General features: G+C 71.5%; 111 protein-coding genes (1 of these 111 cut by a window edge). 58 read left to right on the top strand and 53 right to left on the bottom strand.

Translation table 11 applies throughout. The annotated features are described in order from the left end of the window. From FB391_RS17830 to FB391_RS17820, 3 genes are all read right to left on the bottom strand, one after another. Positions 1 to 383, bottom strand: the start of a protein-coding gene (locus FB391_RS17830) for an ROK family transcriptional regulator (RefSeq protein ID WP_141896439.1). It extends 793 nt beyond the left edge of the window; only the first 383 of its 1,176 coding nucleotides appear in the window; it begins with the start codon at positions 381 to 383; its stop codon lies off the left edge, out of view. A gap of 115 nt (positions 384 to 498) precedes the next feature. Further along, entirely contained in the window at positions 499 to 1,560 is a 1,062-nt protein-coding gene (locus tag FB391_RS17825) for an ABC transporter permease (protein ID WP_141896438.1), read from the bottom strand. Further along, complete coding sequence (locus FB391_RS17820; RefSeq protein ID WP_141896437.1) at positions 1,557 to 3,032, bottom strand: sugar ABC transporter ATP-binding protein; 1,476 nt, start codon at positions 3,030 to 3,032, stop codon at positions 1,557 to 1,559. The genes FB391_RS17825 and FB391_RS17820 overlap by 4 nt, the downstream gene beginning before the upstream one ends. Positions 3,033 to 3,337: 305 nt before the next feature. Between FB391_RS17820 and FB391_RS17815 the strand changes: the two genes are divergently transcribed. The 3 genes from FB391_RS17815 to FB391_RS17805 all read left to right on the top strand — a co-directional run bounded on the left by FB391_RS17815 (position 3,338) and on the right by FB391_RS17805 (position 6,664). Then, positions 3,338 to 4,384, top strand: coding sequence for a substrate-binding domain-containing protein (locus FB391_RS17815; RefSeq protein ID WP_141896436.1), 1,047 nt, complete (start codon positions 3,338 to 3,340; stop codon positions 4,382 to 4,384). Between the two features lie 96 nt (positions 4,385 to 4,480). Next, the gene (locus tag FB391_RS17810; RefSeq protein WP_141896563.1) at positions 4,481 to 5,626 is read left to right on the top strand and encodes a Gfo/Idh/MocA family protein; all 1,146 of its coding nucleotides are present in this window, start codon (positions 4,481 to 4,483) and stop codon (positions 5,624 to 5,626) included. 33 nt (positions 5,627 to 5,659) lie between these two features. Continuing rightward, on the top strand, positions 5,660 to 6,664 hold the full coding sequence (locus FB391_RS17805) for a sugar phosphate isomerase/epimerase family protein (RefSeq protein WP_141896435.1): 1,005 nt from the start codon (positions 5,660 to 5,662) through the stop codon (positions 6,662 to 6,664). 12 nt (positions 6,665 to 6,676) lie between these two features. Here the strand turns inward: FB391_RS17805 and FB391_RS17800 are convergent, their stop codons facing one another. Continuing rightward, positions 6,677 to 7,141, bottom strand: coding sequence for a MarR family winged helix-turn-helix transcriptional regulator (locus FB391_RS17800; protein ID WP_141896434.1), 465 nt, complete (start codon positions 7,139 to 7,141; stop codon positions 6,677 to 6,679). 11 nt (positions 7,142 to 7,152) lie between these two features. Next, a complete protein-coding gene (locus FB391_RS17795) occupies positions 7,153 to 8,874 on the bottom strand; it encodes an MDR family MFS transporter (RefSeq protein ID WP_141896433.1) in 1,722 nt (573 codons plus the stop codon). A gap of 343 nt (positions 8,875 to 9,217) precedes the next feature. Here FB391_RS17795 and FB391_RS17790 point away from each other — a divergent pair, with 343 nt between their 5' ends. Beyond that, positions 9,218 to 10,207, top strand: a complete 990-nt coding sequence (locus FB391_RS17790; RefSeq protein WP_141896432.1) for a hypothetical protein — start codon at positions 9,218 to 9,220, stop codon at positions 10,205 to 10,207. 150 nt (positions 10,208 to 10,357) lie between these two features. Here FB391_RS17790 and FB391_RS17785 read toward each other — a convergent pair whose 3' ends face one another. Next, positions 10,358 to 11,050: a YqaJ viral recombinase family protein gene (locus tag FB391_RS17785; RefSeq protein WP_141896561.1), complete on the bottom strand. Its 693-nt coding sequence runs from the start codon at positions 11,048 to 11,050 to the stop codon at positions 10,358 to 10,360. A 176-nt stretch (positions 11,051 to 11,226) separates the two neighbouring features. Between FB391_RS17785 and FB391_RS17780 the strand changes: the two genes are divergently transcribed. From FB391_RS17780 to FB391_RS17745, 8 genes are all read left to right on the top strand, one after another. After that, entirely contained in the window at positions 11,227 to 12,189 is a 963-nt protein-coding gene (locus FB391_RS17780; protein WP_141896431.1) for a DUF4349 domain-containing protein, read from the top strand. Between the two features lie 268 nt (positions 12,190 to 12,457). Continuing rightward, on the top strand, positions 12,458 to 12,946 hold the full coding sequence (gene rplJ / locus FB391_RS17775; protein WP_018172777.1) for a 50S ribosomal protein L10: 489 nt from the start codon (positions 12,458 to 12,460) through the stop codon (positions 12,944 to 12,946). Positions 12,947 to 12,997: 51 nt separating this feature from the next. Next, complete coding sequence (gene rplL, locus FB391_RS17770; RefSeq protein WP_018172776.1) at positions 12,998 to 13,381, top strand: 50S ribosomal protein L7/L12; 384 nt, start codon at positions 12,998 to 13,000, stop codon at positions 13,379 to 13,381. 284 nt (positions 13,382 to 13,665) lie between these two features. Next, a complete protein-coding gene (locus FB391_RS17765; RefSeq protein WP_141896430.1) occupies positions 13,666 to 14,592 on the top strand; it encodes a carbohydrate ABC transporter permease in 927 nt (308 codons plus the stop codon). After that, the gene (locus FB391_RS17760) at positions 14,579 to 15,499 is read left to right on the top strand and encodes a carbohydrate ABC transporter permease (RefSeq protein ID WP_141896429.1); all 921 of its coding nucleotides are present in this window, start codon (positions 14,579 to 14,581) and stop codon (positions 15,497 to 15,499) included. The genes FB391_RS17765 and FB391_RS17760 overlap by 14 nt, the downstream gene beginning before the upstream one ends. Positions 15,500 to 15,605: 106 nt before the next feature. Further along, positions 15,606 to 16,949, top strand: a complete 1,344-nt coding sequence (locus tag FB391_RS17755; protein ID WP_141896428.1) for an ABC transporter substrate-binding protein — start codon at positions 15,606 to 15,608, stop codon at positions 16,947 to 16,949. Between the two features lie 216 nt (positions 16,950 to 17,165). Continuing rightward, the gene (locus FB391_RS17750) at positions 17,166 to 19,022 is read left to right on the top strand and encodes a DUF6807 family protein (RefSeq protein ID WP_141896427.1); all 1,857 of its coding nucleotides are present in this window, start codon (positions 17,166 to 17,168) and stop codon (positions 19,020 to 19,022) included. Beyond that, a complete protein-coding gene (locus FB391_RS17745) occupies positions 19,019 to 20,128 on the top strand; it encodes a Gfo/Idh/MocA family protein (protein WP_141896426.1) in 1,110 nt (369 codons plus the stop codon). The genes FB391_RS17750 and FB391_RS17745 overlap by 4 nt, the downstream gene beginning before the upstream one ends. Positions 20,129 to 20,168: 40 nt before the next feature. Here FB391_RS17745 and FB391_RS17740 read toward each other — a convergent pair whose 3' ends face one another. After that, positions 20,169 to 21,206 (bottom strand): LacI family DNA-binding transcriptional regulator, encoded by a 1,038-nt coding sequence (locus tag FB391_RS17740; protein WP_141896425.1) that lies wholly within the window; start codon positions 21,204 to 21,206, stop codon positions 20,169 to 20,171. 238 nt (positions 21,207 to 21,444) lie between these two features. Here FB391_RS17740 and FB391_RS17735 point away from each other — a divergent pair, with 238 nt between their 5' ends. The 4 genes from FB391_RS17735 to FB391_RS17720 all read left to right on the top strand — a co-directional run bounded on the left by FB391_RS17735 (position 21,445) and on the right by FB391_RS17720 (position 27,707). Continuing rightward, positions 21,445 to 22,785 (top strand): ABC transporter substrate-binding protein, encoded by a 1,341-nt coding sequence (locus FB391_RS17735; protein ID WP_141896424.1) that lies wholly within the window; start codon positions 21,445 to 21,447, stop codon positions 22,783 to 22,785. Between the two features lie 93 nt (positions 22,786 to 22,878). Further along, complete coding sequence (locus tag FB391_RS17730; protein ID WP_141896423.1) at positions 22,879 to 24,219, top strand: carbohydrate ABC transporter permease; 1,341 nt, start codon at positions 22,879 to 22,881, stop codon at positions 24,217 to 24,219. Next, entirely contained in the window at positions 24,219 to 25,196 is a 978-nt protein-coding gene (locus FB391_RS17725) for a carbohydrate ABC transporter permease (RefSeq protein WP_141896422.1), read from the top strand. The genes FB391_RS17730 and FB391_RS17725 overlap by 1 nt, the downstream gene beginning before the upstream one ends. 90 nt (positions 25,197 to 25,286) lie before the next feature. Continuing rightward, entirely contained in the window at positions 25,287 to 27,707 is a 2,421-nt protein-coding gene (locus FB391_RS17720) for an HAD-IC family P-type ATPase (RefSeq protein ID WP_141896421.1), read from the top strand. Here the strand turns inward: FB391_RS17720 and FB391_RS17715 are convergent, their stop codons facing one another. From FB391_RS17715 to FB391_RS17705, 3 genes are read right to left on the bottom strand one after another with little or no spacing between them, the layout of a single operon-like run. After that, the gene (locus FB391_RS17715; RefSeq protein ID WP_141896420.1) at positions 27,708 to 28,166 is read right to left on the bottom strand and encodes a hypothetical protein; all 459 of its coding nucleotides are present in this window, start codon (positions 28,164 to 28,166) and stop codon (positions 27,708 to 27,710) included. 22 nt (positions 28,167 to 28,188) lie between these two features. Beyond that, the gene (locus FB391_RS17710) at positions 28,189 to 28,860 is read right to left on the bottom strand and encodes a DUF305 domain-containing protein (protein ID WP_141896419.1); all 672 of its coding nucleotides are present in this window, start codon (positions 28,858 to 28,860) and stop codon (positions 28,189 to 28,191) included. 6 nt (positions 28,861 to 28,866) lie between these two features. Next, the gene (locus tag FB391_RS17705; RefSeq protein WP_141896418.1) at positions 28,867 to 29,583 is read right to left on the bottom strand and encodes a thioredoxin-like domain-containing protein; all 717 of its coding nucleotides are present in this window, start codon (positions 29,581 to 29,583) and stop codon (positions 28,867 to 28,869) included. A gap of 209 nt (positions 29,584 to 29,792) precedes the next feature. Here FB391_RS17705 and FB391_RS17700 point away from each other — a divergent pair, with 209 nt between their 5' ends. Continuing rightward, complete coding sequence (locus FB391_RS17700; protein WP_185843157.1) at positions 29,793 to 31,154, top strand: multidrug effflux MFS transporter; 1,362 nt, start codon at positions 29,793 to 29,795, stop codon at positions 31,152 to 31,154. A 7-nt stretch (positions 31,155 to 31,161) separates the two neighbouring features. On the opposite strand, the gene FB391_RS17695 is transcribed toward FB391_RS17700, so the two are convergent. Then, positions 31,162 to 31,662, bottom strand: coding sequence for a nitroreductase family deazaflavin-dependent oxidoreductase (locus FB391_RS17695; RefSeq protein WP_141896417.1), 501 nt, complete (start codon positions 31,660 to 31,662; stop codon positions 31,162 to 31,164). 66 nt (positions 31,663 to 31,728) lie between these two features. Between FB391_RS17695 and FB391_RS17690 the strand changes: the two genes are divergently transcribed. From FB391_RS17690 to FB391_RS17680, 3 genes are all read left to right on the top strand, one after another. Then, positions 31,729 to 32,406: a phosphatase PAP2 family protein gene (locus FB391_RS17690; RefSeq protein ID WP_141896416.1), complete on the top strand. Its 678-nt coding sequence runs from the start codon at positions 31,729 to 31,731 to the stop codon at positions 32,404 to 32,406. A gap of 63 nt (positions 32,407 to 32,469) precedes the next feature. Beyond that, positions 32,470 to 34,437 (top strand): helicase HerA-like domain-containing protein, encoded by a 1,968-nt coding sequence (locus tag FB391_RS17685; RefSeq protein ID WP_141896415.1) that lies wholly within the window; start codon positions 32,470 to 32,472, stop codon positions 34,435 to 34,437. 44 nt (positions 34,438 to 34,481) lie between these two features. After that, a complete protein-coding gene (locus FB391_RS17680; protein WP_141896414.1) occupies positions 34,482 to 35,156 on the top strand; it encodes a DUF305 domain-containing protein in 675 nt (224 codons plus the stop codon). 9 nt (positions 35,157 to 35,165) lie between these two features. On the opposite strand, the gene FB391_RS17675 is transcribed toward FB391_RS17680, so the two are convergent. Beyond that, complete coding sequence (locus FB391_RS17675) at positions 35,166 to 35,885, bottom strand: helix-turn-helix domain-containing protein (protein ID WP_141896413.1); 720 nt, start codon at positions 35,883 to 35,885, stop codon at positions 35,166 to 35,168. A 23-nt stretch (positions 35,886 to 35,908) separates the two neighbouring features. Next, complete coding sequence (locus tag FB391_RS17670) at positions 35,909 to 37,345, bottom strand: APC family permease (protein WP_141896412.1); 1,437 nt, start codon at positions 37,343 to 37,345, stop codon at positions 35,909 to 35,911. A gap of 251 nt (positions 37,346 to 37,596) precedes the next feature. Between FB391_RS17670 and FB391_RS17665 the strand changes: the two genes are divergently transcribed. The 8 genes from FB391_RS17665 (at position 37,597) to FB391_RS17630 (ending at position 46,410) form a co-directional block, all read left to right on the top strand. Then, positions 37,597 to 38,442, top strand: coding sequence for a hypothetical protein (locus FB391_RS17665; protein WP_141896411.1), 846 nt, complete (start codon positions 37,597 to 37,599; stop codon positions 38,440 to 38,442). Between the two features lie 17 nt (positions 38,443 to 38,459). Continuing rightward, entirely contained in the window at positions 38,460 to 40,334 is a 1,875-nt protein-coding gene (locus FB391_RS17660; protein WP_185843156.1) for a copper amine oxidase, read from the top strand. Between the two features lie 97 nt (positions 40,335 to 40,431). Next, positions 40,432 to 41,127 carry a DUF305 domain-containing protein gene (locus FB391_RS17655; RefSeq protein ID WP_141896409.1) on the top strand — a complete coding sequence of 232 codons (696 nt, stop codon included), beginning with the start codon at positions 40,432 to 40,434 and terminating at the stop codon, positions 41,125 to 41,127. Then, positions 41,124 to 41,708, top strand: a complete 585-nt coding sequence (gene lepB / locus FB391_RS17650; RefSeq protein WP_141896408.1) for a signal peptidase I — start codon at positions 41,124 to 41,126, stop codon at positions 41,706 to 41,708. The genes FB391_RS17655 and lepB overlap by 4 nt, the downstream gene beginning before the upstream one ends. A 44-nt stretch (positions 41,709 to 41,752) precedes the next feature. Next, positions 41,753 to 44,125, top strand: a complete 2,373-nt coding sequence (locus FB391_RS17645) for an FdhF/YdeP family oxidoreductase (RefSeq protein WP_141896407.1) — start codon at positions 41,753 to 41,755, stop codon at positions 44,123 to 44,125. Positions 44,126 to 44,217: 92 nt separating this feature from the next. Further along, positions 44,218 to 45,438, top strand: a complete 1,221-nt coding sequence (locus tag FB391_RS17640; protein WP_141896406.1) for an MFS transporter — start codon at positions 44,218 to 44,220, stop codon at positions 45,436 to 45,438. A gap of 49 nt (positions 45,439 to 45,487) precedes the next feature. Beyond that, positions 45,488 to 45,967, top strand: coding sequence for a MogA/MoaB family molybdenum cofactor biosynthesis protein (locus FB391_RS17635; protein WP_141896405.1), 480 nt, complete (start codon positions 45,488 to 45,490; stop codon positions 45,965 to 45,967). Beyond that, positions 45,967 to 46,410: a molybdenum cofactor biosynthesis protein MoaE gene (locus FB391_RS17630; RefSeq protein ID WP_141896404.1), complete on the top strand. Its 444-nt coding sequence runs from the start codon at positions 45,967 to 45,969 to the stop codon at positions 46,408 to 46,410. Before FB391_RS17635 ends, FB391_RS17630 begins: the two co-directional genes overlap by 1 nt. 13 nt (positions 46,411 to 46,423) lie before the next feature. On the opposite strand, the gene FB391_RS17625 is transcribed toward FB391_RS17630, so the two are convergent. From FB391_RS17625 to FB391_RS17600, 6 genes are read right to left on the bottom strand one after another with little or no spacing between them, the layout of a single operon-like run. Next, a complete protein-coding gene (locus FB391_RS17625; RefSeq protein ID WP_141896403.1) occupies positions 46,424 to 46,657 on the bottom strand; it encodes a MoaD/ThiS family protein in 234 nt (77 codons plus the stop codon). After that, entirely contained in the window at positions 46,657 to 46,926 is a 270-nt protein-coding gene (locus FB391_RS17620) for a DUF6457 domain-containing protein (protein WP_141896402.1), read from the bottom strand. Before FB391_RS17620 ends, FB391_RS17625 begins: the two co-directional genes overlap by 1 nt. Continuing rightward, positions 46,923 to 47,555, bottom strand: a complete 633-nt coding sequence (gene mobA, locus FB391_RS17615) for a molybdenum cofactor guanylyltransferase (protein WP_246093599.1) — start codon at positions 47,553 to 47,555, stop codon at positions 46,923 to 46,925. The genes FB391_RS17620 and mobA overlap by 4 nt, the downstream gene beginning before the upstream one ends. After that, entirely contained in the window at positions 47,552 to 48,061 is a 510-nt protein-coding gene (moaC, locus tag FB391_RS17610; protein ID WP_141896401.1) for a cyclic pyranopterin monophosphate synthase MoaC, read from the bottom strand. Before moaC ends, mobA begins: the two co-directional genes overlap by 4 nt. Continuing rightward, complete coding sequence (locus tag FB391_RS17605) at positions 48,058 to 49,299, bottom strand: molybdopterin molybdotransferase MoeA (protein WP_141896400.1); 1,242 nt, start codon at positions 49,297 to 49,299, stop codon at positions 48,058 to 48,060. Before FB391_RS17605 ends, moaC begins: the two co-directional genes overlap by 4 nt. Continuing rightward, a complete protein-coding gene (locus FB391_RS17600) occupies positions 49,296 to 50,441 on the bottom strand; it encodes a HesA/MoeB/ThiF family protein (protein ID WP_141896399.1) in 1,146 nt (381 codons plus the stop codon). Before FB391_RS17600 ends, FB391_RS17605 begins: the two co-directional genes overlap by 4 nt. Positions 50,442 to 50,600: 159 nt before the next feature. On the opposite strand from FB391_RS17600, the gene FB391_RS17595 reads away from it, so the two are divergent. The 6 genes from FB391_RS17595 to FB391_RS17570 all read left to right on the top strand — a co-directional run bounded on the left by FB391_RS17595 (position 50,601) and on the right by FB391_RS17570 (position 55,997). Then, the gene (locus FB391_RS17595; protein WP_141896398.1) at positions 50,601 to 50,993 is read left to right on the top strand and encodes a TOBE domain-containing protein; all 393 of its coding nucleotides are present in this window, start codon (positions 50,601 to 50,603) and stop codon (positions 50,991 to 50,993) included. Between the two features lies 1 nt (position 50,994). Further along, on the top strand, positions 50,995 to 51,804 hold the full coding sequence (gene modA, locus FB391_RS17590) for a molybdate ABC transporter substrate-binding protein (RefSeq protein ID WP_141896397.1): 810 nt from the start codon (positions 50,995 to 50,997) through the stop codon (positions 51,802 to 51,804). Next, positions 51,801 to 52,619, top strand: coding sequence for an ABC transporter permease (locus tag FB391_RS17585; protein WP_141896396.1), 819 nt, complete (start codon positions 51,801 to 51,803; stop codon positions 52,617 to 52,619). The genes modA and FB391_RS17585 overlap by 4 nt, the downstream gene beginning before the upstream one ends. After that, on the top strand, positions 52,616 to 53,695 hold the full coding sequence (locus FB391_RS17580) for a sulfate/molybdate ABC transporter ATP-binding protein (protein ID WP_141896395.1): 1,080 nt from the start codon (positions 52,616 to 52,618) through the stop codon (positions 53,693 to 53,695). Before FB391_RS17585 ends, FB391_RS17580 begins: the two co-directional genes overlap by 4 nt. A 77-nt stretch (positions 53,696 to 53,772) precedes the next feature. Beyond that, on the top strand, positions 53,773 to 54,384 hold the full coding sequence (locus tag FB391_RS17575) for a GNAT family N-acetyltransferase (protein ID WP_141896394.1): 612 nt from the start codon (positions 53,773 to 53,775) through the stop codon (positions 54,382 to 54,384). A gap of 47 nt (positions 54,385 to 54,431) precedes the next feature. Beyond that, positions 54,432 to 55,997 (top strand): SDR family oxidoreductase, encoded by a 1,566-nt coding sequence (locus FB391_RS17570; protein ID WP_141896393.1) that lies wholly within the window; start codon positions 54,432 to 54,434, stop codon positions 55,995 to 55,997. Here FB391_RS17570 and FB391_RS17565 read toward each other — a convergent pair. Genes FB391_RS17565 through FB391_RS17545 form a run of 5 tightly spaced genes read right to left on the bottom strand, consistent with a single transcriptional unit; the run spans position 55,987 to position 62,877 of the window. After that, on the bottom strand, positions 55,987 to 56,928 hold the full coding sequence (locus tag FB391_RS17565; protein ID WP_141896392.1) for a capsular polysaccharide synthesis protein: 942 nt from the start codon (positions 56,926 to 56,928) through the stop codon (positions 55,987 to 55,989). The genes FB391_RS17570 and FB391_RS17565 overlap by 11 nt on opposite strands. A gap of 29 nt (positions 56,929 to 56,957) precedes the next feature. Continuing rightward, positions 56,958 to 58,625, bottom strand: coding sequence for a thiol reductant ABC exporter subunit CydC (gene cydC, locus FB391_RS17560; RefSeq protein ID WP_141896391.1), 1,668 nt, complete (start codon positions 58,623 to 58,625; stop codon positions 56,958 to 56,960). Beyond that, positions 58,622 to 60,361 (bottom strand): thiol reductant ABC exporter subunit CydD, encoded by a 1,740-nt coding sequence (gene cydD, locus FB391_RS17555; protein WP_141896390.1) that lies wholly within the window; start codon positions 60,359 to 60,361, stop codon positions 58,622 to 58,624. Before cydD ends, cydC begins: the two co-directional genes overlap by 4 nt. 17 nt (positions 60,362 to 60,378) lie before the next feature. Beyond that, positions 60,379 to 61,413, bottom strand: coding sequence for a cytochrome d ubiquinol oxidase subunit II (gene cydB / locus FB391_RS17550; protein ID WP_141896389.1), 1,035 nt, complete (start codon positions 61,411 to 61,413; stop codon positions 60,379 to 60,381). A gap of 9 nt (positions 61,414 to 61,422) precedes the next feature. Next, positions 61,423 to 62,877: a cytochrome ubiquinol oxidase subunit I gene (locus FB391_RS17545; protein ID WP_141896388.1), complete on the bottom strand. Its 1,455-nt coding sequence runs from the start codon at positions 62,875 to 62,877 to the stop codon at positions 61,423 to 61,425. A gap of 256 nt (positions 62,878 to 63,133) precedes the next feature. Between FB391_RS17545 and moaA the strand changes: the two genes are divergently transcribed. Together moaA and fdhD are read left to right on the top strand one after the other, a co-directional pair. Continuing rightward, a complete protein-coding gene (gene moaA / locus FB391_RS17540) occupies positions 63,134 to 64,186 on the top strand; it encodes a GTP 3',8-cyclase MoaA (RefSeq protein ID WP_141896555.1) in 1,053 nt (350 codons plus the stop codon). Position 64,187: 1 nt separating this feature from the next. Continuing rightward, on the top strand, positions 64,188 to 65,090 hold the full coding sequence (fdhD, locus tag FB391_RS17535) for a formate dehydrogenase accessory sulfurtransferase FdhD (RefSeq protein WP_141896387.1): 903 nt from the start codon (positions 64,188 to 64,190) through the stop codon (positions 65,088 to 65,090). On the opposite strand, the gene FB391_RS17530 is transcribed toward fdhD, so the two are convergent. The 3 genes from FB391_RS17530 to FB391_RS17520 form a co-directional block, all read right to left on the bottom strand. After that, the gene (locus tag FB391_RS17530; RefSeq protein WP_141896386.1) at positions 65,091 to 65,705 is read right to left on the bottom strand and encodes a winged helix-turn-helix transcriptional regulator; all 615 of its coding nucleotides are present in this window, start codon (positions 65,703 to 65,705) and stop codon (positions 65,091 to 65,093) included. A gap of 59 nt (positions 65,706 to 65,764) precedes the next feature. Continuing rightward, a complete protein-coding gene (locus FB391_RS17525; RefSeq protein WP_141896385.1) occupies positions 65,765 to 66,136 on the bottom strand; it encodes a hypothetical protein in 372 nt (123 codons plus the stop codon). A 105-nt stretch (positions 66,137 to 66,241) separates the two neighbouring features. Continuing rightward, positions 66,242 to 66,826 (bottom strand): Dps family protein, encoded by a 585-nt coding sequence (locus FB391_RS17520; RefSeq protein ID WP_141896384.1) that lies wholly within the window; start codon positions 66,824 to 66,826, stop codon positions 66,242 to 66,244. Positions 66,827 to 66,994: 168 nt separating this feature from the next. Between FB391_RS17520 and FB391_RS17515 the strand changes: the two genes are divergently transcribed. Together FB391_RS17515 and FB391_RS17510 are read left to right on the top strand one after the other, a co-directional pair. Next, complete coding sequence (locus FB391_RS17515) at positions 66,995 to 68,461, top strand: amidase (protein WP_246093598.1); 1,467 nt, start codon at positions 66,995 to 66,997, stop codon at positions 68,459 to 68,461. A 71-nt stretch (positions 68,462 to 68,532) separates the two neighbouring features. Further along, positions 68,533 to 69,450, top strand: coding sequence for an SDR family oxidoreductase (locus FB391_RS17510; RefSeq protein WP_141896382.1), 918 nt, complete (start codon positions 68,533 to 68,535; stop codon positions 69,448 to 69,450). A 25-nt stretch (positions 69,451 to 69,475) separates the two neighbouring features. Here the strand turns inward: FB391_RS17510 and FB391_RS17505 are convergent, their stop codons facing one another. Continuing rightward, entirely contained in the window at positions 69,476 to 69,679 is a 204-nt protein-coding gene (locus tag FB391_RS17505) for a hypothetical protein (protein ID WP_141896381.1), read from the bottom strand. Between the two features lie 128 nt (positions 69,680 to 69,807). Between FB391_RS17505 and FB391_RS17500 the strand changes: the two genes are divergently transcribed. Beyond that, positions 69,808 to 70,557, top strand: coding sequence for a sulfurtransferase (locus tag FB391_RS17500; protein ID WP_141896380.1), 750 nt, complete (start codon positions 69,808 to 69,810; stop codon positions 70,555 to 70,557). Beyond that, positions 70,554 to 70,958 (top strand): DUF3054 domain-containing protein, encoded by a 405-nt coding sequence (locus FB391_RS17495; protein WP_246093597.1) that lies wholly within the window; start codon positions 70,554 to 70,556, stop codon positions 70,956 to 70,958. The genes FB391_RS17500 and FB391_RS17495 overlap by 4 nt, the downstream gene beginning before the upstream one ends. Before the next feature lie 6 nt (positions 70,959 to 70,964). Here FB391_RS17495 and FB391_RS17490 read toward each other — a convergent pair whose 3' ends face one another. From FB391_RS17490 to FB391_RS17465, 6 genes are all read right to left on the bottom strand, one after another. Further along, positions 70,965 to 71,264 (bottom strand): hypothetical protein, encoded by a 300-nt coding sequence (locus tag FB391_RS17490; protein ID WP_141896379.1) that lies wholly within the window; start codon positions 71,262 to 71,264, stop codon positions 70,965 to 70,967. 20 nt (positions 71,265 to 71,284) lie between these two features. Next, positions 71,285 to 72,565, bottom strand: coding sequence for a DUF308 domain-containing protein (locus FB391_RS17485; RefSeq protein ID WP_141896378.1), 1,281 nt, complete (start codon positions 72,563 to 72,565; stop codon positions 71,285 to 71,287). 113 nt (positions 72,566 to 72,678) lie between these two features. Further along, the gene (locus tag FB391_RS17480) at positions 72,679 to 73,593 is read right to left on the bottom strand and encodes an ABC transporter substrate-binding protein (protein WP_141896377.1); all 915 of its coding nucleotides are present in this window, start codon (positions 73,591 to 73,593) and stop codon (positions 72,679 to 72,681) included. 26 nt (positions 73,594 to 73,619) lie between these two features. After that, complete coding sequence (locus FB391_RS17475) at positions 73,620 to 74,345, bottom strand: ABC transporter permease (protein WP_141896376.1); 726 nt, start codon at positions 74,343 to 74,345, stop codon at positions 73,620 to 73,622. Beyond that, positions 74,342 to 75,016 carry an ABC transporter permease gene (locus tag FB391_RS17470; protein ID WP_141896375.1) on the bottom strand — a complete coding sequence of 225 codons (675 nt, stop codon included), beginning with the start codon at positions 75,014 to 75,016 and terminating at the stop codon, positions 74,342 to 74,344. The genes FB391_RS17475 and FB391_RS17470 overlap by 4 nt, the downstream gene beginning before the upstream one ends. Further along, positions 75,013 to 75,837 carry an ABC transporter ATP-binding protein gene (locus FB391_RS17465; RefSeq protein ID WP_141896374.1) on the bottom strand — a complete coding sequence of 275 codons (825 nt, stop codon included), beginning with the start codon at positions 75,835 to 75,837 and terminating at the stop codon, positions 75,013 to 75,015. Before FB391_RS17465 ends, FB391_RS17470 begins: the two co-directional genes overlap by 4 nt. A 137-nt stretch (positions 75,838 to 75,974) precedes the next feature. On the opposite strand from FB391_RS17465, the gene FB391_RS17460 reads away from it, so the two are divergent. Both FB391_RS17460 and FB391_RS17455 read left to right on the top strand, forming a co-directional pair. Next, a complete protein-coding gene (locus tag FB391_RS17460; RefSeq protein ID WP_141896373.1) occupies positions 75,975 to 77,393 on the top strand; it encodes a dihydrolipoyl dehydrogenase family protein in 1,419 nt (472 codons plus the stop codon). A gap of 111 nt (positions 77,394 to 77,504) precedes the next feature. Beyond that, complete coding sequence (locus FB391_RS17455) at positions 77,505 to 78,377, top strand: NAD(P)H-binding protein (RefSeq protein ID WP_141896372.1); 873 nt, start codon at positions 77,505 to 77,507, stop codon at positions 78,375 to 78,377. 74 nt (positions 78,378 to 78,451) lie between these two features. Here the strand turns inward: FB391_RS17455 and FB391_RS17450 are convergent, their stop codons facing one another. Then, on the bottom strand, positions 78,452 to 79,252 hold the full coding sequence (locus tag FB391_RS17450) for an SDR family oxidoreductase (RefSeq protein ID WP_141896371.1): 801 nt from the start codon (positions 79,250 to 79,252) through the stop codon (positions 78,452 to 78,454). A 1-nt stretch (position 79,253) separates the two neighbouring features. Further along, positions 79,254 to 79,799: a MarR family winged helix-turn-helix transcriptional regulator gene (locus FB391_RS17445; RefSeq protein ID WP_141896370.1), complete on the bottom strand. Its 546-nt coding sequence runs from the start codon at positions 79,797 to 79,799 to the stop codon at positions 79,254 to 79,256. A gap of 115 nt (positions 79,800 to 79,914) precedes the next feature. Between FB391_RS17445 and FB391_RS17440 the strand changes: the two genes are divergently transcribed. From FB391_RS17440 to gnd, 4 genes are all read left to right on the top strand, one after another. Further along, positions 79,915 to 80,478 (top strand): PadR family transcriptional regulator, encoded by a 564-nt coding sequence (locus FB391_RS17440; protein ID WP_141896369.1) that lies wholly within the window; start codon positions 79,915 to 79,917, stop codon positions 80,476 to 80,478. Between the two features lie 75 nt (positions 80,479 to 80,553). Continuing rightward, on the top strand, positions 80,554 to 82,248 hold the full coding sequence (locus tag FB391_RS17435; RefSeq protein WP_141896368.1) for an ABC1 kinase family protein: 1,695 nt from the start codon (positions 80,554 to 80,556) through the stop codon (positions 82,246 to 82,248). An 80-nt stretch (positions 82,249 to 82,328) separates the two neighbouring features. Then, positions 82,329 to 82,580 (top strand): hypothetical protein, encoded by a 252-nt coding sequence (locus tag FB391_RS20210; RefSeq protein ID WP_425462965.1) that lies wholly within the window; start codon positions 82,329 to 82,331, stop codon positions 82,578 to 82,580. Positions 82,581 to 82,647: 67 nt separating this feature from the next. Continuing rightward, complete coding sequence (gene gnd / locus FB391_RS17425; RefSeq protein ID WP_141896367.1) at positions 82,648 to 83,739, top strand: phosphogluconate dehydrogenase (NAD(+)-dependent, decarboxylating); 1,092 nt, start codon at positions 82,648 to 82,650, stop codon at positions 83,737 to 83,739. A 61-nt stretch (positions 83,740 to 83,800) separates the two neighbouring features. Here gnd and FB391_RS17420 read toward each other — a convergent pair whose 3' ends face one another. The 5 genes from FB391_RS17420 to msrB form a co-directional block, all read right to left on the bottom strand. Beyond that, entirely contained in the window at positions 83,801 to 84,256 is a 456-nt protein-coding gene (locus FB391_RS17420; RefSeq protein ID WP_141896366.1) for an SRPBCC family protein, read from the bottom strand. An 85-nt stretch (positions 84,257 to 84,341) separates the two neighbouring features. After that, complete coding sequence (locus FB391_RS17415) at positions 84,342 to 85,322, bottom strand: fatty acid desaturase family protein (RefSeq protein WP_425462964.1); 981 nt, start codon at positions 85,320 to 85,322, stop codon at positions 84,342 to 84,344. A 292-nt stretch (positions 85,323 to 85,614) separates the two neighbouring features. Then, complete coding sequence (locus FB391_RS17410) at positions 85,615 to 85,818, bottom strand: cold-shock protein (protein WP_141896550.1); 204 nt, start codon at positions 85,816 to 85,818, stop codon at positions 85,615 to 85,617. 554 nt (positions 85,819 to 86,372) lie between these two features. Beyond that, complete coding sequence (msrA, locus tag FB391_RS17405; RefSeq protein ID WP_141896365.1) at positions 86,373 to 86,927, bottom strand: peptide-methionine (S)-S-oxide reductase MsrA; 555 nt, start codon at positions 86,925 to 86,927, stop codon at positions 86,373 to 86,375. Continuing rightward, on the bottom strand, positions 86,924 to 87,409 hold the full coding sequence (msrB, locus tag FB391_RS17400) for a peptide-methionine (R)-S-oxide reductase MsrB (protein WP_141896364.1): 486 nt from the start codon (positions 87,407 to 87,409) through the stop codon (positions 86,924 to 86,926). The genes msrA and msrB overlap by 4 nt, the downstream gene beginning before the upstream one ends. A gap of 175 nt (positions 87,410 to 87,584) precedes the next feature. Between msrB and FB391_RS17395 the strand changes: the two genes are divergently transcribed. Next, the gene (locus FB391_RS17395; protein WP_141896363.1) at positions 87,585 to 88,550 is read left to right on the top strand and encodes a TIGR03885 family FMN-dependent LLM class oxidoreductase; all 966 of its coding nucleotides are present in this window, start codon (positions 87,585 to 87,587) and stop codon (positions 88,548 to 88,550) included. Beyond that, positions 88,547 to 90,208: an alpha-amylase family protein gene (locus FB391_RS17390; protein ID WP_141896362.1), complete on the top strand. Its 1,662-nt coding sequence runs from the start codon at positions 88,547 to 88,549 to the stop codon at positions 90,206 to 90,208. The genes FB391_RS17395 and FB391_RS17390 overlap by 4 nt, the downstream gene beginning before the upstream one ends. A gap of 41 nt (positions 90,209 to 90,249) precedes the next feature. On the opposite strand, the gene FB391_RS17385 is transcribed toward FB391_RS17390, so the two are convergent. Further along, a complete protein-coding gene (locus tag FB391_RS17385) occupies positions 90,250 to 91,752 on the bottom strand; it encodes a SulP family inorganic anion transporter (RefSeq protein ID WP_141896361.1) in 1,503 nt (500 codons plus the stop codon). Between the two features lie 162 nt (positions 91,753 to 91,914). On the opposite strand from FB391_RS17385, the gene FB391_RS17380 reads away from it, so the two are divergent. Continuing rightward, entirely contained in the window at positions 91,915 to 93,930 is a 2,016-nt protein-coding gene (locus FB391_RS17380; protein ID WP_246093596.1) for an acyltransferase family protein, read from the top strand. 48 nt (positions 93,931 to 93,978) lie between these two features. On the opposite strand, the gene FB391_RS17375 is transcribed toward FB391_RS17380, so the two are convergent. After that, positions 93,979 to 94,260, bottom strand: a complete 282-nt coding sequence (locus FB391_RS17375) for a hypothetical protein (RefSeq protein WP_141896360.1) — start codon at positions 94,258 to 94,260, stop codon at positions 93,979 to 93,981. Positions 94,261 to 94,339: 79 nt separating this feature from the next. Here FB391_RS17375 and FB391_RS17370 point away from each other — a divergent pair, with 79 nt between their 5' ends. Next, on the top strand, positions 94,340 to 95,338 hold the full coding sequence (locus tag FB391_RS17370; protein ID WP_141896359.1) for a BadF/BadG/BcrA/BcrD ATPase family protein: 999 nt from the start codon (positions 94,340 to 94,342) through the stop codon (positions 95,336 to 95,338). Then, complete coding sequence (locus FB391_RS17365; RefSeq protein WP_141896358.1) at positions 95,335 to 96,096, top strand: GntR family transcriptional regulator; 762 nt, start codon at positions 95,335 to 95,337, stop codon at positions 96,094 to 96,096. The genes FB391_RS17370 and FB391_RS17365 overlap by 4 nt, the downstream gene beginning before the upstream one ends. Here FB391_RS17365 and FB391_RS17360 read toward each other — a convergent pair. The 10 genes from FB391_RS17360 to FB391_RS17315 form a co-directional block, all read right to left on the bottom strand. After that, entirely contained in the window at positions 96,060 to 97,328 is a 1,269-nt protein-coding gene (locus FB391_RS17360; protein WP_185843155.1) for a neutral/alkaline non-lysosomal ceramidase N-terminal domain-containing protein, read from the bottom strand. The genes FB391_RS17365 and FB391_RS17360 overlap by 37 nt on opposite strands. Continuing rightward, positions 97,325 to 97,996: an SIS domain-containing protein gene (locus FB391_RS17355; protein WP_141896356.1), complete on the bottom strand. Its 672-nt coding sequence runs from the start codon at positions 97,994 to 97,996 to the stop codon at positions 97,325 to 97,327. Before FB391_RS17355 ends, FB391_RS17360 begins: the two co-directional genes overlap by 4 nt. Positions 97,997 to 98,045: 49 nt before the next feature. Next, positions 98,046 to 98,966: a GNAT family N-acetyltransferase gene (locus FB391_RS17350; RefSeq protein WP_141896355.1), complete on the bottom strand. Its 921-nt coding sequence runs from the start codon at positions 98,964 to 98,966 to the stop codon at positions 98,046 to 98,048. Then, positions 98,963 to 99,862, bottom strand: a complete 900-nt coding sequence (locus FB391_RS17345) for a Gfo/Idh/MocA family oxidoreductase (RefSeq protein WP_141896354.1) — start codon at positions 99,860 to 99,862, stop codon at positions 98,963 to 98,965. The genes FB391_RS17350 and FB391_RS17345 overlap by 4 nt, the downstream gene beginning before the upstream one ends. Before the next feature lies 1 nt (position 99,863). Continuing rightward, entirely contained in the window at positions 99,864 to 100,865 is a 1,002-nt protein-coding gene (locus tag FB391_RS17340; RefSeq protein WP_246093595.1) for a hydroxyacid dehydrogenase, read from the bottom strand. After that, positions 100,862 to 101,926: a dihydrodipicolinate synthase family protein gene (locus FB391_RS17335; RefSeq protein WP_141896353.1), complete on the bottom strand. Its 1,065-nt coding sequence runs from the start codon at positions 101,924 to 101,926 to the stop codon at positions 100,862 to 100,864. Before FB391_RS17335 ends, FB391_RS17340 begins: the two co-directional genes overlap by 4 nt. Then, positions 101,926 to 102,960: an NAD-dependent epimerase/dehydratase family protein gene (locus FB391_RS17330; protein ID WP_141896352.1), complete on the bottom strand. Its 1,035-nt coding sequence runs from the start codon at positions 102,958 to 102,960 to the stop codon at positions 101,926 to 101,928. The genes FB391_RS17335 and FB391_RS17330 overlap by 1 nt, the downstream gene beginning before the upstream one ends. A gap of 41 nt (positions 102,961 to 103,001) precedes the next feature. Further along, the gene (locus FB391_RS17325; protein WP_141896351.1) at positions 103,002 to 103,910 is read right to left on the bottom strand and encodes a carbohydrate ABC transporter permease; all 909 of its coding nucleotides are present in this window, start codon (positions 103,908 to 103,910) and stop codon (positions 103,002 to 103,004) included. Continuing rightward, entirely contained in the window at positions 103,907 to 104,812 is a 906-nt protein-coding gene (locus FB391_RS17320) for a carbohydrate ABC transporter permease (RefSeq protein ID WP_141896350.1), read from the bottom strand. Before FB391_RS17320 ends, FB391_RS17325 begins: the two co-directional genes overlap by 4 nt. 65 nt (positions 104,813 to 104,877) lie before the next feature. Next, positions 104,878 to 106,125: an ABC transporter substrate-binding protein gene (locus FB391_RS17315; RefSeq protein WP_141896349.1), complete on the bottom strand. Its 1,248-nt coding sequence runs from the start codon at positions 106,123 to 106,125 to the stop codon at positions 104,878 to 104,880. Positions 106,126 to 106,328: 203 nt separating this feature from the next. Between FB391_RS17315 and FB391_RS17310 the strand changes: the two genes are divergently transcribed. From FB391_RS17310 to FB391_RS17280, 7 genes are all read left to right on the top strand, one after another. After that, complete coding sequence (locus tag FB391_RS17310) at positions 106,329 to 107,510, top strand: ROK family transcriptional regulator (RefSeq protein ID WP_141893690.1); 1,182 nt, start codon at positions 106,329 to 106,331, stop codon at positions 107,508 to 107,510. Beyond that, positions 107,507 to 108,502 (top strand): Gfo/Idh/MocA family protein, encoded by a 996-nt coding sequence (locus FB391_RS17305; RefSeq protein WP_141893691.1) that lies wholly within the window; start codon positions 107,507 to 107,509, stop codon positions 108,500 to 108,502. The genes FB391_RS17310 and FB391_RS17305 overlap by 4 nt, the downstream gene beginning before the upstream one ends. Further along, entirely contained in the window at positions 108,499 to 109,524 is a 1,026-nt protein-coding gene (locus FB391_RS17300; protein ID WP_141893692.1) for a Gfo/Idh/MocA family protein, read from the top strand. The genes FB391_RS17305 and FB391_RS17300 overlap by 4 nt, the downstream gene beginning before the upstream one ends. Before the next feature lie 15 nt (positions 109,525 to 109,539). Further along, entirely contained in the window at positions 109,540 to 110,757 is a 1,218-nt protein-coding gene (locus tag FB391_RS17295) for an aminotransferase class III-fold pyridoxal phosphate-dependent enzyme (protein WP_141893693.1), read from the top strand. Next, on the top strand, positions 110,754 to 111,503 hold the full coding sequence (locus tag FB391_RS17290; RefSeq protein WP_141893694.1) for an amidohydrolase family protein: 750 nt from the start codon (positions 110,754 to 110,756) through the stop codon (positions 111,501 to 111,503). Before FB391_RS17295 ends, FB391_RS17290 begins: the two co-directional genes overlap by 4 nt. Next, positions 111,500 to 112,300: an amidohydrolase family protein gene (locus tag FB391_RS17285; protein ID WP_141893695.1), complete on the top strand. Its 801-nt coding sequence runs from the start codon at positions 111,500 to 111,502 to the stop codon at positions 112,298 to 112,300. Before FB391_RS17290 ends, FB391_RS17285 begins: the two co-directional genes overlap by 4 nt. Before the next feature lie 42 nt (positions 112,301 to 112,342). Then, a partial coding sequence (locus tag FB391_RS17280) for a DUF2200 family protein (RefSeq protein ID WP_141896544.1) occupies positions 112,343 to 112,420 on the top strand: 78 nt, incomplete at its 3' end.

The raw sequence follows: 112,420 nt of genomic DNA, 5'->3' as shown, positions 1-112,420 counted from the left end.
ATCGTCGCGCCTTCGACGAGCCATGTCAGCACGGGCTCTGGGCCTAGCGCGATGTCGAGCGGCTCGGAGTGCTCGGCGAGGATGCTGCCGGTGAGATCGGTCACGGCGACGGTGGCGTGCGACGCCCCGACGTCCGCGGCGACGACGACCTTCGCGGCGGGGTTGAGCGCGAACAGCGACGGCGGCCGACCGCCTGTCGACGCGGCTTCGGCGACCGGGGTGATGAGACCCATGCGCATCAACTGGTCGACCCGCGCCGCCACCGTCGAGCGCGCCAGCCCCGTGGACTTCGCGAGTTCGGCCCGTGTGCGGGGCACTCCGTCGCGCAGCAGCTGGAACAGCTCGTTCACGCCGGCAGAGGTGGTCGTCGTTTCGCCGCTCATGTTCACCTCCCAGATTAGCTGCGGCCGGTGGAGCTCCCGTGCGCGGCCGGGGACCGGCGGGAGCCCCGCGTCGGTGCGCCGGGGCCGCGCTCTGCGCGGACGGGACGAGCCTCCGTCATGCGCCGCGACCGGTCGGCTTCGCGAAGCGCTGCTGCAGGAGCACCGCGACGACGATGATGACGCCCTTGACCACGGCCTGGACGGACGACGAGAGGTTGTTCTGGACGAATACGTTGGTCAGCGTCTGGAAGATCAGGACGCCGAGGACCGTGCCCGTGATCGTGCCGCGGCCGCCGACGAGCAGCGTGCCGCCGACCACGACGGCCGCGATGGCGTCGAGCTCGTAGAGCGTGCCGTTCGTCGACGAGCCTGCGGTCGTGCGCCCGAGGATCATGACGGCGGCGATGCCGGCGCAGAGGCCCGAGATCGCGTAGAGCCACATCGTGTGGCGCTTCACGTTGATGCCGGCCAGGCGCGCCGCCTCGCGGTTGCCGCCGATGGCCACGGTGCGACGGCCGAACGTCGTGCGGTTGAGCACGACCCAGCCGAGCGCGGCGACGATCGCGAAGATCCAGATGAGCATGTCGATGCCGATGATGTCGAGATTCATGAACGTGATGAAGTCACGGTCGTGCACCTGGAGCGTGCGACGCTCGGCGAGGATCTCGGCGAGGCCGCGTGCGGCGACGAGCATGGCGAGCGTCGCCATGAAGGCCACCACCTTTCCGTAGGCGATGACGATGCCGTTGATGAGCCCGGCCGCGAGTCCCACTGCGAGCGCGATCACGACCATCACGATCCAGTGGAGCTGGTCGGCGAGATCCTGGATCGCCGCGAGTGCCGCCACGACGGAGGCCAGGCCCATCACGGAGCCGACCGACAGGTCGATCCCACCGGCGATGATGACCAGCGTCATGCCGATGCTGATCACGCCGATGATCGACGCGGCGCGAAGGATCGTCAGGACGTTGCTCACACTCAGGAAGGTGTCGGGGGCGGTGACGGCGCCGACGACCACGAGCACGATGAGCGCCAGGACCAGGCCGAGGTTGCGCCCGACGGATCCCGAGAAGAAGCGCTGGACCCCGGTCGGGCGGGAGGCGCCGATGTCGGCGGCGGCGACCGGGTCGCCGGTCGGGGGGACGACGTCGGCCCCGGGGGTCTGCTGCTCGCTCACGCGGCGGTTCCTTTCATGACGAGGTCGAGCACACCGTGCTCGTCGATCTGGGAGGCGGGTCGGGTGTCGAGGAGTCGTCCGTCGGCGATGACGAGGACCGTGTCGGCGAGGCCGAGCACCTCCTCGATCTCGCTCGAGACGATGACGATGGCGTTCCCCGCAGCGGCGAGGCGCCGGATCAGGGCGTAGATCTCTGCACGCGCACCGACGTCGACACCTCGTGTGGGCTCGTCCAGCAGGAGCACCCGCGTGCCGTGGACGAGCCAGCGCGCCAGCAGGATCTTCTGCTGATTTCCTCCCGAGAGGGTGATCGTCTCGCGGTCGGGGTCAGCCGGGCGCAGCTCCAGCGCGTCGATCTGCTCCCTCGTGGCCTTGCGCTCCGCGCGCTCATCGAGGAATCCGGCCTTGGCGAACCTCGACACCGACGGCAGGGTGACGTTCACGAAGATGGGCTCGTCGAGCACCAGCCCCTGGCTCTTGCGCTCTTCGGGCGACAGCCCGATGCCGGCGCGGACGGCGGCGACGACCGAACCGCGGGGGAGCGGCTTGCCGCCGACGCGGACCGTGCCGGCGGTGGCGCGTCGTGCGCCGTAGACCGTCTCCAGGATCTCGGAGCGTCCCGATCCGACGAGACCCGCCAGACCGACGACTTCTCCGGCGCGCACCGAGAACGAGACATCCCGGAAGGCATCCGCCGCGGCGAGTCCCTGCACCTCCAGCACGACGGGGGCGTCGGCCGGGATCGGCGCGGCGGGCGGGAACACGTTCTCGACGGAGCGACCGGTCATGAGGCGGATGAGCTCGGGCGTGGGGGTGTCGGCGACCGGCAGGCCACTGGCCATCGATCTGCCGTCCTTCAGCACCGTGATGCGGTCACCGATCTGGCGGATCTCTTCGAGCCGGTGGGTGATGTAGACGACGGCGATGCCCTCGGCGGTGAGTTCGCGCACGACGTGGAAGAGGTTCTTGACCTCCTCGCCGTCGAGCACAGCGGACGGCTCGTCCATGATGATGAGCTTGATGTCGTGCGAGAGCGCGCGCGCCATGCTCACGATCTGCTTGCCGGCGGCGCTCAGGCGGCCGACCTCGGTGTGGGGCGAGAGCCCGCCGTGCCCCAGGCGTCGCAGGAGGTCCTTCGTGCGGCGCGCCGCCTCGGAGCGCTTCGTGAAGCCTCCGCGCGACAGCTCATGGCCGAGGTAGATGTTCTCGGCGATCGTGAGCCCGTCGACGACATCGAGTTCCTGGTACATGGTGGCGATGCCGAGGTCGATCGCCGCGTCGGGTGTCGGGATCTCGACGGGCTCGCCGTGCCACGCGATGACGCCCTCGTCGGGGCGATGCACGCCGGCCAGCGTCTTGATCAGCGTCGACTTGCCGGCACCGTTCTGGCCGAGGATGCAGTGCACCTCGCCGGGGAGGATGTCGAGATCCACACCCCGGAGCGCCGGCACGCCGGCGAACGACTTCGTCACGCCCCGGACGACGAGTAATGCCGAACCATGGTCATCTTTGATCACGCGATGAACATAACACGACGCACGCTCCGCTGCAGGAGGCTTCGCCAGCTGCCGCGGAGGCGGCAACGGGCGCGCTTCTTATGGCGAGCGAGGCGGTCTAGCCCCGCAATTCGGACTTCTGCTGTTTCGACGACAAAAGCTGTCCATCGTGAATGCGCTTCTGCTACCGTGAGCCTCGTCAGCGTGGACTCCTCGAGTGCGGGCACCTCAAACGCCTGGGCGACGCGCTGTCACAGCTGCATCACATTCAAGGAGGAATCATGCGCTCACACCTGACAGCGCGCACGCGACTCGTGCTCACCGGCACGGCCGTCATCGCAGCCATCGGTCTGCTCGCCGGATGCACCGGATCCGGCGCGGACGAAGACGACGTCGTCGACCAGGGGACCACGACGGAAGAGAACGCGCAGAGCGGCGACACCGTCGTCATCGGCTTCTCCGGACCTGCCGCGGACCACGGCTGGCTCGGCGCCATCAACTCGGGCGCGCAGGCCGCGGCCGACAGCTTCGACGATGTCGAACTGCGCGTGGCCGAGGGCACCAACGACCCGATCGCCCAGATCGCCGCCGTCGAGACGTTCGTCAACGACGGCGTCGACGCCATCGTCCTGCTGCCCTCGGACGGCGCCGCGCTCACCGAGGCGGCCATCGAGGCCATGGAGGCCGGCATCCCGGTCATCAACGTCGACCGCGAGTTCTCGAGCCCGTTCGCCGCGCGGGCGACCGTGCTGGGCGACAACTACGGCATGGGCGTGAGCGCCGGAACGTACATCTGCGAGCAGCTCGACGGCAAGACCGACGCGGTGGTCGCCGAGATCGCCGGCATCGACTCGCTGCCGCTGACGCAGGACCGGTCGCAGGGCTTCGCGGACGCGCTCGAAGACTGCGGCCTCGAGGTCTCGGCCCGCGTCGCCGCCGACTTCACGGTCGCCGGCGGTGAGGCGGCGGCATCCCAGCTGCTCGCGGCCAACCCGCACATCGACGCACTGTGGAACCACGACGACGACCAGGGCGTCGGCGTCCTCGCCGCGATCGATTCGGCCGGCCGTGACGAGTTCTTCATGATGGGCGGTGCAGGCAGCCGCAGCGCCATGGAGGCCATCCAGGCCGACGACACCGTGCTCAAGGCCACGGTGATCTACCCGTCCACGCAGGCGGCGGACGGGGTGGCACTGGCCCGGCTGATCGCGCAGGGCAAGACGATGGGCGACCTGATCACCCCCGGCATCCCGAACCGGATCGTGCTCGACGCACCGGTCGTGACGAAGGAGAACGTCGACCAGTACATCGACCTCTCGTTCGAGTAGACCGACGTCGACCGCGGGGCGTCCGTGATGGCGGGCGCCCCGCGGCATCCCCTTCCCAGAGAGGACAGCGCGTTGAACGACACGCTTCGCATCGCCATGATCGGCCACGGCTTCATGGGGGCCGCGCATTCCCAGGGGTGGCGCGTCGCCCCGCGATTCTTCGACCTTCCCCGAGAGCCCGAGATGGCGGTGGTCGTCGGCCGGAACGCAGACACCGTCGCGGCCTCGGCGCACAAGTGGGGCTGGGGCGCGAGCGCCACGGACTGGCGGGAGGTGATCGCACGCGACGACATCGACGTCGTCGACATCGTCACCCCCGGCGACACGCACGCCGAGATCGCCGTCGCGGCGCTCCAGGCGGGCAAGCACGTGCTCTGCGAGAAGCCTCTCGCCAACAGCGTCGCCGAGGCGGAGGCGATGGCGCAGGCCGCCGAGGCCGCAGCCGAGCGCGGCGTCCGCTCGATGGTCGGCTTCACGTACCGGCGGGTTCCGGCGGCAACCTTCGCTCGCGACCTGGTGGCCGCCGGGCGTCTCGGGCAGATCCGCCAGGTGCGCGCCGAGTACCTGCAGGACTGGCTCACGGATGCCGACGCCCCGCTCACCTGGCGCCTCGAGAAGGAGCACGCCGGCTCGGGTGCGCTCGGTGACATCGGCGCACACGCGGTCGACCTCACGGAGTTCATCACGGGTCAGCTCCTGACCTCGGTCTCGGGCGTGATGGAGACCCTCGTGCACGAGCGGCCGCTGCTGGGCGAGGGCGTGGGCCTCTCGGGCACCGCCGCCGCCGAACGCGGACGGGTCACCGTCGACGACGTCGCCCTCTTCACCGGCCGGCTGCAGTCCGGCGCGCTCGCGTCGTTCGAGGCCACCCGGTTCCGCACCGGGCGGAAGAACGCGCTGCGCATCGAGATCTCGGGTTCGGAGGGGGCACTGGCTTTCGACCTGGAACGGCTGAACGAGCTCGAGTTCTTCGACGCGACCGACGCCCCTCTCGAACAGGGTTTCCGCCGAATCCTCGTCACCGAGCACGATCACCCGTACCTCGCGCCGTGGTGGCCGCCCGGGCATATGCTCGGCTACGAGCACGGCTTCTCGCACCAGGTGCGTGACTTCGTCGTCGCCGTCGACGAGGGCGTCGCGCCGCGTCCGTCGTTCGCCGACGGCCTGCACGTGCAGCGGGTGCTCGACGCCGTGGAACGCAGCTCGGCCGCCGAGAGCGTCTGGACCTCCCTCGCCGGCTGAGCCCGGCATCCCTCACGACGAAAGGTGTTCGCAATGACGCGACCGGTCACTCTGTTCACGGGTCAATGGGCTGACCTGCCCTTCGAGGAGGTGGCGCGACTCGCGGGCGAATGGGGCTACGACGGACTGGAGATCGCCTCGTGGGGAGACCATCTCGACGTCTCACGCTGGGATGACGACGCCTATGTGCAGGGCAGGCTCGACATCCTGGCGCGCAACGGCCTGAAGGTCTTCACGATCTCGAATCACCTCGCCGGCCAGGCCGTCTGCGACGACCCCATCGACCAGCGGCACCGCGACATGCTGAACGATCGCGTGTGGGGCGACGGTGATCCCGATGGCGTGCGACAGCGCGCCGCGGAAGAGCTGAAGCTCACTGCGCGCATGGCGGCGAGGCTCGGGGCCAAGACGGTGACCGGCTTCACCGGCTCATCCATCTGGAAGGCCGTGGCGATGTTCCCGCCGGCGTCGGAGGCGTTCGTCGAGGCCGGGTACGAGGATTTCGCGGAGAGGTTCCATCCGATCCTCGACGTCTTCGACGAGGTACGCGTGCGCTTCGCGCACGAGGTCCATCCTTCCGAGATCGCGTACGACTACTGGACCACCCGGCGCACCTTGGAGGCGATCGGGCACCGCGAGGCCTTCGGGCTGAACTGGGACCCGTCGCACATGGTGTGGCAGGACCTCGACCCGGTCGGATTCCTCTGGGACTTCCAGGACAGGATCTACCACGTGCACTGCAAGGACACGAAGAAGCGCCTCAACGGCCGCAGTGGACGGCTGTCGTCGCACCTGCCCTGGGCCGACCCGCGTCGCGGCTGGGACTTCATCTCGACGGGTCACGGTGACGTGCCGTGGGAGGACGCGTTCCGCATGCTCAACGCCATCGGCTACGACGGACCACTCTCGGTGGAGTGGGAGGACGCCGGCATGGACCGCCTGGTGGGGGCTCCGGAAGCGCTGGAGTTCGTCCGCCGGCTGTCGACCTACCGGCCGTCCGACGCGGCATTCGACGCAGCCTTCTCGAGCCAGGGCTGAGCCGGCTGCGGCTCAGGAGTCGGGACGCTCGCCGAGGGTCAGCGCGTGGAGCAGCCTCGTCAGGTTGAGGATGTCCGTGAGGGGCCAGTCGTCGAGCGCGTCGACGAGCAGACTCTCCTGCGGCGCGCGTGCGTCGGCGAGGCGCTCGAGTCCCGTCGCCGTCGGAGACAGCAGGCTCGAGCGTCCGTCGGCGGGGTCGGGCGTGCGCTGGACCAGCCCGAGACCTTCCAGTTCGCGCACCGTGCGGCTGATCTGACCCTTGTCGGCCATGAGCGACTCGGCCAGCGCCGAGAGCGTGATCTCCTCGCGTCGCACGATCGTGGTGAAGACCTTGTACGCGCCGGGCAGCATGCCCGGGCTCACGCGGTTGGCGTTCTCGGTGATGATGCGACGGAACCGGTTGATCAGCTCCCCGAACTCCGCCTCGAGGGCGCGCACCGCTTCGGTGCGCGCCGCTCGGGTGTCGTCGGAGGTCATCGTGTTCGACATTAGCGCCGGCGCGCAGGATCCTGGTCGGCCGGCTCGGAGGGGGATGCGGCATCCACGTCGTCCGCCTCGGCCCCGGCGGGTGCCAGCGTCTCCATCGCCTCGGCCGTCGTGACCGTGGCGAGGTCGGCCTCGCTCGCCTGCACGCGCTCGCTCGTCGTCATGCGGGTGAGCGGCTTGTTCGGCAGGAAGATGATCGCGATCAGGCTGACGACGGCCAGCGGCACGGCGATCAGGAACGAGTGCGCGATCGCCTGGGCGTAGATGTCCTCGACGATCACGCGGATCGCCTCGGGCAGCGACGACACCTGCGGGATGGTGCCCGACTGCAGCTGCTCGCCGATCGAGGCGCCCTTCGCGCCGAGCGTCATGAGCGCCGCGACGATGTCGTCCTTGCGGTCGGTGAACAGGTTCGTCGCCGACGTCGCCAGCGCGGCACCCATCACCGAGACGCCGATCGTGCCGCCGAGGCTGCGGAAGAACGTGACGCCCGAACTGGCGACGCCGATCTCGCTGGGGTTGGCGGTGTTCTGGACGATCAGGACGAGATTCTGCATCGTCATGCCGACGCCCGCACCCAGCAGGAACATGTACACCGACACCAGCACGAAGTTCGTGTCGTAGTGGATGGTCGACAGCAGGTACGACCCCGCGATCAGCAGCACGCCGCCGACGATGAGGTACGGCTTCCAGTGCCCGGTGCGCGTCACCAGACCGCCGATCACGATCGAGGCGAGCAGCAGGCCCGCGATCATCGGGATCGTCAGCAGGCCGGCCTCGGTCGGCGTCGCGCCGCGCGCCAGCTGCATGTACTGGCTGAGGAACACCGAGGTGCCGAACATCGCGATGCCGATCGAGATCGACGCGACGACCGCGAGGGTGAACGTGCGGTTGCGGAACATCGTGAGGGGGACCAGCGGCTCCTTCGAGCGCAGCTCGACGATCACGAACAGGATCGCCGCGAGCAGCGCGCCGCCGACCATGAGGATGGTCTCGGTGCTCCACCAGTCGTAGTCCTTGCCGGCGTTGGTCACCCAGATCAGCAGCAGCGAGACGGCGGCCGACAGCAGCACGATGCCGAAGTAGTCGATGCGCGCCTTGGTCTTGGGACGCGGGGGCAGGTGCAGGGTGCGCTGCTGGATGATGAGCGCGGCGACCGCGAACGGCAGCGCGATGAAGAAGTTCCAGCGCCAGTCGATCGTGTCGGTGATGAAGCCGCCGAGGAGCGGGCCGCCGACGGTGGCGACGGCCATGACCGCGCCGAACAGGCCCATGTACCGGCCACGCTCGCGGGGGCTGATGATGTCGGCCATGATGACCTGGCTGAGGGCGGCGAGGCCGCCCGCGCCGATGCCCTGGACGGCGCGGAACGCGATGAGCGTGCCGGTGTCCTGCGAGAACCCGGCCGCCGCGGTGGCGAGCACGAAGATCACGATGGCGAGCTGGATGAGCAGCTTGCGGTTGAACAGGTCGGCGAGCTTGCCCCAGATCGGCGTCGAGATCGCCGTGGTCAGCAGGGTGGCGGTCACGACCCAGGTGAAGGCGGCCTGGTCGCCCCCCAGGTCGTGGACGATGACGGGCAGCGACGTCGACACGACGGTCGACGCCAGCATCGACACGAACATGCCCAGCAGCAGGCCGGTGAGGGCCTGCAGCACGTGGCGGTGCCGGCGCTTGTCGTCGGCGGTGGCGACGGGTGCCGTCGCCGGGGAGGACGTGGCCATAGGGGATCCTTCGTGAAAGGGCGGGAAGGGACTGCGGCGACGATGGCGCAAGAAGTGTTTGACGAATGTCAACAGTTGAGAAACGTCAACGATACGCTCGTGGTTGACATGTGTCAACTATCGCCGGGAGTGCCTGTCGCGATCATGTGCTCTCGCCGAGGTCACACGCTAGGTGCGCGAACAACGTGTGCATTCGGCGAGAGCACATGATCGCGATGGAGGGAAGGTCGGGGGATGCCGGGCGCCCGGCATCCCTCCTGCACAAGCGGCGTTCGGGTGGACTTGTGCACAGTCTGCGCCTCGGTGGCGGAGACGCCCCCGCGTGCGGCGCAGGATGGCCGGCATGCCGCGTCACCTGACGTTCGATGAAGCGCGCGACCTCGTGCGATGTCGTGAGCAGCTGCTGCGCTCCGGGGTCACGGAGCGGGGGCTCGCCGCCGCGGTGAGAGCCGGTGATCAAAGACGCCTGCAGCGGAACCGCTACGTCGACGAAGAGACCTGGCGCGACCTGTGGCCTGAGTCCCGGCATCTGCTCGAGGTGTGCGCGGCCATCGCCGAGATGCGCGACGGCGGGGGTGTGGCGTCATACGATTCCGCCGGTGTGCTGCACGGATTGTCGCTGTACCGGCACACGCCCTCCGCGGTGCACGTGACCACGCCCGAGGGCAAGCGGATGTCGAGTCGGGCGGGCCTGCGCCGGCATGGCGAACGGCTTGGTGAGGATGACGTCGTCGTGATCGACGGTGTGAGGTGCACGACGCTCGATCGCACGGTGTTCGATCTGGTGCGCACGCTCGCCCCGGAGGCCGCGGTCGCCGTCGCGGACGCGGGACTCCGCCGCTCTGCGATGGTCGATGACGGATACGACGCCGATCTCGCTGCGCAATGGCGCCGGCGGATGCTTGAGCGGTGCGCCCAGAGCAGCGGCGCACGCGGGATCCGGCAGGCCGAGCGTGTGATCCGCTTCGCGGAGGGTGAGTCGGAGTCGCCGGGCGAATCCGTCAGCCGACTGCAGCTCGCACGGCTCGGCTTCCGGCGGATGCGTCTGCAGGTCGAGGTGCCCGGTCCGGACGGGAGGGTGTTCCGCGTCGACATTGAGCTCGAGGACGAGAAGACGTTCTTCGAGTTCGACGGCGCCGGGAAGTACCTCGAACTCGCGAGCGCTCACGGGAAGACCGTCGAGCAGGTCGTGCTCGACGAGAAGCGGCGTGAGGACTGGATCCGCGGGACGACGCAGCGGCGCATGGTCCGGGTCGAGGCCGCGCACATCGTCACTGCGGCGTCGCTGGCTGCGCGCCTCGCGTCGTTCGGTGTCGCTCCGCTCGCCGGGTGACGATGCACCTGTGCGCAGGGATCATGTGCTCTCGGCGAGAACACATGCTACGTGCGCATGCAGCGTGTGCGTTCGGCGAGAGCACATGATCGCGACAGGACGGAGAGGAGGGAGAAGAGGAGGAGGAGGAGGGAGAGGAGGGGGAGGGGGTCAGTCGGCCAGCGCCAGTGCGCGGAACGGCTCACGCGGGGGAGCGGGCGGCTGCGGCATCCGCTCGGCTCCTTGGCGCGTGCGGGTGTGACGCAGGTACAGCTCGTCGATGAGGGCGGTCGCGAGGCGCACGAGCTTGTTGATCTCGGCCTCGTCCCGGTCCACCCACGCGCAGCGGGGCTCGTCGCCGACGGGGACGAAGTCGTCGTGCTGCTCCCAGGCCACGAGCGTCCGCTCAGCGCCGAGGACGTGCTGCTGCCACCACACCTGTCGCAGGTACGAGCGGGGGATGCTGCGCCACGACTTGTTGGTCGTCTTGATCTCGGCGAGGGTGACGCGTCCTGCGGCGTCCACCGCGATGCCGTCGGGCGTCGCGAGGTGCCGCTTCTCGACGACGGCGTGGAACAGCGCGGACGACGGCTGGATGCCGTGGGTGGCGGCCACCCAGCCCGCGATCTCGGGCTCGCGTGCGCGGCCGTGCGCGGTGTAGGCGTTGCCTGAGAAGCCCGACCCCATCAGCTTCGCATCGGCCGCCCGTGGGATCGCCCTGTCGCTGGTCAGGGCGGCGACGTCCGTGGCCGTGATGCCGCGCGAACGCGCCCGCACCCACGAGACCCGGTCGCGCGAGTCCGCGACGATGCGGGCCGCGAGCTCGGGGGCGTGCGCCGCGAACGCGGGCACGGCGACAGGCATCGGGGTCACCTTTCGAGGCTACGCCGCCGGCCGGACATCCGCCGACACGACGCGCTCGCCGCAGCGGGTCGAGGGGCGAGGGCGTCCGTCGGCTCTCATCGCGTCCCGGACATCGTTACCGGACCGACACGCGTCAGCACTCCCGCAGGGCGAGGCGCAGTGGCTACCGTGTGCGGATGGGGCACAGCGAGGTGGACGAATCGCCGGTCAGAGGCCGGTTCGCCGGCAGTCGACGGCGTCGGTGGGTGCGGTCGATGCTGGCCGCTTCGGCGCTCCTGATCGCCGGGACCCTCGCGCTCGCGGGGTGCTCGGCCGGCGGGTCGGGCGACGCCGGCGGCGCCGTGCCCGAGATCCAGCCCGACGACGATGCCGTCGACGGTGACCGGGCGGTCATCATCACCGGTGACATGGCGATCGTGGTGACCGACGTGGCGGAGGCCGCCGGCGACGCCGTGCGGATCGCCTCTGCCTCGGGCGGGCGGGTCGACGGGCGCGAGGAATCCGGGGACCCGTCGTCGGCGACCGCGATGCTGATCCTGCGCATCCCCGCCGCCGTGCTGGAGGACGCGATCGACGACCTGCGAGGGCTCGGAGAGGTCAGCCACCTTCGCACGGCGAAGACGGACGTCACCACCGAGGTGCAGGACATCGATGCCCATGTCGCCGCCCTGCGGTCCACGATCGCGCGCCTGCAGGGCTTCCAGGCCGGCGCCACGACCGTCGCCGATCTGCTCGCGATCGAGTCCGAGATCGCGGACCGTCAGGCCGAGCTCGAGGGCTACCTGACGCAGCAGAGCGACTATGCGGAGCGGATCGACCTGTCGACGCTCACGCTGACGCTCTCTTCGCAGCCGCTGCCCTCGACGGCGCCCGACTCGTTCTGGAGCGGACTCGGGGTCGGATGGAACGCGCTCATGACCTTTCTCGGCGGCCTGGTCATCGTCATCGGTGTGATGCTCCCGTGGCTGCTGGGCCTCGGCCTCATCGCCGCGCTGATCGCCCTGCTCATCCGCCTGCTGCGTCGCCGTCGCACGCCGAAGCCGCCGCAGGGCGGTGGTCCGGGGACGCCGCCCTTCGTTCCGCCTGCGCCTGATCTCGTCGGCGCTGCGTCCCCGTCATCGTCGGAACCTCCGCGCTGAGCCGCGGCCGAGCCGCGACGATTTGGCGGCAGGCGCGGCATCCCGTACCCTTGAGGGAGCCGAAGACCGCCGGTCATCGTCGTGCGTGCAAGCGTACGAGATCGAAGCACTGCAACAGCAGGGGCCCGCGCAGGTGTCACGATGATTCTTCCGAAGCTCCGTGCGCTTGCGCCGGAGCTTCTTCTTTTGCCCGCCGAGAGCAGATGAGCGGGAGCCTGCGGCCGACGCCCCGCCATCGCGGAGCGTCTCATCCACACAAGGAGTGACCATGGCGCAGAAGGATGCATCGGTCGCCGAGCTCACGAAGAACTTCGAGAACTCGAACGCCGTCCTGCTTACCGAGTACCGCGGTCTGACGGTTGCCCAGCTCAAGCAGCTGCGCAACAACATCCGTCAGGACGCGGAATACGCCGTGGTGAAGAACACGCTGACCAAGATCGCCGCGAACAACGCGGGGATCACGGCGCTGGACGAGGACCTCAAGGGCCCCTCGGCCATCGCGTTCGTGCACGGCGACTTCGTCGCCACCGCGAAGGCTCTGCGTGACTTCGCCAAGGCCAACCCGCTTCTCGTGATCAAGGGTGGCGTTTTCGAGGGCAACGCCCTCAGCGCCGACGAGGTCAACAAGTACGCCTCGCTGGAGAGCCGTGAGGTTCTGCTGGCGAAGGCCGCGGGCATGATGAAGGCGACGATGGGCAAGGCTGCCGCCACCATCGACGCGCTTCGCGAAAAGCTGGAGACCGCCGAGGCCGCGTGAGCGACCCGTACGTCTTCCCCACACAAACCCCATTTATCTAGGAGATACATCATGGCGAAGCTCACCACTGAGGAGCTGCTCGAGCAGTTCGCTGGCCTGACGCTTGTCGAGCTCAGCGAGTTCGTGAAGGCGTTCGAGGAGAAGTTCGACGTCACCGCTGCTGCTCCCGTCGCCGTTGCCGGCGCCGGTGGCGCGGGTGCCGCGGCCGAGGTCGAGGAGGAGAAGGACTCGTTCGACGTCATCCTCGAGGCTGCCGGCGACAAGAAGATCCAGGTCATCAAGACGGTCCGCGAGCTCACCTCGCTGGGCCTCGGCGAGGCCAAGGCGCTCGTCGACGGCGCTCCGAGCCCCGTCCTCGAGGGCGCGAACAAGGAGACGGCCGACAAGGCCAAGGCCGCCCTCGAAGAGGCCGGCGCGACGGTTACCCTCAAGTAATCTCGTTCCCTTCACGAAAGCCCCGGGTGTTCGCACCCGGGGCTTTCGTCATGCCCGGACAACGCGCACGTCAGGGCCGATCCGGGCCACTTGAGTAAGCCCTATCTCACGGATTGATCACCGTTCTGCCGCGATTTTCCGGAAACACTTGCGTTCCGGCATCCGCTCTGACAAGAATGAGAAAGCGCATTCCAGAAAGCGCATTCTCAAATCGATGACGATGATCCGGAGGACACGGTGACGACGACGCGCCGGCCCGACAACAGGCCGCACGGGGCCGCCGAATGAGCGCGCTCGGCGAGCTCGGGCGCCTGAAGAGCGCCACATCCGTGGGCAAGAAGCAGAACAAGGCCGCCTACCTGTTCCTGACGCCGTGGTTCGTGGGCCTCGCGCTCGTGACCATCGGCCCCATGATCGCCTCGTTCGCGCTCTCGTTCACGCGGTACAACCTGCTGAGCCCGCCGAAGTTCAACGGCTTCGACAACTACGTGCGGATGTGGGAGGACGAGCGCCTGCACACGGCACTGCAGGTCACGTTCACGTACGTGCTGGTCTCGGTGCCGCTGCAGCTGGCGGTCGCGCTGTTCCTGGCGATCATCCTCGATCGCGGGCTCCGCGGACTGGCCTTCTACCGTTCGGCGTTCTACCTGCCCTCGCTCCTCGGGGCGAGCGTCGCCATCGCGATGCTGTGGCGCCAGATCTTCGGCGTCGACGGGCTCATCAACCAGGTGCTCGCATGGTTCGGCATCGAGGGGCAGGGATGGATCTCCAGCCCCGACACCGCCCTCGGCACCCTCATGATCCTGCACGTGTGGACGTTCGGGTCCCCGATGATCATCTTCCTGGCCGGCCTGCGCCAGATCCCCTCGATGTACTACGAGGCGGCGGCCGTGGACGGGGCAAACCGCCGGCAGCAGCTGTTCCGCATCACGATCCCGCTGCTCACCCCGATCATCTTCTTCAACGCGGTGCTGCAGCTGATCGGCACGTTCCAGTCGTTCACGCAGGCGTACATCGTCTCGGGCGGCACCGGCGGCCCGGTCGACTCCACGCTGTTCTACACGCTGTACCTCTACCAGCAGGGCTTCGCGAACTTCAACATGGGCTACGCCTCGGCGATGGCCTGGCTCCTGCTCATCATCACGGCGCTGCTGACGGTGGTCGCCTTCTGGTCCTCCAAGTTCTGGGTGTTCTACGATGACGAAAATTGACCCCGAGCCCGTCGTGGCGCTCCCCACCGAGACGGTCGTCACCGGCCGCCCGCCCGCTCGCCGTTCGCCCAACCCGTTCCGCAAGCCGCTGACGAGCATCGTCCGCCACGCGCTGCTGATCGCGCTGGCCGCGCTCATGCTCTACCCGGTCATCTGGATGGTCGTGAGCTCGCTGCGGCCGAACGACGAGATCTTCCGCGAGCCGGGCATCATCTTCGACAGCTTCGAGATCTCGAACTACACCGACGGCTGGAACGCGCTGCAGTACCCCTTCAACGTGTACCTGTGGAACTCGGCCGTGATCGTGGTCGGCTGCATCGTCGGCAACCTCGTCTCGTGCTCGATGGCCGCGTACGCGTTCGCACGGCTGGAGTTCACGGCCAAGCGCCTGTGGTTCGGCATCATGCTCCTGAGCATCATGCTCCCGATCCACGTGATCATCGTGCCGCAGTACATCCTGTTCTCGCAGCTGGGCTGGGTGAACACGTTCCTGCCGTTGATCGTGCCGAAGCTGCTGGCCGTGGACGCGTTCTTCGTCTTCCTGATGGTGCAGTTCATCCGCGGCATCCCGAAGGAGCTCGACGAGGCGGCGCGCATCGACGGCGCCGGCCACCCGCGCATCTTCCTGCAGGTGATCCTGCCGCTGATGACCCCGGCCCTCGCCACGACGGCGATCTTCACCTTCATCTGGACCTGGAACGACTTCTTCTCGCAGCTGGTGTTCCTCACCAAGCCCGAGCTGTACACGGTTCCGCTGGCGCTGCGGTCGTTCGAGGACGCGCAGAGCGTCACCAACTACGCGCAGATGTTCGCCATGAGCGTCGTCTCGCTCGTCCCCATCTTCCTGATCTTCCTGTTCGGCCAGAAGTTCCTCATCAAGGGGATCGCGACGACCGGGATCAAGTGACATCCAGATCGACTGGATGCCGCACACGCAGTTCGCGGGCCGCACGGCTCGTCCTCATCACACCGCACCACCCCACACACCGACTCCGGTCGAAAGGATGCAAGACATGCGACGCAATCGAACCGCAGCCCGCTGGGCGCAGTTCGCCGCGTTCGGCGCAGCGACGACGCTCGTGCTGACCGCGTGCGCGAGCGGTACCCCTGCCGAGAAGCCCGACACCGGCCCGACGCTGTCGGACGATCCGGTCACCCTCACCTTCACGTGGTGGGGCAACGACGTCCGCCACGAGATCACGCAGCAGCTGATCGACGCCTTCGAGGCCGAGCACGACAACATCACCATCGAGCCGCAGTACACCGACTGGGCCGGGTACTGGGACAAGCTCGCGACGACCGTGGCCGCCAGCGATGCGCCGGACATCATCCAGATGGACGAGAAGCAGCTGTCGACGTACGCGGCCAACGGGGTGCTCCTGGACCTCGGCAGCCTGGGCGACCTGCTGCCGACGGGGGACTTCCCCGACTCGGTGCTGGGCACCGGCGCCCTGGACGGCACGCAGTACGGCATCCCGGTCGGCATCAACACGTACACCTACATGGCCAACACCGACGTCCTCGACGGCCTCGGCATCGACCTGCCCGACGACGAGACGTGGTCGTGGGACGACCTGAACGAGATCGCCGAGGAGGTCAGCGAGAAGAGCGGCGGCGCCGTGGTCGGCTCGCAGTCGTGGGGCTTCGAGGACGGCGGCCTCAACAACTGGCTGCGCCAGCACGGCGAGTCGCTGTACGCCGAGGACGGATCACCCGAGGTCGCTGCGAGCGAGAAGACGCTCGCCGCGTGGTGGCAGAACCTGCTCGACGTGACCGAGGCGGGCGGCACGCCCGACCCGTCGGCCACGATCGAGCGCGAGTCGGCGGGTCTGGCCGAGTCGTTCACCGCGACCAACCAGTCGGCGTTCGGCCCGTGGTGGTCGAACCAGGTGGCGGCACTGCGGTCGGCGAGCGGCCAGACGCTGGTGCCCCTCATGGTGCCCACCACAGACGAAGGCGAGAGCGCGGCGGCGTACTACAAGCCGTCGATGTTCTGGTCGGCGTCGGCGAAGACGGAGCACCCGGCCGAGGTCGCGCTGTTCCTCGACTTCCTGTCGAACAGCGAAGCGGCCGCCGACCTGCTGCTCGCCGAGCGCGGCGTCCCCGCGAACGAGAAGATCCGCGAGTACATCACGCCCAAGCTCGGCGAGGTCGACCAGGAGGTCGTCGCCTTCCTCGACGAGATCGCGCCCCGCGTGGGCGACGCCCCGCCGGCGACCCCGCCGGGCGGCGGCGCGATCGAGACCATCATCGACCAGCACACCCAGAAGGTGCTGTTCGGCGAGCTGACGCCGCAGGACGCCGCGAAGAGCTTCATCAAGGAGCTGCAGCGGGCGCTCGACGACGCAGCGATCTAGCCGGCGAAGGGCTGCGCCGTCCCCCCGTGGCGCAGCCCGTCGCCCTCAGACCGCACGGGGCCGGACCGACGTGATGAGGAGTCCGGTCCCGGGCGGCACCGCACCGGCAGGCAGCCGGTACGGAGCCGGATGCCGCGGTGCGGCATCCCTCATCCGGCGCGGATGCGCCGCACCGTGCTCGCGCACGCCCATGATTGACGAAAGAGAGGATCCGCGTTGACCGAGGTCACGTCGCGCCCCATCACGATGGCGCAGGTCGCACAGTACGCCGGTGTGTCACAGGCGTCGGTGTCGCGCGTCCTCAACGGCGTCGCCACGGTCGACCCGGCGATCGTCGCCAAGGTGAACCGCGCCGTCGCCGCGCTGAACTACTCGCCGAGCGAGGCCGCGCGCAGCCTGGTGCGGGGGAGCAGCCACACGATCGCCCTGCTCGTGCCGGATCTGGAGAATCCGCTCTTCCAGGGCGTGCTCAAGGGGCTGACGGTCGCCGCGGCGCGCGACGGCTACCGCGTGCTCGTGGCAGACAGCGCCGAGGCCGTGGGCGTGGAGGCCGAGATCGCGAGCGAGGCGCGCAGCAAGTGCGACGCGCTCGTGCTCGTCTCGCCCCGCATGCCCGACGCGGAGCTGCGGGACCTCATCCAGCGGACCACCCCGGTCGTCGTGGTGAACCGGCGGGTCGACGACACCGCTGCGGCGCAGCTGTCGGTGGACTACGTGACCGCGGTGAAGGAGCTCGGGGTGCATCTGCGGGGCTTCGGCCATCGACGCATCGCCTATGTCGCGGGCCCGCCGCTCAGCTACGCCAACGAGCTACGCGCGCAGGGCCTCGGCGAGCTCGCGCGCGAGTACCCCGATCTGGAGTTCCTCACCATCGCGGCCGGTTCGAGCATGGAGTCCGGCTACGATGCCGCCGACGCGGTGCTCGAGACCGGAGCGACCGCAGCGATCGCCTTCAACGACCTCGTCGCGCTCGGCCTGATGTCGCGTCTGCGCGAGGTCGGCGTCGAGGTCCCCGAACAACTGTCCATCGTCGGGATCGATGACATCCCGCAGTCCCGTTTCGCCGCCCCTCCGCTGACGACCATGTCGGTCCCGCGGATCGAGATCGGGCGGCAGGCCTGGAATCGCATGCGCCAAGCACTGGACGGCGAGAACGCCGACCACCCCCTCTTCTACCGGCCGGTCCTGGTGCCGCGCCGCAGCTCCGGCCCGGCCTCGCACGCCAGCGGCTGGGTGGGCCCGGCACGCCCCGTGCTGCGGCTCGGGTCGACCGTCGTCGCACAATACGAAGAGGGCACCAGCGTCGACTCGGTGCTGTCGCCCCGGCCGTACCTGGACGCGGTCATCTCGCGTGCCGGCACGCCGCTGACGGTCACCGAGCCGACCGATCACCCGCATCACCTCGGGGTCAGCCTCGCGATCGCCGACGTCAACGGCACGTCCTACTGGGGCGGCCGCACCTATGTGCGCGGCGAGGGATCCATCATGGTGCCCAATCACGGCCGTCAGCGCCGCGACCGGCTGCACATCGACGGTCACGTGCTCGACGAGCGGCTCAGCTGGGTCGACGAGCACGGCACGACGCAGCTGGTCGAGGTGCGCGAACTGCGCTCGGCCGAGCTCGCCAACGGCTGGGCGCTGCGCTGGCGCAGTCACCTGAAGGCGACGCTGGATGCCATCACGTTCGGGTCGCCCGCCACCAACGGGCGCGAGGGCGCGGGGTACGGCGGGATCTTCTGGCGGTTCGCGCCCGAGATCGCGCGCGTGTTCAGTCCCGCCGGCGACACCGAGCGCGACGTGCACGGAGCAGCGACGGAATGGCTGGCCTTCACGTTCCCCGATCGCGGCACGACGGTCGTGCTGACGCAGGGCGCGGAGCGGATGCCGTGGTTCGTGCGGTTCGCGGAGTATCTCGGCGCGGGGCCGGCCGTCGCGTGGGACGAGCCGCGCACGCTCCCGGAAGGCGGTGAGCTCGATCTGGAGCTGACCGCGTACGTGCTGGACGGCGAGCTCGCGGACGCCGCCGCGGTCGAGGCCGCGCTGCCGCAGCTGCGCACGGAGGCAGGCCTGTGACGGAGCGCCTGCGGGTCGGGATCGCCGGGGTCCACGGCCACGGACGCTCGCACGTCGACGCGACGCTCGCCCGCGCACAGGGCCTCGAGCTCGTCGCGGTCGCCGATCCTCGCGGCGGAGGCGACGTGCCCGGCACCACCCGCGTCTTCGCGGATGCGGCGGCGATGCTGGCCGATGCCGAGCTCGACATCGCGATCCTCAGCACCCCGATCCCCACGCATGCCGACCTCGCCGCGCTCGCGCTGTCGCGGGGAGCGCACGTGCTGCTGGAGAAGCCGCCCGTGCCGTCGGTCGCCGATCATCGCGCGCTCGTGGACGAAGCGGATGCCGCCTCCCGGGCCGTGCAGGTGGGGTTCCAGTCGCTGGGCAGCGCGGGGGTGCCGGCCGCCGCGGAGGCGGCGGCATCCGGGATCATCGGCGACGTGCTGCACTACGGGGCGGTCGGCCTCTGGTCGAGGTCGGAGCAGTACTGGCGCCGCGCGCCCTGGGCCGGCCACCGTGTGATCGACGGACGGCTGGTCGCCGACGGCGTCGTGACCAACCCGCTGGCGCATGCCGTGGCCACCGCGTTCGCCATCGCGGGCGCCGCGGCACCGGACGACGTCATCGGAGTGGACGCCGATCTGCGCCGCGCGAACGACATCGACACCGACGACACGTCCTCGCTCGTGGTGACGCTGCAGGGCGGCTCACGCCTGGCCGCGGGGCTCGCGGTGACGGCGGCACGGCGTCATGAGCCGTACGTGCTGGTGCGCGGCACACGCGGCCACCTGGTCTACCACTACACGCTCGACACGCTCCACGTCTTCCGCGACGGCCGGCCGCTGCCGCGCACGTACGAGTTCGAGCGCGTCGCGTTGCTGGACGACCTGGTCGCACACATCCGCCACGGCTCGGAGCTCATGGCGCCCCTCGCGCGGACCGGCGCCTTCACGCGGGTGCTGGAGGCCGTGGTCACCGGTCCGGCGGCGACCGCGCTGGACCCGCGGCTCGTCCGGTCCGCGGCATCCGGCGACGAGGTCTTCCGCAGCGTCGACGGCGTCGAGGACGCGTGCGAGGCCGTGGCATGGGAGGGCCGGACGTTCGGCGACCTCGGCCTGCTCTGACGCAGGCGCGAGGGCGTTGCGCCCAGCCCTGCCGCCCGCGTCAGCGGCCGACGCCGATGATCGCGGAGGCGTCGTCGTCGACCGGAGCCGTGGAGTTGCGCACGACGAGCGGGGACGGCTCGTAGAGGCGATCGGTCGGCGACCCGGGTTCGTCGATCTGGCGCAGCAGCAGCTCCGCGGCCGCGCGTCCCTGCCGGTGGGGGCGCTGCTGCAGCGTCGTGAGCGAGAACATGTCGGCGTACGCGTGGTCGTCGATCCCCACGACGCTGAGACGCTCGGGCACGCGGATGCCGAGCCGCCGCGCCGCGATGATCGCACCGACCGCCACCTCGTCGCACACGCCGACGATCGCCGTCGGCCGCGTGCGACGGTCGCCGAGCAGCTCGACGGCGGCGCCGTAGCCGCCGGGCATGGTCACCTCGGACTTGACGTGCCGGATGGATGCCTCCAGCCCGGCATCCCTCATCGCCGACCGGTAGCCGCCGAGCCGGAGCCCATCGCCGAAGCTGGTGCGCCGGCCGTCGGGATCGCCGCCGAGGAACACGATGTCGCGGTGGCCGAGGCCGATCAGGTGGTCGGCGGCGATCCTGGCGGCGCCCTCGTCGTCGATCGACACCGCGCTCGTTCCGACGTCGTACCCGCCGACGCTCACGACCGGCTTGCCGAACGCCACGAGCCGCTCCAGCTCCCGCGCGTTCGGCTCGATGCCGATCGCGATGAGGCCGTCGAAGGTCTTGCGCGCGAGGAAGTGCTCGAACATCTCACGACGTGCGGCGGACTCGGGCGGCGCGCCGTACAGGGCGAGATCGTAACGGCGCTCCAGCAGCGCATCCTGCACGCCTTCGAGCACCTGCGCGAAGAACCAGCGGTCCATCGACGGCATGACCACGCCGACGGTCTGCGTGCGACCGGTCACGAGGCTGACCGCACTCGTGGTGGGGACGTAGCCGAGGGCGGTGGCGGCATCCCTCACCCGCTCGCGGGTCGCCTGTGACACGTAGCCGCCGCCGGTCAGAGCGCGCGAGGCGGTCGACTTCGACACACCCGCCGCCCGTGCCACCTCGGCGATGCCCGCCATCGGGTCCTCCTCGCGCATCGGCGACGCCGACGTCGCCGAATCTGGAACCGGTTCCAGCGTTCATCATGCCGCGAACCGTCCGGGCGCGCCACCCGTGCGCCCCTGTTTACCGACTTGTGACCCGCGGACGTTGTGCGGCTCTGCGGCATCCCCTAGCGTGAGCATGGAATCGGTTCCCGATCTCGCACGTGCGGACCCGCTCGCGCGGCTCCGCGGACTCGAAGAGGAGGCAGACACCATGACTGCACTGCGATCCCGCCGTCGACACGGCTTCATCGCACTGGGCTTGACCGCCGTCGCAGCGCTCGCGCTCGCCGGCTGCGCCGAAGGCGGAGACGGGGGAGACTCCGACGGCTCCGTCGAAGGAGAGACCGTAGAGATCGCCGGTGGCATCACCGGATCCGAGGCGGACGCCCTTCAGAAGGTCTTCGACGACTACAGCAAGGAATCCGGCATCACGGTCAAGTACACCGGCGACAAGGGGTTCGAGGGCAACATCGTCACGAAGGTCTCGGGCGGCTCGGCCCCCGACATCGCCATCGTGCCGCAGCCGGGCCTGTTCCAGTCGCTCGTGGCGACCGGCGAGGTCAAGGAGGCGCCGGCGGACGTCGAGGCCAACGTCGACAAGTACTGGTCCGACATCTGGAAGCAGACCGGCACGGTCGACGACACCTTCTACGCCGCTCCGATGCTCGCCAACCTCAAGGGGTACGTCTGGTACTCGCCGAAGAGCTTCGAGGAGTGGGGCGTCGAGGTCCCGACCACCTGGGACGAGCTGCTCACGCTGACCGACACCATCCGCGAGAAGACCGGCACCCAGCCGTGGTGCGCGGGCTTCTCGTCGGAGGCGGCTTCCGGATGGCCGGGCACGGACTGGGTCGAGGACCTCGTCCTGCGCCAGTCCGGGCCGGACGTCTATGACAGCTGGGCCGACGGCGACACGCCGTTCACCGACCCCGACATCGAGGCGGCGTTCGACTCGGTCGGCGAGATCCTGCTCAACCCGGACTACGTGAACGCCGGCTTCGGCGACGTCCAGAGCATCAACTCGACGGCGTTCGGCGACCCGATCGCCGCCGCGGTGGCCAACGGCACGTGCGCGCTGACGCACCAGGCGTCGTTCCTGGCGGCGAACTTCCTCGTCGCGCAGACCGCCGACGGCCAGACGCCGACCATCGCGCCGGACGGTGACGTGTACGCCTTCCTGCTCCCCGGCCCGCAGGCCGGCGACCTCGCGGTCACCGGTGGTGGCGAGCTGGTCACGGCGTTCTCGGACGACGCGGCCACGCAGCAGGTGCTCGAGTACATGTCGACGCCGGAGTTCGCCGACGCTCGCGTGAAGCTCGGCGGCGTCATCTCGGCCAACACCGGTGCAGACCCGTCGCTGGCGTCCAGCGAGTTCCTGACTGACGCGATGAAGATCGTGCAGGATCCCGAGACGGTGTTCCGCTTCGACGCGTCCGACCTGATGCCGGCCACCGTCGGATCCGGCTCGTTCTGGCGCGGCATGGTCGACTGGATCGACGGCAAGCCGACGCCGCAGGTGCTGGAGGACATCCAGGCGGGTTACCAGGACTGATCCACCGCGCCCTGGTGCCGGGTCCGCACGCTCGCCGAGCGGCCCCGGCACCAGGGCGATTCATCCGTCGAGGTCGACGGGGGAAGGCAGAACATGTCTCAGACCACAACTTCGGCGGCGGATCAGGCCGAGGCGACGCCGCCGCCCCGCGGCGGCAGGAAGCCTCCGTCGCGCACCACGACGCGGCTGGTCGTCACGATCGGGATCATCGTCATCGCGGCGCTGGTGGTGTTCCTGCTCCTCAGCCCGCCCAACCCGGACGCCCGGCCGGTCTCACTCGGGTTCTCGTACAACTCGTTCTTCCAGTGGATCGGCGACATGGGGCCGATCGTCCAGATCCCGATCATCGTGCTGGTCTTCGCCGCCGTGGTCGCGATCCTGCTGGTCCTCATCGAGTTCGCACCGCGCGCCGGCAAGGGGTACTTCTGGCTCCGGCTCATCTCGTGCTTCGCCATCCCCTTTCTCGCGTTCATGATGCTGCGGCCCTACCAGGGCGCCGTCGTCTACGTCATCGCGATCGCCCTCCTCGCCGGCGGCCTGCTGTTCTGGGCCGACTACCGTGCCAGCCAGGGCGCCGGCTACGTCTACCAGCTGACGCTGTTCATGGCGCCCGCCGCCATCGCGATCCTCGTCGGCCTCGTGTACCCGAGCATCGCGACGATCATCCAGTCGTTCTTCGACAAGACCGGTGCGAACTTCGTCGGCCTCGACAACTACGTCTGGGCGTTCACCAACCCGCAAGGGTTCTGGTCGATCATCAACACGCTCATCTGGGCGGTCTTCGCCCCGATCTTCGCGACGGTGGTCGGTCTGGCCTACGCCGCCTTCATGGAGCGGGCGCGAGGTGAGCGACTCCTCAAGGTGCTGGTGTTCATGCCGTTCGCCATCGCCCCGGTGAGCATCAGCCTCATCTGGAAGTTCGTCTACGACTACCGTCAGGGCGAGCAGATCGGCATCCTCAACGCCCTCGTCGTCGCGTTCGGCGGGGAGCCGGTCAGGTGGCTGGACGTGTGGCCGCTCGTGAACACCTTCTGTCTGCTGTTCGCGTTCGTGTGGGCGCAGACGGGCTTCGCCATGGTGGTGCTCTCGGCGGCGATGAAGGCCGTGCCGGTGGAGCAGCTCGAAGCCGCCCAGCTCGACGGCACCAACGCATGGCAGCGGTTCATCAACGTGACCGTGCCCGGCATCCGCACCTCGATCATCGTGGTGCTGACGACCGTCACGATCGCGGCGCTGAAGCTGTACGACATCGTCGCGGTGATGACGGGCGGGCGGTCCAACTCGACGGTGCTCGGGTTCGAGATGGTCAACCAGCAGCAGCGCTTCCAGAGCTACGGTCACTCCGCAGCGCTCGCGGTGCTGATCTTCGTGTTCGTGACGCCGCTGATCGTCTACAACGTTCTCCAGCTCCGCAAGCAGAGGGAGGTGCGGTGATGGCCGCCGTCGACACCGAAACGACGCCGAAGTTCGATCGGGCCGCAGCGCGCAGGACGGCGCGCGAGACCCGCCGCAACGAGTCCGCCGCGCAGAAGCGGCTCACCTCGCCGCTGGCCACGGTGATCGCGGTCGCGATCGCGTTCCTGTGGACCATCCCGACGCTGGGCCTGCTCATCACGTCGTTCCGCCCCGGCGCGGATTCGGCGACGACCGGCTGGTGGACGGTCTTCACGAACCCCGACTTCACGCTCGGGAACTACCAGGACGCGCTGACGTCGGGTGGAACGGCGCTGACGCTCGGCGAGTCGTTCCTCAACTCGCTCGCGATCACGATCCCGGTCACGGTGTTCGCCCTGGCGATCGCCTCGCTCGCCGCGTACGCCTTCGCCTGGATGGACTTCAAGGGGCGCAGCTGGCTGTTCGTGGCGGTGTTCGCCCTGCAGATCGTCCCCATCCAGATGGCGCTGGTGCCGCTGCTGAGCCTCTTCTCCCGCGGTCTGGAGATCGGCGACGTGCAGATCTTCCCGGGGCTGGAGATGCGCGACGTCGATCACAGCTTCGCGACGGTCTGGATCGCCCACGTCATCTTCGCCATGCCGCTGGCGATCTTCCTGCTGCACAACTTCATCTCGGAGATCCCCTCCGACGTGATCGAGGCGGCACGCGTGGACGGAGCGGGGCACGGGCAGATCTTCTTCCGGATCATCCTGCCGCTCGCGACGCCGGCGCTGGCGTCCTTCGCGATCCTGGAGTTCATCTGGGTGTGGAACGACCTGCTCGTCGCCACGATCTTCGCTCCGACGACCTCTCTGCCCATGACGCAGACGCTGAACTCGCTGTCAGGCACATGGGGCAACCAGTGGTTCCTCGTCTCGGCGGGCGCGTTCCTGGTGCTGATCGTCCCGATCATCGTGTTCCTGTCGCTGCAGCGGTTCTTCGTGCGCGGCCTCATGGCAGGCGCGACCAAGGGCTGACGAGGTTGGTCGATGGATGCCTCGGCCCGGCGTACGACGCAGGGCCGGGGCATCCCCGTCTCGGCAGGGCCGTGTCGCTAGCCTGATCGCATGGACGCCTCCGCAGACGCCCCGGCCGCACCCGCCCTCGATCCGGGGCTGAGCGCCGCGCACGTCGCCGAGCGCGTCGCGGCGGGCCGCACGAACGCCCACACCGCCGACACCAGCCGGAGCGTCTGGAACATCGTCCGGGCGAACGTCTTCACGCTGTTCAACGGCATCGTGTTCGCCTGCTTCTTCGTCCTGTTCCTGCTCGGGCGCTGGCAGGATGCGCTGTTCGGCATCGCCGCGTTCGCGAACTCGATCATCGGGTGCGTGCAGGAGTTCCGCGCCAAGGCGGCCCTCGACCGTCTCGCGCTGCTGAACGCCCCGCGCGCCCGGGTGCGCCGCGAGGGCGACGAGGCCGAGATCGCCCCCGCCGATGTGGTGATGGACGACGTCCTCGTGCTGCGCGCGGGGGATCAGGTGCCCGCTGACGCCGACGTGATCGAGAGCCGCGGGCTGCAGATCGACGAGTCCATGCTGACCGGCGAGTCGGACGCGGTCGACAAGCTGCCCGGGGACGAAGCGCTGTCGGGGTCGATCGTGGTGGCCGGCGAGGGCGCCGCCCGCGTCACGCGCGTCGGTGCGGAGTCGTACGCCAACCGGTTCGCCGGCGAGGCCAAGCGCTTCTCGCTGGTGGCCTCCGAGGTGCGCAGCTCGGTCAACCGCGTGCTGAAGTGGATGAGCTGGATCATCGGTCCCGTCGGCCTGCTCGTGTGCAACGCGCAGATGATGGTGTTCGGCGGATGGGCGGCGGCCTTCGAGAGCGGCGACTGGGTGCAGGCGATCGTCAACTCGATCGCCGCGATCACCGCCATGATCCCGCTCGGCCTCGTGCTGATGACCTCGATCGCCTTCGCCGTCGGCGCCGCCAAGCTGGCCTCGAAGCAGGTGCTCGTGAACGAGCTGCCCGCCGTCGAGGGGCTGGCGCGCGTCGACGTCATCTGCCTCGACAAGACGGGCACCCTGACCGCCGGCGAGATCGCCTTCGACGCGCTGCACGCCCTCGCCGACGCCGTGCCCGGTCACGACGCCGTGCTCGGGTGGTTCGGCGCCGCGCCCGATGCGAATGCGACGGCGCGCTGCCTGCGCGAGCCGTTCCCGGTCGCCGACCCGCTGACCGCGGGGGCGTACATCCCGTTCTCATCGGCCCGCAAGTGGAGCGCGGTGTCGTTCACGACCGGCCCCGCCGGCTCGTGGGTGCTCGGGGCGCCCGAGATGGTGTTCGGGGATGCCGCGACCGACGCTGCCGGCGAGCTCGGCCGCGTGGTCACCGAGCTCGCGTCGACCGGTCGCCGCACGCTGGTGCTCGGACACGCCCGGGCGCCGATCACGGCGGCGGACGTCGACGACGAGCGCCTCCCCGAGGACCTCGACGCGGTGGCGGTCGTGACGTTCCAGGAGCAGATCCGTCCCGACGCCGCGCAGACCCTGGAGTACTTCGGAGCTCAGGGCGTCGGCATCCGCGTCATCTCGGGCGACAACCCGCGCACGGTCGCCGCCATCGCCCGCAGCGTCGGGGTGGACGTCGCAGAGGGCTTCGACGCGCGACGTCTGCCCGAAGACGATGCCGAGCTCGGCGAGGTCCTCGAGCGCAACCTCGTGTTCGGGCGCGTGACGCCCGAGCAGAAGAAGCGCATGGTCGTCGCGCTGCAGCAGCGCGGCCACACCGTCGCGATGACCGGCGACGGCGTGAACGACGCACTCGCCATCAAGACGGCCGACCTCGGCATCGCCATGAACTCGGGCGCCGCCGCCACCAAGGCGGTCGCACGCATCGTGCTGCTGGACGGCCGGTTCTCGCACCTTCCCGAGGTGGTCGCCGAGGGGCGGCAGGTCATCGCCAACATCGAGCGCGTGTCGATGCTGTTCTTCACCAAGACGACCTACGCGACCGGGCTCGCCGTGCTCTTCGGCGTGCTCGTGCTGCCGTTCCCGTTCCTGCCGCGCCAGCTGTCGATCACGGACGGCCTGACCATCGGCATCCCGGCGTTCTTCCTCGCGCTGCTGCCCAACACGCAGCGGTACGTGCCGGGATTCCTGCGGCGCTCACTGAGCTTCGCGATCCCGGCGGGCGCGATCATCGCGATCGCGCTCACCGTCTACACGCTCGCGGCCACGGCCATCGGCATCGGCCAGCCCGAGCTGCGCACCGGGTCGACGATCATCCTCGCGATCGTCGGCATCTGGGTGTTGACCGTGCTGTCGCGTCCCATCACGCGGCTCAAGGGCCTGATCATCGGCGCGATGTTCATCGGACTGGTCGGCGTGTTCACCATCCCGCTGGCGACCGAGTTCTTCCAGCTCGTCGATCCGGGCGAGGAGGCCGCGTGGCTGATCGTGCTGGTGACGGCACTCACGATCGGGGCGATCGAGATCGTGCGGTTCTTCCACCGGCGCTTCGTGGCGAAGGCGCTCGCGGCGGCGTGATCAGCGGGCGGCAGCCGCGGAATCCGTGGCGGCGTCGATCGTCGGCCGCGCGAAGTGGCGTGATCCCGGCGGCGCCCACAGTGCGACGAGGATGAGCACCTCGATCGTGACGTCGAGCATCGAGCCCCAGTCCCAGCCGTCGGTCGTGGCGATCGTGAGCCCGCTCAGCACGAGCAGCACGGCGAGGTAGATCGTCGCGAAGACGCGGGAGAGCCGGCTGCCGCGGGCGAGGCCCGAGGCCATGCCGATCAGCAGCAGGCCGAACAGGATGATGGCCGCGCCGAGCAGCGACACGCGCAGCACGTCGGCTTCGGCGACCTCGTAGCGGCTCAGCAGCACCAGCACGCCGAGCGCCACGTTGGCGAACGCGCTGAGGTACACGAGGACGACCGCGATCGTGACGATCACAGGACGGCGCCGGCGGATGCCGGTGGCGGGCGCGGACGGATCGGCGGTCACGCGACCACTGTAACGACCCGGTTCAGCCGGAGCATCCCAGGCGCTGCTGCATCGAGGTCATCGCGTCGATCTCGGCGGTCTGTCCGGTCTTCATCGCCTGCGCGACGTCGAGCGCACGCGGGTCGCTGCCCAGCTCGAGCAGCGCGTCGGCCATCGGGATGGCCCCTTCGTGGTGACGGATCATGAGGGTCAGGAACCGGCAGTCCGCCTCGGTGCCGTCGGCCGCCTGGAGGGCGGCGAGCTCGGCCGGCGTCGCCATGCCCATCGCCGCCCGCGCCTCGTCGTCGGTCATCGGCTCGGCCGACGCCTGACCGTGCTCGTGGCCGGCGGAGGCATCCATCCACTGCATCATCGGCCCACCGGCCTGGGGGAGCCCCCAGCGCACGAGCCAGTCGAACATCTCGCCCCGCTGCGCGGCCTGCGAGGTCGCGATGTCGTACGAGAGTGCGCGCAGCTCCTCGTCCTCGGTCTTGCGGTAGATGATCATCGCCATCTCGACGGCCTGCGCGTGATGGGCCTGCATGTCGCGCGAGAATCCCGCCTCGGGTGAGCTCGTGCCCGGCGTCGCGGCGGCGCCCTGCGTGCCGAACATCGTGAAGCGGCCGGCGGCGAAGCCGAGCGCCCCGATCAGCACAAGCGCGACGGCGATGACGATCCATCGCTGCGTGCGGTCGACCGGGGGCGCGGAGCTCATCGCGGACTACTTCTTGCCGGGGGCGTCGAGCCCCTGCGTGCACATGGCGTTCGGCTCGGGGGCGTTGGTCGAGTGCCAGTACGCCGTGATGAACTCCTCGAGGCGCGGATCGTCGGCGGCGTCGACCTTCAGCTGGGCGTTCCACGCGCTGATCGCGATCGGCGTGTCCATGTCTTCGTAGGGCGACATCGTGGCGAAGGTCGACGGCAGGAGCGCCTCGAGCGTCGCGATGTCGTCCGCCGACACCTGCGCCGGGTCGTAGGTGAGCCAGACGGCGCCGTGCTCCAGGTCGTGGACGGCGTTCTCGTTCGGCACGGGCTCGGTGTAGATGCCGCAGTTCAGCCAGATCGCGTTGTGGTCGCCGCCGGCGGGCGGCGACTGCGGGTAGTCGACGGTGCCCTCGACGTGGGTGGCGGTGTTGTCGAACGTCTCGACGCCCTCGATGCCGCTGCCGTCGCCGTCGCCGCGCGCATAGGTGGGCGCGGGGGCAGGGGCGAAGACGAAGGATGCCACGATCGCGGCGACCACGGCGACGGCTGCCGTCGCACCGACGATCCACCAGACCAGCTTGCTGCGGCGCCGCTTGGCGAGCTGCTTCTGGTACTCGGCGAGCTTGTCCTGGCGCTTCTGCTCGCGCTGCTGCTTGACGCTGAGGTTGATCTGGGCCTGAGTGGCGGGGTTGCCGCTCGTGCGCTTGTCGGCGGGGGTCGGGGTCGGGGTCATGGGCTCGATCTCGGCTCGGCCGCCGGGCGCGTGCCCGCGGGCTGGTGTGCTGGACTGCCTTCATCCTATGCGGCCGCATGTAAGCGGCGGCTGGGAACGAGCACACAGCGGGGCCGTCCGGGATACGTCGTGGGAATCCGCTATCCTGAGTTCTCGAATCGATTCGACCTTCCTGTCGCCTGATTCCCGCGCCGAAACGAAACACGCCGTTGCTCGATACTGCCTCCGTTCCTGTCCAGAAGCCCGAAGACCACCCCGCCGAGCCCCGGCCGACGCCCCGCGCCGACACGAGCACCGGTGCCATACGCACCCTCGGCAGCAACCCGGCCACTGCGCCGATCGTGCTGCACCCGGGCGACTCCATCCCGCACCGCCGCCGCGTCCTGTACATCGTGCTCCTCGGGGCGCTCACGGCGCTCGGGCCGTTCACGATCGACCTCTACCTTCCGGCTTTCCCGGTGCTGGAGGAGGACTTCCAGACCACGGCCACCCTCATCCAGCTGACGCTCACCGGCACGATGATCGGCTTCGCCCTCGGGCAGCTGATCGTCGGCCCGCTGAGCGACAAGGTCGGACGCCGGGTGCCGCTTCTCAGCGTCACGGCGCTGCACGTGCTGGCGAGCACCGCCGCCGCTCTGGCTCCCACGCTCGAGCTGCTCTCGGTGGCGCGCGTGCTGCAGGGCGCCGGCGCCGCTGCCGGTGGCGTCGTCGCCGCCGCCATCGTGCGCGACCTGTTCGGCGGTCGTCGCCTCGTCGTGATGCTCTCGCGCCTCGCCCTCGTCTCGGGCGTCGCACCCGTGCTCGCACCGCTGGTCGGCTCGGCGCTGCTGGCGATCATGCCGTGGCGGGGCATCTTCGTCGTCCTCGCCGTCTACGGCGCGGTCATGCTCGTCTCGGCGATCGTCTTCCTGCCCGAGACGCTGCCGAAGGCCCGCCGCAGCGAGCGCGGCGCGACCACCGTGTGGCAGCGCTACCGCAGCGTGTTCAGCGACCGGGTGTTCATCGGCGTGCTGATCATCGGCGGCATGACGTTCTCGGGCATGTTCTCGTACCTGTCGAGCTCGTCGTTCCTGTTCCAGCAGACGTACGGCTTCGACGCGCAGCAGTACGGCATCCTGTTCGCGGTCAACTCGCTGGGTGTCGTGGTGGGCGTGCAGACCGCGTCGCGCCTGGCCGCACGCTTCGGCCCGCAGTGGGTGATGGCCTGGTCGACGGCGGTGCTCGTGCTCGCGGCATCCGCCATCGTCGTCACCGACCAGCTCGGCCTGGGGCTGTGGGGCACCATCGTGCCGCTGTGGGTCTTCATCGCGGCGTGCGGCTTCACGTTCCCGTGCGTCCAGGTCCTGGCCCTCGACCGCCACGGCAAGGCGGCGGGCACGGCGCAGTCCATCATCGGCGCGACCAACTTCGGTGTGGCGGGCCTGGTGTCGCCGCTCGTGGGCTGGATCGCCCGGGATGCCGGCATCACCGCCACCACGATGGCCTCGGTGATGGTCGGCTGTGCCGTCGTGGGTGTGCTGTCGCTGTGGATCATCGTGCGTCCGCGCACCGTCGAGCGCCTCGCACCCTGAGCGGCCCTCAGCCAGTGTCGGATCGCACCGGCTGCAGCAGGAACAGCCGCACCGTGCGGCCGGACTCCCGCTCGTAGTTGCGGTAGCCCGGCCACTGCGCCTCGATGCGCTCCCACACGGCGTCGCGCTCGGCGTCGGGCACCTGCGTAGCGCGCACCGGCATGCGGCGGCCGCGCACGGTGATGGCGGCGTCGGGGTGTGCGAGCAGATTGGCGGTCCACGCGGGATGCCGCGAGCCGGCGAAGTTCGTTCCCGCGACGATCGCCCGTCCGCGGCCGTCGGGCGTGTACATGAGCGGCACGTCACGGGGCTCGCCCGAGCGTGCACCCACGGTGTGCAGCACGAGCGAGGGCACGAGCAGCGCGCTGACCTGCACGCGGCCGTCCGACAGCCACGCCACCAGACGCTCGAGCGGTGGCAGGAGCACCGGCCCGAGGAACCGCCGGAACACGCGGGTACGGGTCAGCGGCGCGATCACCGTGCGCAGCACGTCGACGACAGCGGTCATGATGACATCCTGACCGGTCCTGTCAAGCAGCGGCGGACGCCGCACCCGGGCGGGCAGAATAGGGCGATGACGGACGTGCGACGGGTAGAGGCGAGCCCCCGGGTGGCGAGGATCGTCAGGGTCGAGCTCGTCGTCGGCGGGCTTCTGACGCTGGCCTCGGTCGCGCTGGGGTGGTGGATCCTCAGCCGCGGTGTGGACCCGTTCCCCATCGACGACTGGTGGAACACCCTCCTCGCCGAGTGGTGGCATCCCGCCATCGCCGGTTTCTCGCGCGTCATGAACTGGGTGGGCGGCGGCTGGTTCGGCGTGCTCGCGGTGCCCATCGCGGCGGCTGTCGGCCTCGTGCTGCTGAAGCGGCCGTGGGCGGCCGCGTACTTCCTCGCGGCCGAGGCGGTGTCAGCCGGATTCGTGCAGGTGCTCAAGCACGCGTTCGGACGCGTGCGGCCCGAGGACATCCTCGTCATCTCGGACTACGGCTCCTACCCGTCCGGTCACGTGGCCAACGCGGCCACGATCGCGGTCGCGGCGTTCGTGATCTTCCCGCGCGTGTGGGTAGCGGTCGTGGGCGCGGTCTGGGTGGTGCTGATGGCGTTCAGCCGCACCTACCTGCATGCGCACTGGCTGTCGGACACCGTCGGCGGTGCACTCATCGGAGCCGGTGCGGCTCTGCTCGTCGCCGCCGCCTTCGCCGTCCCGCTGGGCCGCGAGAGAGTGGTCTCGACGGTCCCCGCCACTAGTCGCTGACACGACGAAGCCTCTCGCCGCGTCGGCCCGGACGCGCGCCAGGTGCCTGGCTAGGCTGAGCGCATGACGCCGCCCGAGTCCGAGTCCACCGCATCCGACCCGGCCGTCGCGGCCGCCGAGGCGGAGCTCGCCCGGCTCCGCGCCGAGGCCGAGGCCGCCGAGGCGCAGCTCAAGGCCGCACAGGCCAAGGCCGCCCTCGCCGCCGCGGAGGCCGAGGCGGCGAAGGCGCGGGCCGGCGGGGGAGCGGGGGCTGCGGCATCCACTCCCACACCTGACGCCGCCTCAGAACAGGTGTCTTCGCCGGAACAGGAGGGATCGGCCCCGAACCCACCTGCGCCGGCCGAAACACCTGTTCTGGCGCAGGCGAGCGAGGTGCCGGAGGGCGCGCCGCTCGACGCCGGCGAGATCGCGGCCGTCGTCAAGGGGTACGCCTTCGAGGCCGCCACGCTCGACCTCGGTGCGCTGGTCAACGGCGAGCCGGTCCCCGAGGCGCAGATCCGCATCCCGCTGGCGATGATGAACCGCCACGGACTCGTCGCCGGAGCGACCGGCACGGGCAAGACCCGCACCCTGCAAGGGCTGGCGGAGCAGCTCGCCGCGAAGGGCGTGCCGGTGTTCGCCGCCGACATCAAGGGCGACCTGTCGGGTGTCGCGACCCCGGGGGAGTCGAACGAGAAGCTGCTGGCCCGCACGCAGGCCATCGGCCAGGACTGGAAGCCCGAGGCCGCGGTCACCGAGTACTTCGCGCTCGGCGGCGTCGGCAAGGGCGTCCCGGTCCGTGCGACGGTGTCGGGCTTCGGGCCGCTGCTGCTGAGCAAGGTGCTGGGCCTGAACGCCACGCAGGAGTCGAGCCTCGGCCTCGTGTTCCACTACGCCGACGCGAACGGCCTGGCGCTCGTCGACCTGTCGGACCTGCGGGCCGTGCTCACGCATCTCACCAGCGACGAGGGCAAGGCCGAGCTCAAGGAGCTCGGCGGACTGTCGGCGGCCACGGCCGGGGTGATCCTGCGCGAGCTCATCACCTTCGCGGATGCCGGCGCCGACGTGTTCTTCGGCGAGCCCGAGTTCGCGGTCACGGACTTCATCCGCACCGCGCCGGACGGACGCGGGTACATCAGCCTGCTCGAGGTGCCGGGGGTCATCGACAAGCCGGCCCTGTTCTCGACGTTCCTCATGTACCTGCTGGCCGAGCTGTTCGAGATCCTCCCCGAAGTAGGGGATGCCGACAAGCCGAAGCTCGTGTTCTTCTTCGACGAGGCGCATCTGCTGTTCAAGGACGCCTCGAAGGACTTCCTCGCCGCCATCACGCAGACCGTGCGGCTGATCCGCTCCAAGGGCGTCGGCGTGTTCTTCGTCACGCAGACCCCCAAGGACGTGCCGTCGGACGTGCTGGCGCAGCTCGGCTCGCGCGTGCAGCACGCGCTGCGCGCGTTCACCCCCGACGACGCCAAGGCGCTGCGCGCCACCGTCGGCACCTACCCGAAGTCCGGCTACGACCTCGAGCGCGTGCTGCAGGAGCTGGGTACGGGCGAGGCGATCGTCACCGTGATGAGCGAGAAGGGCGCGCCGACGCCGGTCGCCTGGACGCGCCTGCGAGCGCCACAGGGTCTCATGTCGCCGACGCCCGACCCGGCCATCGAGGCCGCGGTGAAGGCCTCGCCGCTGCTGGCCAAGTACGGCACCTCGATCGACCGCGAGTCGGCGCGCGAGATCCTCGCCGCCAAGATGAAGGCCGCCGACGATGCTGCGGCGGCGGAGGATGCGGCGCTCGCGAAGGCGAAGGCCGATGCGGAGTACGCCAAGCAGAAGGCCGCGATCGACAAGCAGCAGGCCGCGGCCGACAGATCCGCAGCGGCGGCCGAGAAGAAGGCGCAGCAGGAGTACGAGCGCCTGCTCAAGAAGACCGCGGGAACCACGCGCACGTCGCGCGGTTCACAGAAGTCCCCCATCGAACAGATCCTGAACTCCAAGTCGACGCAGACTATCCTCGGGGGAGTGATCCGCGGGATCTTCGGCACCGGCAGACGCTGACCCCTCCCCGCCCGCAGGTCGATCCCCGACCGGAAGGCCTTCGCGTGCGCAGACCGAAGACCGTCGCCGTGCTCGCGGCCGCCGTCGTGGCCGCCGCAGCGGGCGCGGCGCTCGCCGTCCTGGGCGTGCCCATCGGGGAGTCGTCCCCGGCCGAGGCCGTGCCCAGCGCGCGCCCGTCGGCGGACGGGCGAGGCGTGACGGCATCCCCTTCTCCCGTCGTGATCGACGACACGGTGACCGCGGACGACTACTGCTACGTCGAGGCGATGATCTACTACCGCGTCAAGGAGGAGGAGCTCGCTCAGACCCTGCTGCGCAAGGACGACCTCGCACCGGCGGCCGAGGCCTTCGCGAAGCGCGTGGTCCGAGAGGACGTCGCCGAGCTCGACGACCTGCGCGAGTGGTACGTCTCGTGGGCCCCGGCGCGTCCGCTCGAGCCGCCCACGGACGGCCCGTGCGGCGGGCACGGCTCGGACCACGCGCAGATGCCGGGCATGCCGAGCTGGTCGGCCGAGCAGGGGCTCGTCGACGCGCAGGCACCCGAGGCGGAGCGCCGCTACGCCGAGATCGTGCGCGAGCAGAACGCCGGCATGGTGGCTCTCGTGACGCTGATCCTCGACGCCGATCCGCACCCCGAGGTGCGTGCCTCGGCCGAGGCCGTGCTCGAGCGCGAGCAGGCCGACGGTCCGCTGATCGACGAGATCGTCCCGGCGCCGTGAGCGGGCCCGTCACCACCCGCTGAGGGAGCCGAGCGGCGCCAGTGCGCGTGCCGCCTCGCGCAGCGCTCCGACGTGGCGCGCGGCGACCGACAGGCCGGCGATCGAGGTCGACAGGGCGACGGCGCCGACAGGACGCGCGGCCTCGTCGTGGATCGGCACCGCGAGGCACCCGCGATCGGACGAGAGCAGGGCCACCTGCTCGGTGTACCCGCGGACCGCGTACGCCTCGTGGATCGGGCGGAGGTCCGCGGCCGGGACCTCCCGCGCCCAGGCCGGCGCCTGCGGCATCTGCCGATCCGGATGGGCGACGAGCCACAGGTGGCCGATTGCCGATCGCGTCGGGTCGGCGAGCAGCGCCTGACGGTCGGACAGCGGGCGCGCGGCGTCCTCGTCGAGCACCAGCAGCCCGGTGCGGTGGAAGGCGAACAGGTGCACGGCTTCTCCGGTGTGGACGCGCAGCCGATCCACGACGTCGGCATGGGCGGGACGCGTGCGGGCGCCGACGACCGCCGCCAGCTCGAGCACGCGCGTGCCGAGGAGGAACCCCGAGAAGTCCGAGCGCCGCACCAGGTATTCGTCGCGGACGAGGGAGTTGACGACGCGGTACACGGTCGCGCGCGGCGCGCCGACCGCGCGGGCGATGTCGGCCGCCGACGCGCCCCGATCGTCACGAGCCACCTGCTCGAGGATCTCGAGAGCCAGTCCCAGCCCCTTCTCGGGCAGTCGCATGTCGCCCACGATGCCCGCTCCGCTCACGACCGTGCCGGCCCATCCAGGCAGTCGGCATCGGTCGGCCAATCGTGCACGCCGATGCGTTCGCCCACACCGGGATGGCGGGCGATCCGCACGGAACCGGCGGCGACGACGGCGGCGAGGATGCCTGTCGCCCACAGCAGCCCGGACAGATTGTCGCGCACCGTCGCGGCCACATAGAAGCCGAGGATGCACAGCAGACCGCCCAGCGGCACGACGCACAGCAGCGCGCCCCGCACCGTCAGCTCGCCGATCCGCCGGAGGAACACCGGCGCCGCCGCGCAGACCAGCGCGTACGCGAGCACGAACCCGAGGATCGAGGCGGGCGAGGTGACGACGCGCACGTCGTGACGGCTGCCGCCCCAGGCCAGCGCCGCCACCGGCACCGCCGTGACCGCGGCGGCGAGCATCATGCCCGCGGCGGCCGGGACCCCTCGTCGCGATACCCGGCCGAACGCGGAGGGAAGGAGCCCTTCACGACTCATCGCGAAGGCGAGCCTCGTCGCCGCGTTGGTCATCGCCAGGGCGCACGCGAGGAACGAGATCGCGACGATCAGGTCGGTGAGGCGGGACAGCCCGGTGACGGCCGAGAGGGATGCCGCACCGGGGCGGTCCGCGACGATCGAGAGCTGGGCCGCCGTGCCCACGAGCATCACGACGCCCGTCGCACCGACGCTCACCATGATCGCGCGAGGCACCGCGGCGAACGGACGCCGCGTCTCGGGGCCCAAGGCGGCGCCGCTCTCGAAGCCGACGAAGCCGATCAGCGCGAACGCGACGCCCGTGATGATCGCGTCGAGCGAGAAGTCCGCCGCGCGCGGGACGAGCAGGGCGACGTCCCACCTGGTGAGGCTGAGCGCGGCGATCGACAGCGCCAGCACCGTCAGGACGGCGATCGCCTCGAGCACGAACAGGATGCGCGTGGATATGCGCAGTCCGCGCGCGACGACGATCGCGATGACCGCGCCGAATCCGACCACGAACACCATCACGAGCCAGGGTGGCGCCTCGCCGCCGCTCAGCAGGCTCGCGATGCGCGCCGAACCCGACGCGAGCGTGTTGACGGCGACCGCCAGGTAGCCGATGCCGAGCGCGGCGCCCGCCACGAGCCCGGCGTGCGGCCCGAGGCCCCGGGCGGCGAACGTGTACAGCGAGCCGGTGCTGGCGATGCGGCGCGCGAACATGCCGATCACGAGCGCGACGCCGACCACCAGGGTGATCGTGATGGCGATGTCGAGGAACGCGAACGAGCCGCTGCGGGCATAGGCGGCGGCCGGGTGCACCAGCAGGACGCCGGCGGGGGCCGTGGCGGCGACGGACTGTGCGACCACGTCCACGGTGCGGGCGTGGCGGCGACGGAGCCCCGCGAACGGGGAGCGGCCGAGGTCGCTGCGCGGGCGGGCCCGCTCGATCGCGTCCGCGAGTGCGGTGCTCATGCCTCCTCCTCGCTGTCGACGCCTGCCGCCGTGCGGCTGCGCGCGACGCTACACGCGCGGCGTTGCGCGGAACGTCGGTGCATGTTTCGTCTCTGTGTCGCGCCGCGAGACGCGCACGTCGCGAGGAGGCCGGGTCGTCTCACGAGGATTTCGATCGGCGTTCGCGACCCCACACGGAGGCGAAACCGCCGCGGCGAAGAATCGGCCCGAACGCGGGTGCGAGCCGCGTCCTCGTCAGCGAAAGGACTTCCGTGACCGAACAACAGCTCACGCCGCAGGGGGACCCGCCGCCTCCTTCGCCGCGGCATCCCTCCAGAGGGGCACGCCTGCTCAGCCCTCGCGCTCTCGGCATCGGCTCGGCGGTCGCCGCCGCGGCGGCCGTCGTCGCGCTCGTGTTCGCGACGCAGACCGCCGTCCAGGCGACCTCGTCGCCCGAGACGACGGCGTCCACGCCCATCGCCGCCGACAGCAGTGACGAGGACGCGCCCGAGAAGGCGGCGGACATCCCCAAGCCCGCCACCGTCGCCGCCGCGTACGACGGACTGACCGGAGCCGAAGTCGAGTACGTGCGCTTCGTCGGCGCGCAGGACGCCGTCTTCGCCGCGGGCAAGGACGTGTTCGGCCAGCCCGGCCTGCAGTTCCTCTCGACCGACGTCGCCGACCCCCAGGCCTACGCCGACGGACACCGCCGGCTGCTGTCGCTCTACTACGACTACGCCACGAACGAGACGGTCAGCATGATCGTCGACGTCACGACCGGGTCCGTCGAGGCCGTCGAGCGGGCGTCGGGCACGCAGCCCGCCCCGACCGACGCCGAGACGTCGCTGGCGTGGGAGCTGCTGCTGGACTCCGAGGCGGCGCAGCCCGTCGTCGACGAGTTCGCCGCGCTCGCCGGCGGCTCCGTCCTGACACCGGCCTCCGCCGAGGTCCTTCTGACCGCCCATTCCTTCACGACGGATGCCGGATCCTTCGGCGCCGAATCGTGCGGCGTCGATCGCTGCGTGCAGCTGCTCGCACAGGTCGACGGCGGCGCCTTCCTCACCACCAGCACCTACGTCGTCAACCTGTCGACGCGTGCCGTCCTGTCCATCTCATGATCACGGAGACACTCCCGATGAAACGAACCTCCCTCCGCCGGCTCCTCGGGGCGGGCACCGCGATGGCGCTGCTCGCCGGCGGCCTCGTGCTGTCCGCACCCGTGGCCGCCTCGGCGCAGACCGTCACCGAGGCATCCTGTTCCGGCGACTCGCTCGTCTCGAAGACGCTCGAAGCCGGCTCGAGCTGGCAGATGTGCTGGCGCCTGGACACCTACCGCGGCCTCGTGCTCGACAAGGTGGCCTACCAGCCGCGCGACGACGCCGCGCCCATCCTGGTGCTCGACTCGATCGCCCTGGCGCAGCTCAACGTGCCGTACGACACCGGTGCCACGGAGTACAACGACGTCACGACCTATCAGGTGGGCGGCCGACGCCTGCAGGCGATCGCCGCCGTCGACTGCCCCGTCGGCGAGGTGCGCAGCGCCTGGGTCGACGCCACGCGCGGCGACATCCCGGCCGTCTGCATCGGCGAGGAGAACTCGGGCCTCGCGTACCGCTCGAACATCTCGAACGACGCGCTCTACGCCGCGCAGGGCACCGACCTCGTGCTGCACACCGTGTCGCGCATCGGCTGGTACGAGTACCAGACCGAGTACCGCTTCCACGACGACGGCGAGATCTCGGTGCGCCTGGGCGCCACGGGCGACCTCTCGCCCAACGACTACGTCAACGTCGTGAACCAGGGCTGGCCGATCGCGCCGGGCCAGGAGGACTTCGCGGTCAACCACTATCACTCGGCGTTCTGGCGGGTGGACTTCGGCATCGACTCGGGGGCGAAGCAGGTGGTCGAGAAGTTCGCCACCACCCCCACCGGCGACTACGGCACGACCGGCGACACCGGCCACACCGCGATCCTGGAGACGCAGCTGACCCAGGTGAGCACCGAGACCAAGACCCTGGGGTCCAACCGCGAGGCGTACCGGGTGGTGAACCCCGACAGTCTCAACGCGGACGGCCACGCGCGTTCGTACGAGATCATCGTCCCGCGTGACCAGGCGTACAACCTCAACCCCGAGACCGACTTCGACATCGCGTTCACGTCGGCGAAGTCGGACGAGATCCACGCCAGCCACAACCTCATCCCGTCCAAGGCGGGTCAGATGGTCACCGACTACATCGCGGACGGCGAGACGCTCGACGACCCGGTGGCGTGGGTGAACGTCGGGTTCCACCACATCAACCGCGACGAGGACCAGAGTCCCATGCCGATCCACTGGCAGGGCTTCACGCTGTATCCGCGTGACTTCGCCGCGCAGAACCCCAACATCCCCGAGGGCCGCAAGTGGGTCAACGGTGACATGCGCGGGGTGCCGAACCCGAACATCACCCCGACGCCCACCGCGTCGCCCGCGCCGACCACCGAGCCGACGGGGGAGCCGACCCCGACGGCGACGCCGACGACGCCCGGGAACGGCAACGGGAACGGCAACGGCAACGGGAACGGGAACGGCAACGGCAACGGCAACGCGCCCACCGCGGCGGTGACGTTCGGCCAGTCCGAGGTCGCTCCCGGTGCATCGCTGGCGGCGTCGGCGGGCGGCTTCGCGCCGGGCGAGACCGTGAGCGCCGTGATGCACTCCGATCCCGTCGACGTCGGCACCTTCGTCGCGGACTCCGAGGGCAGCGTCGACGTGCAGTTCCTCGTGCCGTCGGGAACGCCTGCCGGTGAGCACACGCTCGTGCTGACGGGGCAGACGTCGGCGGCGGTCGCGCAGGGCACCTTCACGGTGGCCTCCGCCTCGCCGGCCGCGATCCTCGGGGCTCTCGCCTCGACGGGGACGGACGCCAACCGCTGGGCGATGTCGGGGCTCGTGCTCCTCATCGCCGGAGCCGGCCTCGCGGGTACCTCGTGGTACCTGCGGCGTCAGCGGAGTGTCACGGCACACGCCTGACCGTCCGGGGGCGGCGCGCACCAGCGCGTCGCCCCTTGCCCGCTCGCATCAGGCACCGGACCGCGCGGATCGCGGCATCCTCTCCGAAGGGAATCCCATGCGCAGTCGCATCGCCGCACTCGGCGTCGTGCTCGCCCTCTCGACCGCGGCTCTCGGCATGACGGTGGTCGTGCTCGGCCTGACGACGCCCCCGCCGTCGCAGCCTCAGGCGTCGGGCGTGCGGATGGATGCCGCGGGGACGGCCTTCCCGACGGCCGAGGACCACTGCTACATCGAGGGCATGATCCCGCATCATGAGCAGGCAGTGGAGCTCAGCGGCCTGCTGCTCGACGCCTCGGGTGTCCGCGAGCGCACCCGGGCGCTGGCAGAGTTCATCGTCGCCGACCAGACCGCCGAGATCGAGACGATGCGCGCGTGGCAGGATGCCTGGCGACAGGCGGTCCCGGCCGCGACCGCGGGCGCCACCGGCCACGGCGCGCACGCGGGCGGCCACGGTGGTGACGCCGTCCCGGCATCCGCGGAGCCTCCCACCTGCGGTGACCATCCGCACACGCAGATGAAGGGGATGGCCAGCGCTGCCCAGCTCGCCGCCCTGGATGCTGCCGAGGGCTCCGCAGCCGACCGCATGTTCCTCGAGCTGATGATCGCGCACCACGAAGGCGCGCTCGAGATGGCCGAGGCGGCGGTGCGCGGCGGCTCCAACGCGTACGTGCGCAGCTCCGGAAAGCACGTGCTCGTCGAGCAGGAGCGCGAGATCACGGCGATGACGGCGCTGCTGGCCGAGACGCCGTGATCGCCGCGGCCCTGGCGACGCTGCCGGAGGGCACGGGCGACGACGCACCGGCGCGCCCGTCGGGGCAGCGCAGACGGCGCGTCCTCGCCGCCGCGGCGGCCGTGGTGATCCCCGCCGTCGTGGCGGCCGTCGCCCTTGCCGCCTTCGGCGTCGCGACCGTGCGCAACGACTCCATGACGCCGACCCTCCGCGCCGGCGACCACGTCGTGTTCGACCGCTGGAGCACGCCCTCACGCGGCGACATCGTGCTGCTCGTCGACCGCGAAGGATGGTCGGGCACGCCCGGATCGATCCTTGTGAAACGCGTCGTCGGCGTCGCCGGCGACGTCGTGGTGTGCTGCGAGGCGGGCGGCGGGCGGATCCTCGTCAACGGCGCGCCGACCGACGAGGCCTACGCGGGCGACAGGCGCCCGGGCGGCGACATCCCGTTCCGCGTCCAGGTGCCCGACGGCACCGTCTGGGTCATGGGCGACAACCGCGCCGCGTCTGCCGATTCCCGGCTCTCGCTGTCGCAGCCGAGTCACGGCGCCGTGCCGCTGGCGGACCTCAGGGGGACCGCGCGGCTGTGGTGGAGCGGCTGAGGCGTGACCGCCCGCATCCCGCACGGCGCGGTTAGCCTTTCGGTATGGCGACGAAGCCCCCGGCAGCCGACATCGACGAATCCCGCGTGCATGTGACGCGCCCCCCGCGGGTCGCGGTGGGCGTGCCGGCCGTGCTGCACGCGCTGCAGATCGCGAACGAGCAGATGGGCGTCGCACGGTCGGTGCAGACGCTGCTGCGCGTCAACCAGAAGGACGGGTTCGACTGTCCCGGGTGCGCGTGGCCCGAGGAGGACAAGCGGCACATCGCCGAGTTCTGCGAGAACGGCGCCAAGGCCGTCGCCGAGGAGGCGACGCTGCGCCGCGTCGGCCCCGACTTCTTCGCGGCCCACTCGCTCGACGAGCTGCGCGCGCACGACGACTGGTGGCTGGGGCAGCAGGGGCGCCTCACGCACCCGATGCTGCGCGAGGAGGGGGCGACGCACTACCGCCCGATCTCGTGGGACGACGCGCTCGCGCTCGTCGCGGACGAGCTGCGCGCCCTCGACGACCCGAACGAGGCGGTGTTCTACACGTCGGGCCGCACCTCGAACGAGGCGGCGTTCCTCTACCAGCTGCTCGTGCGGGGACTCGGGACCAACAACCTGCCCGACTGCTCGAACATGTGCCATGAATCGTCGGGCTCGGCGCTCACAGAGACGATCGGCATCGGCAAGGGCACCGTGTCGATCGACGACATCCACGAGGCCGACCTGCTCATCGTCGCGGGCCAGAACCCGGGCACCAACCATCCCCGCATGCTGTCGGCGCTCGAGAAGGCCAAGCAGCGCGGGGCGACGATCATCGCGGTGAACCCGCTGCCCGAGGCAGGGCTGCTGCGCTTCGAGAACCCGCAGACCGTGCGCGGCGTCGTGCTCGGCGGCACGCCGCTCGCCGACGGCTTCGTGCAGATCCGCCTCGGCGGCGATCAGGCGCTGTTCCAGGCGATCGGCAAGCACCTGCTCGAGGCCGAGGCCGCCTCGAGAGGCTCGGCGATCGAGGAGCCGGTGCTCGACCACGACTTCATCGCCGCTCATACCAGCGGCTTCGAGGCCTACCGCGCCGCCATCGGCGAGGTCTCGTGGTCCGACCTCGTCGCGGCGACCGGCATCGCGGAAGACGGGCTGCGGCGGGTGGGCGAGGCGGTGCGCACCTCGAAGGCGACGATCGTGTGCTGGGCGATGGGACTCACGCAGCACAAGCACTCCGTCGCGACGCTGCGCGACGTCGTCAACGTCCTGCTGCTGCGCGGCGACATCGGGCGCCCCGGCGCCGGCGTGTGCCCGGTGCGCGGCCACTCCAACGTGCAGGGCGACCGCACCGTCGGCATCTACGAGAAGCCGTCCGAGGCGTTCCTCTCGGCACTGGACCGCGAGTTCGCGTTCACCGCTCCCCGCGCGCACGGCTTCGACACCGTCGAGGCCATCCGCGCCATGCGCGACGGACGGGTGCGGGTGTTCGTCGGCATGGGCGGCAACTTCGTGTCGGCCACCCCCGACACTGCGGTGGTCGAGGCGGGTATGGCGAACGTCAGACTCACGGTCCAGGTGTCGACCAAGCTCAACCGTTCGCACGTCGTCACCGGGAGCCGGGCACTCATCCTGCCGACGCTCGGCCGGACCGACCGCGACCGCCGCACGGGAGCCGACGGGTCGGCACGCGAGCAGCGCGTCACCGTGGAGGACTCGATGGGCGCCGTCCACGCCTCGCGCGGCCGGCTCGCCCCGCCGTCGGAGGAGCTGCTGAGCGAGGTGGCGATCGTCTCGCGCCTGTGCGCTCTCGTCTTCGGAGAGCCGGCCGAGCAGGTGCCGCACGCCGGCAACTCCCCGCATGCCGATTGGGCCGCGCTCGAGGCGGACTATGCGCGCATCCGCGCGCACATCGAGCGCGTGGTCCCCGGGTTCGACGACTACGAGCAGCGCATCGACAAGGGGCGCACCCTGCACCTGCCGAACGGACCGCGGGACTCCCGCAGCTTCGCGACCGCGGACGGGCGCGCGCGGTTCACCGTCAACCCGCTGGAGTACCCGGTGATCCCGCCGGGCCGCCTGCTGCTGCAGACCCTCCGCTCGCACGATCAGTACAACACCACGATCTACGGCAAGGATGACCGCTACCGGGGCATCCACGGCGGCCGTCGCGTCGTGCTCGTGAACACGCTCGACATCGCGGCGCTGGGCTTCGCCGAGGGCGAGATCGTCGACCTGGTGTCGGAGTGGACGCGTGCTGACGGATCCGTCGAGGAGCGCCGCGCCCCCGCGTTCCGCGTGGTCGCCTACTCGACGCCGCGGGGGAACGCCGCCGCGTACTATCCCGAGACCAACGTGCTCGTGCCGCTGGACTCGGTCGCCGATGTGTCGGGCACGCCGACCTCGAAGTCCGTGGTGGTGCGCCTGGAGCGCACCGAGAACACCCGGTAGGGGCATCCTTTCGCCCGTCCGGTGCGCGGCGAGGACCGTTGCGCGCCCCGCAGTCCCGCCGATACGTTCGTGCCAGACGACGGGAGACCCTCATGAGCACGACTGTCGACGACGCGGCCGGGCCCTCACTGCGAGGCGGACTGTGGCAGGTGATCCTCGCCACGCTCGCGTCGACCGTCGGATTCTGGGCGTGGATGTCGATCTCGCCGCTGCAGGCGGTCTATGCCGACGAGATGGACCTCGACCAGGGGCAGATCTCTGTGATGCTGGCGATGCCGGTGCTGGTGGGCGCGCTCGGCCGCGTCCCGGTCGGCGCGCTCACCGACCGCTTCGGCGGCCGTCGCGTCTTCACCCTGGTGCTGCTGGCAGGCGTGCCCGCGGTGCTGCTCGTCGCGCTCGCCGGGTGGATCGCCAGCTTTCCGCTGCTGCTGTTCGCGGCCTTCCTGCTCGGCATCCCCGGGACGATCTTCGCCGCCGGCATCCCGTTCTCGAGCGCGTGGTTCACGCCCGCCCGCCGCGGGTTCGCGACCGGCGTGTTCGGCATGGGCATGATCGGCACGGCGGTGTCGGCCTTCTTCACGCCGCGGCTGGCGCTGGCGATCGGCTACCTGGCGACCCACTTCCTCATCGCGGGGATCATGGTCGGGATGGCGGTCCTGGTGTGGCTGCTGATGCGCGACTCGCCGGCGTGGACGGCCAGCCGCCAGCCGCTCGTGCCGAAGGTCATCGGTGCGCTGAAGCTCCCGATCACGTGGGAGATGTCGTTCCTGTACGCGATCGTGTTCGGCGGTTTCGTGGCGTTCTCGACGTTCCTGCCGAAGTACCTCACCACCATCTACCCCGGTGAGGTGGATGCCGTCGGCGCCGGCACGCGGACGGCCCTGTTCGCGGCGGCCGCCGTCGTCGCCCGGCCGATCGGCGGCGTGCTGGCCGACAGGTTCGGCCCCAAGGTCATCTCGCTCATCTCGCTGGCCGGCATCGTGGCCGCCGCGTACATCGTGGGGCAGCAGCCGCCCGAAGGTGTGCTCACCGGGGTCACGTTCCTGCTGATGGCGGCGGCGATGGGGCTCGGCATGGGCGCCGTGTTCGCGTGGGTGGGGCCGTCGACGCCGCCCGACAAGGCGGGAGCGGTCACCGGAGTGGTCGCCGCCGCCGGCGGCCTCGGCGGCTACTTCCCGCCGCTGGTGATGGGGGCCACCTACAACCCCGAGACGAACTCGTACGCGCTCGGACTGTGGCTGCTGATCCTCGTGGCCGCCGGCGCGCTCGTCGTCGCCGGCATGCTCCGCGACGCCCGCCCCAAGAAGGCCTGAGCCCGCACGCGGCGGGGCGGCGGCATCCGATCCTGTCTAGGCTGGGCATATGACCCGAGCCGCCGTCGTGACCGTCTCGGACCGCGCGGCCCACGGCGCCCGCGAGGACGCCAGCGGACCCGTCGCCGTCGCCGCGCTGCGCGAGGCGGGCTTCTCATGCGACGACGCGGTCATCGTCCCCGACGGCGCCGACAGCGTCGAGCGCGCGCTGACCGCGCTGGTCGTCGCCGGGGTGCAGCTCGTCATCACGACGGGCGGAACCGGGGTCGCCCCGCGTGACCAGACGCCCGAGGGCACGGCGCGTGTCGTGACCCGCGAGGTCCCCGGCATCGCCGAGGAGCTGCGCCGTCGCGGCGCCGCCGAGAAGCCGGCGGGAATGCTGACCCGCGGGATCGCCGGCGTCGTCGATCCGCACGGCGTGCTCGTCGTGAACCTGCCGGGTTCGCCGGCCGGTGTGGCGTCGGGGATGCCGGTGGTGCTGTCGGTCGCGCGCCATGTGGTCGACCAGCTCGGCGGAGGAGACCACTGATGCCGGGCACGGGCACGGGAACGGTGCGGCTCGCGGCGATCAGCGCGGAGCCGCTCGACCTCGACGCGCACCTGCGCGCGGTCGACGATCCTCGCATGGGCGCCGTCACGACGTTCGTGGGCCGTGTGCGCGATCACGACCCGGATGCCGCGGCAGACGTGGTCGCCCTGGAGTACTCCGCGCATCCCGACGCCGAGGCGACGCTCGTGCAGCTCGCCACGGACGCCGCCGCAGACACGGGAGCGCTCGTCGCCGTCTCGCATCGCGTCGGCACGCTCTCCGTCGGCGACGCGGCGGTCGTGATCGCGGTGGCCTCCGCGCACCGGGCCGAGGCGTTCGCGGTGTGCCGCACGCTCATCGAGACCATCAAGACCGGTCTGCCGGTGTGGAAGCGTCAGGTCGAATCCGACGGCACCGCCACGTGGCTCGGCCTCGGCGGCTGACGACCGCGGGTGCTCAGCCGCCGGCGAACGGCGGCAGCACGTCGACGAGGTCGTCGGCGCCGAGCGGGGTGTCGTCGGCGACGCGTGAGCCGCCGACCAGGACGGCGCACCGGGGGAGGATGCCCCCGAGGCCGGGGTGGTCGGACGAGACCGCCGCGCGCAGCGCCCCGAGCGTGGTCTCGGGGCGGCGTTCGGTGTCGAGGCCGGTGGCCTCCTGCGCAGCCGCGAAGTAACGGACGACGGCCACTACTGCTCCCACCCCTCGGCGAGATCGGCCACCTCGCGCAGCGCGGCGATGACCTGCGCAGGGTCGATGCCGGCGCGGCCGGCGGCGAGGCCCGCGGCGAAGGCTCCGAGCGGGGCGGCGGGACGGGCGACGTTGTTCGCCACGATCTTCGTGAGGTCGAGCACGGCCGCGACCGGGACGTCGTCCGGCGACAGCCCGAGCCGCTCGCGCAGCGCGGCGGCCCAGTCGTCGAGAGCCTCGGGCGGGAGGCTGCGGGACTGCTCGTTCATGACGGCTCCTCAGGGTCCGGGCGATGCGCGGCTGCGGCCGCGCGGGCGCGGGCCTGTTCCAGATCCTGCCACGTGTCGACGTCGCGGGTGAGGTCGCCGGGCACCGAGACGACGGTGATCGCGAGATCGTCCAGCAGCGCCCGCATCGACGCATCCGCTCCGCTGCGCACAAGAGCGGATGCCGCCGCCCGCAGGGCGCGCGTGCGGTACAGGCCGATCAGCCACTGCGGACGACTCGACGCGTCGCCCAGGCACAGCCCGTCGGCATCGGCGGGCAGGAGCACGGCGTCCTCGACCAGTCGCCGCACAGCGGCGCCGGCGTCCGGCAGATCGCAGGCCAGCAGAAGCGTCCACTCCGGGTCGTCCGCGACCGGCCACGACGCGAGCGCCGCGACCGTCGCCGCGGCGGGGCCTGAGAACGGCGGGTCTTCGCGCACCCACGTGACCGGGAGGGTCTCATCGAGCAGCGGTGCGACGACCGTCACGGGGTGCGCGGCGGCGTCCAGGGCGGCCTGCGTCGCCGCGGCGAGGAGCGTGCGCCCGCCGACGTCGAACAGGGGCTTCGCGGCGCCGTCGACGCGGCTCGCGCGGCCGCCGGCGAGGAGGATCGCCCCGAGCCGCGGCGTCACGGCTGCGCTTCGCCCGGGCGTGCCCAGTCGCCGCTCTTGCCCCCGGTCTTCGCGACGATCCGGACGTCCTCGATCGAGGTGCCCTTGTCGAGCCCCTTCACCATGTCGACCACGGCGAGGGCTGCCACCGAGACCGCGGTGAGCGCCTCCATCTCGACGCCGGTGCGGTCCGCGGTGCGCACGGTGGCCTCGACCGCCACCCCGTCGTCGCCGATGGTGAGGTCGACGACCGCGCCGTGCACGCCGATGACGTGCGCGAGCGGCAGCAGCTCGGGGGTGCGCTTGGCGGCCTGGATGCCCGCGATCCTCGCCACCGCGAGCACGTCGCCCTTCGGAACGGCGCCGCCGCGCAGGGCGGCGACCACGTGCGGGGCGCATCGCACGAACCCGCGCGCCGTGGCTGAGCGGACCGTCGGCTGCTTGAGCGTCACGTCGACCATCCGTGCGTGGCCGGCGGCGTCGAGGTGCGTGAACGGGGGCTCGGCGTCCTGCTCGTCGGTCGTCATGAGATCAGCATGACATCGACGAGATCGCCCGCGGCGACGGCATCCACCTCTGCCGGCACGACGGCGTACGCCTCGGCACGGCCGAGGCCGCCCGCGAGGTGCGAGCCCCCCGAGGTCGCGGGGCGCACCCGCCACGCGCGCGGATCGGTGCGGTCGATCGTCGCGGGGAGGTACTGCCGGCGGCCGGGCGGTGTGCGCCACGCCGCGGCGGCCGGCAGCGACAGCACGCGCCGGTCGGGCGCGGTGCGATCCTGCAGTCGCAGCAGCGCCGGACGCACGAACACCTCGAACGACACCGCGGCGCTCACCGGATTGCCCGGCAGTCCGAACAGCAGCGCTCCCGAGGGCAGCCGTCCGAACCCCTGCGGCTTGCCCGGCTGCATGGCGAGCTTCGTGAACGACATCGTCCCGGTCAGCGCCGACTTGACGACCTCATAGGCGCCGGCGCTGACGCCGCCCGAGAACACCACGACATCGGCGCCGTCGCCGTCCGGGTCGGTGACCTCGGCGAGCAGCGCGTCGAGCCGCCCGGGGTCGTCGGGCACGCTGTCACGCCGCACGACCACGGCCCCGGCCTCGCCGGCGAGCCCCGCCAGCAGGACGCTGTTGGACTCCGGGATCTGCCCCCGGCGCAGCGGCTGTCCGGGCGCGACGAGCTCGGTGCCCGTGGAGATCACGGCGACCCGCGGACGCCGCGCCACGACGACCTCGGCGACGCCCGCGGCCGCGGCCGCGGCGGCCTGCAGCGGGCCGAGCAGCACGCCGGCGGGCAGCACCTCGGCGCCACGGCGGGCATCCTCGCCGGCGCGGCGGACGTGGGCGCCGACGCCATGCGGAGCGCGCAGCACGCGCACCTCGCCGAGCGAATCCGCGAGGCCGCCCGCCGTGTCTTCGAACGGCACGATCGCATCGGCGGCCGTGGGCACCGGCGCACCGGTCATGATGCGGGCGGCTTCGCCCTCGGCCAGCGCAGGGTCGGCCGCGGTGCCGGCGGGGAGGTCGGCGACCACCCGCAGCACGGCGGGGTCCGTCGCGGTGGCGGCATCCACGTCCGCGAAGCGCACCGCGAACCCGTCCATCGCGGAGTTGTCGAACACCGGGATGTCGACGGCGGCACGAACTGCTTCGCGCAGGGTGCGGCCGTACGCGTCGCCGAGCGCGACCTGCTCCGGAGGGAGCGGCGAGGCCGCCGCGAGGACGTCTGCCAGGTGCTCCTCGACGGTGCGCAGCCCGCTCACTTCGACTCGCTCAGCGCACCGTATGCCGGGACCGTCGCGCGCGTCCACGCGTCGATGCCACCCGCGAGGACGGATGCCTCGACCCCTGCGTCGCGCAGCGCCCGGGCCGCGCGCTGCGCGCGCATGCCCACCTGGCACACGACCACGACGTGCGTGGCCGCGATGCGCGCAGGGTCGGCGAGCACGTCGCCGAGGGGCACCAGGACCGACCCGGGGACCACGCCGTGCGCCGTCTCGGCGGGCTCGCGCACGTCGAGCAGCAGCGCACCGTCGCGCTGCGCCGCCAGCGCCTGGTCGGGGCTGAGCTGGGGCACCGGGTCCGCGGCGCCGCGGCCCGTCTCGGCCGCAATCGCCGCCGCGCCCGCCGCCGGCATCGCAGCCGGGCGCAGCGGCACCTCGTCGGCGCGTCCGCGCAGCGCGTCGATGACGAGCACGCGTCCGTACAGCGGCTCGCCGACACCCGTCACGAGTTTGATCGCCTCGGTCGCCAGCAGCGACCCGACCTGCAGGCACAGGGCGCCGAGCACGCCGACCTGAGCGCACGAGGGCGCATCGGCGGCGGCATCCGGCGGGTACAGATCCGCGAGCCGCAACGGGGCGGTGCCGGCGGGCGGCGCCGACCAGAACACCGTCGCCTGCGCGTGGAACTCCTGCACGACGCCCCACACCAGGGGGACGCCGAGCTCTTCGCATGCCGCGGCGACGGCCGCGCGCGTCGGGAACGTGTCGGTGCCGTCGATCACGACGTCGGCGCCGGCGAGCAGCTCGCGGGCGGTGCCGGGAGTGAGCATGGCCTGCAGCGGGCGCACGACGGTCGTGGGTGACAGCTCTGCGGCGATGCGCACGGCCGAGTCGACCTTGGGTGCGCCGACGTCGGCGACGCGATGCATCACCTGACGCTGCAGATTGGATGCCTCGACCCGGTCGTCATCGATCACGGTGAGGGTGCCGATTCCGGCCGCCGCCAGCGCCAGCACGACCGGCGAACCGAGTCCGCCCGCACCGACCACCGCGATGTGCGCGGCGGCCAGACGGCGCTGGGCCTCGTCGCCGAAACCCGCCAGCACGCGGTGCCGGGCCGTGCGCGTCTGTTCGGCGTCGCTCAGCGCGGCGACCGGTTCCACGAGCGGAGGAAAGGCCATGCCCACAGGCTAGTCGCGCCCACGCCGTGGGAGCCCTGCGCTGCGCAACCCGAAGACGCGCGGACGCCCGCCGGCGTCGAGCCCGGGGATCGGCGCATGAAGCGCGCATGCGGAGAAAACGAGCCCGTATGCCCGAATTTGCGGTGATAGGTTGTGGCCGTGACGAGTTACAAGATCGCCGAGGCCGCGCGGCTGCTCGGCGTGAGCGACGACACGGTGCGCCGCTGGGTGGATGCCGGCAGCCTGCCGACGACCGGCGCCTCGCCCGTCGAGATCCCGGGTGAGGCCCTCGCCGCCCACGCGGTCGAACTGGCCAGGACGCCGGGCGACCCCGCTGACGTCCTCTCCAGCGCGCGCAACCGGTTCGTCGGGCTCGTCACCCGCGTGCAGGCCGACGGCGTCATGGCGCAGGTGGACATCCAGGCAGGGCCGCACCGTGTGGTGTCGCTCATGTCGTCCGAGGCGGTGCGCGAGCTCGGCCTCGAGCCCGGCTCGCTCGCGGTCGCCGTGGTCAAGGCCACCACCGTCATCGTCGAGACTCCGAAAGGCTGACGTGCGCCGTTCCACGTTCTCCCGCACCGCCGTCGTCCTCGCCGCGCTCGCCCTCGGTCTGACAGGGTGCGCGACCGCCGCCGGCGATCAGGCCCCGACCGCCACCACCACCTCGACGACGGACGCCGGTCCTGAGCTCACCGGGGAGCTGACGGTGTACGCGGCGGCGTCTCTCAAGGGCGCGTTCGACGAGCTCGCGGCCGGCTTCGAGGCGCAGCATCCCTCGCTCGACGTGCAGCCGATCACGTACGACGGATCGTCGACGCTGGCGACCCAGATCATCGAGGGCGCCCCCGCCGACGTCTTCGCCTCGGCTGACGAGAAGAACATGCAGAAGGTCGTCGACGCGGGCCTGGCGAGCGGGCCCGAGCTGTTCGCGAGCAACACGCTCGTGCTCGTGGTCCCCGCGGGCGACCCGGGCGACGTGACCGGGCTCGAGGACCTCGCGAACCCCGACCTGACCGTGGTGCTCTGCGCCGCCGAGGTGCCGTGCGGTGCGGCATCCACCACCCTCCTGTCGAACGCGGGCGTCACCGCGAGCGTTGACAGCTACGAGCAGAACGTGACGGCGGTGCTCACCAAGGTCGCCGCCGGCGAGGCCGATGCCGGCCTCGTCTACGCGACCGACGCCGCCACGACCGACGAGGTCGACACCGTCGACGTCGACGGGGCCGACGCGGTCGTCAACCTCTACCCGATCGTCGCGCTCACCGGCTCGGAGAATGCCCACGCCGCTGACGCGTTCGCGGCCTTCGTGCTCGGCGAGGAGGGTCGGAAGGTGCTCGCGTCGTTCGGCTTCGGGATGCCGTGACCGGCGTCTTCTCGCCCACCGAGCGCACGGGTTTCGTGCCCCGCGTCCTCATCGTGCCGGCGGTGGTCGGCCTCGCGCTGCTGATCCTGCCCCTCGGCGCCCTCGTGCTGCGAGTGGAGTGGTCGACGCTGTGGAACGACGTCACGTCGGCGCAGGCGCTGTCGGCCCTCGGCCTGTCGTTGCTGACCGGGGCGATCGCGACGGCCGTCTGCGTCGTGCTCGGGGTGCCGCTCGCGCTGTTCATCGCCCGCAGCGGCGACCGGACGGCAGGGGCGCTGCGGGCGCTCGTGACGGTGCCGCTGGTGCTGCCGCCCATGGTCGGCGGCGTCGCGATGCTGTTCCTGTTCGGCCGGACGAGCTGGCTCGGAGGCGCGCTCGCCGAGTGGGGCATCCGCATCCCGTTCACGACGACGGCGGTCGTGCTGGCGCAGACCTTCGTCGCGCTGCCGTTCCTCGTTCTGGCGCTGGAGGGCTCGCTGCGCGCCACCGGCACGGGCTACGAGCAGGCCGCGGCGGGCTTGGGCGCCGGCCGGTGGACCATCCTGGGGCGCGTGACGCTGCCGCTGGCCGCCCCCGGGCTCGTCGCCGGTGTCGTGCTGTGCTTCGCGCGGGCGATCGGCGAGTTCGGGGCGACCGCGCTGTTCGCCGGGAACGCGCCCGGCATCACGCAGACCATGCCGCTCGCGATCTACACCGCGTTCAACGGCGCCGGGGTCTCGCAGGGCACCGCGGTCGCGCTGTCGCTGCTGCTGCTCGTGACTGCGGTCGGCGTGTTGCTGCTGGTGCGCGCGTGGCGGGTGGAGACGCCGCGATGAACCGAGCGGCCGAGCAGGATGCCGTCACGCCGGGCACCGCGGGCGGGCTCGGCGCGCGCGTCGTGGTGCGGCGCGGCGGGTTCGCGCTGGACGCGGCACTGGACGTGCCGGCGGGCGAAGTCGTGGCGCTCATGGGGCCCAGCGGCGCCGGCAAGTCGACGCTGCTCGGTGTGCTCGCCGGGCTCACACAGTTCGACGAGGGATCCGTGGTGCTGCGCGGTCGCGAGCTCGACGTCGACCCGCGTCGACGCACGCCCCCGTCGGCCCGCGGCATCGTGCTGCTCGGCCAGGACCCGCGGCTGTTCCCGCACCTGACGGCCGTCGAGAACGTCGCGTTCGGACTGCGCGTGCGCGGCGCCGCGAAGGCGGCCGCCGCGGCGGGAGCCGCCGAATGGCTGCGACGCGTCGGCCTCGACCATCACGGCGGGCGCCGGCCGGCGCAGCTGTCGGGAGGCCAGCAGCAGCGGGTCGCGCTCGCGCGTGCGCTCGCGACCGCGCCCGCGGCGATCCTCCTCGACGAGCCCCTCACCTCGCTCGACACCGAGACGGCCGGCGACGTGCGGGCGCTGCTGCACCGGCAGCTCGCCCAGACCCGGACGACCGCGATCGTCGCGACCCACGACGCCGTCGACGCGGTCGCGCTCGCCACGCGCCTCGTCGTGCTCGAAGACGGACGGGTCACGCAGTCCGGCCCGGTGCGCGACGTCCTCGCCTCTCCGGCGACGCGCTTCGCGGCGGCGGTCGCGGGACTGAACCGTGTCGTCGGACGGGTGGATGCCGCACGCTGGCGCGCCGGAGGACTCGCGCTGGCGGCATCCCCTCCCCATGCCGCCGGCGAGGCGGCGGCGGTGTTCCGGCCCGGCGACGTGCGCATCCTCGACCGCCCGCCGGGCGGCCCGGGGGAGTGGGAGGCGCGGGTCGTGCGCCTGGAGCAAACCCCGGCCGGTGTGCGCGTGCGCACCTCCGACCCCGATGTGGCCGTCGATCTGCCCGCGAGCCGCGCCGCCGGCCTCGAGCCGGGCACGACACTCGCCCTCGCCGTCGATCCCGCCGACGTGCGCTTCCTCGCCGTGTGAGCGGTGCCTGTTCGCGGGGCGCGACACCCGAAGGGATGCCGGCGCCCCGGCGGAGGACCCGGCCCTAGACTCGCGGGGTGACCCGCATCCGTCCCTTCCGCCCCGGCGACGAGCCGGCGCTCTCCGACATCTGCCTTCTGACCGCCGACGCCGGGGTCGACGCCACGGGCCTGCTGGACGACGACGACCTGTGGGGCGAGATCTTCGTGCTGCCCTACGTCGCCCGGCACCCCGAGTTCGCGTTCGTGGTCGAGACGGACGACGGCCGTGTCGTCGGGTACGTCGTCGGCACCCCCGACTCGGCGGCGTTCGAGGACTGGTTCGCGCACGAGTGGTGGCCGCGGTTCCAGGAGCGGTGGCCCCGGCCCGAGGGAGACCCGCTGCCGGTGGGAGCCTCGCGACAGGACGGGATCGTGCGCTACGCCTACGCACGGCACGGCGGGTCGCAGCCGTTCGGCGACGACTACCCGGCACACCTCCACATCGACCTCCTGCCCGAGACGCAGGGGCAGGGGCTCGGCCGTCGCCTCATCGAGACGCTCGAGCAGGCGCTGCGCGACGCCGGCGTCCCGGGTCTGCACCTCGTCGCCGCCGCCGAGAACACCGGTGCCGTCGCGTTCTACCCCCGGGTGGGCTTCGAACCGCTGCCGTCGCCCGAGGGCACCGCGGTCTTCGCCAAGCGCCTCTGACGCCGTCCGCGCCCGCGGGCGTCGGGTCCCCGCCGTAGTCTTCCCCTATGGACGATGTCTCGGCACCGACGGGACGAGAACCGGCGCTGGCCGCCCGGCCGCACCCGGACGGCAGCGCGCCGCGCGCACTCGTGCTGGGAGCGACGGGCTACATCGGCGGGCGCCTCGTGCCGCGACTGCTGACGGCCGGCTACGTCGTCCGCGTGCTGGTGCGCGACCCGGCGCGCGTCGCGGCCTTCCCGTGGGGCGGCAGCGTCGAGGTCGTCACAGGCGATGCCACCGACCGCGCGCCGGTGGGACAGGCCGTGCAGGACGTCGACGTCCTCTACTACCTCGTCCACTCGATGTCGGGCGGCACAGGCTTCCGCGACGCGGACGCCCTGGCTGCGCGGACCGTGGCCGACGCAGCGGCGGCCGCGGCGGTGGGACGCATCGTGTACCTGGGCGGACTGCATCCCGAGGGCGTCCGCCTGTCGCCGCACCTGCGGTCGCGCGCCGAGGTCGGCCGCACGCTGCTCGACAGCGGGGTGCCCACCCTCGTCCTGCAGGCCGGTGTCGTCATCGGGTCAGGCTCCGCGTCGTTCGAGATGGTGCGTCACCTCACCGAGGTGCTGCCCTACATGCCGGCGCCGAAGTGGGTGCGCAACCGCATCCAGCCCATCGCCGTGCGGGATGTGCTCCACTACCTCCTCGGCGCCGCGCGCGTGCCCGCCGGGGTGAACCGGGCCGTCGACATCGGCGGTCCCGACGTGCTGCGCTACGGCCAGATGATGAACGGCTACGCCGTCGAGGCGGGCCTGCGGCAACGCCCCATCGCCGCGCTTCCCGTGCTCACCCCGCGGCTCGCCTCGCACTGGGTGAACCTCGTGACGCCCATCCCGCGCTCGCTCGCGCGACCGCTGGTGGAGTCCTTGCAGAACGAGTGCGTCGTGAAGGAGCATGACGTGGACGCGCTCATCCCACCGCCCGAGGGTGGGCTGCTGCCGTACCGCACGGCGGTGCGCCTGGCGCTGCGTCGCGTCGACGCCGACGAGATCGAGACCAGCTGGCAGGACGCGCCGGTGCTCGGAGCGCCGAGCGATCCGCTGCCGAGCGACCCGGATTGGGCCGGTCGGGTCGTCTTCACCGACGCGCGCTCCGCTCACACCTCGGCCACGCCCGCGGCGCTGTGGCGGGTGATCGAGGGCATCGGCGGAGAGAACGGATGGTACTCCTCGCCACTGCTGTGGGCCGTCCGGGGCTGGATGGACCGGCTGGTCGGCGGCATCGGGCTGGCCCGCGGACGCCGCAGCCGCGGCCGCCTCGCCGTCGGCGATGCGCTCGACTTCTGGCGCGTGGAGGCCTTGGAACCCGGTCGCATGCTGCGCCTGCGGGCCGAGATGAAGGTGCCCGGTCTCGCCTGGCTCGAGCTGCGGGCCGGGACCGACGCCGAGCGCGGCGGGTCGCGCTACGACCAGCGTGCCGTGTTCTTCCCGCGTGGACTGGCAGGACGCCTGTACTGGCTCGCGGTGCTGCCCTTCCACGGCTTCATCTTCGCCGGCATGGCCCGGCGCATCACCGCGGTGGCCGAGTCGGCGACCGGGGCGGACGGGTCGCCGCCGCTCACGCCGTGAGGAGCCGGCCCGACACCAGGCGCTCGAGCACCGAGCCCGCCGGCACCGTGTCGTACTTGTAGCTCAGCTTCTGCACGATCGAGGCGCCGGCGACGAAGCGCATCGCCTCGGGGTCCCAGGGCTGCATCATGCCGAGCTGCAGCAGGTGGCTGGCACCGGCCGACAGCGTCGGCGCGGCCAGCCACTGCCCGTGGAACTCGGGCACGAGGTCGTACAGCACCTCGAAGATGCGGTGATAGAGGAAGTAGTCCGGGATGCCGCCGCCGGACTCCCACCACGCCTGCAGCGTCAGCCGCTGCAGGCGGATGAGGGGCGTGCCGGCCACCGCGGCGATGAACCAGTTGCCGATCTGCCGACGCGTCCACCGCGGGTAGAGCGCGCCTGCCGTGAGGAGCGGGGCGACCGCCGCCGGCAGCGGTGCGGGCGCCCAGCAGGTCGCGTCGACCCAGATGCCGCCGAGCTCGTCGAGCACGCTGACGCGCACGAAGTCCGAGAAGTGCGCGGGGTGGCCCTGCTCGAGGGCCCGGGCGACGGCATCCGGGATCTCCACCAGCTCGCGGGCGGACGCGCCGTCCAGCACCGTGAGCGTGGTGGGCAGATCGGCGTGCAGCCTCTGGAGCTCACCGACGCAGGCCTGCACGAGCGGGGGCGCGCTGTCGAGCGGGGCGTTCCAGAACGTGTACAGGCGCAGGTCGGCGGGGTCGGCACGGGCGCCGTCCCGTGCCGCGATCGTCCTGCCGTCGTCTCGCGTGCCGGAATCCGCCGGGAGCCCCGCCGCCGCGCGGAGCTCGGGCAGGCGGGGCCGCACGAAGTCGGTGAACGTGCGGTACGCGGCCACGGCCGCGACGGGGTCGACGCTGTCACGGAAACGGTCGGCTCGTCGCAGCTGCGCCTCGATGCCCTCGAACGGATTGCGGATGCCGTCGCTCACGGTCCGAGCCTAGGCCCGGTGCTGAGCCCTCACTCGCTGGTCACGCGCCCGTCGTCGATGCGCACGACGCGATCGACGAGGCGTTCGGGAACCGCCACATGCGAGATCAGCACGACGGCGCGGTCATCGGGCACCGCCTCGAGCAGGTCCGTCAGCAGCAGGTCCGACGCGTCGGGGTCGACCCCCGCGGTCGGCTCGTCGAGCACCAGCACCGGGAACCCGTGCAGCAGCGCCCGGGCGAGCGCGAGGCGCTGCGCCTGGCCGCCCGACACCAGGGCGCCGCGTTCGCCGACGCGGGCGTCGAGCCCGCCCCGGCTGCGCACCCAGACATCGAGGCCGACCCGTGCGAGCGCTGCGTCGAGGTCTGCATCGGTGGCGGTGTCGCGGGCGAACAGGAGGTTCTGGCGGATGTCCTCGTCGAAGAGCATGGGATGCTGCTCGCACAGCCCCACCGTCAGGCGGACGTCGTCGGGGGCGAGGTCGTGCACGGAGCGCCCGCCGAGGTCGTACGCGCCGTCGGTCTCGAGGAAGCGCACCAGCGCGTGCGCGAGGGTGGTCTTGCCGGCTCCGCTCGACCCGACCACGAGGACGCGCTCACCCGGCCGGACGGTCAGGTCGATGTCGTGCAGCGCCGAGGCCGTGGTGCCCGGCCAGCGCACGTCCGCGCCGCGCAGGCGGATGCCGTCGCCGAGCGGCGGCGCCTCACCGGTGGCGGGAACGTTCTCGGGCGCGAGTTCGACGGGCGGCGTGGCCGGGACGGCCTCGGCGATGCGCCGGGCCGACGCATGGACCTGACGCCAGGCCGCCGCCGCGAGCGGGACGGCGGAGAACACCTCGAACACCGCCATGGGGACGAGCACGACGACGGCGAGGCCCGGCCCGGTGAGCGCGCCGGATGCGAGGCCGGGTGCGGCGGCGACCACGGCGGCGATGGATGCGGCGCCGGCCAGCAGCGACACGAGGGCGGCGGTGCCCGCCTGCGCGCCCGCCCGCCGCACCACGGCACGGCGCAGTGCCGCGTCGGCGCGCGCGATGCGGTCGCGGCTCTCGTGCTCCGCACCGTAGGCCAGGAGCACGTCGAGGCTGCCGAGGTGGTCGAGCACGGCGTCGGCCAGCTCGGCGCGCAGCGGGGCGATCGCCCGTTCCGCGCGAGCGCCCGACAGCCAGCCCCACAGCGTCGCCGCTGCGGCGGCCACCAGCAGGCAGGCGAGGAGGGTGAGCGCCGCGGGCCACCACACGACGGCGACGAGCACGACCGCGCCGACCGCGACGAGTGCCGACGACGCGAGCGGCTGCACGACGCGCAGCGGCAGGTTCTGCAGTTCGTCGACGTCGTCGACCAGAGCGCCCAGGACCGAGCCCCGGCGCGTGCGCGCCAGTCCGTCGGGCGCGATCGGGATCACGCGCCGCACGAGGTCGGCGCGCGTCGACGCAAGCTGACGGAGCGCGGCATCGTGACCCGTCAGGCGTTCGAGGTAGCGGAACGCGGCACGCGAGATGGCGAAGAACCGCACGCCCACGACGGCGGCCGACAGGTAGAGGACGGGCGGCTGCTCGCTCGCCCGCACGATCAGCCAGGCGCTCACCGCGAGCAGCGCGACCGCCGACGCCTCCGACGCGAAGCCTGCTGCCAGCGCCCACCAGAACCGTCGCGCGGGCGGCATCGCGCCGCGCAGCACCGCGCGCGGGGCGGTCATGCGGGCACCTCGCTCGGTTCCAGCCGCACCACGGTGTCGGCGATCGCCCGTGCGGACGTGCGGTGCGAGATCAGCAGCACGATCGCACCGTCGTCGGCGAGCGAGCGGATGCCGCGCCACAGCCGCGCCTCGGTCTCGGAGTCGAGGGCCGAGCTCGGCTCGTCGAGGGCGATCACGGGGGCGAGTCCTCGCAGGTGGCGGTAGAAGGCACGGGCCACGGCGACGCGCTGGGCCTGGCCGCCCGACAGGCCGGCGCCCTGGACGCCGAGCTCGGACGCCGGGTCGAGGGACTCCGCGCACGCGAGCTCCAGCGCGCGGCGCACCGTCCCGGCGTCGGGAGCGGCGTCCCCGAGCGTCACGTTGGCCGCGATCGTGCCGGCGAGAAGCCCCGGCTGCTGACCGGCCCAGGCCAGCCACGTCGACGGCGGCAGGGTGCGCACATCGGCGCCGCCGAGCTCCGCGAGCCCGTCGAACTGCGCGGTGCCCCGCAGGGCCGCGAACACGCTCGACTTGCCGGCGCCGCTCGGGCCCTCCAGCAGCGCCACGGCGCCCGGCGCGGCCGAGAAGGCGACGGGAGGCAGCATCCGTTCGCCGCGGTGCACGCGGAGATACCGCACGACGAGGTCCCCTTCGACAGGTGCAGGGACCGGCGGCGCGGGGACCGCGTGCCCGATGACCGCGGCGGAGTGGGGACCGGGCGCTCCCGTCGACGCGCGCGCGGCATCCAGCACGGCGAACACGTCCTCGGTCGCGGCGACTCCTTCGGCGGCCGCGTGGAACTGCACGCCGACCTGGCGCAGCGGCAGATACGCCTCGGGCGCCAGCAGCAGCACGAACAGGCCGACCGCCAGGGTCAGCGCGCCGTCGATGAGGCGGAACCCGATCGACACCGCGACGATCGCGACCGAGATCGACGCCAGGAACTCCAGCGCGAAGCCCGACAGGAACGACACCCGCAGCACGCGCATCGTCTCGCCGCGGTACTGGTCGGTGACGCGTTCGACGGATGCCGCCGCCCGATGCTGGCGGCCGAAGACCTTGAGCGTCGACAGCCCCTGCACGGTGTCGGCGAAGCGCGACGCGAGGTGCTGCAGCGTCTGCCACTGCCGCTGCTGCACCGAGCGCGTCGCCAGCCCGATCAGCACCATGAAGATCGGGATGAGGGGCAGCGTCAGCAGCACCGTGAGTCCCGAGAGCCAGTCCTGCCACCACATGACAGCGAGGATCAGCGGCGTCGCGATGACGGTCTGGACCAGCTGAGGCAGGTAACGGCCGAAGTACGCCTCGAGCGCGTCGAGCCCGCGCCCGGCGGTGACGGCGAGGGCCGCCGAGCCGCGGCCCGCGAGCCACTCCGGGCCCAGGGTTCCCACCGCGGCGACGAGGGCGGTGCGCAGCTGCGACTGCACGCGCGAGGCGGCGCGTGCGGCGACGGCCTCGCGTGCCCAAAGCAGCATCGCCCGCAGCGCGACGACGAGCGCGAGCCACCCGAGCGTCGGCGCGAGCCCGGCCAGCGGCATCCCGTCGATCGCCGAGGTGATCGCCCGCGTCAGCAGCCACGCGAAGGCGACGATCACCGCCGTCTGCGCGAGCGCGATCGCGGCGATCGCGACGAAGAACCCGCGAGAGGCGCTCGCGTACCGCAGCAGGCGGGGGTCGACGGGCGCCTGAGCGGCGGGCGCCTCGCCTTCCGCCGACGGGGCACGCCGCGGCGAGGGCGGGGTCGCGCGGCGTGCCATGTCGGTGCAGGGGAGGATCAGTGGACGGGCGCCGCGGCGGCCGCCTCGATGTGCGAGCGCGTCACGCGCTTGCGGAACACCCAGTACGTCCAGCCCTGGTACGCCAGCACGAGCGGCAGGAAGATCAGCGCCGCCCACGACATGATCGTCAGCGTGTAGTCGGTGCTCGACGCGTTCTCGATCGTCAGGCTGTACGCCGGGTCGGTCGTCGACGGCATGACGTAGGGGAACAGCGCGAACCACACCGCCAGCACGGCCGCGACGATCGTGCCGGCGCCGAACCCGAACGCCCAGCCCTCGCGGCTGCGCGCGTTCGAGATCCACGAGGCGATCAGCAGCACCGCGGCCACGGCGGCCAGCACCGTCGTCGCCAGTGCGAAATCGCGGCCCTGCGCGAACGCCATGACGACCGTCCACACGAGGAACGCCGCCGCCACCACGATCGTGATGAGCCCCGCACGCGCGGCCAGGCGGCGCGCGTCCACAGCGACCTGGCCGTCGGTCTTGAGGGCGACGAAGTACACGCCGTGGGTGAAGAACAGCAGCAGCGTCGTGAGTCCGCCCAGCAGCCCGTACGGGTTGAGCAGCGTGAGCAGCGAGCCCGTGAACTCGTGCGACGCGTCGAGAGGGACGCCCTGCACGATGTTGGCCACCGCGACGCCCCACAGGAACGCGGGCACCGCCGAGCCGACGACGATCATCGTGTCGAAGCCGCGCTTCCACCGGAGGGAGTCCCGCTGGTGGCGGTACTCGAACGAGACGCCGCGCAGGATGAGGGCGAGCAGGATCAGCAGCAGCGCGAGGTAGAACCCGCTGAACAGCGTCGCGTACCACTCCGGGAACGCGGCGAACAGGCACGCGCCGGCGACGATGACCCAGGTCTCGTTGAGGTCCCACACCGGGCCGATGGTGTTGATGACCTGCCGGCGGCTGATGTCGTTCTTGCCGAGGAAGGGCAGCGACATGCCGACGCCGAAGTCGAAGCCGTCGAGGACGAAATAGCCGACGAAGAGGAAGCCGACGATCCAGAACCAGAGGTAGGCGAGGTCCATTTCGATCTCCTAGTACACCGTCGAGCGGATGCCGGCGTCCGCGGTCTCTTCGCGGTCGGGCGAGGCCGCGGCATCGGGGTCGGGGAGCGGCTCGGGGCCCTTCTTCGCCGTCCTCATGATGAGTCCGACCTCGACGATCGCGAGCGCCGCATAGATGGCGGTGAAGGCGATGAGCGAGATCAGCACGGTCCAGCCCGGCACCGAAGGCGAGACGCCGTCCTCGGTCAGCATCAGGCTGAACACGATCCAGGGCTGGCGGCCCATCTCGGTGAAGATCCAGCCGACGAGGATCGCGAACAGCGACGCCGGCCATGCCCAGATCGCGAGGCGCCATGCCCAGGCCGGGACCTCGCGCTTGGCGTTCTTGCGCGTGAGCCACAGGCCGACGACCGCCACGAGGGCGGCGACGCCGCCGAGGCCGATCATCCAGCGGAACGCCCAGTACGTGACCCACAGGATCGGGGCGAAGTTGCCGTCGACCTGGTCGGCGAACTGCGGGAACATCTCGTTCGTGTACAGCGCGTTCAGATCGTTGATGCCCTCGACGCAGCCGTCGAACGTGTGCGTCGACAAGAGCGACAGCAGGTAGGGCACGCGGATCGAGAACAGCTCGCTGGTCCCGTCGGGGGTGCCGAGGGTGAAGATCGAGAACGAGGCGTCGGCACCGCACACGGTGTTGAACGTGGCCTCTGCGGCCGCCATCTTCATGGGCTGCGTGGCCACCATCACGAGGCTCAGCTGGTCGCCCGAGACGGCGACGCCCGCGAAGGCGGCGATGAGCCCCCAGAGCCCGAACTTGAGCGACGAGCGCATCATGTCGACGTTCCGCTTGCGCAGCAGGTGCCAGGCCGAGATCGACACGATGACGCCCGCCGTCATCATGAACGCCGCGAAGAGGGTGTGGGGGAGCGCCGCCAGCGCCACCGGGTTGGTGAGGACCGCGAAGAAGTCCGTCATCTCGGCACGCGAGCCGTCCTCGGCCATCTTGAAGCCGACGGGGTTCTGCATGAACGCGTTCGCGGCGAGGATGAAGTAGGCCGAGAACCACGCGCCGATCGTCGCGATCCAGATGCTGGCGAGGTGCAGGGCCTTGGGCAGCTTGTCCCAGCCGAAGATCCACAGGCCGATGAACGTCGCTTCGAAGAAGAAGGCCATGAGGCCCTCGAACGCGAGCGGGGCGCCGAAGACGTCTCCCACGAACCGCGAGTAGGCCGACCAGTTCATGCCGAACTGGAACTCCTGCACGATGCCCGTGACCACGCCCATGGCGAAGTTGATGAGGAACACCTTGCCGAAGAAGCGCGTCAGATTCAGCCACTTGAGCTTGCCGGTGCGGAACCACGCGGTCTGGAAGATCGCGACCGTCAGCGCCATGCCGAGCGTCAACGGGACGAACAGGAAGTGATACAGCGTCGTGAGGCCGAACTGCCAGCGCGCCAGCAGGAGAGGGTCCAGCAGATCCACGAGGGTTCTCCGATCGATCCGGACTGTTGGGACCACCGTAGCATGTGGTCAGACCACACGGGACCCCTGAGTTGTGAGGGCCCGTATGCCCCCACCATCCCAGTCCTCGCGCGGTCCCGCGCGCCGGCCCGCCGTGAATAATCCGCCCCCGCGCGCCCGCCCCCGCCCGGCGCGGCTACCCTCGAACCATGGCGGTGCGGACGGGACGATCGGGGCGGCGCGCGTGAGCGCGGTCCCCGTCACGATCGGAAAGCGGATGCCGGCGGCCGCGGCGCCCGTCGGCACCGGCTCGTGGCCCGCCGGGCCCGGCGCGCCACTCGTCGACACCCACGGCCGGGTGCATCGCGACCTGCGCATCTCGCTCACCGACCGCTGCTCGCTGCGCTGCACGTACTGCATGCCCGAGCAGGGCAACGAGTGGCTCGCCAAGACCAGCATCCTGACCCTCGACGAGATCGAGACGGTCGCGCGCGTGGCGGCCGCCGACGGCATCACGACGTTCCGGCTGACCGGCGGCGAGCCGCTGCTGCGCACCGACATCGTCGAGGTGGTGAGGCGTCTGGCCGCCATCGCCGGCCCCGACGGCCGTCCTGTCGAGATCGCCATGACGACCAACGGCATCCGGCTGCGCGAACTGCTGCCCGACCTGGTCGACGCGGGGCTCGACCGCCTCAACGTGTCGATCGACACGCTGCGTCCCGACCGTTTCCGCGATCTCACCCGGCGCGACCGCCTGAGCGACGTGCTCGACGGGATCGCGGCGGCGGCGGCATCCCCTCTTCGCCCGCTCAAGCTGAACGCGGTCGCGATGCGCGGGGTCAACGACGACGAGCTCGTCGACCTCGTGGAGTTCGCCGTCGCACACGACGCGCAGATGCGCTTCATCGAGCAGATGCCCCTCGACGCGGGGCACACCTGGGACCGCTCGAGCATGGTGACCCAGGACGAGATCCTCGGACGCCTCGCCGCGCGGTGGACGCTCACCCCCGTGCCCGGTCGCGGCGGAGCTCCGGCCGCGCGGTGGACCCTGGACGGCGGCCCCGACACCGTGGGCGTCATCGCGTCGGTGACCGCGCCGTTCTGCGGCGACTGCGACCGGCTGCGCCTGACCGCCGACGGTCAGCTGCGCAACTGCCTCTTCTCGACGACCGAGTACGACCTGCTGCCACTGCTGCGCGGAGCCGCCGATGTGACGACCGCGATCGACGGGATGCTGCGGTCCTGCGTGCGCGGCAAGCTTCCCGGTCACGCGATCAACGACCCGTCGTTCCTGCAGCCCGCACGCGGCATGAACGCGATCGGCGGCTGACATGGGCCGGGTCACCACGCGGACTCCCGTCACACGCATCGCGCTCGGCGCCGACGGCCCCGCCGTCCGCCGCCGGGCCGACACAGTGGCGGTCGAGGAGCCGCTCGAGATCCGGATCGGCGGGGAACCGCTCACCGTCACGATGCGCACGCCCGGGCACGACCTCGAGCTCGCCGCCGGCTTCCTCGTCTCGGAGGGCGTCATCGGCGCAGGCGGAGATGTGCGCGCCGCGATCCACTGCGGCGGTCCGGCGACCGCACCCGTCGCCGCTCCGCTGCTGACGATCGGCGCGCCGGCCACGGCGACCCTCGCGCCGGCGCCTGCCGAGAACACGTACAACGTGCTCGACCTCGCTCTCGCGCCGGGACTGCAGGACGCGGTCGCCGGGATCGCCCGCGCCTTCGCGACCACCAGCGCGTGCGGCGTGTGCGGCGCCGCGTCGATCGACGCGATCGAGAAGCACTCGCGTCATGACGTGTCGGGGGATGCGGTGACCGTCGCGGCATCCCTGCTCGCCGAGCTGCCGGAACGGCTGCGCGCCGGTCAGGCGGCATTCGACAAGACGGGCGGGCTGCACGCCGCGGCGCTGTTCGATGTCGCGACGGGGGAGCTCCTCGTGCTGCGCGAGGACGTCGGCCGCCACAACGCGGTCGACAAGGTCATCGGGTGGGCGGTGCTGGAGGACCGCCTGCCGTCGGCGGGCACCGTGCTGCAGGTGTCGGGTCGCGCGAGCTTCGAACTCGCGCAGAAGGCCGTGATGGCCGGCATCCCGATCCTGTCGGCGGTATCGGCGCCGTCCTCGCTCGCGGTCGACCTCGCGACCCGGTCGGGGCTCACGCTCGTCGGGTTCGTACGCGGCGCGTCGATGAACGTCTACGCGCGGCCCGATCGAGTGGTCGTCTGACTAGGCGCCTGCCGTCAGCTGCACGACGCACTGCGCCGGGTCGCACGACGGGGCGATGCCCTCGACGCGCAGCGGGCCGCCGGCCTGCGCGAGCACGCTGTCCATCAGGCCGATGTGCACGCCGCACAGCACGCCGCGCTGCGCACCCGAGGGGGCGTGCGGGCACGGGGTGAGGTCGACGGTGAGATCCCGCTCGTCGACGACCGGGTCGAAGCCGGCGTCGCCGAGGTCGTCCACGAGCGCGTCCAGCTGATGCAGCGCGGTGGTGCTGAGCTGCGCAGGACCGGACTCCGCATCCGTCCCGTACAGCCGGCGCAGGAGGTCGCCGCGTCGCGCCGCGGCCTCCGCGCGCCGCACCGCCACGGGGCTGGACGCGTCGTCGTCACCGGTGGCCGCCGAGTACAGGACGCGCGGGCGTCCGCGCGTGGTGCGATGCTCGGTCTCGGCGATCACGTACCCGGCGTCGATGAGCCGCTGCACGTGCTCGCGCACCGTGTTGGCGTGCAGGCCGGTCGCCTCGACGAGCTCGGGGATCGCCCGCTGCGGCCGCTCCTGCAGCAGCCGCATGATCTCGACGCGCGAATAACTGGAGATCGCGCTGTAACCGGTCCCCATGGTCCCATTATCTCCGGAAGCCGGGTCCCGAGGACTCGGCGCCGCCCCGGCTCGCAGGGTCAGAAGACGAAGAGCTGGCCCATCACGAGCGTGATGATGAAGAACAGGCCGACGACGGCCGCGATGATCGCGAGCGTCTTGCCCGACAGCTTCGCGACACCCCAGCCGACCAGGAACGGCAGCGCCAGCAGGAAGATCGCGACGATCCACCAGAACGCGACATAGCCGCCCTGGGTGGCGTCCGACAGGCGGCCGCCGAAGAGCTGCTGCGTCGCCGGGTGCGTCGCGAAGCGCACGGCGGCCGAGATCGGGACGGCGACGAACGCGAACACGATGAGGCCGATGAGGGTGCCCCACAGGGCCGGGCTGCCGTTGCCGGAGAGGACTCCGCCGTGAAGCTCGGGTTCCTGCTGCTTCTTGCCTGATGCCATGGGCCTGATCCTAGTGGTGCGACCGCGCGGAGCGGGATGGCCGCGCCCGGACATGACACTGCCCGCCGGTCATGCGACGGGCGGGCAGTGTCAGGGCGCCAGGGATTACTGCTTCGGGGTACGGTTCTCCGCGCTCACCATCCACGAGAGCTGCTCCACGCGTTCCAGGATCGCGTGGAGGATGTCGGCACTCGTGGGGTCTTCTTCGTCGACGTCGTCGTGGACGTCGCGACAGGTCTGGGCGACGGCATCCAGCCGCTGCGTCATCAGGTCGATGACGTCGGTCGTCGCGATCTCGCCCTGAGGGAACTCGGGCAGCGTGGTGGTGCCGGCGACTTCGCCGCTCCGGCCGTCCGGCAGGGCGTGCAGCGCGCGCATGCGCTCGGCCACCGTGTCGGCGAACCCGCGCGCGGCGGCGATGATCTCGTCGAGCTGGAGGTGGGTGTCGCGGAAGTTGCGTCCGACGACGTTCCAGTGCGCCTGCTTGCCCTGCAGCGACAGCTCGATGAGGTCGACGAGCACCTTCTGCAGGTTCTGCGCGAGGGTCTCGGATGCCGCGAAACCGCCCTCGGCGTTCTGCTCAGCGGTGCGTTCGGCACCCGCACCGCCGGAGGCGCGCCGCGCGCTGCCGGTCCGTCGGGAGGTGGCCGAGCTGCTCGACGAGGTCTTCTTCGCGGTCGTGTTCGCCATCCGTCTCTCCGTCTCTCGGTCGAAGCCGGCTGCCTGCCGGTCGTGTTCGACGTTAACCGGACACCGTCACCCGCGTGCGGGGATTGTGCCGGGCCCGGCGCCGTGCTACTCGTTCCCGGCAGTGGTGCCGGATGCGCTCCCGGGGACCCGCGTGGTGGGATGGGTCCGATGACTGCGCAGCGCCCCGACTCCCGTCCTTCGCCGACCGACGATGGTCGTGCTGCCGACGCGGCTCTGACGCCGCGTGCGTCGGCCGCGGGCATCGCCGCGGCCGTCCAGCGCGGAGAGGTCACCGCCGTCGAGGTGGTGGACGCGCACCTCGACCGCATCGCGCGTCGCAACCCCGGCCTGGGTGCGCTGACCGTGGTGTTCGCGGAGCAGGCTCGGGAGGCGGCATCCCTCGTCGACCGGGCACGGGCCGCGGGTGAGGACATGGGGCCGCTGGCCGGGGTGCCGATCTCGGTCAAGGAGAACATCGACCTCACCTGGTCGGCGACGACCAACGGCTGGCGCGGCATGGCCGAGGCCGTCCCGGCGCGCGACGCGACGATCGTGCGACGTCTGCGCGAGGCCGGTGCGGTGCCCGTCGCACGTGGCAACATGCCCGACTTCGGCATGCGGTGGGACACCGACAACGACCTGTTCGGCCGCACGCGCAACCCGTGGAACCCCCAGCGCAGCGCCGGCGGTTCCAGCGGGGGTGACGCCGTGTCGGTGGCCACCGGCATGAGCGCCATCGGTCTCGGCAACGACTTCGGCGGCTCGCTGCGCCTGCCCGCGTACGCCGCGGGCGTCGTGGGGCTGCGGCCCTCGCGCGGCCGCGTGCCGCGTGCCGCCGTCACCGGATACCCCGTCGCGCTCACGCTGCAGGAGTTCTCGGTCAACGGCCCGATGGCGCGTTCGGTCGACGACGCGGCACTCGCGCTCTCGGTGATGCGCGGAGTGGATGCCGACGACCCGGTGTCGCTCGACGCCCCACCGCCGCGTGACCTGCCGCGGCGCGTCGGGGTCGTGCGCGACGCGGGCGCCGAGGTGGATCCGCAGGTGGCGGCCGGCATGCGGCAGGCCGCGGCATCCCTCGCGGCGGCCGGGTGGGACGTCGTCGACGTCGAGGCGCCACGCCTCGAAGAGATGGCGGTGCTGTGGCGGCGCCTGTCGTGCACCGACATGCTCATCTCGCTCGACCCCGCCGCGCTCGGCATGCCCCTCGGGCGTTCGGCGACCTCGTTCCTGCGCGACAGCACCGCCGCGGCACGGCCGTACGACACTGCTCGCGAGTATGCCGAGGCGTGGGCGCAGCGCGCCGTCGTCGCCGCGGACTGGCGACGGCTGCAGGCCGAGGTGCCGGTGCTGTTGGGTCCGGTGTCGGCGTCGCGCATGCGCGAGCCCGATCACGACCTCGGCGGGCAGGATGCCGCCGACCGCGCGTGGCGGGATCTCTGGCTCACGGTGGCCGCGAACTTCCTCGGGCTGCCGGCGCTCGCCCTGCCCACCGGGCTCGGCGACGACGGCATGCCGACCGGCGTGCAGCTCATCGGCCCGATGTTCGCCGAGGACACCCTGTTCGAGGCCGGGCGGGTCATCGAGGCCGCAGCTCCGCCGCTGCCGGCGCCGCCCGCCGTCGGACGTGAGTAGCCTCAGCGGCAGGCGGTGAGTGTATCTGCGGCATCCATCGCCCCTCTTCGATGAGGAGCCGAAGGAGCGACATGCCGATCACGCTGCCGGACCTGAGCGGGCGCACTGCGGTCGTCACCGGTGCCAGCGACGGCGTGGGAGTCGAGATCGTCCGCGGGCTCGCCGGTGCCGGCGCCGACGTCGTTCTGCCGGTGCGCAACCGGGCGAAGGGGGAGCGGGCGATCGCCCGGATCCGCGAGACGCAGCCCGACGCGCGGCTGAGCCTGCGCGACCTCGACCTCGCGCGCCTGGACTCGGTCGCTGCGCTCGCCGACGCGCTGCGGTCGGAGCGGGCACCCGTCGACCTGCTCGTGCTGAACGCGGGGATCGTGCTGCTCGGCGACCCGGAGCGCCATGTCACCGACGACGGGTTCGAGCTGCACTTCCAGACGAACTTCCTCGGGCACTTCGCGTTGACCACCGCGCTGCTGCCGGTGCTGCGCGAGCGGCGGGCCCGCGTCGTCGTGCAATGCAGCCTCGCCGCGGCCGTCTCACGGGTGGACTGGGGCGATCTCGCGTCCGCGCGGCGGTATCGCCCGCTGCGCGCGTACGGCGCGTCCAAGGTCGCGCTCGGGCTGTTCGCGTGCGAACTCGCGCGCCGCTCCGCGACGGAGGACTGGGGCGTCAGCGTGCAGCTCAGTCATCCGGGCGTCGCGCCGGACACCGCGATCGCTCCCGCGCTGCGAGCCCGCGCCGGCAAAGGATTGCAGCGCGCGGTGGCGCAGCACGTCGGCAACACCCCCGCGCAGGCGGCGGAGCCCGCACTGCTGGCCTCGATCGCCCCGGCGGTCGCCGGTGCGCCCGACCTGTTCGGACCGTCCGGGCCGCTTCACTTCGGCGGCCCCGCCGCCCGGCAGCGGCCGTACCGCAGGATCAGCGATCCGGCAGCCGGCGCCCGCATGTGGGCTGTCGCCGAACAGCTGCTCGCCGAGCGCGTGCGACCCGCGTGAGTCGCGCGCGCCCGACGTGCGCCGATCACGGCATGGGCGTCTCGGGCGTCGTGCCCGGGAAGGCCGGCTCCTCGGGATTCGGTGCGAGCGGCTCCTCAGGCCACGGCGCGGGCGGTTCGGCGGGCGTCGCCGGGAAGGGCTCGCTCGGGGTCGGCTGCTCCGGGCCCGGCGGATGCTCGCCGGGCGGGACCTGGCCCGGCAGCGGTTCGGGGATCGTGGGATCGGTCATTCGTGCCTCCAGCCGACGCGTTCGCCGGACGACCTCAGCCTCGGTCGGCCGCCGGGGATGCGCCACCCCCTTGACGCCGGGCGTCCGGCCCTGAGCGCCTCTGCCGGAGGTATCCGTAGGCTGGAGGTGTGGCATCCGTTCTCAACATCTCGGCGTACCTGTTCACCCGCCTCGCCGACGCCGCCGAGCTGAAGCCGGTGCTGCGCGGGCGTGCGGTCGCGGCGGGTCTCAAGGGAACGATCCTGCTCGCCGAAGAAGGCATCAACCTGTTTCTCGCCGGCGATGCCCACGCCGTACGCGGGTTCGTCGACGACCTGCGCCTCGACCCGCGGTTCGCCGGGCTCACGGCGAAGGAGAGCTGGTCGGACGCCCAGCCGTTCGGCCGCATGGTCGTCAAGGTGAAGCGCGAGATCATCCGCATGGACCATCCCGCGATCCGTCCCGAAGCGGGGCGGGCGCCGACCGTCGATCCGGCCACGCTCCGCCGCTGGCTCGACGAGGGCGCCGACGACGACGGTCGCGAGGTCGTGCTGCTCGACACCCGCAACGCCTTCGAGGTCGACTACGGCGCCTTCGAGGGGGCGCTGGACTGGCGGATCGAGCGGTTCACCCAGTTCCCGGCCGCCGCAGCCGCCGCGGCGTCCGAGCTCGCCGGCAAGACCGTCGTGAGCTACTGCACCGGCGGAATCCGGTGTGAGAAGGCCGCCATCTACCTGCGAGAGATCGGCGTGCCCGCGTTCCAGCTCGACGGCGGCATCCTCGGCTACTTCGAGCACGTCGGCGGTGCGCACTGGAACGGCGAGTGCTTCGTGTTCGACGAGCGCGAAGCGCTGACACCGGCTCTGTCGCCCGTCGCTGCGACGGTGGTGCCCGCGTGACCGCGCCGACTCCCGAGGCGGGAAGCCGGGCGCGCCCGACCGGCGCGGCGATCGCGCTCGCACTCGTGCTCGACATCGTCCTGGTCGTGGCGTTCGCGGCGACCGGGCGCGCGAGCCACGACTCCGACGTGTGGTCGGGGCTGTGGCAGACCGCGTGGCCGTTCCTCGCCGGTCTCGGGATCGGCTGGCTGGTGACGCTCGCGTGGCGTGCCCCGTCGGCCCCCGTGCGCACCGGTCTCGGCGTGTGGGCGGTGACCGTGGCCGGCGGAATGCTGCTGCGCGCGGCATCCGGTCAGGGCATCGCACTGCCGTTCATCATCGTGGCCTCGGTGACGCTCCTGATCGCGCTCGTGGGCTGGCGTCTGCTCACGGCGCTCGTGCGTCGGCTGCGGCGCGGCTGAGCCCGCTCAGGGCCGGTGCCGCAGACCGGTCTCGATGACGATGCGGTTGCCGTCGATCACGCCCGGACCGTCGCCCGGCGTCGGGGCGGGCGCCGGCGTGATCTGCTCGGCCTCCCACACGACACGGGCATCCTCGGCCGTCGGCTGGAAGATCATGTCGATGGCGGCCACGCCGCCGCCCGAATGGGTCGGCGTCTCACCGCGCCGGCGACGCCGGTACGAGTCGAATGCGAACCACAGGAAGTACACCGGCAGGGCGAAGAGGACGGCGATGAAGCCCGTCATCATCACCTGACCGATCGGCATGTCACCAGCCTAGGCCGGGGTCACGGCGTCGGATAGGTTTCGAAGGTGGCGTCGGCGGGGAGCGGCACCGTGAACCACACCGAGAAGGCGGTCGGGGTGCCGTCGGCGGCGACCCGGTCGAGATAGGCCACCTGACCGTTCACGATCGTTCCCGCGGCATCGCGGACGACCACCATGGCACGCGGGTACCACTGGTCGTCGGCGAAGCGTCCGGCGACCTCACCGGCCACCTCGTCGTCGCCGCCGTCGGTGAGTCGCTCCACGCCGGTCACCGTGAACGACCCCGTCTCGTCGCCCGGCGACACGGTCGCCGCCGCAGCGTCGGGCACCGAGACGTCGACCGATGCCACAGCGCCTGCGCCGGTCGTCACCCCGCGAAGGACGATCGCCGACCGGCCCTGCAACGCTGTCACGTAGTCGGACGCCGTGGCGACCTCGGCGCCGGAGGCATCGAGCGCCCGCACGCGGATCTCGGCATCGATGAAGACGTGGTCGGCATTCGGATTGTCGAGAAGGACGACGAACCACGTGCCGCCACCGCTCGTCTCGGCTCCGAACGCCGTCTCAGCCACGGTGAGCGGGACAGGAGCGGCCAGCACCGCGCCCTCGTCGGGGATGCCGTCGGTGCCCGGCGCCGCGACGCCGCGGTCGACAGGGTCGTCGTACTGCTCGTATTCGCCGTACGACTCCGACGCGTCGTATCCGCCGCGCGAATCGAAGGCGCCGAACAGCTGCAGCACGGTGACGACCACCGCGACGAGGCCACCGAGGATCGACAGCGCGAGCCCCGTGCCGGCCATGCCCTTGCCGCCGATCTTCGCGCCGGCGAGGGCGACGATCGACGTGACGAACGCGACGAGCAGCACGACGAGAGCAAGTCCTGCCGTGGCCGGCACGAAGGCGAGGAGCAGACCGAGGACGGCGGTCACCAGGCCGGTGATCGCCACCCCCTTCGGCCGCGGGTCTCGCGGGGGGAGCGCGGGCGCTCCGGTGAAGGCGGGCGCCGGCACGCCGTACGGGGCCGGGTGGTCGGGTGCTGCCGCGTAGGCGGGCGGCGGGTACGCGGGCCCGGCGTAGGCGGGCCCGGGGGACTCGGGCCCGGGGGACTCGGGCCCGGCGTAGGCGGGCGGTGCACCGGCGCCCTCGGGTGGCGACGCCGGTGATGAGACCGTGGATGCCGGGACGTACTCGTACGGGCGGGCGATGTCCCTCGCCCCGTCGCCGTGCGAGGGCGTGTAGTACCCCAGCACGGAGTCCGCGGGCGAGGCCGTGGGGTCGTGCGTGGCATCCGGATCGGTCATGGGCGCTCTCGACGGAGGGACGATGTCGTGATCAACCTAGCGAATCCCGCACCTCGCGACCCGGTCGGCGCGGTGGCACGGCGACGCGACGGCCACCGTGCCACAGCGGAGGCTCAACTGAAGCCGTTGGCGGCGAGCCAGTCCTTCGCGATGTCTTCGGACGAGCGCTGGTCCTCGGTGGACTCGACGTTCAGCGCGATGAGGCCCTCGGGGGTCAGCTTGGCGCTCACCGGGTTGATGACGTCGGCGATCTCGTCAGCGATGTCGGCGTTGACGAGGGGCACCACGTTGGAGGCGAGGAAGAGGCCGTCCGGATCTTCCAGCGTCACGAGGTTCTTCGTCTTGATGAGCGGGTCGGCGCTGTACACGTCGGCCAGCTGGATGTTGCCGGCGACGAGCTCGTCGACCGTCGTGTCTGCGGTCGGCGAGAACGACACGGTCACGCCGTAGACGTCCTTCAGCCCGGTGGGTCCGTACGGGCGCGTCTCGAGCTCGGGCGCGCCGCCGAGCACGACACCGTCGACATTCGCCAGATCGGCGATCGAGGTGAGGTTGTGCTCCTCCGCGAAGGCTGCAGTGACGTTGTACGAGTCCTGGTCGGTCGCGGGCGACTGGTCGAGGACGGTGAGTCCGTCGGGCAGCGCGTCCTTCAGCGCGGCGTACACATCGTCGGACTGGGTCGCCGTCGTGTCCTTGTCGAAGAACTGCAGCAGATTGCCCGTGTACTCGGGGAACAGGTCGATCGAGCCGTCCTCGATCGATGGCATGTAGAGGTCGCGCTGGCCGATGTTGAAGTTGCGGTCGACGGTGTAACCGGCGCCCTCGAGGGCCTGCGCGTAGATCTCGGCGATGATCTCGTTCGAGTAGTAGGCCTGCGAGCCGATGACGATGGTCGACGATTCGGTGGCGCCGCCGTCGTCGGTGCTCTCGCCGCTCAGCGGGTCGCTCGAGGCGCAGCCGGCGAGGGCGAGCGCCGCGATGGCGGTGCCCGCGAACGCGGCGGCCAGGCGGGTTCGTGCTGTGGACATTGTCGTACCTCCGGTGTGGTGGTGGATCAGTGGGACGTCTGCAGAACAGGGGTGGCGGCGGGCTCGGACTGCCGGGGTCGGATGCGCCGATTCGTCGTGCGGGGCACGGCGAATCGGGCGAGCAGCGCGAACGCTCCGTCGAGCACCAGAGCGAGCGCGACGACCACGATCGCGGCTCCGAGGACTTCGGCGAAGTTGCGGGTCGGGAGCCCCTGGATCATGAAGAAGCCGAGCCCGCCCAGGCCGACGTACGCCGCGATGGTCACCGTGGCGACCACCTGCAGCGTGGCGGAGCGGAGCCCTCCGATGAGGAGCGACAGACCCAGAGGCATCTCGATCCGGAACAGGATCTGCCACTCGGTCATTCCCATCGCACGCCCCGCGTCGATCACGGTGCGGTCGATCGCCTCGATCCCCGAGTAGGCGCCGGCGAGGATCGACGGGATCGCGAGCACCACGAACGCGGTGACGGCGGCCTCGGTCTTGAGGTTGACGCCGGCGAGCATCACGAGAAGGACCACGAGCCCGAGCGCCGGCAGCGCACGGGCGGCGCCCGAGAGGAAGACCGCGATCTCGCGTCCGCGCCCGGTGTGTCCGATCAGCCATCCGAGCGGAATCGCGATGATGGCGGCGATGGCGACGGAGCCGAACGTGAAAGCGAGGTGCTGAGCGATCGCCATGGGCAGCGTCAGCGTCCCTTCCAGCCGCTCCGGCGAGAAGATCCACGCGAAGGCCTCGACGAAGAGATTCATGCGTGCGCCGCCTGCATGCGATGGGGGCGAGGGGTCGCGGCGCGCCGTGACCACGGCATCAGCGCGCGTCCGAGCAGCATCAACAGGATGTCGATCAGCACCGCGATGAGCACGACGGCGACGACACCCGCGAAGACCTCTGCGATGATGCGTCGCTGGGAGCCGTTCGTGAACAGGTAGCCGAGGTTCTGCACCCCGATCAGCGCGCCGACCGTCGCGAGCGAGATCGTCGACATCGCGGTGACCCGCAAGCCGGCGAGGACCACCGGTCCGGCGAGGGGGAAGTCGACGGTCCAGAACCGGCGCCACGGCCCGAAGCCGACCGCGATGGCCGCCGACCGGGTCACCTCGTCGACGGAGGCGAGACCGTCCGTCACCGACCGGGTCATGATCGCCACCGCGTAGATGGTGAGGGCGACGATGAGGTTTGCCTCGGAGAGCGTGGGGATGCCGAAGAATGCGGTGATCAGGGGGAAGAGTGCGAACGACGGGATCGTGTACAGCAGCCCGACCACCGTCAGCACGGTGCCGCGGAGCGGCGTGTACCGGTAGGCGAGCCACCCGATGGGCACCGCGATCACGAAGCCCGCGACGATCGCGATGGCGCTCTGCCGCAGGTGGTCGACGGTCAGCGCCCAGATGAGGTCGAGGTTGTCGAGCACCCAGCTCACGGCGAGTCCTCCACGAGCACGCCCTGGGTGCGTCCGACCGCGTCGACGAGCACGGTTCCGTGCGACGTCTGCTTGGCGTGCAGCGCCCTCGTGCCGCGCTCGGCCCCGATGAAGTCGGCGACGAAGTCGCTCGCGGGGTTCTCGATGATCTCGTCGGGCGTGCCGATCTGCGCGATGCGGGCGCCCTTCTCGAGGATCACCACCTGGTCGCCGAGCAGGAAGGCCTCGTCGATGTCGTGCGTGACGAAGACGATCGTCTTCTCGAGCTCGCGCTGCAGCCGGATGATCTCGGTCTGCAGCTCACGCCGCACGATCGGGTCGACCGCGCCGAACGGCTCGTCCATCAGGAGGATGTTGGGGTCGACAGCAAGGGCGCGTGCGACGCCCACGCGTTGCTGCTGCCCGCCCGACAGCTGACTCGGGTACCGCTTCGCGAACCCGCGTTCGAGACCCACGACATCCATGAGCTCCAGGGCGCGCCGGCGCGCCTGCGCCTTCGGCACGCCGTTGAGGACCGGCACGGTGGCGATGTTGTCGACGACCGAGAAGTGGGGGAGCAGGCCGGCGTTCTGCAGCACGTACCCGATGCCCCGCCGCAGCTTCACCGGGTCGCGCTCGGCGATCGGCTCGTCGTCGATCGTGATCGCCCCGCCCGACGGTTCGATGAGGCGGTTGATCATCCGCAGCAGCGTCGTCTTGCCGCTGCCCGACGATCCCACGAGCACGGTGGTCCGATGCGCGGGCATGAGCACGCTGAAGTCGTCGACGGCGGTGGTGCCGTCCGGATACCTCTTCGAGACCGCGCGGAATTCGATCGCCATGCTGCCCTTTCGGCCGGGTTGTGCCAGCGGGGTTCCCACATAACCACACCCCTCGGACACGCGGACAGGGTTGCGCCGCGTGGCGTCGATGCGCAAGAGGTCGCCCGGTGTCGCCGGACGGCGATACGTTGGGGCCCATGACTGCTCGGGAATACGACGTGATCGTGATCGGCGCGGGGCCGGTCGGAGAGAATGTGGCCGACCGCACCGTGCAGGGGGGCCTGTCGACGGTGATCGTCGAGAGCGAGCTCGTCGGCGGCGAGTGCTCGTACTGGGCGTGCATCCCGTCCAAGGCGATGCTGCGGCCCGGGGCGGCGCTGCGCGCCGTGCGCGACGTTCAGGGGGCGGCGTCCGCCGTCACCGGCGAGCTGGACGCGGCGGCGGTGCTCGCGCGCCGTGACACGTTCGTCCACGACTGGGACGACACGTCGCAGGTCGAGTGGCTGCAGGGGGCCGGCATCGACCTCGTGCGCGGCCACGGGCGGCTCACCGGTGAGCGCGAGGTGACGGTGACCGGCCAGGACGGCGCCGAGACCGTGCTCAGGGCGCGCCACGCGGTGGCGGTGTCGACGGGCTCGGCCGCGCTGCTGCCTGACATCCCCGGCCTGCGTGAGGTGCAGCCGTGGACGAGCCGCGAGGCGACAGGGATGCGCGAGGTGCCGGCATCCCTCGCGATCCTCGGCGGCGGCGTCGTGGGCAGCGAGATGGCGACGCTCTTCACGTCACTCGGCATCCCGGTGACCGTCGTCGCGCGTTCGGGGCTGCTGCGTGGCGTGGAGCCGTTCGCCGGCGAGGCCGTGGCGAAGGCGCTGACGGATGCCGGCGCCGACGTCCGCACCGGCGTCGAGATCGAGCGCGCCGCACGCGACGCCGGCGGCGACATCGTGCTGACGCTCTCCGACGGTGCCGAGGTGCGCGCCGCCGAGGTGCTCGTCGCGACCGGCCGGGTCCCCCGCACGGCCGACCTCGGACTGGACTCCGTGGGCCTCACGCCGGGGGCATGGCTCGACGTCGACGACACCCTGCGCGTGCGGGGCGTCGACTGGCTGTACGCGGTCGGCGACGTCAACCATCGTGCGCTGCTGACCCACCAGGGCAAGTACCAGGCTCGGGCAGCGGGCGATGTGATCGCCGCCCGCGCGCGGGACGGTGCGGTCGACGACGGACCGTGGGGCGCACACGTCGCGACGGCCGATCACTCCGCCGTGCCCCAGGTGGTCTTCACCGACCCTGAGGTCGCCGCCGTCGGTCACACCGAGGCATCGGCCGAGAAGGCGGGCCTGCAGGTGAGGGTGCTGGACTACGACCTGTCGTGGGTCGCCGGGGCCAGCGAGGTCGCCGACCACTACCGGGGGCAGGCGCGGGCGATCGTCGACGAGGAGCGCCGCGTGCTGGTGGGTGCGACGTTCGTCGGACAGGACGTGGGCGAGCTGCTGCACGCCGCGACGATCGCGATCGTGGGCGAGGTTCCGATCGACCGGCTGTGGCACGCGGTGCCGTCGTACCCGACCATCAGCGAGGTGTGGCTGCGCTGGCTCGAGGCGTACGGCCGCTGAGGCCGGCACTTCGGTCGAGGTGAGGGCGGCCTCGCGGACGTTCGGTGTCCGCGTTGTCCGCCACCCTGGGCGCGCGCCGGATCGTCCGGCGCCCGAAACCAGGAGATCACCATGACCGTTCTCATCACAGGCGCCACGGGGGCCGTCGGCCGCCCGCTCGTCGACGCGTTGATCTCGCGCGGCGAGTCCGTGCGGGCGCTGACCCGTGAACCCGACACCGCCGCTCTCCCGCCCGGTGTCGAGGTCGTGCGCGGCGACCTCGGGCGTCCCGGCGGTGTCGACGCCGGTGTCTTCGCAGACGTCGATCGCGCGTTCGTCTTCCCCGCGCTCCCCGCAGAGGGGGTGGAGGCGTTCGTCTCGGATGCGGCGGCCGCGGGTGTCGAGCGGTTCGTGGTCCTGTCATCGCTGGCCGCTGCCCAGGAGTTCGCTCGGGATCGCGGCTCGGCGAGCCAGGTGCACCACAGCGCGATCGAAGCGGCGATCACCGGGCGATCCGGGGCCTGGACGATCCTGCGGCCGGGGACGTTCGCGAACAATCTGCTGTCGTGGGCGTGGCCGATCAAGGCGGGTGCGCCGATCCGCGCGCCGTTCGCGCGCTCCTCGCAGGCGCCGATCCACGAGGCCGACGTCGCGGATGCCGCCGCTGCCGCACTGACGAGCGACCGCTGGCTGGGGCAGGCGATCCCGCTCTCGGGGCCGCAGTCGCTCACGCGTGAGCAGCAGGTCGCGGCGATCGGCGCCGGCATCGGACGGGACCTCCACCTGGAAGAGATCACGCCTGGCGAGTTCCGCGACGATGTGGCCGCCTTCCTCCCGGCGGACATCATCGCGATGCTCCTGGACTACTGGCGCGACACGGTCGACGTGCCCGACACGGTGCGACCAGGGATCCGCGAGCTCACGGGGCGGCCAGGGCGCACGCTCGAGGAGTGGGCGCGGGACCACCGCGCCGACTTCGGGGTCCTCGAGCCGGCGGCCGGATGACCGCCGCCGGGGCGGGTGAGGGATGCCGCGGCCCCGGGGCGGCGGCATCCACTCGCCTCAGCGCGAGGCGCTGATCACTTCGGGTCGTTCCACGACCAGATGTCGTCGCCGCGGAGCGTCGCGTCGGCGCCGCCGTCGTCGTAGATCGTCTGGCCGGCCATGTGCGTGTTGGCGGGGCTCGTGAGCCACACCAGCAGCTCGGCGATCGACGACGCCGGCTGGTGGTGGTTGAGCGGCATGGGCACGGCCGCGTCGACCATCGCCGCGCCCTCGGGCGTCGCGAGCAGATCCGCCGTCATCGGGGTGACGACGGTGCCGGGGGCGACGGCGTTGAGCGGGATGCCCGAGCCTGCCCAGTCCGGCGAGATCGAGGTGCGGCGCACCCAGCGCGAGAGGGCGCGCTTCGACGACGGGTAGTTGAGGTAGCCGAGCTCGGGGCCCTGCGCGGCGAGCTCCTCGCCGCGGGCGACCGCCGACGCCTCGTCTCCGGCGAGTGCCGCCTCGACGAGCGCCGCGTCGACGGGCTGCAGGGACGCCATCGACGACACGACGGCCGCGCGGGGGGCCTCCGATGCGCGCAGTGCGGGCAGCAGCGCGGTCAGCAGCTCGGTCACGCCGAAGTAGTTGATCGACATGGTCTTGCCGATCGGCGCCGAGATGCCCGCGCAGGCGATCACGCCGTCGATGACACCGCCGGTCTTGTCGATCGCCTGGGCCGCGGCATCCGCCCGCCCGTCGGGGGTGGACAGGTCGGCGTCGATCTCGGCGCCGCGCAGGTCGATCCCGATGACGGTCTCGCCGCGGCTGCGCAGCAGCTCGGCGGTGGCGGCGCCGATTCCGGATGCGGAACCGGTGACGACGTAGGTGCGGGGCATGTCAGTCTCCTTCTGTGGGCGACGGGGTCGCCGTCGCGCGGGGCCGCGGGTGGGCGGCGGGTGCTTCTCGGGCGGGGTCCGCGGAAGTCACGGGCGTCGGCGACTCGATGAGGAGCCCCTCGACGAAGCGGTGCAGCAGGCGGCCGAAGTCGTCGACCTCGGTGGGGGCCCAGTCCGCCAGGGCGTGGTCGACCATGTCGTGACCGGCGGTCACGAGCCGCCGGTAGGCGTCGCGGCCGCGGGGCGTGAAGGTCACGGTGGCGCCCCGGCCGTCCCCGGGGTGGGCGCGCCGCGTCACCAGGTCGTCGGCGATCAGCCGCGCGGCGAGCTTCGACATCGTCGGGCGGCTGATGTTCAGCTCGTCGGCGAGCGACCCGGGGCGTGCGGTGCCGCCGTGCAGGCCGAGCGTGTAGACGGCGCGGATCTCGGTGGGGTCCAGCGCCACGCCGACGCCTCGGGCGATGCGTTCCTGCACGCTGCTCGACGACCACCGCGACATGAGTCGCGTGAGCGAGGAGAGCAGGTCGGCGCGGGGTGCGGCATCCATGCGTCGAGTCTACGCCGGTAATTGCCTGAGGCAACCAAATCATCGATGGCACTTGCCTGCCGATATATCGCTATGTATCGTCGGGCTATCGGTAGGCACTCGTCAGGAGGTCGTCATGAGCGGTACGTATCCAGGTTTCGGACCCCGCCATCGGGGCAGCGCCGGCCAGGGCATCCCCGGAGGGCTCTTCGACGCGATGGACCAGCTGCGCGAGGCCTTCGAGCAGCGCTTCTCACCGCGCGTCGGTCGCGGTGACGTGCGCGCGGCCGTGCTGGCGGTCCTCGCGGAACAGCCCATGCACGGGTATCAGATCATCCACGAGATCGAGGAGCGCAGCGGAGGCGCATGGAAGCCGAGCCCCGGCTCGGTGTATCCCACGCTGCAGCTGCTCGCCGATGAGGGACTCGTGATCGCCGAGGAGTCCGGCGGCAAGAAGACCTACTCGCTCACCGACGCGGGACGCGCCGAGGCCGAGGCGGGCGAGGAGCGCACCGCACCCTGGGAGGCGTTCGGCACCCACGAGTCGGGCCGCGCCACAGCGCTTCCCAAGGCGGGGGCGAAGCTCGCGCAGGCCGCGGCCCAGGTCGCCCGCGGCGGGACGCCCGAGCAGGTGGCGCAGGCGGTCGACGTGCTCGACGAGGCGCGGCGTAGGCTCTACTCCATCCTCGCTCAGGACTGAGGGGTGCCGGCGGAACCCGTCGGCGACGGGGGAGCGCGATCGGCGACGCGGGCACGCGGGATCCAGGAGAGTTCGATGGCAGACGCCGGGAACACCCGCGCCCGCTACCGGCGGATCCTGCGATTCGCCGCGCGCTACATGGTGCAGGCGTGGTGGTTCGAACTGGTGCTGCCGCGCTTCGGCCTGAGCACCCTCGCCGCGCGCAACCGGCCCAGACGCCTGCAGCACGCCGCACAGCGGTTCCGCGTGCTGGCGGTGTCGCTCGGCGGCCTCATGATCAAGGTCGGGCAGTTCCTCTCGTCCCGGCTCGACGTGCTGCCGCCCGAGATCACCTCGGAGCTGGAGGGTCTGCAGGACGAGGTGCCGCCGGTGGCGTTCCCCGCGATCCGGACGCTGGCCGAGGCCGAGCTCGGCAGACCCCTGGAACAGGCGTTCGCGTGGGTCGACGAGACTCCGGTGGCCGCGGCATCCCTCGGCCAGGCGCATCGTGCGCGGCTGAACGCGGAGGATGCTGCCGACGCAGGCTTCACGGATGTCGTGGTGAAAGTGCAGCGCCCCGGCATCGACGCCATCGTCGACGTCGACCTGGCGGCCCTGCGGCGCGTCGCGGCGTGGCTCAGCCGGGTGCGGGTCGTGCGCGAGCACGTGGACCTCCCCGCCCTCGTCGAGGAGTTCGCGGTGACGAGCCGCGACGAGATCGACTACCTGCTCGAGGCCCGGAACGCCGCACGCTTCGCCGAGAACTTCGCGGGCGACGATCGCGTGACGGTCCCCGAGGTCGCCTGGGAGCGCACGACGCGTCGCGTGCTGGTGCTGGCCGATGTGACGGCGATCAAGATCACGGATGTGGACGGGCTCCGCGCGGCCGGCATCGAACCCGCGGCGGTGGCCACGGAGTTCGCCAATGTCATGTTCGACCAGCTGTTCGTCGACGGCTACTTCCACGCCGATCCTCACCCCGGCAACATCTTCGTCACCCCCGCTCCGCCGGGGTCGGCCCCGGGCGCGCGGGCGTGGCGGCTGACGTTCGTCGACTTCGGGATGATGGGCCAGGTGCCGGACAGCCTCCGCACCGGCCTGCAGCAGCTGATCATCGCGGTCGCCGCCCGCGATAGCAAGAAGATGGTGGCGAGCATCCGAGAGGTCGGTGCGCTGCTGCCCTCGGCAGACACGAGGGAGCTCGAGCGCGCCATGACGGCGCTGTTCTCGCGCTTCGGCGGCATGGGGTTCGCCGAGCTCCAGAAGGTCGACCCGCGGGAGTTCCAGGACTTCGCGACAGAGTTCGGCGATGTCGTGCGATCGCTGCCCTTCCAGCTGCCCGAGAACTTCCTGCTCATCGTGCGCGCCATCTCGCTCACGAGCGGCGTGTGCAGCGCGCTGGACCCCGCCTTCAACGTGTGGGACGCCGTCGAGCCCTACGCCGATCAGCTGCTGCGCGACCAGAGCGGCAACCTGGTGCAGGGGTTCGCGCGTGAGGCCGTGTCGGTCGCCGGCGTCGTGGCGCGGCTGCCGCGGCGCCTGGACGAGATGGTGTCGCAGATCGTCGACGGCAAGCTCGTCGCGGACGTCCCGAAACTCGACCAGAAGCTGCGGAGGCTGGAGCGGATGGGCCGGCGGGCCGTGTCGGCCGTGCTCTTCGCCGGCCTGCTGATCAGCGGCGCCGTGTTGCGCTCACAGGACCTCGTGATCGGCACGGTGCTCATGATCGTGTCGGTGCTGCCACTGCTGCACACGCTGTTCTCGGGATTCCTGCGCCGCCCCGGCGAGTGAGTATCGGGGCGCTGTAACGGCTGCGCGCGCGTCGCACAACCCCGTCACCGCACGCCGTCGCCCCGGCTAGCGTGCCGGGCATGGACAACGAGCAGCGAGATCAGTACACGTTCCTCAACCCCGCAGACCTGTACTCCGGCTTCGCCCCCGAGACGCAGCACCAGCCCGAGCCCGGCCTGGATGCCGAGCTGGAGCCGAAGGCGGATCTCGGTGAGAAGACCTACCGCGGCACCGGGCGCCTGGCCCCGGCGTACGTCTTCCTCGCGTCGCCTGAGTCCAGCTACGTCGCGGGCGCGACGATCGCGGTCACGGGAGGATCGCCGACGCCGTGAGGCGCTCGGGCCTAGACTTCGAGCCCTGACGCCCGCGAGCGGGCGGGGCATGAGCGGAAGGATCCGGATGCAACTGGGAATGGTGGGCCTCGGCCGCATGGGCGGCAACATCGTCCGGCGCCTGATGCGTGACGGGCACGAATGCGTCGTGTACGACGTGAACGCCGATGCCGTGAACGGCCTCGCCGGCGAAGGGGCTGTCGGCGCGGCGAGCCTCGCCGATCTCGCGGCCAAGCTCCGAGCGCCCCGGGCGGTGTGGCTCATGATCCCCGCCGGCATCACCGGAACCGTGGTCGATCAGGTCGCCGCGGTGCTCGAGCCGGGCGACATCATCGTCGACGGCGGCAACTCGAACTACCGCGATGACGTCCGTCGCGCCGCCGCACTGCGGGACACCGGCATCCACTACGTCGATGTGGGAACGAGCGGCGGCGTCTTCGGCCTGGAGCGCGGCTACTGCCTGATGGTCGGCGGGCCGGACGAGGCGTTCGACCGTCTCGAGCCGGTCCTGCGGACGATCGCGCCCGGCAGCGGCGACGTCGAGCGCACGCCCGGGCGCACCGGCGACGCGGCGCCGGAGGAGCTCGGCTATCTGCACTGCGGCCCGTCGGGCGCGGGGCACTTCGTGAAGATGGTGCACAACGGCATCGAGTACGGCGTGATGGCTGCCCTCGCCGAAGGGCTGAACATCCTCGAGCACGCGGACGCGGGAGTGCAGGAGGCGGAGCACTCCGCGGAGGTCGCGCCCCTCGAAGAGCCCGAGTTCTACCGATTCACCATCGACACCCCGAAGGTGGCCGAACTGTGGCGGCGCGGCTCGGTGATCTCGTCGTGGCTGCTCGACCTCACGGCTGCGGCGCTCCAGGACAACCCCACGCTCGAGGGTCTCGCCGGGCGAGTGTCGGATTCCGGCGAGGGGCGCTGGACGGTGAAGGCCGCCGTCGACACCGGGGTGCCCGCGCCCGTGCTGGCGGCATCCCTCTTCGAGAGATTCGCCTCACGCGGCGAAGATCACTTCGCGAACCAGGTGCTGTCGGCCATGCGGCTGCAGTTCGGCGGCCATCAGGAGCTCCCCGCGGGCGACGTGCTGGAGGCCGGCGCGCGCAAGGCCGAATCCTCCAGCGGCGGCCAGTCTCGCTCGTCCGACGCCGTCGGCTGAGACAGACGCCGGCCGCACCCGTGCGGGTGCGGCCGGCGTCCGGCGTGCGGTGGAGACGGCGTCAGCGGGGGACATCCTCGCGCCAGGCGCCGGTCTCGCGCGGCGCGTTCTCGATGAACTCCTTGAAGTTCTCGAGGTCCTTCTTGACCGCGTGCGATCCGGCGCCGACGAGCGAGCCCAGCTTCTCGAGTGCGTCCGTGGGCTCCCAGTCGATCTGCACCGCCACACGGCAGCTGGTGTCGCTGAGCTTGTGGAAGGTCACCACTCCGGCGTGGGTGGTGTCACCGCCGGTGCTGCGCCACGCGACCCGCTCGTCCGGGTGCTGCTCGGTGATCTCGGCGTCGAACTCGCGCTCGAACGGCCCCACCTTCACCTTCCAGTGGTTGTGCGTGTCGTCGAGCTGCGTGATCGACACGACCTCGTCGAGGAACTTCGGGAAGCTCTCGAACTGGGTCCACTGGTTGTAGGCCATGGTGACGGGCACGTCGACGTCGATGGTCTCGATGATCTGGGTCATGCCTCCAGCGTGCGCGCAGGCGGTCCGCCTGTGCACCGGGTTGACGAAGCGCGTGCGGCGGTCTAGGACCGCCCGACTGTTCGGGTCAGGGCCTGCCGTACGACGCGGCGACCGGGCAGTCGAACGGGTCGCGCGCAGCCAGGCCGACCCGGTTGAGGTACGCGATCACGATGCCGTACGAACGCCACAGCGTCGTCTCGGCATACGGCACGCCGAGCGCGCGGCAGTGGTCGATGACGATCGCGCGCGCCTGTGCGAGGTGCGGGCGCGCCATGCTGGGGAACAGGTGATGCTCGATCTGGTAGTTGAGCCCGCCCATGAGCCAGGTCGCCCACCAGCCGCCCGACACGTTGCGCGACGTGCGGACCTGCTTGCTGAAGAAGTCGAGCTTCGCGTCGTGTGCGATGACCGGCATGCCCTTGTGGTTGGGCGCGAACGACGCGCCCATGTAGACGCCGAACACCGCAAGCTGCACGCCGAGGAACGCGAAGGCCATGCCGAGGGGGAGGAACACGAACACGGGCGTCCAGACGAGGGTGAACCGCACCGCCAGCAGGCCCAGTTCGACGAAGCGTCCCTTGACGGGCCCGCGGCCGAACAGATGCCGGAAGGCGAGGAAGTGCAGGTTGAGACCCTCGAACGTGAGGAGCGGGAAGAAGAGCCAGCCCTGGCGTCCGGTGATAAGACGCTGCAGCCCGCGCGCCCGTGCGGCGTCGGACTCGAGGAACGAGATGGTGTCGACCTCGATGTCGGGGTCTTTGCCGACCCGATTGGGATTGCCGTGATGGCGGGTGTGCTTGTGCGCCCACCACGAATAGCTCATGCCGACCACCCCGTTGCCCAGCAGCCGGGCGAGCCGGTCGTTGGCGGGTCCTGAAGCGAGGATCTGCCGGTGCGCGGCCTCGTGCGAGAGGAACGCCACCTGGGTGAACAGCACGCCGAGCGCGGCGGCGATGAGCAGCTGGTACCAGGTGTCGCCCAGCAGGATGAAGCCGGTGATGGCCCCGCCGAAGGCGAGGGCGAGGACCAGTCCCACGGTGGCGTAGAACCAGGGAGTGCGCTGCATGAGTCCGGTCTCGCGCACGACCTGCGCGACATCGGTGTAGGCGCGGGTCAGCGGCGGGAACTCCTTCGTGCCTGCGTAGGTCTGACGGACGGGGCCGAGCCTGGGCTCGAGGGTGAGCGAAGAGATGGGTGCACCTGGATTCCGATCGGGACCGCGTTGGCCGTGAAGCCAAAGGCAGATGCCGATCGCTGGTGCCAGGCTACGTGCCGCCGCATGTCGGCGGCGGAATACGCGGCGGCTTCCCAGGCGATCATCGGCCGGGACCGAGGGAACGGTCCCGGCCGATGCAGGATCAGAGCGGCCGGATGTTCGCGGCCTGCATGCCCTTGGGGCCGCGCTCCGCGTCGAATTCGACCTTCTGGTCTTCGCGGAGCTCCTTGAAGCCGTCGCCGGCGATCGCACTGAAGTGCGCGAAGATGTCGGCCGTGCCGTCATCGGGGGCGATGAAGCCATAGCCCTTCTCGGAGTTGAACCATTTCACGGTGCCAGTGGCCATCGTGTCTTTCCTCTTGTTGTGTGGGCCGCGTGTGCGGCCGCGGGTACCGCTCCGACGTGTGCGGAGCGGACGCTGATGACGCACGACATGCGTGCGCGAGAGCGGGCTGGTGGGGATGGATGCCGCGACGGCGCGCGCGGCGTCCTCGCGGGCGGCGTGCACGCCGAGGTGCTCGCCGCGGGCGCCGTGGGCTTCGATGCCCGCCGGCGTGACGCAGACGAAGCCCGCGTACTCGCCGGCGGACGTCGCGACGTGGACGTCGTGGTCGGCTTGGCGCCAGTCGAGCGGGGGATGAAGCGGAAGTGGTGAAGGGGTGACGAACGTCAAGAGAGCCTTTGTGCGGACGAGACAGAGCGTGCTCGTGCGAGGGAGTCGAAGGAAGGATGCGACCGCGGTGGCGGTGAGGCGTCGAGCGCTCTGTTCTCCACAGTGAGGCAGAGGAAAGGATATCGACGCGGCGGCCCGATCGGGCGTCGTCCACCTTAGCACGGCGACCTCCGAACACAGTGGATGCCGCGACCCGATGGGTCGCGGCATCCACTCGTCGTCCGGTGCTACGCCGTCGCGTCGGCGCGCTTGGGCAGGACCCAGCCCGCGCGCGGGAAGTGGCACGTGTACCCGTTGGGGTAGCGGATCAGGTAGTCCTGGTGCTCCGGCTCGGCCTCCCAGAACGGGCCCTCGGGCTCGATCGTGGTGACGGCCTTGCCCGGCCACAGGCCGGAGGCATCCACGTCGGCGATCGTGTCGCGCGCGACGTCGGCCTGCTCGGGCGAGAGCGGGAAGATCGCCGAGCGGTAGCTCGTGCCGATGTCGTTGCCCTGGCGGTTCAGGGTCGACGGGTCGTGGATCTGGAAGAAGAACGCCAGGATGTCGCGGTACGAGGTCTGCGTGGGGTCGAAGACGATCTCGACGGCCTCGGCGTGGCCGGGGTGCCGCTGGTAGGTCGCGTGGGCGTTCTCTCCGCCGGTGTAGCCGACGCGCGTCGACAGCACGCCGGGCTGGCGGCGGATGAGGTCCTCCATGCCCCAGAAACAGCCGCCGGCGAGGACGGCCGTCTCGGTGCCGGGGGTGCGGGTGATCTCTCCGGTGTCGAAAGGTCCGCTGGTCATGAGGGGTTCTCCTGGTTCTCGGGTGTCTGGTCGCTGGGCGTGTCGAAGCGGTCGAGGTAGGCGCCGTAGCCCTCGTCGTCGAGCGACGAGACGGGCACGAAGCGCAGCGCGGCCGAGTTCATGCAGTATCTCAGGCCGCCGGCATCCCGTGGGCCGTCCGGGAAGACGTGACCGAGGTGACTGTCGGCGCCCGCCGAGCGCACCTCGGTGCGGGGCATGAACAGTGACCGGTCCTTCTTCGTGGTCACCGCGTCGGGGTCGATGGGGCGGGTGAAGCTGGGCCATCCGGTCCCGCTGTCGTACTTGTCGGTCGACGAGAAGAGCGGCTGGCCCGAGACCACGTCGACGTAGATGCCGGCCTCGTGGTTGTTCCAGTACTCGTTGCGGAACGGCGGCTCGGTGCCGTCGCTCTGCGTGACGCGGTACTGCGCGTCGGTGAGGCGGCTGAGCGCCTCGGGGGTCTTGCGGTAGTCGTTGTTCACGATTCCTCCTGGATCGACGCGGCTGGCTGCGGCGTCATGAAGAAGAACGGATGCCTCGGCTGTTTTGGTCCCGCGAACCTGGGACCGGGCTGTGAGTTCTCGGGCCCGTTACCCAAACCCGTGCCGGATCTCAAGAGCCTGGCGTCCGCCGCCGTGCCGACCGCAGACTCGCCGCATGGTCTTCGTCGGCTTTCACGCATCCCATGAGCAGATCCCGCCCAGCGCGCTCCTGGAGGATGTCCGGCGCGCCGAGGCCGCGGGATTCGACGGCGCGATGTGCTCGGACCACCTCGCCCCCTGGAACCCGCGGCAGGGCGAGTCCGGCTTCGCGTTCAGCTGGCTGGGCGCGGCGCTCGCGCGCACCGAGTTCTCGATCGGCATGGTCAACGCGCCGGGGCAGCGGTACCACCCGGTGATCGTCGCCCAGGCCCTCGCGACGCTGGAGGAGATGTTCCCCGGCCGGTTCTGGGCCGCGCTCGGCAGCGGCGAGGCCATGAACGAGCACGTGACCGGCGAGCCGTGGCCTCCCAAGCGCGTCCGCAACGCGCGGCTGGCCGAGAGCGTCGACGTGATCCGGCGGCTGTTCGCCGGTGAGGAGGTGTCGCACGACGGCCTGGTCACCGTGCACCGCGCACGGCTGTGGACCAGGCCGGCGGCCCCGCCGCCGCTGCTCGCGACCGCCGTCAGCGCCGAGACGGCGGGCTGGGCCGCGCTGTGGGCCGATGGGCTCACGACCGTCGCCCAGGCGCCCGACGCCCTGGAGCGCGTGGTCGACGCCTACCGTTCGCAGGACGGCACAGGCCCGTGCGTCCTGCAGGTGCACGTCAGCCTCGCCGACACGGATGCCGCGGCCTATGCGATCGCGAAGGACCAGTGGCGCAACGGTCTCGTCACCCCGCCCCTGGCATGGGACCTGGAGCAGCCCGAGGACTTCGACGCTGCGGTGGGAGAGGTGGACGAGGAGAAGCTGAGGGATGCCGTCCTGATCGAGTCCGATCCGGCCGTCCTCGCCGAGCGGATCGCCGCTCTCGCACGGATCGGCTTCGACCGCGTGTACGTCCACCACGTCGGTCATGACCAGGACGAGTTTCTCGACGCCGCGGCCCGCGGCATCCTTCCCCGACTCGCGGAGGCACGATGAAGATCACCGACACGAGCGACCTGTGGTTCAAGAGCGCCATCGTCTACTGCCTCGACGTCGAGACCTATCTCGACTCGGACGGCGACGGCGCCGGCGACCTGCAGGGACTGGCGCAGCGGATCGACTACCTCGCCCAGCTCGGCGTGACCTGCCTGTGGCTGATGCCGTTCTCGCCGACCCCCGATCGTGACGACGGATACGACATCACCGACTACTACGGCGTGGATCCCCGGCTCGGCACGCACGGCGACTTCGTCGAGGTGATCCGCACCGCGCGCGATCGCGGGATGCGCGTCATCGTGGACCTCGTCGTCAACCACACCTCGGACCGGCACCCCTGGTTCCGGAAGGCACGGCGCAGCCGGAACTCGCCGTATCGGGACTTCTACATCTGGCGCGACGATCCGCCGCCCGAGGGGCAGAAGAACCCCGTCTTCCCCGGTGAGGCGGACGGCATCTGGACCAAGGACGAGGCGTCCGGTCAGTGGTACCAGCACAGCTTCTACGAGCACCAGCCGGACCTCAACATCGCCAACCCCGCGGTGCGCGACGAACTCGCGCGCGTGATCGGGTTCTGGCTGCAGCTGGGGGTGTCGGGCTTCCGGGTGGACGCGGTGCCGTTCCTCCTCGAGATGCCGCCGGGGGCCGAGGTGCGTGATCCGCACGAGCTGCTGCGCGACTTCCGCCGCTTCCTGCAGCGTCGATCCAGCGAGGCCGTGCTGCTCGGCGAGGTGAACCTGCCGTACGAGCAGCAGGTGCAGTTCTTCGGCGGCGAGGACGTGAACGAACTGACCATGCAGTTCGACTTCGTGGCGATGCAGGCGCTCTATCTTTCGCTCGCACGGCACGACCCCGCCCCGCTCGTCACGGCGCTGACGTCGCGGCCGGCGCTGCCGCCCGACGTCCAGTGGGCGAACTTCCTGCGCAACCACGACGAGCTCACCCTCGACAAGCTGACCGACGCCGAGCGCGAGGAGGTGTTCGAGGCCTTCGCGCCGGACGAGCGGCAGCGCGTGTACGGCCGCGGCATCACCCGTCGCCTGCCCCCGATGCTCGGAGACCCGCGGCGCATCCGCATGGCCTACAGCCTGCTGTTCACCCTGCCGGGGACGCCCGTGCTGTTCTACGGGGAAGAGATCGGGATGGGCGAGAACATCGAGGTGCCCGGCCGCAGCGCCGTGCGCACGCCGATGCAGTGGACGGCCGACCGCAACGGCGGGTTCTCGGTGGCGCCGCCCTCGCGGCTGGTCGCGCAGCCCCCGGGCGACGGTTACGCGCCCGAGCACGTCAACGTCGCCGCGCAGATCGAGGACCGCGGGTCGCTGCTGCACTTCTTCCGCGACCTCGTCTCGCGGTACCGCATCTCACCCGAGCTCGGCTGGGGGGAGTTCGAGGTGATCGATCAGCCGACGACAGCGGTGCTCGTCCACTCGCTGCGGGCCGACATCGGCCGGATGGTCGCGATCCACAACTTCGACGGGGTGCCCGCCACGATCCGGTTCGCCCTCGACGACGAGCCCGAGGGCGCGTGCCTCGTCGATCTTCTCGGCTCCGAACGCATCGCGCTCGACGAGCGCGGCCGGGTCGAGATCGAGGTGCCCGCGTACGGCTACCGCTGGCTGCGGGTCTCGCGTCCGGGCGACGGCCGGATGTCGTGAGGCGCTGCCCGCGGCATCCCGGAGCGCCAGCGTGCCCGAGCTCAGCCTGATCCGAGCTCGCCGCTGAGGCGGCCGTGGAATGCGGCCGATGCGTCGGTCATGCCCTCCAGCTCGACCGTGATGCCGCGCTGGGCGTACTTCGTGACGATGGCGTCGAGCGCGGCCACAGTCGAGGCGTCCCACACGTGCGTGCGCGACAGGTCGATCACGACGTGCGCCGGGTCCGTGGAGTACGCGAACTGCGTGGTGAGGTCGTTGCTCGAGGCGAAGAACAGCTCCCCGTCGACTCGGTAGCGCGCGGTGTCGCTCTCGACCGTGCGGGCCACGGTCGTGAAATGAGCCACCCGACGGGCGAACAGCACCATCGCGGCGAGCACCCCGAGGATCACGCCGACGGCGAGGTTGTGCGTCCATACCGTGGCGACGACGGTGACGAGCATGACGGCGGTCTCGCTCAGCGGCATGCGGCGCAGCGTCGACGGGCGGATGCTGTGCCAGTCGAACGTCATCGCCGACACCACGATCATGACGGCGACGAGCGCCGCCATCGGGATGAGCCCCACGATGTCGCCCAGGGCGACGACGAGCACCAGCACCCACACGCCGGCGAGCAGGGTCGAGATGCGCGTGCGGCCGCCCGAGGTCTTGACGTTGATCATCGTCTGGCCGATCATCGCGCAGCCGCCGGTGCCGCCGAAGAACGCCGACACCACGTTCGCGACGCCGAGTCCCCACGCCTCGCGCGTCTTGCGCGAGTGGGTGTCGGTGAGCTCGTCCACGAGCTTGGCGGTCATGAGCGATTCGAGCAGGCCCACCAGCGCCGCCGCGAAGGCGAACGGGGCGACGATCTGCAGCGTCTCCCAGGTGAGGGGCACGTGGGGGATCAGCAGTTCGGGCAGGCTCCGCGGCAGCTCGCCCTGATCGGCGACATCCGGCACCGAGACGCCGAAGACGACGACCGCGGTCGTGAGCAGCACGATCGCGATGAGCGGTGCCGGGACGGCACGGGTGATGCGCGGCCACAGGAGCAGGATGCCCAGGCCCGCCGCGACCAGGACGTAGACGGCCCACGGCACGTCGATGAGCTGCGGCACCTGCGAGAGGAAGATGAGGATCGCGAGGGCGTTGACGAAGCCGACCATGACGCTGCGCGGGATGAAGCGCATGAGGCGGGCGACGCCCAGGACCGCGAAGAGCACCTGGATCAGCCCGGCGAGCGCGATCGTGACGATGAGGTAGTCCGAGCCGTACTCGCGCGCGACGGGGGCGATGACGAGGGCGACGGCGCCCGCGGCGGCGGTGATCATCGCCGGGCGCCCGCCCGTGAAGGCGATCACGACCGCGAGCACGAACGACGAGAACAGGCCGATGCGCGGGTCGACGCCCGCGACCACCGAGAACGCGATGGCCTCGGGGATCAGCGCGAGCGCCGTGACCAGCCCTGCGAGCACTTCGCGCGTCAGCAGGCGCGGGCTGCGCAGTGCCTGCAGGACGGTCGGGGTGATGCGGTAGCGGTCGGCGGATTCGGCGTTGGCGGCGGACACGGGGGCTCCTGTCGGGTGCGCACCGTTGCGCCGCAGAGAGATGGAAGGGGGATGCCGCGACCCGCGCGGCCTCCACGACTCTAGCTGGCTCCGATAAGGGACGGCCCCGCGGTGCGTCAAGGGGGTGTTCGGCCACGCAGGGCCCTCCGTACAGTCGGTCGGGTGGTGGACCGAGCCCGCGCCCAGCCCGACCACTCGGGTTTTCGCGCCGACATCCAGGGACTGCGTGCGATCGCGGTCGGGGCGGTGCTGCTCTATCACGCCGGGGTCCCATTCCTCCCGGGCGGCTACGTCGGCGTCGACGTCTTCTTCGTCATCTCGGGCTTCCTGATCACGACGCATCTGCTGCAGCAGCTGCAGCAGCACGGACGGCTGCGCTTCGGTACGTTCTATGCGCGCCGCGCGCGGCGCATCCTGCCGGCCGCCTTCGTGGTGCTGGCGCTCACGGTGGCGGCGGCGCTCGTCTGGTATCCGCCACTGCTCATGAAGGACGTGTGGGCGGCGGCCGTCGCCACCGCGCTGTACGTGCCGAACTACTTCTTCGCACTCGCCGACTCGGACTACCTCGCCGAGTCGTCCAACCCGTCGCTGTTCCAGCACTACTGGTCGCTGGGCGTCGAAGAGCAGTTCTACCTGCTCTGGCCGGCGCTGCTGGCGCTGGTGTGGGCCGTCGTGCGCACACGGCGCGCGCTCGTCGTCACGCTCGCCGTCGTAGTGGCCCTCTCGTTCGCCTGGTGCGTGTGGCTGACCGGGACGGCGCAGCCGTGGGCGTTCTTCTCGCTGCCCTCGCGGGCCTGGGAGCTGGGCGTCGGCGGGCTCACCGCTGCGCTGCTGCAGCACCGACGACGACTCGGCGGCGAACGCTGGGCCGCGATCGTCGGGTGGGCGGGGATCGCCGCGGTGGCGGCATCCACTGTGCTCTTCTCGTCCGACACCACCTTCCCCGGGGTGGCCGCCGCACTGCCGGTGCTGGGCACCGCGGCGGTCATCGCCGCCGGCGAGACCCGCGGCGGGCCGACCCGCCTGCTGTCGACGCGCGCGATGGTTCTGGTCGGCACGATCTCGTACTCGCTGTACCTCGTCCACTGGCCGGCGCTCGTGCTTCCCGGCGCCGTCGTCCCCGGACCGCTGCCGCTGTGGGCGACGCTGCTGATCGCCGCCGCCTGCGTGCCCGCCGCCTGGCTGCTGTACCGCTTCGTCGAGGATCCCGTGCGCCGCGCCCCCGTGCTGACCATGCGGCGGGCGCGTGTCACGCTCGTCGGCGCGCTCGCCGGGTCGCTCGCGTGCCTGGGCATCGCGAGCGGCGCGTACGCGGTCGCCGACACGAGGGCGCTGCACGCCGAACGCGCCGCCGAGGGCACCGTCATCACCCAGCTCCCGAGCGGCACGGAGTTCGTGCCCGACAACCTCGCGCCGGACCTGCGCGACGCCCGCGAGAGCCTCCCCGCCGTCTACGACGACGGCTGCATGCGCGGGATCGCGGCCACCGACGCCCGCGGCTGCCGCTACGGCGACGAGGGTGCGCCGGTCATCCTGCTCTTCGGCGACTCGCACGCGGCGCAGTGGTTCCCGGCGCTGCAGCGCTTCGCGGCCTCGGCCGGGTACGCGATCGAGGTGCAGACGAAGAGCTCGTGTCCCGCCGCCGACATCGAGTCGCTGCGCCGCGGCGCCCCCTACCCGCAGTGCCCGATCTGGCGCGACGCGGTCATCGATCGCATCAACGCCGATCCGCCCGCGCTCGTGCTCGTGGCCACCTATACCGGCGCGCAGCTCGCGCCGGGGGTCGAGGACGACGCCGAAACCTGGGATGCGGCACTCGGCCGCACCCTCGACGCCCTGCACGCCCCGACCGCCGTGATCGCCGACACCCCGGACCTGCGCGAGGACCCTGCACCGTGCCTGTCGGCGCACCTGTCGGACGCCGAGGCATGCGGGCGAGCTCGCACGGTCGCCCTGGCCGGCCCCGGCCGCGACGCCGAGCGGACGGCCACCGCCGAGCGCGGCATCCCTCTCCTCGACCTCAACGGCTACCTGTGCGACGCGGACCAGTGCCCGCCCATCCTCGGCAACACGCTCGTCTACCGCGACTCGCACCACCTGACCGCCGCGATCAGCGCCGACTTGTCCGGCGTGCTCGGAGACGCGCTGCGGCCCGTCCTCGCCCGGCCGGGACCCTGACGCCGACGCGACGCCGGCCGGGCCTCGGCGCCTGTCAGGGGACGCGCCTCACTCCGGGGCGGCCGTGCGTGCGGCGCGCCGTCGTGCACGCGCGATGTCCACGAAGGCGTACAGCGACGCGGCCACGCCGATCAGCAGGGGCAGCAGCACGATAATGAGGCCGACCGCCTCACCCGGGCCGCCGCGGGCCCATGCCTGGACGATGCCGACGATGACGAACGGGAGGATGGCGGCGCACAGGACGAAGACCGCGATCGCCCACAGGAGTCGACGCAGCGGTGTCTTCGGAGGCTTCGACAGGCCGTAGCTGTACAGCGCGCCTGGTGCCATCGTCGGTCGTCCTCTCTCGTGCGGCCCGTCCCGAGTATCTCAGCGCGGCGCAGCTAGTATCGGACTAGTCCGGAAATGGATGCCGCGGGTCAGCGCCGACCCCGCTCACACGCAGGAGGCCATCATCTCGAACGACGAGCTCTCGCTGTGCATCGACATCGGCAAGTCGGGGTCGCGCGGGCGGATCGTCGGCCCCGGCCTCGACCTCGCGGAGGCCGGCCCGGGGCTGGAGCCCGAGACGGCTGCCCGGCCCGGCGCGGGCGAGCGGCTGCTGGACGTCATGCAGGCGCTCTGGCGTATGTCGCTCGCGGCCCCCGGCGGCGCCCGACTGGCGGCCGCCCGCGTGAGCACGATCGTGGTGGGCTCCACCTCCATCCCGCCCCCTGACGAGATCGCGGTCATGTTGGACGGAGCAGCCCGGTCGTGGCCGCAGGCGCGCGTCGCACTCGTCGAGGACGGCATCCTCGCCCACGCCGCTGCGCTCGGCGGCGCGGGGAACCACGTCAGCGTGGGAACCGGCGTCATCGGATGCGGGATGGATGCCTCGGGCACGTGGTTCCGCAAGGACGGCTGGGGGCCGGATCTCGGCGATCGGGGCAGTGCGGCGTGGCTCGGGCGAGAAGGCCTGACCGCCGCTCTCCGGGCGGCGGACGGCGCCGGGCCTCCGACAGTCCTGCAGGCCGCAGCGGCCGAGCACCTCTGCGGACTCGACCACGCCGCAGCGGCGCGACTGGCGGCGCGGGCCGACCGGGTGGCGGCGGTCGCGGCGTTCGCCCGCGCCGTCTGCGCTGCGGCGCCGGACGACGAGGTGGCCCGCGTGCTCGTGGCGTCGGCTGCCGACCAGGTCGCGGCGACGGCCGCAGCGCTCGCTGCCGCGACGGGCATCGACGCGGTCGCCGTCGGCGGGCGACTCGCCGGCGACCCGGCGTACCGGACCGCGCTGGATGCGGCGCTCGCCGCCGCGGGCGTCGAGCGGCTCGACGTCGACGTGCCGCCCTGGCAGGCGTCGACGGAGGTGCTGTTCGGGCCCGCCTATGCCGCCGCGGCCTCGGGCCTGCGCGAAGGGCCCGGATCGTGAGCCGGGAGCAGAACGTCGCGGTGGCCGACCTCGGTCTTCCCGCGCTGCGCTCGGACCGACCCAAAGGCGATCAGCTCCGCGAGATCCTGGAGGGCCTCGCAGACTCGCTCGGGCCGGGAGCGCTTCTCCCGTCCGACCGTGCGCTGGCCGAGCACTTCGGGGTGGCCCGGCAGACCGTGCGCGCCGAGGTCGGGCGACTCGTCGCGGACGGCGTGCTGGTGAACCGCCCTGCGCGCGGCACGTTCGCGGCGCCCGTCCCGCCGCGTCCGCTCGTGGTGGGGCGCTCCTTCTCGCACGACATGCGCGCGCGGGGGATGACCCCCGGCTCCGAGGTACTGGAGCTCGACATCCTCGCGGCGACCGGGCGCACCGCGGAGCTGCTGGAGGTCGAGGCGGGCACGAGCGCGATGCGGCTCGTGCGGCTTCGCACGGCCGACGGCGCGCCGATGGGCATCGAGCGCTCGTTCGTGTCGCTCGCCCGGTTCCCCGGGATCGAGCGGACCGACTTCGCCCGCGCATCGCTCTACGACACGCTGCAGGAGCGCTGGGGTGTGCGCACGCGCACGGTGTCGGCCACCGCGGGCGCCGTCGAGCCCGAGGCGGACGAGGCGCACAGGCTCGGCATCCCGCGCACGCAGCCGTGCCTGCTGATCCGCTCGGTGCAGCGCGACGGCGACGGCGGCGTGATCGAAGCCGGCCGTTCCATCTACCGCGGGGACCGCTACGACCTGGACGTCTCGTACACGCTCGCAAGGTAGGCGCGGCACTCGGTCATCATCCGGTGCGACGTCTCTTCGTCGAAGTACGAGGTCAGTGCCTCGTAGTGACCCTCCCGGTACGTGCGCCGGTCGGCGACGTAGCCCGCGTACGCGTCGGAGTACCCGATGACGCGCACGTCCTCGCGACCGGCCGCGATGGCCAGGCCGTACGACGCGCACATCTCGACCGGTACATGCATCCAGCATCGCGTGCCGACGGTGACGATCGAGACCGGCAGCTCGAGCTCGGCCGGAAGGTCCGCTTCGGCCAGCGCCTCGAGGCACCGCTCGCCCTCGTGCCCCGACGCCGCACCGCGGCCGATCCGGTCGTCGGCGCGGTGGATGTCGGCAGCGCGATCGCTGCGCACCGGAAGCCGCAGCGTCGTGCGATCGATGCGGACGGGCCGAGCCTCCAGCGGTGCGGCATCCGCGGTGAGCAGCTCGAGGATCCGGTCCGCGACCAGTCCTCCGAGGCGTGCCAGTTCCGCGTCGCCGCGCTCGCGGCGGTGGAAGCGCGTGGACGCGTCGCCCGCGCAGCCCTGCAGGAACACGACGGGGAGGCGACCGTCCCGACCGTCGCGCACCCGCCTCCGGGCGGCGCCCACCCAGTCCGCCGACCAGCGGGTGTTGTCAGGGCCGAGCACGGTCGGGTGGCAGGCGTAGTCGTAGACGAGTGCGATCGGCTGATGCGTGGCGGCATCCCGGATCTCGAGCAGACCGAGTGACGGATCGTGGGGTCCGTCGGGGCGGTGACGGTTGCCGCCGACGCCCGACACCGCAGCCGAGCGCCAGTGGAGCGTCGCCGGCCGGGCGTCGTCGCGCAGCCCGCGGACACCGCCGGCGATCGTCGCGGCGAGGTGGGCGAGCTCGTCGTCGTCGAACTGGTCGGCGAAGACGGGATGGATCGGCTCGTGCCACGCGCCGGGCCCGGCGTGCGTGTGCGACGCGACGACGACGACGCGCGAGGTGTCGATGCCGGTGGCCTCGCCGATCGCGGCGACGACGGCCTGTCTCGTCCGGGCGGTGACGGCGAGGGCGTCGATCGACACCCACAGCACGCCGTCGTCGGGCGCGGACCCCGAGGCGCCGGCGATCCAGATGAGGCCAGCTTCGAGGTGGTCGAGCCGCGCGTGCGCTGCGGCGGTGCGGTCGAGGTAGCCGCTGAGCCCGATCCCGGTGCGCGGTGTGACGACCACGGCGCGCGCGGCGGCGGAGTAGGTCGCGGTGCTCACGCGCCGACGTTGAGACTCTCGTAGATGTCGACGTCCACGCCGCGTCGGGCCAGCTCGTCGGCGACCTCGCACATGACCGCCTGCAGCAGCAGGGCGCCGACGGCCGTCGAGGTCGGACCGACCGGGTGGGGGCGGTGGGGCAGGATCGCGTCGCCCGGCACGCCGCAGTTGTCGATGACGATGTCGGCGACCTCGAAGAGCCTCTGGCCTCGGGGTTCGCGCGACGTCACCGATCCGCTGTGCGCGAGCGACGTGAGCGCGATGACCGACGCGCCGCGCTCGCGCGCGCCGCGCGCCATCTCGACGGGCACGGCGTTGCGACCCGAGTTCGAGATCACCAGCAGGCAGTCGCCGGTGCCCACGCCGCGGAGCGCGAGGAGCTCGTCGGCGAGACCGGGGAGCCGCTCCAGCCGTGAACTCTTCTCGAGTCCCTCGTGCAGCATGAGCGCCGGTTCGAGGATGGGGTGGACATCCACGAATCCACCGGCGCGGCCCCAGATCTCCTCGACGAGAGCGTGCGAGTGCCCACTGCCGAACGCCCAGAACCTGCGTCCCTGCGCCATCGTGTCCGCGATCACCGCGGCGGCCCGCCGCAATGCGCCGGCCTCGGATGTCGCCGCGCGGTGCGCGACCGCCAGTGCAGCGTCGAGGTAGTCCTGCGCCGTCACGTCTGCTCCTTCGATTCCGGACTAGTCCAGTCTAATGCGCGGCGCGCCGCTAGAAGTAGTCGGCGGCGCCGAAATGGCGGATGCCGTCCAGCCGCGGCCGCCGGGCGAGCGGGCGCGTCATCCCCGTGGCGTCAGGCGCCCAGGCCGCTCCCGGAGCGAAGGCGCGCAGTGCGGCGACGTCGGCGGCGCGCTCGGGGACCGCGATGTCGCAGCGGTCGACGCCGGCCGCGCACCAGTCTTCGCCCACGGCGCCGAGGAGGATTGCGCGCGCGTCCGGCCCCGCGGCATCGGCGACCGCGAGCTCGGCCACGACGCCGGTGGCACCCCGCGTGCCGGCGACCGCGTACCCCGACACCGCGCCGTCGTGGTGCAGGACATAGAGGCTCAAGCCGCTGAGGCGCACCTCGGCCATGGCCCAGTCGAGCGTCGACCGCTCGGGCGCCAGCACGATGCCCGTGCGCGACTGCTCGTAGGCGGCGTTCAGCGCCGCCGTCGCGCCGGCGGTCATCCTCGTGCGCGTGACGCCGTCGCCCGAGGAGGCACGGGCGCGCTGCCACGGACCGCCCGCCGCACGCCGCATCCGGAACGTCTCGAAGCCGCTCGACCGGTACACCTCCGGCGTGCCGGTGAACAGCAGTGCCCAGTCCGCGCCGCGACGCTGCGCGGAGCCGAGTGTCGCCGCCACGAGCCGTCGGGCGAGGCCGTGGCCGCGTGCGCGCTCGGCGACCGCGACGCTCCCGATCGCGTGCACGTCCGCGAGCGCGCCGTCGCTCTCGCGCAGCCGCTTCGGCAGCCCGTAGACCGAACCGACCACGCCGCTGCCGTCGACGGCGACGATCGTGTGGCTCAGCCGCTCGGGGTCGGCGAGCCACTGATCCGGAGACAGCGGCGGTGTGAACACCTGAGACCACAGCCCGGCGAGCGGCTGGGCGTCACGGTCCTCGGCGCCCCGCAGCATCGGCTCGGTCATCGCGGCGCCTCGCGGTCGCGTGCCGCACGCGCAGCGGCGAGGGCGTTGCCGTACACGGCCGCCGTGCGGGCCGCATCCACCGCCACGAAGCCGTCGGCGAGCCGCACCACGGCGTCCGCGGTGGCGTCGTAGCCGAGTCCGTCGAGATCGTCGGGGAGGACGAGTCCGCGGATGCCGTCGTCGGTCCACACGCGTACCGCGTAGCGGTCCGCGCCCGCAACGCCTGAGACCGTCGCCGTCACTGGCAGCTCACCGGCCCGCGCGTGCACGGTCGCCCGCAGCTCCGAGGACGTCGGCACATCGCCGATCACCCGTGCGGCCGACATCACGTCGACCGTTGCCCCGGGCACGAGCACGTCGAGCAGTTCCCACGCGTGGATGCCGATGTTCACGAGGGTCCCCCCGGCGCCGGCGGGATCGTCCTGCCAGCGCCGGTCGCCCTCCAGGAACGCGGCGATGTCGTGCTGCGCATGCACCTCGACCGCCCGCAGGCGGCGCCCGACGAGCGCGGCGGCGAACGCCTTCAGCGCGGGCGAGAACCGCAGCACCGACGAGGTGAACCGGGGCGCGGGCGGCAGGGACCGCCAGCGGTCCAGGCCGGCCTCGTCGGCGGCGATCGTCTTGTTGAAGAACGCCGGCACCCCGGCCCGCGCGCATGCCTCTGCGACGTCGGCTGCGCGCGGCGTCCGGGGCGTGGCGACGACGACATCGGGATGCCGGGCGAGCAGGTCGTCCAGCCGCGCGAACTCGGGCGCACCGAAGCGCGCGGCGAACTCGCGGCGCCGCCCGCCGTCGTCGGCGTCCCACACCCCGACCGCGAGGGCACCGCGGGCGCGCAGGTTCGCGGCGTCCACGAAGGGATGCGAATGCGCGACCCCGGCGTAGGCGACGCGCACGTCAGCCCATCACGGCGAGCCGGTCGCGGGTGATCCTGTGGCGCAGCGGTCGTCCCGCGGCGAAGGCCTCGACCTCGTCAGCGACGATGCGTCCCTGGTCCAGCCGGCCCTCGACGGTGCCCGCCGCGCGATGCGGCGTCAGCAGGACGTTCGGGAGGGCGCGCAGTGCACTGCCCGCCTCGAGGGGTTCGCTGTCGAACACATCGAGCGCCGCAGAGATGCGACGGCCGCGCAGCTCGGCCTCCAACGCCGCTCCGTCGACGAGCCATGAGCGCGCCGTGTTCACGAGGCCCGCGCCGTCGGGCATCAAGGCGAGCTCGCGCGCACCGATGAGGTGGTGGGTCTCGGGGACGGTCGGCGCGTGGAGCGCGACGATCCGGGCGCGCCGCAGCGCGTCGTCGAGGTCGGCCTTCTCGGCGCCGAGCCGCGCCGCCTCTGCGGACGTGACGGTGGGATCGACCAGCAGCACGCGGGCGCCGAGCGCATGGACCAGCTGCAGATAGGCGCGACCCGTGCGCGAGGCACCGATGACCGCGATCGGCGCGCCGAGGATCTGGTGCTGCGGGCCGACGGCGGGGTCGTACCATCCGCCGGTCGTGTGCAGCGCGTGGTCCATCTCGACGACCCGGTGCAGCAGGGCGAGCGTGAACGTGAGCGAGACCTCGGCCACGGGACGCGCCATCGCGAGCCCCGCCTGCGTCACTCCGATGCCGCGGTCGAAGAGCTCGTCGGTGACGAACGCCTTGACGCTGGCACCGGTGTGCGCGACGAGCCGGAGGCGCGGCATCCCGTCGAGCAGTCCGGCATCGAACGGAGGTGCGCCCCAGCTCGTGACGACGACCCTCGCCCCACGGAGGTCCTCGATGTCGGCGAGCGCATCGGCCCGGGCGAAGTCGCCGCCGAGGGCGCGCGCCGCGGCCCGCAGGCGCTCGACGTCGGCGGGCGTGAAGAACTCCGCCATCAGGTCCGCCCCGACGGCCGCGACCACGGTGGGAGAGGTCACCGCAGCCACTCGTCCAGGTGCTCGGCGATGAACGCGTCGTCGTTGAGCTCGGGGTACGCACGGCGCACGCGCGCGATCTCTTCCGCCTGACCCGGCGAGAGGCCCTCCGCGGGATCGAGGCACCAGATCCCCGCCATCAGACCCTGCTGTCGCAGCATCTCGTGGACACCGGCGATCACCCCGTGGAAGTCGTTGCCCGGGTCGAACACCGCCTGGTTGACGTCGACCATGTCGGAGGCGAGGCGTCCCAGCGCCAGGTAGGCATCGCGGTCGCCTCCGGCGGCCTGCCGTGCGAGGTCGAGAAGCGACACGGCCGCGCGTGTGCCGACCGCCCACTGACCGAGGAGTCCGCCCACGAAGCGCAGCGTGCGCGGGCCGTCCGGTGCGTCGACGTGGAACTCCGACAGCAGATCCGCGACGATCGCGTCGTCGTTGCCGGTGTACAGCGCGATCTCGTCGGCGCGACCGGATGCCGCCACCCCGCGCACCAGCTCCAGAGTGCGGTACCGGTCGAACGGCGCCGCCTTGACCGCCACGACCGAGGGGATCGACGCGAAGGCGCGCCAGAACTCGCGGTCGAGCACCGGCCCGCCGATCGCCGTCTGCAGATAGAACCCGACCACGGGGAGCACCTCGCCCACGGCGCCCGCCCGCTCCAGCAGTGCCCGGTCGTCGGCACCCGCGACCCGCGGGCTCACGAGCACGGCATCGTAGCCGAGCGACCGCGCGAGCTCGGCCTCGGCCACGGCTTGGACCGTTCCGCCGGCGACGCCCGCGATGCGGACGATGTCGGGGTCGCCGTGCGCGTCGAGCTCTTCGGCGGCCAGCGAGAGGACGGGCTCGAAGAGCGCGTGCTCGGCGTCGCGGATCTCGAACTGCGTGGTGTGGACGCCGACGGCCACCCCGCCGGCGCCCGCCGCGAGGTAGTAGCGGGTGAGGGCACGCTGGCGGCTCTCGTCGAGCCTGCGCTCGGCGGTGAGCGCGAGCGGATGCGCGGGGATCACGGCGCCTCGCGTCAGTGTGCGCGCGGCAGCGGGGCGCAGGGCCGGTACCGACGCCATCAGAACCTCCCGTCCCGCACGGCCCACTTCGTGGGCTTCGCCGACATCGGATGGCCTGCCTCGACCCATGCCGCCTGCAGCGCGATGAGCGTGTCAGCGGCCACGGACGGGTAGCCGAACAGCGCCATGCAGCGGCGTGAGTCATTGAGCAGCGCCGTCGGCTGCGGCTCGTCGATCAGGTCGACGTCTCGACCGAGCAGCTCGCCGAAGCGGCGTGCGACCGCGGCGACGCTGAGGATCTCGGGGCCGGTCAGGTTGACGGTGAAGACGTCGGACGACGCGTGCGCGATACTGCGCAGCACCACCTCGTTGGCATAGCCCTGCCATACGACGTTCACGGTTGCGGTGGCCACCGACACCGGCTGCCCCGCGTGCACGGCGCTCGCGATGTCTGCAAGGACCCCGTACCGCAGGTCGATCGCGTAGTTCAGGCGGATGATCGAGACCCGCGTGCCGCGCTCCTGGGCGCCGAACTCGAACACGCGTTCGCGGCCGAGGCAGGACTGCGCGTACTCGCCGATCGGCGCGGGCGCGACGTCCTCGGAGGCGCCGCCCGATGCCGCCGTCACGAACGGGTACACGTTGCCGGTCGACATGACGGCGATCGCGCTGTCGCGGTAGCGGCGTGCCACGCGGTCGGGGAGCGCCGCATTGACCTCCCACGCCCACGACGGCGCGGTGGATGCGCCGAACTTGGCGCCGACCATGAATACGACGTTCGGGGCATCGGGCAGTGCCGAGAAGTCGTCGTTCTCGATGAGGTCGAAGGACACCACCCTCACTCCGGCCGCCTCCAGGCGGTCGCGCACCGCGCCGTCGCCGAAGCGCGACACGGCGTGGACCTGGTCGGAGCCGCGGCCGGCGGCATCCATTCCGCGCCGCGCGAGCACGGCGAGCGTCGGCCCCATCTTGCCGCCGGCACCGAGGATCACGAGGTCCCCCGATCCCTGTGCGAGGTCGGCGACGAGCGCATCGCTCGGTGTGGTGAGCACGTCCTCGAGTTCTGCCTCGCCGGCGAATGCCTGAACCGTCACGTGGACGTCCTTTCTGTCGTACGGGGATGCCACGACCGAGGTCATCCCTTGATCCCGGTGCCCGTCACGCCCTCCTGCACGTACCGCTGGGCGATGAGGTACGCGAAGAAGATCGGCGCGAGCGCCACGACCGAGCCGGCGAGCATCGTGCTGAGCGGCACGTTCTGCTGCTGCAGCGACGAGATGCCGACGGTGAGGGTGAACATGGCGTTGGACTTGGCGATGATGAGCGGCCACAGGAAGTCGTTCCAGTGCCACAGGAAGACGAAGATTCCGAGCGTCGCGAGGATCGGCTTGCACAGCGGCAGCACGATCCGCAGGAAGATGCGGAACTCACCGGCGCCGTCGATGCGGGCCGCCTCGAACAGGTCGTCGGGCAGGCCCTGGATGAACTGCCGCATCAGGAAGACCGCCTGGGCGTTCGCGAGCGTGGGGAGGATGAGGCCCCAGTACGTGTCGACGCCGCCGATGCCCGCCATGAGGATGAACATCGGGATGAGCGTGACGTGGAACGGCACCATCACCATCGCCAGGAACGACCAGAAGATCACCTCCTTGCCGGCGAACCGCTTCTTGGCGAAGGCGTACCCCGCCAGCGCCGACAGGAAGAGCACCGCGACGACCGACACCAGCGAGTAGATGAGCGTGTTGCCGAGCCAGCCGAGGATGTTCTGCCCCGACAGCACCTGCTCGTACGAGTCGAATGAGATGTCCTGCCAGGGGATCAGCGAGCCGGGGAGCTCGACCACCTGGCCGGGCTTGAGGCTCAGCACCACCATCGCGTAGAAGGGGAAGAAGGCCAGCACGCCTGCGAGGCTGAGCCAGATCCACCGGATCACCACGCCCGCACGGCTGGGCTCGAGGGCTCGGAACGAGCGTCGGCGCGCGGGCGCCGGCGTCGGCCGCGACTCGCTGAGGGGCTGCGCCTGGGGCGGCGTCATCGTCGTCATTTCTGCCTTCCGATCACGAGGCGCTGGATGAGGGCGACCGCGAGTGTCATCACGAACAGTGCGACGCCGATGGCTGCGGCATAGCCGTAGTCGAAGTACTTGAAGCCCTGGTCGTACAGCATGTAGACGAGCGAGTAGCTGGCGTGCGCAGGGCCTCCCTGGGTCATCACGTAGATGACGTCGAAGACCTGGAATGCGGCCGTGGTCTCGATCACGGCGAGGAAGAACACCGTGGGCTTCAGGTACGGCAGGATGATCGACCGGAACCGCTGCCACGAGCCGGCGCCGTCCATGAGCGCGGCTTCTTCGAGCTCGCGCGGGATGTCCTGCATCGCGGCGATCATGATCATCATCCCGTAGCCGAACCGGGACCAGACGCCCACGATGACGATCGCGGGGATGACGAGCACCGTGCTGCCGAGCCAGGAGCCGCCGAGCCCGAGCGGAGCCATGAGCTTCGCCCAGGGCCCGTTGCCGGAGAAGATCCACACGAAGATCGATCCCGCCAGCACGAGCGACGTGATCACCGGGAGGAAGAAGATCGAGCGGAAGAACCGCGCCCCGCGGAAGGCCCGACGCACACCCAGCGCCATCGCCGTGGACAGCACGAGCGAGATCGGCACCGCGAGGATCGTATAGAGCACCGTGGTGCCCAGCGCCCGCCAGAACAGCGGATCCGCCACCATGCGCTGGAAGTTGGCCAGTCCCTCGAATGCCATCTCGCCGGAGATGTCGTACTCGAAGAAGCTGAGGGCCACGCCGGCGATGGTGGGGCCGAACCGGAAGGCGATGAACAGCAGGAACGCGGGCAGGACGAAGAGGAACGCCACGCGGGCCTCGCGCCGGGACAGCACCCGCGCGACCCTGCTCTTCGGGGGAGCGGTCGATGTCGTCGTCGTCATGTCAGTGCACCTCGGGTGATGGAGAGGGGGTGCGCGGCAGCGGTGCCGCGCACCCCCTCATCGTGCTACTTGTTCAGCAGGGGAGCCGCGGCGGCGGCGGCATCCTTGAGCGCGTCGGCGGGGCTCTTCTGGCCGAGCAGCGACGCCTGGATCTCGGGCGCCAGCACGCCCATCAGCGCCCGCGAGCTGGTGTCGAGCTCACCCACGGTCGTGTTGGGCACGTACTTCTCGACCTCGCCGAGCAGCGGGTCGTCCGCATAGAGCGGCTCGGTGTTGCTCAGTGCCGAGAAGAACCCGGATGCCAGCAGGTAGGGCTTGACCACCTCGGCGCTCGTCGCGTACTCGGCGAACTCCGCCGCCGCGTCCTGCACCTTGGAGGCCTTCAGCACCGACAGCGAACCGACCGTGCCGTACGCGACCGACTCCTTCTCGGTGAGCGGCGGAAGCACCTTCACGTTCTCGGCGCCCCAGAAGGGCTCAACCTCGGGCACGGCGTTGTTCCAGGTGCAGCCGACCTTGCCCTGGGCGACGGCCGTCTGCTCCAGCGGCACCGTCGTGGTGAGCGCCTCGGGATCGACTGCGCCGTCCTTCGCGAGGTCGGTGATGAACGACAGTGCCTCTTCGCCCTCGTCGCTGTCGAAGCCGACGTCGCCGTCCTTGGTGAAGACCTGCCCGCCTGCCTGCCACAGAAGGGGGTAGTAGGTCATGTTGAGCGTCATCTCGGGCGCGGCCGGATAGTTGAGGACGTACAGCCCCTTCTCGGTGAACTTCGGCGCGATCTCTCGCACGTCGTCCCACGTCTTCGGGTAATCGGTGACCCCGGCCTGCTCGAAGACCGCTGCGTTGCACAGCAGCGGGAGGGCGCTGGTGAGGATCGGCGCGCCCAGCAGGTCGCCGTCGATCGTCGCGGACTTCTTCACGTTGGGCAGCAGCTCGTCCTGACGGTCCTTGCTGAGCAGGTCGTTGAGGGGCTGGATCGACTTCTGGTAGGCCGCGAGCTGGTCGGGGATCAGGTACACGAGGTCCGGGCCCTTGCCGGCCGCGATGGCGGTCTGCAGCGCCTCGTCGCGGTTGGCCCACGGGAAGATCTCGTAGTCGACCGTGATGTCGTCGTGGTCCTTCTCGAACGCCGCGATGGTGTCGTCCCAGAACTGCTTGTGGGTCGCCTCGTCCGCGATGACGGGGTACAGCCAGACGGTGACCTTCTGCTCGCCCGAGGACTCCCCGCCGCCACCGCTCCCGGCGGAACAGCCCGCCAGGAGTGCGATTGCGGCGGCGCCTGCGGCGAGGGCCGTGAACTTGCTGACGCGCATGGTGCTCCTTTGCTAGAACCGTGCAGGGGGTTGTCGGCCATTATGACACTCGAGTGTGATATTCCGTCAAGCACCGAGTATGACGTTCTCGCAACGAATGTGTTACCTGCGGCGCATTCCGAGTGCCCGCACGTTCCCTATTTCGGGAATGAGCTGTGCTATTTTGTTGACACCCGACGGCGAGGACGACGAGAGGAGGGGCGATGACGATCCCGGTTCAGACATCGATCGCCGCCCGCGCTGCGCTGCAGCTTCGTGACGGCGGCCCTGCGACGGTCAATGAGCTGGCGGTGATGCTGGGCCTGTCGCGCACCTCCGTCGAGAACGCCGTCGCCGCTCTCGGCGAGGCCGGCGTGATCGTGGAGGCGCCCGCGGTCTTCGCCCGCGGCGCCGGTCGCCCCGCGCGCCGCTACGCGTTCGACGCGGACGCCGGCGCCGTCGTCGGCGTCGACATCGGGGCTGCCAGCGTGCGCGTGACGATCGCCGATCTCGGCGGACGCGTGCTCGCCCACCAGACCTTCCCCGGCGTCTCGGAGGAGCGGGACGGCGCGTCCAAGCTCGCCGCCGTGATCGCCGACCTGCGCCGGGCGCTCTCCGAAGCCGGTCTGCCGTTCTCGCGTGTGCGCGCGATCGGCGTCGCCCTTCCTGGCATCGTCGACGACGCCGGGCGGGTCACCGCGTCCGTCGTCATCCCCGACTGGTCGGGGATCGACATCGGCTCGCATCTGCGGCAGGCGTTCGGCTGCCCCGTCGCGGTCGACAACGGCGTCCGCCTGGCGGCCGTCGCCGAGCACCATCTGGGTGTGGCGCAGCTCGTCGACGACGTTCTGTACCTGTCGGTGGGCAATCGCATCGCGATGGGCCTGATCCTCGGCGGCGAGCCGCGGCGCGGCATCCACAACGCGGCCGGCGACATCGGCAGGCTCGCGTTCCGCGGGCTCGACACCGAGACGGGCCAGATCTCGTGGCGCACCGGACAGACCGCCGCTGACGTGTTCGAGCGGGCGCGGGCCGGAGATGAGGCCTCCGTCGCCGAGATCGACGCGTTCGTCACTGAGCTGGCGCACGGCATCGCGACACTCGTGCTGACCGTCGACCCCGCGATGATCGTGATCGGCGGCGGGCTCTCGGCCGCGCACGGGCAGTTGCTGGATCCGCTGCGCGAGCGACTGCAGCGCTTCATCGGACTGCCGTTCCAGGTGCCGATCGCCGAGGCGCGGCTGGGTGCCGAGGCCGCGGCGCACGGCGCGCTCGTGCACGCCTTCACGCGTCATTCGACCTCCGTGTACGGCATCGAGGGGCTTCCGATCCCCTCGGTGACGCCGCTCACCCCCGACGGATCGGCCACGCGGACCGATCCGCTTCTTCTCGAGGAGACCATGTGACCAGGTTGCGCGTCGGAATGATCGGCGCCGGCGGGATCTCGCACGTCCATGCGGACGCCTGGCGGGCGCTCGGCGCGGACGCATACGTGACATCGTTGCAGGGCGCCGAGGCTCTCGCCGAGGAGTACGGCTTCCAGGTCGTCGGCGACGTCGACGCTCTGCTGGAGCTCGTCGAGGTCGTCGACATCGTCACGCCCAGCAGCTCGCACGCGGCCCTCGCGCTGCGGGCCATCGCCGCGGGGCGCCACGTCATCTGCGAGAAGCCGCTCGCACCGACCGCAGAGGAGGCGATGCGCGTCGCCGACGCCGCGGCCGATGCGGACGTGCGCCTGTTCCCTGCGCATGTCGTGCGCTACTTCGGCGAGTACCTGCGGATCAAGGAGGCGATCGACGCGGGCCGACTCGGCGAGCTCGCCGTGCAGCGCTTCAGCAGGGCGGGGTCCGCACCCGCGGCACCGTGGTTCTTCCGTGAGAGCGCCGGGGGCGGCCTGATCCGCGACCTCATGATCCACGACATCGACCAGGCGGTGTGGTTCGCCGGGCCGGTGGCGTCCGTGTACGCCGTGCAGAACCCCCCGACCGTCGACGACATCGTCCCGGCTCCCGTCACCGCGCACGTCGTGCTCACGCACCGCAGCGGGGTCATCAGTCACCTGCACGCGAGCTGGGCCGCCCCGGGCATGCCGTTCCGCACCAGCGTGTCGGTGTCGGGGTCTGCCGGGCGCATGGCCTACGACAGCGCCGACGACCGCGTGAGCCGCACCGACGCCGTGCTGCCCGACGAGGTCACGGACTACCTGCCGCCGATGTCGCCGCTGGAGAGCCCGTACTACCTCGAGATCGCCGACTTCGTCGCGGCGCTCGCATCGGGGGATGAGGCGCGGGTGACGCCGGCCGAAGGCGTCGAGGCCGTCGCGATCGCCGAGGCCGCGTACGCGTCGATCGCGTCCGGTGCGCCCGTCGGTCTCGGCGCGATGGAGGTCGTCCGATGACCGCGGTGCGGCCGCTGCGCGTGGCGGTGCTCTCGTTCGCCCACACGCACGCCCTCAGTTACGTGCAGGCGCTCAAGGCTATGCCGGGCGTCGAGCTCATCGCCACCGATCCGGACGCCGCGAGCGCTCCCGACGCTGCGCCACGGGGCGCCGAGCTCGCCGCCGAACTCGGCGTCTCGTACGTCGACGGATACGACGAGGCGTTCGCCTGGGGTCCCGATGCCGTCCTCGTCGCGGCGGAGAATGCCCGGCACCGTGATCTCGTCGAGCGTGCTGCGGCCGCGGGTGCGCACGTGCTGTGCGAGAAGCCGCTTGCGACCACTGTCGAGGACGCCGAGGCGATGCGGGATGCCTGTGACCGGGCCGGCGTGATCCTCATGGTCGCCTACCCCGTGCGGTTCGCGCCGTCGTTCCGGGATGCCTCCGCCCAGCTGCGCAGCGGCCGCCTCGGCCGCGTGCTCGGCGTGACGGGCATCAACAACGGCAAGCTCCCGCAGGACCGCGCGTGGTTCACCGACCCTGCGCTCGCCGGCGGCGGGGCGCTCGTCGACCATGTGGTGCACTGCGCCGACCTGCTCGACGAACTCCTCGGTGAGCGCCCTCGGGCGGTGCGCGCCGTGTCGAACGGCGCGCTCTACGCAGATCGGGACCTGCCGGTCGAGACCGGCGGGCTCGTCACGCTGCAGTACCCGTCCGGCGTGATCGCGACGATCGACTGCTCGTGGAGCTGGCCGGTGTCCTCACCCACGTGGGGCGGCCTCACCCTCCAGGTCGTGGCGGAGCGCGGCACGGTGACTGTGAGCCCGTTCGCACAGGGCGTCGCCGGTCACGATGCGCGCGGCGAGACGTGGGACCCCGTCGGCGCAGACCTCGACGCCCTGCTGCTCGCCGAGTTCGTCGCGGCCGTGCGCGACGGGCGCCGGCCGCAGCCCGATGCCGGTGTCGGCATCCGCACGGTCGAGATCGTGAAGGCCGCCCAGGCCTCGGCGGCGAGCGGCGGCGACGTCGTCGTGCTGAGCTGACGGCGGGGCCCCGACATGCCGCACCCCACCGGGACCGACAGCTGGCGGACGCGCGCGCTCGCCGTGATGCCGGTCGGCTCCAGCACCAACTCGAAGGCGCCGACCCTGCTGCCCGAAGAACCCGAGGTCATCGTCCGCGGGAGCGGCGGGCGCGTGTTCGACGACCGCGGCCGCGAGTTCATCGACTTTCGCTGCGCGCTCGGGCCGATCACCCTCGGCTACGCGGATCCGAGAGTGGATGCCGCGATCCGCGCGCAGCTCGACGACGGCATCCTCTTCGGCCACCCGCATCCGCTCGAGACGACGACGGCGGAGCTGTTCTGCTCGATCGTCCCCGGCGCGGAGGCCGCCCGCTTCCTCAAGACGGGCGGTGAGGCGCTCGCCGCGGTGATCCGCATCGCGCGCGCGTACACGGGCCGCGACCGGGTGGTGCAGATCGGCTACAACGGGTGGCTGAACTCGCTCGCCGCGGGGGCCCGGGTGCTGCCCGGCTCGTCGACCGCATCCGTCCCCGGGGTGCCGGCCGCTCTCGCGCGGCTGCATCACGCCGTCGATTGGGACGATCGCGCCACCCTCGACGCGCTGTTCGCCGACCACGGAGCCGACATCGCCGTGATCCTCGTCGCCGCGGACTATCCGTCGATCCCCGAGGCGGCGGGCTTCTACGCCTACCTGCGCGAGCTGACCGACCGACACGGTGCCTTGCTCGCCTACGACGAGATGGTCACCGGGTTTCGGGTGGCGCTGGGCGGCATGGCTCAGGCGACTGGCGTCGTGCCCGACCTCGCGGTGTACGGCAAGGGGGTCGCCAACGGCATGCCGCTGTCGGTCTACGCCGGGCGCCGCGATGTGCTGGCGGTGCTCGACCGCGGCGAGGTCGTCGTCACCTCGACCTACGGCGGCGAGACGCTGTCGCTGGCCGCCGCGACGACGACCATGACGATCATGCGCGACGAGGACGTGCCCGGCAGGCTCCGGCAGCTGGGCGCCGCTCTGCAGGGCGGTCTCAACGACCTGTTCGCCCGCGAAGGTGTGGCGCTGCGGCTGGCCGGCCACCCCGCGTGCCCGCAGCTCGTCGGCGACGGGGCCGTGATCGAGCGGTTCCTGCGCGCCTCGTTCGCCGAAGGCGTGTCGTTCTACCGTGTCGTCTACGTGAACGCCGCCCACACCGATGACGACCTCGCTGAGGCGCTCCGCCGGGCGGGCCGCGCGTGCGAGGCGATCCGCCGATGACGGTCATCGACGCCCACACGCACCTGGACGCCGGCAGGTTCGACCCGCGCGTGTTCGAGCTCGGCGACCGGCTGGGCGTGGAGCAGTTCCTGTGCACCGACATCGGCGCGTTCGTGGCGCATCCCGCGATCGACGAGGTGCGTGAGATGAACCGCACGCTCGCCGGCGAGCTCCGGCGCCACCCCGAGCGGCTTCGCGGCTACTGCTACGTCAACCCGCGGTACGGCCGGGCGACGATGGACGACCTGCGCCGCAACGTCGAGGAGGAGGGGATGATCGGCATCAAGCTGTGGATCGCGACGCTCGCCGACGACCCGCTGTGCGACCCGATCCTGGAGTACGCCGCACAGCACCGGCTGATCGTGCTGGCGCACGCGTGGCGCAAGACCGTCGGTGGATTCCCTTATGAGTCGACGGCGGACCACATCGCGCGTGCAGCGGCACGGCATCCCGACGTCCGCTTCCTCATGGCGCACCTCGGCGGACAGCCGGAGTCCGCCGTCGACATGGTGCAGCCCCACCCGAACGTCATGGTCGACACGTCGGGCACGATCATCGGCGCGGGCGAGGTGGCGCTCGCCGTCGACCGCCTGGGCGCAGACCGCGTCGTCTTCGGCTCTGATCTGCATCACGTCGACCTGGTCGAGACCGTGGGCAAGGTCCTCGGGGCGGGCCTCGACGCCGAGGACGAACGACTCGTGTTCGGCGAGAACATCGAGCGCTGGCTCGCGGAGGTCGCCCGATGATCTCGCGCGCGCGTGCGCTGCTCGCCGGGTTCGGCGAGCTCGGCGCGATCGACACCACGTGCCATCTGGGGCAGTGGCCGTACCGGCTCGCGGCGTGGGCGGACGCCGACCGGCTGCGCGCCTACGCCCGCGGCCACGGACTGCAGGCACTCTGGGTGTCGCATCTCGCCACGCTCACGGGGTTCGACACGCGAACCGGCAACGAGGCGCTGCGCCGCGCGTGCGGCGAAGACCCGCTGTTCCGCCTCTTCGCGGTGGTCGACCCGGCCGCCCCCACGTGGCGCCGCGAGCTCTCATGGGCAGCGGATGCCGGATTCGCGGGCGTGAGGCTGGCACCGGGCGATCACGGCACGGCGCCCGCGGCGCTCGGGCCGGTGCTGCACGAGGCGGCCGAGCACGGCCTTCCGGTGCAGATCCTGTTCCGCCTCGATGACCCGCGGGTCCGGCATCCCCGATCTCCCGCGCGCGACCCGCAGATCCACGAGCTCGCGGACGTGGTGCGCGAGGCGCCTGCTCACCCGCTGGTGCTGAGCGGTCTCAACCGCCTGGATGCGCTCGAGCTGAGCCGGCATCTGGGTGATGAGGTGCCCGCGCACGTGCTGCTGGACCTGTGGCACGTGAACGGTCCGACCTTCGTGGGTGACACGTGGGGGAGTGAGCCGGAACGATGGGTCTTCGGCAGCGGCTTCCCGGTGCAGACGCCGGAGGCGACGATGCTGCAGATCGTGGCGGCGGAGCTCGACGAGGCGGCGCGGGCGCGCATCGTCCGGGGCAACGCCGCGGCGATCGTGCCATGACACCGCCCCCGCCCCGGGGACGGCCGGGCTTAGCCTGAGAGCATGCACCGGATCTTCTCGCTGCCGTTCGCCTCGCTGTACCCGCTGTACGTCACGAAGGTGGAGAAGAAGGGGCGCACA

Source organism: Microbacterium kyungheense, from assembly GCF_006783905.1.
GTDB classification, from domain to species: domain Bacteria; phylum Actinomycetota; class Actinomycetes; order Actinomycetales; family Microbacteriaceae; genus Microbacterium; species Microbacterium kyungheense.
Note: the sequence above shows the minus strand (reverse complement) of the source record. Positions and strands in the feature narration are given on the sequence as shown.

Excerpts from the sequence above, each read along its gene's own strand:
- FB391_RS17730 (WP_141896423.1), top strand. The coding sequence starts at position 22,879 with ATGTCTCAGACCACAACTTCGGCGGCGGATCAGGCCGAGGCGACGCCG.
- rplL (WP_018172776.1), top strand. The coding sequence starts at position 12,998 with ATGGCGAAGCTCACCACTGAGGAGCTGCTCGAGCAGTTCGCTGGCCTG.
- FB391_RS17785 (WP_141896561.1), bottom strand. The coding sequence starts at position 11,050 with ATGCCTGTCGCCGTGCCCGCGTTCGCGGCGCACGCCCCCGAGCTCGCG.
- FB391_RS17335 (WP_141896353.1), bottom strand. The coding sequence starts at position 101,926 with ATGGCGTCGGTACCGGCCCTGCGCCCCGCTGCCGCGCGCACACTGACG.
- cydD (WP_141896390.1), bottom strand. The coding sequence starts at position 60,361 with ATGGCACGCCGCGCGACCCCGCCCTCGCCGCGGCGTGCCCCGTCGGCG.
- FB391_RS17475 (WP_141896376.1), bottom strand. The coding sequence starts at position 74,345 with ATGAATCTCTTCGTCGAGGCCTTCGCGTGGATCTTCTCGCCGGAGCGG.
- FB391_RS17315 (WP_141896349.1), bottom strand. The coding sequence starts at position 106,125 with ATGCGCGTCAGCAAGTTCACGGCCCTCGCCGCAGGCGCCGCCGCAATC.
- FB391_RS17780 (WP_141896431.1), top strand. The coding sequence starts at position 11,227 with ATGGGGCACAGCGAGGTGGACGAATCGCCGGTCAGAGGCCGGTTCGCC.
- FB391_RS17370 (WP_141896359.1), top strand. The coding sequence starts at position 94,340 with ATGCCGCGGGTCAGCGCCGACCCCGCTCACACGCAGGAGGCCATCATC.
- FB391_RS17440 (WP_141896369.1), top strand. The coding sequence starts at position 79,915 with ATGAGCGGTACGTATCCAGGTTTCGGACCCCGCCATCGGGGCAGCGCC.
- rplJ (WP_018172777.1), top strand. The coding sequence starts at position 12,458 with ATGGCGCAGAAGGATGCATCGGTCGCCGAGCTCACGAAGAACTTCGAG.
- FB391_RS17660 (WP_185843156.1), top strand. The coding sequence starts at position 38,460 with ATGAAACGAACCTCCCTCCGCCGGCTCCTCGGGGCGGGCACCGCGATG.
- FB391_RS17390 (WP_141896362.1), top strand. The coding sequence starts at position 88,547 with ATGAAGATCACCGACACGAGCGACCTGTGGTTCAAGAGCGCCATCGTC.
- cydB (WP_141896389.1), bottom strand. The coding sequence starts at position 61,413 with ATGGACCTCGCCTACCTCTGGTTCTGGATCGTCGGCTTCCTCTTCGTC.
- FB391_RS17600 (WP_141896399.1), bottom strand. The coding sequence starts at position 50,441 with ATGGCCTTTCCTCCGCTCGTGGAACCGGTCGCCGCGCTGAGCGACGCC.
- FB391_RS17790 (WP_141896432.1), top strand. The coding sequence starts at position 9,218 with ATGCCGCGTCACCTGACGTTCGATGAAGCGCGCGACCTCGTGCGATGT.
- FB391_RS17515 (WP_246093598.1), top strand. The coding sequence starts at position 66,995 with ATGACTGCGCAGCGCCCCGACTCCCGTCCTTCGCCGACCGACGATGGT.
- FB391_RS17805 (WP_141896435.1), top strand. The coding sequence starts at position 5,660 with ATGACGCGACCGGTCACTCTGTTCACGGGTCAATGGGCTGACCTGCCC.
- FB391_RS17655 (WP_141896409.1), top strand. The coding sequence starts at position 40,432 with ATGCGCAGTCGCATCGCCGCACTCGGCGTCGTGCTCGCCCTCTCGACC.
- FB391_RS17325 (WP_141896351.1), bottom strand. The coding sequence starts at position 103,910 with ATGACGACGATGACGCCGCCCCAGGCGCAGCCCCTCAGCGAGTCGCGG.
- FB391_RS17395 (WP_141896363.1), top strand. The coding sequence starts at position 87,585 with ATGGTCTTCGTCGGCTTTCACGCATCCCATGAGCAGATCCCGCCCAGC.
- FB391_RS17690 (WP_141896416.1), top strand. The coding sequence starts at position 31,729 with ATGACGGACGTGCGACGGGTAGAGGCGAGCCCCCGGGTGGCGAGGATC.
- FB391_RS17705 (WP_141896418.1), bottom strand. The coding sequence starts at position 29,583 with ATGACCCCGACCCCGACCCCCGCCGACAAGCGCACGAGCGGCAACCCC.
- FB391_RS17465 (WP_141896374.1), bottom strand. The coding sequence starts at position 75,837 with ATGGCGATCGAATTCCGCGCGGTCTCGAAGAGGTATCCGGACGGCACC.
- FB391_RS17320 (WP_141896350.1), bottom strand. The coding sequence starts at position 104,812 with ATGACGACGACGACATCGACCGCTCCCCCGAAGAGCAGGGTCGCGCGG.
- FB391_RS17435 (WP_141896368.1), top strand. The coding sequence starts at position 80,554 with ATGGCAGACGCCGGGAACACCCGCGCCCGCTACCGGCGGATCCTGCGA.
- FB391_RS17310 (WP_141893690.1), top strand. The coding sequence starts at position 106,329 with ATGACGATCCCGGTTCAGACATCGATCGCCGCCCGCGCTGCGCTGCAG.
- FB391_RS17455 (WP_141896372.1), top strand. The coding sequence starts at position 77,505 with ATGACCGTTCTCATCACAGGCGCCACGGGGGCCGTCGGCCGCCCGCTC.
- FB391_RS17285 (WP_141893695.1), top strand. The coding sequence starts at position 111,500 with ATGATCTCGCGCGCGCGTGCGCTGCTCGCCGGGTTCGGCGAGCTCGGC.
- FB391_RS17445 (WP_141896370.1), bottom strand. The coding sequence starts at position 79,799 with ATGGATGCCGCACCCCGCGCCGACCTGCTCTCCTCGCTCACGCGACTC.
- FB391_RS17350 (WP_141896355.1), bottom strand. The coding sequence starts at position 98,966 with ATGACCGAGCCGATGCTGCGGGGCGCCGAGGACCGTGACGCCCAGCCG.
- FB391_RS17290 (WP_141893694.1), top strand. The coding sequence starts at position 110,754 with ATGACGGTCATCGACGCCCACACGCACCTGGACGCCGGCAGGTTCGAC.
- FB391_RS17725 (WP_141896422.1), top strand. The coding sequence starts at position 24,219 with ATGGCCGCCGTCGACACCGAAACGACGCCGAAGTTCGATCGGGCCGCA.
- FB391_RS17375 (WP_141896360.1), bottom strand. The coding sequence starts at position 94,260 with ATGGCACCAGGCGCGCTGTACAGCTACGGCCTGTCGAAGCCTCCGAAG.
- FB391_RS17815 (WP_141896436.1), top strand. The coding sequence starts at position 3,338 with ATGCGCTCACACCTGACAGCGCGCACGCGACTCGTGCTCACCGGCACG.
- FB391_RS17490 (WP_141896379.1), bottom strand. The coding sequence starts at position 71,264 with ATGCCGATCGGTCAGGTGATGATGACGGGCTTCATCGCCGTCCTCTTC.
- FB391_RS17755 (WP_141896428.1), top strand. The coding sequence starts at position 15,606 with ATGCGACGCAATCGAACCGCAGCCCGCTGGGCGCAGTTCGCCGCGTTC.
- fdhD (WP_141896387.1), top strand. The coding sequence starts at position 64,188 with ATGGGCCGGGTCACCACGCGGACTCCCGTCACACGCATCGCGCTCGGC.
- FB391_RS17720 (WP_141896421.1), top strand. The coding sequence starts at position 25,287 with ATGGACGCCTCCGCAGACGCCCCGGCCGCACCCGCCCTCGATCCGGGG.
- FB391_RS17645 (WP_141896407.1), top strand. The coding sequence starts at position 41,753 with ATGGCGACGAAGCCCCCGGCAGCCGACATCGACGAATCCCGCGTGCAT.
- FB391_RS17525 (WP_141896385.1), bottom strand. The coding sequence starts at position 66,136 with ATGGCATCAGGCAAGAAGCAGCAGGAACCCGAGCTTCACGGCGGAGTC.
- FB391_RS17460 (WP_141896373.1), top strand. The coding sequence starts at position 75,975 with ATGACTGCTCGGGAATACGACGTGATCGTGATCGGCGCGGGGCCGGTC.
- FB391_RS17620 (WP_141896402.1), bottom strand. The coding sequence starts at position 46,926 with ATGAACGAGCAGTCCCGCAGCCTCCCGCCCGAGGCTCTCGACGACTGG.
- FB391_RS17640 (WP_141896406.1), top strand. The coding sequence starts at position 44,218 with ATGAGCACGACTGTCGACGACGCGGCCGGGCCCTCACTGCGAGGCGGA.
- FB391_RS17420 (WP_141896366.1), bottom strand. The coding sequence starts at position 84,256 with ATGACCCAGATCATCGAGACCATCGACGTCGACGTGCCCGTCACCATG.
- FB391_RS17795 (WP_141896433.1), bottom strand. The coding sequence starts at position 8,874 with ATGGCCACGTCCTCCCCGGCGACGGCACCCGTCGCCACCGCCGACGAC.
- FB391_RS17410 (WP_141896550.1), bottom strand. The coding sequence starts at position 85,818 with ATGGCCACTGGCACCGTGAAATGGTTCAACTCCGAGAAGGGCTATGGC.
- moaA (WP_141896555.1), top strand. The coding sequence starts at position 63,134 with ATGCCGGCGGCCGCGGCGCCCGTCGGCACCGGCTCGTGGCCCGCCGGG.
- FB391_RS17630 (WP_141896404.1), top strand. The coding sequence starts at position 45,967 with ATGCCGGGCACGGGCACGGGAACGGTGCGGCTCGCGGCGATCAGCGCG.
- FB391_RS17635 (WP_141896405.1), top strand. The coding sequence starts at position 45,488 with ATGACCCGAGCCGCCGTCGTGACCGTCTCGGACCGCGCGGCCCACGGC.
- FB391_RS17520 (WP_141896384.1), bottom strand. The coding sequence starts at position 66,826 with ATGGCGAACACGACCGCGAAGAAGACCTCGTCGAGCAGCTCGGCCACC.
- FB391_RS17800 (WP_141896434.1), bottom strand. The coding sequence starts at position 7,141 with ATGACCTCCGACGACACCCGAGCGGCGCGCACCGAAGCGGTGCGCGCC.
- FB391_RS17580 (WP_141896395.1), top strand. The coding sequence starts at position 52,616 with ATGAACCGAGCGGCCGAGCAGGATGCCGTCACGCCGGGCACCGCGGGC.
- FB391_RS17295 (WP_141893693.1), top strand. The coding sequence starts at position 109,540 with ATGCCGCACCCCACCGGGACCGACAGCTGGCGGACGCGCGCGCTCGCC.
- FB391_RS17485 (WP_141896378.1), bottom strand. The coding sequence starts at position 72,565 with ATGACCGATCCGGATGCCACGCACGACCCCACGGCCTCGCCCGCGGAC.
- FB391_RS17740 (WP_141896425.1), bottom strand. The coding sequence starts at position 21,206 with ATGGCGGGCATCGCCGAGGTGGCACGGGCGGCGGGTGTGTCGAAGTCG.
- msrA (WP_141896365.1), bottom strand. The coding sequence starts at position 86,927 with ATGACCAGCGGACCTTTCGACACCGGAGAGATCACCCGCACCCCCGGC.
- gnd (WP_141896367.1), top strand. The coding sequence starts at position 82,648 with ATGCAACTGGGAATGGTGGGCCTCGGCCGCATGGGCGGCAACATCGTC.
- FB391_RS17450 (WP_141896371.1), bottom strand. The coding sequence starts at position 79,252 with ATGCCCCGCACCTACGTCGTCACCGGTTCCGCATCCGGAATCGGCGCC.
- FB391_RS17480 (WP_141896377.1), bottom strand. The coding sequence starts at position 73,593 with ATGTCCACAGCACGAACCCGCCTGGCCGCCGCGTTCGCGGGCACCGCC.
- FB391_RS20210 (WP_425462965.1), top strand. The coding sequence starts at position 82,329 with ATGGACAACGAGCAGCGAGATCAGTACACGTTCCTCAACCCCGCAGAC.
- FB391_RS17710 (WP_141896419.1), bottom strand. The coding sequence starts at position 28,860 with ATGAGCTCCGCGCCCCCGGTCGACCGCACGCAGCGATGGATCGTCATC.
- FB391_RS17685 (WP_141896415.1), top strand. The coding sequence starts at position 32,470 with ATGACGCCGCCCGAGTCCGAGTCCACCGCATCCGACCCGGCCGTCGCG.
- moaC (WP_141896401.1), bottom strand. The coding sequence starts at position 48,061 with ATGACGACCGACGAGCAGGACGCCGAGCCCCCGTTCACGCACCTCGAC.
- FB391_RS17510 (WP_141896382.1), top strand. The coding sequence starts at position 68,533 with ATGCCGATCACGCTGCCGGACCTGAGCGGGCGCACTGCGGTCGTCACC.
- cydC (WP_141896391.1), bottom strand. The coding sequence starts at position 58,625 with ATGACCGCCCCGCGCGCGGTGCTGCGCGGCGCGATGCCGCCCGCGCGA.
- FB391_RS17810 (WP_141896563.1), top strand. The coding sequence starts at position 4,481 with ATGATCGGCCACGGCTTCATGGGGGCCGCGCATTCCCAGGGGTGGCGC.
- FB391_RS17530 (WP_141896386.1), bottom strand. The coding sequence starts at position 65,705 with ATGGGGACCGGTTACAGCGCGATCTCCAGTTATTCGCGCGTCGAGATC.
- FB391_RS17765 (WP_141896430.1), top strand. The coding sequence starts at position 13,666 with ATGAGCGCGCTCGGCGAGCTCGGGCGCCTGAAGAGCGCCACATCCGTG.
- FB391_RS17570 (WP_141896393.1), top strand. The coding sequence starts at position 54,432 with ATGGACGATGTCTCGGCACCGACGGGACGAGAACCGGCGCTGGCCGCC.
- FB391_RS17670 (WP_141896412.1), bottom strand. The coding sequence starts at position 37,345 with ATGAGCACCGCACTCGCGGACGCGATCGAGCGGGCCCGCCCGCGCAGC.
- FB391_RS17505 (WP_141896381.1), bottom strand. The coding sequence starts at position 69,679 with ATGACCGATCCCACGATCCCCGAACCGCTGCCGGGCCAGGTCCCGCCC.
- FB391_RS17760 (WP_141896429.1), top strand. The coding sequence starts at position 14,579 with ATGACGAAAATTGACCCCGAGCCCGTCGTGGCGCTCCCCACCGAGACG.
- FB391_RS17675 (WP_141896413.1), bottom strand. The coding sequence starts at position 35,885 with ATGCGACTGCCCGAGAAGGGGCTGGGACTGGCTCTCGAGATCCTCGAG.
- FB391_RS17300 (WP_141893692.1), top strand. The coding sequence starts at position 108,499 with ATGACCGCGGTGCGGCCGCTGCGCGTGGCGGTGCTCTCGTTCGCCCAC.
- FB391_RS17695 (WP_141896417.1), bottom strand. The coding sequence starts at position 31,662 with ATGACCGCTGTCGTCGACGTGCTGCGCACGGTGATCGCGCCGCTGACC.
- FB391_RS17415 (WP_425462964.1), bottom strand. The coding sequence starts at position 85,322 with ATGCAGCGCACTCCCTGGTTCTACGCCACCGTGGGACTGGTCCTCGCC.
- FB391_RS17735 (WP_141896424.1), top strand. The coding sequence starts at position 21,445 with ATGACTGCACTGCGATCCCGCCGTCGACACGGCTTCATCGCACTGGGC.